This is a genomic window from Olleya sp. NP1-10 (genome assembly GCF_055804415.1).
The window spans coordinates 982,402-1,097,744 of the sequence record NZ_CM147840.1 but is presented as its reverse complement, the minus strand read 5'-3'; the positions used below and the strand labels follow the sequence as shown (position 1 = coordinate 1,097,744).

The 115,343-nt window shown below is 32.4% G+C and carries 99 protein-coding genes, 1 tRNA gene and 5 pseudogenes (2 of these 105 only partly in view); 71 read left to right on the top strand and 34 right to left on the bottom strand.

Features of this window, described 5'->3' with window-relative positions; all coding sequences use genetic code 11:
• On the bottom strand, positions 1 to 1,458 hold the 5' portion of the coding sequence (locus tag AC0L4B_RS05030) for a serine hydrolase (RefSeq protein ID WP_473438818.1). It extends 90 nt beyond the left edge of the window; 1,458 of the gene's 1,548 nt are visible here — the first part of the coding sequence; the start codon lies at positions 1,456 to 1,458; its stop codon lies beyond the left edge, outside the window.
• 96 nt (positions 1,459 to 1,554) lie between these two features.
• Here AC0L4B_RS05030 and AC0L4B_RS05025 point away from each other — a divergent pair, with 96 nt between their 5' ends.
• Both AC0L4B_RS05025 and AC0L4B_RS05020 read left to right on the top strand, forming a co-directional pair.
• Positions 1,555 to 2,328 (top strand): alpha/beta fold hydrolase, encoded by a 774-nt coding sequence (locus tag AC0L4B_RS05025; RefSeq protein WP_473438817.1) that lies wholly within the window; start codon positions 1,555 to 1,557, stop codon positions 2,326 to 2,328.
• 99 nt (positions 2,329 to 2,427) lie between these two features.
• Positions 2,428 to 2,703 carry a hypothetical protein gene (locus AC0L4B_RS05020; RefSeq protein WP_473438816.1) on the top strand — a complete coding sequence of 92 codons (276 nt, stop codon included), beginning with the start codon at positions 2,428 to 2,430 and terminating at the stop codon, positions 2,701 to 2,703.
• Here the strand turns inward: AC0L4B_RS05020 and thiL are convergent.
• Positions 2,700 to 3,749 carry a thiamine-phosphate kinase gene (gene thiL / locus AC0L4B_RS05015; RefSeq protein WP_473438815.1) on the bottom strand — a complete coding sequence of 350 codons (1,050 nt, stop codon included), beginning with the start codon at positions 3,747 to 3,749 and terminating at the stop codon, positions 2,700 to 2,702. The two genes, AC0L4B_RS05020 and thiL, sit on opposite strands and share 4 nt — an antisense overlap.
• A gap of 201 nt (positions 3,750 to 3,950) precedes the next feature.
• Here thiL and AC0L4B_RS05010 point away from each other — a divergent pair, with 201 nt between their 5' ends.
• From AC0L4B_RS05010 to AC0L4B_RS04925, 18 genes and pseudogenes are all read left to right on the top strand, one after another.
• Positions 3,951 to 5,483 carry a choice-of-anchor B family protein gene (locus AC0L4B_RS05010; protein WP_473438814.1) on the top strand — a complete coding sequence of 511 codons (1,533 nt, stop codon included), beginning with the start codon at positions 3,951 to 3,953 and terminating at the stop codon, positions 5,481 to 5,483.
• 39 nt (positions 5,484 to 5,522) lie between these two features.
• Positions 5,523 to 6,878 (top strand): hypothetical protein, encoded by a 1,356-nt coding sequence (locus AC0L4B_RS05005; RefSeq protein ID WP_473438813.1) that lies wholly within the window; start codon positions 5,523 to 5,525, stop codon positions 6,876 to 6,878.
• Positions 6,878 to 7,642 carry an MbnP family protein gene (locus AC0L4B_RS05000; protein WP_473438812.1) on the top strand — a complete coding sequence of 255 codons (765 nt, stop codon included), beginning with the start codon at positions 6,878 to 6,880 and terminating at the stop codon, positions 7,640 to 7,642. The genes AC0L4B_RS05005 and AC0L4B_RS05000 overlap by 1 nt, the downstream gene beginning before the upstream one ends.
• A 2-nt stretch (positions 7,643 to 7,644) precedes the next feature.
• Positions 7,645 to 8,718, top strand: coding sequence for a cytochrome-c peroxidase (locus tag AC0L4B_RS04995; RefSeq protein ID WP_473438811.1), 1,074 nt, complete (start codon positions 7,645 to 7,647; stop codon positions 8,716 to 8,718).
• A gap of 105 nt (positions 8,719 to 8,823) precedes the next feature.
• On the top strand, positions 8,824 to 9,153 hold the full coding sequence (locus tag AC0L4B_RS04990) for a HesB/IscA family protein (RefSeq protein WP_028290252.1): 330 nt from the start codon (positions 8,824 to 8,826) through the stop codon (positions 9,151 to 9,153).
• Between the two features lie 19 nt (positions 9,154 to 9,172).
• The gene (gene sufB / locus AC0L4B_RS04985; RefSeq protein WP_028608171.1) at positions 9,173 to 10,621 is read left to right on the top strand and encodes a Fe-S cluster assembly protein SufB; all 1,449 of its coding nucleotides are present in this window, start codon (positions 9,173 to 9,175) and stop codon (positions 10,619 to 10,621) included.
• A gap of 17 nt (positions 10,622 to 10,638) precedes the next feature.
• A complete protein-coding gene (mzmL, locus tag AC0L4B_RS04980) occupies positions 10,639 to 11,511 on the top strand; it encodes a quorum-quenching N-acyl-homoserine lactonase MzmL (RefSeq protein WP_473438810.1) in 873 nt (290 codons plus the stop codon).
• 6 nt (positions 11,512 to 11,517) lie between these two features.
• A complete protein-coding gene (locus tag AC0L4B_RS04975) occupies positions 11,518 to 11,865 on the top strand; it encodes a hypothetical protein (RefSeq protein ID WP_473438809.1) in 348 nt (115 codons plus the stop codon).
• 5 nt (positions 11,866 to 11,870) lie between these two features.
• A pseudogene (sufC, locus tag AC0L4B_RS04970) lies at positions 11,871 to 12,621 on the top strand (Fe-S cluster assembly ATPase SufC).
• A 130-nt stretch (positions 12,622 to 12,751) separates the two neighbouring features.
• Positions 12,752 to 14,065: a Fe-S cluster assembly protein SufD gene (sufD, locus tag AC0L4B_RS04965; protein ID WP_473438808.1), complete on the top strand. Its 1,314-nt coding sequence runs from the start codon at positions 12,752 to 12,754 to the stop codon at positions 14,063 to 14,065.
• 5 nt (positions 14,066 to 14,070) lie between these two features.
• Positions 14,071 to 14,391 carry a hypothetical protein gene (locus AC0L4B_RS04960; protein WP_473438807.1) on the top strand — a complete coding sequence of 107 codons (321 nt, stop codon included), beginning with the start codon at positions 14,071 to 14,073 and terminating at the stop codon, positions 14,389 to 14,391.
• 3 nt (positions 14,392 to 14,394) lie between these two features.
• A complete protein-coding gene (locus tag AC0L4B_RS04955) occupies positions 14,395 to 15,609 on the top strand; it encodes an aminotransferase class V-fold PLP-dependent enzyme (RefSeq protein ID WP_473438806.1) in 1,215 nt (404 codons plus the stop codon).
• Between the two features lie 53 nt (positions 15,610 to 15,662).
• Positions 15,663 to 16,475: an META domain-containing protein gene (locus tag AC0L4B_RS04950; protein ID WP_473438805.1), complete on the top strand. Its 813-nt coding sequence runs from the start codon at positions 15,663 to 15,665 to the stop codon at positions 16,473 to 16,475.
• An 83-nt stretch (positions 16,476 to 16,558) separates the two neighbouring features.
• The gene (locus AC0L4B_RS04945) at positions 16,559 to 16,984 is read left to right on the top strand and encodes a SufE family protein (protein ID WP_028290260.1); all 426 of its coding nucleotides are present in this window, start codon (positions 16,559 to 16,561) and stop codon (positions 16,982 to 16,984) included.
• A 37-nt stretch (positions 16,985 to 17,021) separates the two neighbouring features.
• Entirely contained in the window at positions 17,022 to 17,348 is a 327-nt protein-coding gene (locus AC0L4B_RS04940) for a DUF59 domain-containing protein (protein WP_028290261.1), read from the top strand.
• Between the two features lie 15 nt (positions 17,349 to 17,363).
• The gene (locus AC0L4B_RS04935; RefSeq protein WP_473438804.1) at positions 17,364 to 19,199 is read left to right on the top strand and encodes an ABC transporter ATP-binding protein; all 1,836 of its coding nucleotides are present in this window, start codon (positions 17,364 to 17,366) and stop codon (positions 19,197 to 19,199) included.
• A gap of 21 nt (positions 19,200 to 19,220) precedes the next feature.
• Positions 19,221 to 19,724 carry a DUF2480 family protein gene (locus tag AC0L4B_RS04930; RefSeq protein ID WP_473438803.1) on the top strand — a complete coding sequence of 168 codons (504 nt, stop codon included), beginning with the start codon at positions 19,221 to 19,223 and terminating at the stop codon, positions 19,722 to 19,724.
• A gap of 115 nt (positions 19,725 to 19,839) precedes the next feature.
• Positions 19,840 to 20,778: a DUF3078 domain-containing protein gene (locus AC0L4B_RS04925; RefSeq protein ID WP_473438802.1), complete on the top strand. Its 939-nt coding sequence runs from the start codon at positions 19,840 to 19,842 to the stop codon at positions 20,776 to 20,778.
• A gap of 215 nt (positions 20,779 to 20,993) precedes the next feature.
• Here the strand turns inward: AC0L4B_RS04925 and hflX are convergent, their stop codons facing one another.
• On the bottom strand, positions 20,994 to 22,205 hold the full coding sequence (gene hflX / locus AC0L4B_RS04920) for a GTPase HflX (RefSeq protein WP_473439397.1): 1,212 nt from the start codon (positions 22,203 to 22,205) through the stop codon (positions 20,994 to 20,996).
• Between the two features lie 91 nt (positions 22,206 to 22,296).
• Between hflX and AC0L4B_RS04915 the strand changes: the two are divergent.
• A pseudogene (locus AC0L4B_RS04915) lies at positions 22,297 to 23,267 on the top strand (endonuclease/exonuclease/phosphatase family protein).
• Between the two features lie 129 nt (positions 23,268 to 23,396).
• On the opposite strand, the gene AC0L4B_RS04910 reads toward AC0L4B_RS04915, so the two are convergent.
• Together AC0L4B_RS04910 and AC0L4B_RS04905 are read right to left on the bottom strand one after the other, a co-directional pair.
• The gene (locus tag AC0L4B_RS04910; RefSeq protein WP_473438801.1) at positions 23,397 to 25,862 is read right to left on the bottom strand and encodes a TonB-dependent receptor; all 2,466 of its coding nucleotides are present in this window, start codon (positions 25,860 to 25,862) and stop codon (positions 23,397 to 23,399) included.
• Positions 25,863 to 26,058: 196 nt separating this feature from the next.
• Complete coding sequence (locus AC0L4B_RS04905; protein ID WP_473438800.1) at positions 26,059 to 26,856, bottom strand: GLPGLI family protein; 798 nt, start codon at positions 26,854 to 26,856, stop codon at positions 26,059 to 26,061.
• Positions 26,857 to 27,162: 306 nt separating this feature from the next.
• On the opposite strand from AC0L4B_RS04905, the gene AC0L4B_RS04900 reads away from it, so the two are divergent.
• From AC0L4B_RS04900 to AC0L4B_RS04845, 12 genes are all read left to right on the top strand, one after another.
• Positions 27,163 to 27,621 carry a hypothetical protein gene (locus AC0L4B_RS04900; protein WP_473438799.1) on the top strand — a complete coding sequence of 153 codons (459 nt, stop codon included), beginning with the start codon at positions 27,163 to 27,165 and terminating at the stop codon, positions 27,619 to 27,621.
• Positions 27,622 to 28,019: 398 nt separating this feature from the next.
• Positions 28,020 to 28,370 carry a hypothetical protein gene (locus AC0L4B_RS04895; protein ID WP_473438798.1) on the top strand — a complete coding sequence of 117 codons (351 nt, stop codon included), beginning with the start codon at positions 28,020 to 28,022 and terminating at the stop codon, positions 28,368 to 28,370.
• 58 nt (positions 28,371 to 28,428) lie between these two features.
• Complete coding sequence (locus AC0L4B_RS04890) at positions 28,429 to 28,992, top strand: helix-turn-helix domain-containing protein (RefSeq protein WP_028290271.1); 564 nt, start codon at positions 28,429 to 28,431, stop codon at positions 28,990 to 28,992.
• A gap of 4 nt (positions 28,993 to 28,996) precedes the next feature.
• Entirely contained in the window at positions 28,997 to 29,443 is a 447-nt protein-coding gene (locus tag AC0L4B_RS04885; RefSeq protein WP_473438797.1) for a response regulator, read from the top strand.
• Positions 29,444 to 29,446: 3 nt separating this feature from the next.
• A complete protein-coding gene (locus AC0L4B_RS04880; protein ID WP_473438796.1) occupies positions 29,447 to 31,231 on the top strand; it encodes a sensor histidine kinase in 1,785 nt (594 codons plus the stop codon).
• 250 nt (positions 31,232 to 31,481) lie between these two features.
• Positions 31,482 to 32,060: a hypothetical protein gene (locus AC0L4B_RS04875; RefSeq protein WP_473438795.1), complete on the top strand. Its 579-nt coding sequence runs from the start codon at positions 31,482 to 31,484 to the stop codon at positions 32,058 to 32,060.
• A gap of 9 nt (positions 32,061 to 32,069) precedes the next feature.
• Positions 32,070 to 32,510, top strand: coding sequence for a hypothetical protein (locus tag AC0L4B_RS04870; RefSeq protein WP_473438794.1), 441 nt, complete (start codon positions 32,070 to 32,072; stop codon positions 32,508 to 32,510).
• 28 nt (positions 32,511 to 32,538) lie between these two features.
• Positions 32,539 to 32,691 (top strand): lmo0937 family membrane protein, encoded by a 153-nt coding sequence (locus AC0L4B_RS04865; protein ID WP_116823882.1) that lies wholly within the window; start codon positions 32,539 to 32,541, stop codon positions 32,689 to 32,691.
• Positions 32,692 to 32,744: 53 nt separating this feature from the next.
• The gene (locus AC0L4B_RS04860; RefSeq protein ID WP_473438793.1) at positions 32,745 to 33,215 is read left to right on the top strand and encodes a hypothetical protein; all 471 of its coding nucleotides are present in this window, start codon (positions 32,745 to 32,747) and stop codon (positions 33,213 to 33,215) included.
• A 31-nt stretch (positions 33,216 to 33,246) separates the two neighbouring features.
• Positions 33,247 to 33,705, top strand: a complete 459-nt coding sequence (locus AC0L4B_RS04855; RefSeq protein ID WP_473438792.1) for a ferritin-like domain-containing protein — start codon at positions 33,247 to 33,249, stop codon at positions 33,703 to 33,705.
• A 23-nt stretch (positions 33,706 to 33,728) separates the two neighbouring features.
• Positions 33,729 to 33,941 (top strand): hypothetical protein, encoded by a 213-nt coding sequence (locus AC0L4B_RS04850; RefSeq protein ID WP_473438791.1) that lies wholly within the window; start codon positions 33,729 to 33,731, stop codon positions 33,939 to 33,941.
• 12 nt (positions 33,942 to 33,953) lie between these two features.
• A complete protein-coding gene (locus AC0L4B_RS04845; RefSeq protein ID WP_162874891.1) occupies positions 33,954 to 34,094 on the top strand; it encodes a hypothetical protein in 141 nt (46 codons plus the stop codon).
• A gap of 66 nt (positions 34,095 to 34,160) precedes the next feature.
• Here the strand turns inward: AC0L4B_RS04845 and AC0L4B_RS04840 are convergent, their stop codons facing one another.
• Entirely contained in the window at positions 34,161 to 34,493 is a 333-nt protein-coding gene (locus AC0L4B_RS04840) for a single-stranded DNA-binding protein (protein ID WP_028290279.1), read from the bottom strand.
• 167 nt (positions 34,494 to 34,660) lie between these two features.
• Here AC0L4B_RS04840 and AC0L4B_RS04835 point away from each other — a divergent pair, with 167 nt between their 5' ends.
• Together AC0L4B_RS04835 and AC0L4B_RS04830 are read left to right on the top strand one after the other, a co-directional pair.
• A complete protein-coding gene (locus tag AC0L4B_RS04835; protein ID WP_473438790.1) occupies positions 34,661 to 34,801 on the top strand; it encodes a hypothetical protein in 141 nt (46 codons plus the stop codon).
• Positions 34,788 to 35,708, top strand: coding sequence for a hypothetical protein (locus AC0L4B_RS04830; RefSeq protein WP_473438789.1), 921 nt, complete (start codon positions 34,788 to 34,790; stop codon positions 35,706 to 35,708). Before AC0L4B_RS04835 ends, AC0L4B_RS04830 begins: the two co-directional genes overlap by 14 nt.
• A gap of 44 nt (positions 35,709 to 35,752) precedes the next feature.
• Here AC0L4B_RS04830 and AC0L4B_RS04825 read toward each other — a convergent pair whose 3' ends face one another.
• Positions 35,753 to 36,724: an IS110 family RNA-guided transposase gene (locus AC0L4B_RS04825; protein ID WP_473438788.1), complete on the bottom strand. Its 972-nt coding sequence runs from the start codon at positions 36,722 to 36,724 to the stop codon at positions 35,753 to 35,755.
• Between the two features lie 360 nt (positions 36,725 to 37,084).
• The gene (locus tag AC0L4B_RS04820) at positions 37,085 to 38,077 is read right to left on the bottom strand and encodes an IS110 family RNA-guided transposase (RefSeq protein WP_473437236.1); all 993 of its coding nucleotides are present in this window, start codon (positions 38,075 to 38,077) and stop codon (positions 37,085 to 37,087) included.
• Positions 38,078 to 38,209: 132 nt separating this feature from the next.
• On the opposite strand from AC0L4B_RS04820, the gene AC0L4B_RS04815 reads away from it, so the two are divergent.
• The 5 genes from AC0L4B_RS04815 to AC0L4B_RS04795 are packed head-to-tail and all read left to right on the top strand — an operon-like array spanning position 38,210 to position 41,398.
• Complete coding sequence (locus AC0L4B_RS04815) at positions 38,210 to 38,656, top strand: DUF6265 family protein (protein ID WP_473439396.1); 447 nt, start codon at positions 38,210 to 38,212, stop codon at positions 38,654 to 38,656.
• Positions 38,657 to 38,658: 2 nt separating this feature from the next.
• Positions 38,659 to 39,195 carry a GNAT family N-acetyltransferase gene (locus tag AC0L4B_RS04810; RefSeq protein WP_473438787.1) on the top strand — a complete coding sequence of 179 codons (537 nt, stop codon included), beginning with the start codon at positions 38,659 to 38,661 and terminating at the stop codon, positions 39,193 to 39,195.
• Positions 39,192 to 39,539, top strand: coding sequence for a hypothetical protein (locus AC0L4B_RS04805; RefSeq protein WP_473438786.1), 348 nt, complete (start codon positions 39,192 to 39,194; stop codon positions 39,537 to 39,539). Before AC0L4B_RS04810 ends, AC0L4B_RS04805 begins: the two co-directional genes overlap by 4 nt.
• A gap of 4 nt (positions 39,540 to 39,543) precedes the next feature.
• Positions 39,544 to 40,662, top strand: coding sequence for a DUF2891 domain-containing protein (locus AC0L4B_RS04800; RefSeq protein ID WP_473438785.1), 1,119 nt, complete (start codon positions 39,544 to 39,546; stop codon positions 40,660 to 40,662).
• Positions 40,663 to 40,717: 55 nt separating this feature from the next.
• A complete protein-coding gene (locus tag AC0L4B_RS04795; protein WP_473438784.1) occupies positions 40,718 to 41,398 on the top strand; it encodes a hypothetical protein in 681 nt (226 codons plus the stop codon).
• Between the two features lie 2 nt (positions 41,399 to 41,400).
• Here AC0L4B_RS04795 and AC0L4B_RS04790 read toward each other — a convergent pair whose 3' ends face one another.
• Positions 41,401 to 41,868 (bottom strand): CBS domain-containing protein, encoded by a 468-nt coding sequence (locus AC0L4B_RS04790; RefSeq protein ID WP_473438783.1) that lies wholly within the window; start codon positions 41,866 to 41,868, stop codon positions 41,401 to 41,403.
• A gap of 292 nt (positions 41,869 to 42,160) precedes the next feature.
• Between AC0L4B_RS04790 and AC0L4B_RS04785 the strand changes: the two genes are divergently transcribed.
• On the top strand, positions 42,161 to 42,859 hold the full coding sequence (locus tag AC0L4B_RS04785; protein WP_473438782.1) for a hypothetical protein: 699 nt from the start codon (positions 42,161 to 42,163) through the stop codon (positions 42,857 to 42,859).
• Between the two features lie 70 nt (positions 42,860 to 42,929).
• Here the strand turns inward: AC0L4B_RS04785 and AC0L4B_RS04780 are convergent, their stop codons facing one another.
• From AC0L4B_RS04780 to AC0L4B_RS04745, 8 genes are all read right to left on the bottom strand, one after another.
• Positions 42,930 to 44,879, bottom strand: a complete 1,950-nt coding sequence (locus tag AC0L4B_RS04780) for an OmpA family protein (protein WP_473438781.1) — start codon at positions 44,877 to 44,879, stop codon at positions 42,930 to 42,932.
• Between the two features lie 19 nt (positions 44,880 to 44,898).
• Positions 44,899 to 45,843 (bottom strand): PorP/SprF family type IX secretion system membrane protein, encoded by a 945-nt coding sequence (locus AC0L4B_RS04775; protein ID WP_473438780.1) that lies wholly within the window; start codon positions 45,841 to 45,843, stop codon positions 44,899 to 44,901.
• Positions 45,844 to 45,895: 52 nt separating this feature from the next.
• Entirely contained in the window at positions 45,896 to 58,435 is a 12,540-nt protein-coding gene (locus tag AC0L4B_RS04770; protein WP_473438779.1) for a T9SS type B sorting domain-containing protein, read from the bottom strand.
• Entirely contained in the window at positions 58,393 to 59,907 is a 1,515-nt protein-coding gene (locus AC0L4B_RS04765; RefSeq protein WP_473438778.1) for a VCBS domain-containing protein, read from the bottom strand. Before AC0L4B_RS04765 ends, AC0L4B_RS04770 begins: the two co-directional genes overlap by 43 nt.
• Positions 59,908 to 60,250: 343 nt before the next feature.
• On the bottom strand, positions 60,251 to 62,362 hold the full coding sequence (locus AC0L4B_RS04760; protein WP_473438777.1) for a M13 family metallopeptidase: 2,112 nt from the start codon (positions 62,360 to 62,362) through the stop codon (positions 60,251 to 60,253).
• Between the two features lie 100 nt (positions 62,363 to 62,462).
• Positions 62,463 to 65,891, bottom strand: coding sequence for a T9SS type A sorting domain-containing protein (locus AC0L4B_RS04755; RefSeq protein ID WP_473438776.1), 3,429 nt, complete (start codon positions 65,889 to 65,891; stop codon positions 62,463 to 62,465).
• 101 nt (positions 65,892 to 65,992) lie between these two features.
• Entirely contained in the window at positions 65,993 to 66,505 is a 513-nt protein-coding gene (locus AC0L4B_RS04750) for a nuclear transport factor 2 family protein (RefSeq protein ID WP_473438775.1), read from the bottom strand.
• Position 66,506: 1 nt separating this feature from the next.
• Positions 66,507 to 67,028 carry a hypothetical protein gene (locus tag AC0L4B_RS04745; RefSeq protein WP_473438774.1) on the bottom strand — a complete coding sequence of 174 codons (522 nt, stop codon included), beginning with the start codon at positions 67,026 to 67,028 and terminating at the stop codon, positions 66,507 to 66,509.
• Between the two features lie 162 nt (positions 67,029 to 67,190).
• Here AC0L4B_RS04745 and AC0L4B_RS04740 point away from each other — a divergent pair, with 162 nt between their 5' ends.
• On the top strand, positions 67,191 to 68,135 hold the full coding sequence (locus AC0L4B_RS04740; protein ID WP_473438773.1) for an NAD-dependent epimerase/dehydratase family protein: 945 nt from the start codon (positions 67,191 to 67,193) through the stop codon (positions 68,133 to 68,135).
• A gap of 129 nt (positions 68,136 to 68,264) precedes the next feature.
• On the opposite strand, the gene AC0L4B_RS04735 is transcribed toward AC0L4B_RS04740, so the two are convergent.
• Positions 68,265 to 68,338 (bottom strand) — tRNA-Asn (locus tag AC0L4B_RS04735).
• A gap of 69 nt (positions 68,339 to 68,407) precedes the next feature.
• The gene (gene rseP / locus AC0L4B_RS04730; RefSeq protein ID WP_473438772.1) at positions 68,408 to 69,748 is read right to left on the bottom strand and encodes an RIP metalloprotease RseP; all 1,341 of its coding nucleotides are present in this window, start codon (positions 69,746 to 69,748) and stop codon (positions 68,408 to 68,410) included.
• 169 nt (positions 69,749 to 69,917) lie between these two features.
• Here rseP and AC0L4B_RS04725 point away from each other — a divergent pair.
• The 3 genes and pseudogenes from AC0L4B_RS04725 to feoB all read left to right on the top strand — a co-directional run bounded on the left by AC0L4B_RS04725 (position 69,918) and on the right by feoB (position 72,992).
• Positions 69,918 to 70,591, top strand: a pseudogene (locus tag AC0L4B_RS04725) (SCO family protein).
• Positions 70,592 to 70,663: 72 nt separating this feature from the next.
• Positions 70,664 to 70,894 (top strand): FeoA family protein, encoded by a 231-nt coding sequence (locus AC0L4B_RS04720; RefSeq protein WP_028288727.1) that lies wholly within the window; start codon positions 70,664 to 70,666, stop codon positions 70,892 to 70,894.
• A pseudogene (gene feoB, locus AC0L4B_RS04715) lies at positions 70,894 to 72,992 on the top strand (ferrous iron transport protein B). Before AC0L4B_RS04720 ends, feoB begins: the two are co-directional and overlap by 1 nt.
• 156 nt (positions 72,993 to 73,148) lie before the next feature.
• On the opposite strand, the gene AC0L4B_RS04710 reads toward feoB, so the two are convergent.
• A complete protein-coding gene (locus AC0L4B_RS04710; protein WP_473438771.1) occupies positions 73,149 to 73,805 on the bottom strand; it encodes a metal-dependent transcriptional regulator in 657 nt (218 codons plus the stop codon).
• A 105-nt stretch (positions 73,806 to 73,910) separates the two neighbouring features.
• On the opposite strand from AC0L4B_RS04710, the pseudogene AC0L4B_RS04705 reads away from it, so the two are divergent.
• The 5 genes and pseudogenes from AC0L4B_RS04705 to AC0L4B_RS04685 all read left to right on the top strand — a co-directional run bounded on the left by AC0L4B_RS04705 (position 73,911) and on the right by AC0L4B_RS04685 (position 80,302).
• Positions 73,911 to 76,159, top strand: a pseudogene (locus AC0L4B_RS04705) (TonB-dependent receptor).
• Between the two features lie 41 nt (positions 76,160 to 76,200).
• A complete protein-coding gene (locus AC0L4B_RS04700; protein WP_473438770.1) occupies positions 76,201 to 77,112 on the top strand; it encodes a metal ABC transporter solute-binding protein, Zn/Mn family in 912 nt (303 codons plus the stop codon).
• Positions 77,113 to 77,284: 172 nt separating this feature from the next.
• Positions 77,285 to 78,022 (top strand): metal ABC transporter ATP-binding protein, encoded by a 738-nt coding sequence (locus AC0L4B_RS04695; protein WP_028288732.1) that lies wholly within the window; start codon positions 77,285 to 77,287, stop codon positions 78,020 to 78,022.
• Positions 78,022 to 79,149: a metal ABC transporter permease gene (locus AC0L4B_RS04690; protein ID WP_473438769.1), complete on the top strand. Its 1,128-nt coding sequence runs from the start codon at positions 78,022 to 78,024 to the stop codon at positions 79,147 to 79,149. The genes AC0L4B_RS04695 and AC0L4B_RS04690 overlap by 1 nt, the downstream gene beginning before the upstream one ends.
• Positions 79,142 to 80,302 carry a metal ABC transporter permease gene (locus AC0L4B_RS04685; protein WP_473438768.1) on the top strand — a complete coding sequence of 387 codons (1,161 nt, stop codon included), beginning with the start codon at positions 79,142 to 79,144 and terminating at the stop codon, positions 80,300 to 80,302. The genes AC0L4B_RS04690 and AC0L4B_RS04685 overlap by 8 nt, the downstream gene beginning before the upstream one ends.
• On the opposite strand, the gene AC0L4B_RS04680 is transcribed toward AC0L4B_RS04685, so the two are convergent.
• The 3 genes from AC0L4B_RS04680 to AC0L4B_RS04670 all read right to left on the bottom strand — a co-directional run bounded on the left by AC0L4B_RS04680 (position 80,299) and on the right by AC0L4B_RS04670 (position 83,721).
• Positions 80,299 to 82,329, bottom strand: a complete 2,031-nt coding sequence (locus AC0L4B_RS04680) for a hypothetical protein (protein WP_473438767.1) — start codon at positions 82,327 to 82,329, stop codon at positions 80,299 to 80,301. The genes AC0L4B_RS04685 and AC0L4B_RS04680 overlap by 4 nt on opposite strands.
• A 176-nt stretch (positions 82,330 to 82,505) precedes the next feature.
• Positions 82,506 to 82,874: an RNA polymerase sigma factor gene (locus tag AC0L4B_RS04675; protein WP_473438766.1), complete on the bottom strand. Its 369-nt coding sequence runs from the start codon at positions 82,872 to 82,874 to the stop codon at positions 82,506 to 82,508.
• A 52-nt stretch (positions 82,875 to 82,926) separates the two neighbouring features.
• Entirely contained in the window at positions 82,927 to 83,721 is a 795-nt protein-coding gene (locus tag AC0L4B_RS04670) for a TerB family tellurite resistance protein (RefSeq protein ID WP_473438765.1), read from the bottom strand.
• Between the two features lie 237 nt (positions 83,722 to 83,958).
• Here AC0L4B_RS04670 and AC0L4B_RS04665 point away from each other — a divergent pair, with 237 nt between their 5' ends.
• From AC0L4B_RS04665 to AC0L4B_RS04650, 4 genes are all read left to right on the top strand, one after another.
• A complete protein-coding gene (locus AC0L4B_RS04665) occupies positions 83,959 to 84,369 on the top strand; it encodes a BrxA/BrxB family bacilliredoxin (RefSeq protein WP_028288736.1) in 411 nt (136 codons plus the stop codon).
• Between the two features lie 101 nt (positions 84,370 to 84,470).
• On the top strand, positions 84,471 to 85,214 hold the full coding sequence (locus AC0L4B_RS04660; protein WP_473438764.1) for a lysophospholipid acyltransferase family protein: 744 nt from the start codon (positions 84,471 to 84,473) through the stop codon (positions 85,212 to 85,214).
• A 4-nt stretch (positions 85,215 to 85,218) separates the two neighbouring features.
• Positions 85,219 to 86,205 (top strand): acyl-ACP desaturase, encoded by a 987-nt coding sequence (locus tag AC0L4B_RS04655; RefSeq protein WP_473438763.1) that lies wholly within the window; start codon positions 85,219 to 85,221, stop codon positions 86,203 to 86,205.
• A 3-nt stretch (positions 86,206 to 86,208) separates the two neighbouring features.
• On the top strand, positions 86,209 to 86,865 hold the full coding sequence (locus AC0L4B_RS04650) for an HD domain-containing protein (RefSeq protein ID WP_473438762.1): 657 nt from the start codon (positions 86,209 to 86,211) through the stop codon (positions 86,863 to 86,865).
• A gap of 8 nt (positions 86,866 to 86,873) precedes the next feature.
• Here AC0L4B_RS04650 and AC0L4B_RS04645 read toward each other — a convergent pair whose 3' ends face one another.
• Both AC0L4B_RS04645 and AC0L4B_RS04640 read right to left on the bottom strand, forming a co-directional pair.
• A complete protein-coding gene (locus AC0L4B_RS04645; RefSeq protein ID WP_473438761.1) occupies positions 86,874 to 87,047 on the bottom strand; it encodes a hypothetical protein in 174 nt (57 codons plus the stop codon).
• 15 nt (positions 87,048 to 87,062) lie between these two features.
• Entirely contained in the window at positions 87,063 to 87,932 is an 870-nt protein-coding gene (locus AC0L4B_RS04640; protein WP_473438760.1) for an AraC family transcriptional regulator, read from the bottom strand.
• Positions 87,933 to 88,133: 201 nt separating this feature from the next.
• Here AC0L4B_RS04640 and AC0L4B_RS04635 point away from each other — a divergent pair, with 201 nt between their 5' ends.
• Positions 88,134 to 88,718: a hypothetical protein gene (locus AC0L4B_RS04635; protein WP_473438759.1), complete on the top strand. Its 585-nt coding sequence runs from the start codon at positions 88,134 to 88,136 to the stop codon at positions 88,716 to 88,718.
• Between the two features lie 86 nt (positions 88,719 to 88,804).
• Here AC0L4B_RS04635 and AC0L4B_RS04630 read toward each other — a convergent pair whose 3' ends face one another.
• Genes AC0L4B_RS04630 through hemH form a run of 6 tightly spaced genes read right to left on the bottom strand, consistent with a single transcriptional unit; the run spans position 88,805 to position 97,211 of the window.
• Entirely contained in the window at positions 88,805 to 89,587 is a 783-nt protein-coding gene (locus tag AC0L4B_RS04630; RefSeq protein ID WP_473438758.1) for an enoyl-CoA hydratase/isomerase family protein, read from the bottom strand.
• Between the two features lie 46 nt (positions 89,588 to 89,633).
• The gene (locus AC0L4B_RS04625) at positions 89,634 to 91,085 is read right to left on the bottom strand and encodes a sensor histidine kinase (RefSeq protein WP_473438757.1); all 1,452 of its coding nucleotides are present in this window, start codon (positions 91,083 to 91,085) and stop codon (positions 89,634 to 89,636) included.
• A 57-nt stretch (positions 91,086 to 91,142) separates the two neighbouring features.
• Positions 91,143 to 91,691 (bottom strand): CopD family protein, encoded by a 549-nt coding sequence (locus tag AC0L4B_RS04620; RefSeq protein ID WP_473438756.1) that lies wholly within the window; start codon positions 91,689 to 91,691, stop codon positions 91,143 to 91,145.
• Positions 91,691 to 94,780, bottom strand: a complete 3,090-nt coding sequence (locus AC0L4B_RS04615; protein WP_473438755.1) for a VPS10 domain-containing protein — start codon at positions 94,778 to 94,780, stop codon at positions 91,691 to 91,693. Before AC0L4B_RS04615 ends, AC0L4B_RS04620 begins: the two co-directional genes overlap by 1 nt.
• 41 nt (positions 94,781 to 94,821) lie before the next feature.
• Entirely contained in the window at positions 94,822 to 96,180 is a 1,359-nt protein-coding gene (locus AC0L4B_RS04610; protein ID WP_473438754.1) for an MATE family efflux transporter, read from the bottom strand.
• Positions 96,180 to 97,211, bottom strand: a complete 1,032-nt coding sequence (gene hemH / locus AC0L4B_RS04605; RefSeq protein ID WP_473438753.1) for a ferrochelatase — start codon at positions 97,209 to 97,211, stop codon at positions 96,180 to 96,182. The genes AC0L4B_RS04610 and hemH overlap by 1 nt, the downstream gene beginning before the upstream one ends.
• Before the next feature lie 154 nt (positions 97,212 to 97,365).
• Between hemH and AC0L4B_RS04600 the strand changes: the two genes are divergently transcribed.
• Together AC0L4B_RS04600 and AC0L4B_RS04595 are read left to right on the top strand one after the other, a co-directional pair.
• Positions 97,366 to 99,453: a TraB/GumN family protein gene (locus tag AC0L4B_RS04600; protein ID WP_473438752.1), complete on the top strand. Its 2,088-nt coding sequence runs from the start codon at positions 97,366 to 97,368 to the stop codon at positions 99,451 to 99,453.
• Positions 99,389 to 100,843 carry a hypothetical protein gene (locus AC0L4B_RS04595; protein WP_473438751.1) on the top strand — a complete coding sequence of 485 codons (1,455 nt, stop codon included), beginning with the start codon at positions 99,389 to 99,391 and terminating at the stop codon, positions 100,841 to 100,843. Before AC0L4B_RS04600 ends, AC0L4B_RS04595 begins: the two co-directional genes overlap by 65 nt.
• Before the next feature lie 34 nt (positions 100,844 to 100,877).
• Here the strand turns inward: AC0L4B_RS04595 and AC0L4B_RS04590 are convergent, their stop codons facing one another.
• Complete coding sequence (locus tag AC0L4B_RS04590; RefSeq protein WP_473438750.1) at positions 100,878 to 101,771, bottom strand: helix-turn-helix transcriptional regulator; 894 nt, start codon at positions 101,769 to 101,771, stop codon at positions 100,878 to 100,880.
• Between the two features lie 195 nt (positions 101,772 to 101,966).
• On the opposite strand from AC0L4B_RS04590, the gene hemA reads away from it, so the two are divergent.
• The 9 genes from hemA to hemB all read left to right on the top strand — a co-directional run bounded on the left by hemA (position 101,967) and on the right by hemB (position 109,906).
• Complete coding sequence (gene hemA / locus AC0L4B_RS04585) at positions 101,967 to 103,229, top strand: glutamyl-tRNA reductase (protein ID WP_473438749.1); 1,263 nt, start codon at positions 101,967 to 101,969, stop codon at positions 103,227 to 103,229.
• Positions 103,222 to 104,796, top strand: a complete 1,575-nt coding sequence (gene hemC, locus AC0L4B_RS04580) for a hydroxymethylbilane synthase (protein ID WP_473438748.1) — start codon at positions 103,222 to 103,224, stop codon at positions 104,794 to 104,796. Before hemA ends, hemC begins: the two co-directional genes overlap by 8 nt.
• Positions 104,797 to 104,883: 87 nt before the next feature.
• Positions 104,884 to 105,909 carry a uroporphyrinogen decarboxylase gene (gene hemE, locus AC0L4B_RS04575; protein ID WP_473438747.1) on the top strand — a complete coding sequence of 342 codons (1,026 nt, stop codon included), beginning with the start codon at positions 104,884 to 104,886 and terminating at the stop codon, positions 105,907 to 105,909.
• Between the two features lie 30 nt (positions 105,910 to 105,939).
• Positions 105,940 to 106,692, top strand: a complete 753-nt coding sequence (locus AC0L4B_RS04570; RefSeq protein ID WP_473438746.1) for an EI24 domain-containing protein — start codon at positions 105,940 to 105,942, stop codon at positions 106,690 to 106,692.
• A complete protein-coding gene (locus tag AC0L4B_RS04565; protein ID WP_473438745.1) occupies positions 106,692 to 107,225 on the top strand; it encodes a GNAT family N-acetyltransferase in 534 nt (177 codons plus the stop codon). The genes AC0L4B_RS04570 and AC0L4B_RS04565 overlap by 1 nt, the downstream gene beginning before the upstream one ends.
• Positions 107,226 to 107,231: 6 nt before the next feature.
• Complete coding sequence (locus AC0L4B_RS04560; RefSeq protein ID WP_473438744.1) at positions 107,232 to 107,579, top strand: 5-carboxymethyl-2-hydroxymuconate Delta-isomerase; 348 nt, start codon at positions 107,232 to 107,234, stop codon at positions 107,577 to 107,579.
• A gap of 2 nt (positions 107,580 to 107,581) precedes the next feature.
• The gene (gene hemF / locus AC0L4B_RS04555; RefSeq protein WP_473438743.1) at positions 107,582 to 108,484 is read left to right on the top strand and encodes an oxygen-dependent coproporphyrinogen oxidase; all 903 of its coding nucleotides are present in this window, start codon (positions 107,582 to 107,584) and stop codon (positions 108,482 to 108,484) included.
• A 49-nt stretch (positions 108,485 to 108,533) separates the two neighbouring features.
• A complete protein-coding gene (locus tag AC0L4B_RS04550) occupies positions 108,534 to 108,875 on the top strand; it encodes a YchJ family protein (RefSeq protein WP_473438742.1) in 342 nt (113 codons plus the stop codon).
• Between the two features lie 41 nt (positions 108,876 to 108,916).
• Positions 108,917 to 109,906 carry a porphobilinogen synthase gene (gene hemB, locus AC0L4B_RS04545; RefSeq protein ID WP_473438741.1) on the top strand — a complete coding sequence of 330 codons (990 nt, stop codon included), beginning with the start codon at positions 108,917 to 108,919 and terminating at the stop codon, positions 109,904 to 109,906.
• A gap of 40 nt (positions 109,907 to 109,946) precedes the next feature.
• Here hemB and AC0L4B_RS04540 read toward each other — a convergent pair whose 3' ends face one another.
• Together AC0L4B_RS04540 and AC0L4B_RS04535 are read right to left on the bottom strand one after the other, a co-directional pair.
• Positions 109,947 to 111,218: a hypothetical protein gene (locus AC0L4B_RS04540; RefSeq protein WP_473438740.1), complete on the bottom strand. Its 1,272-nt coding sequence runs from the start codon at positions 111,216 to 111,218 to the stop codon at positions 109,947 to 109,949.
• Between the two features lie 17 nt (positions 111,219 to 111,235).
• Entirely contained in the window at positions 111,236 to 111,658 is a 423-nt protein-coding gene (locus tag AC0L4B_RS04535; protein ID WP_473438739.1) for a hypothetical protein, read from the bottom strand.
• A gap of 107 nt (positions 111,659 to 111,765) precedes the next feature.
• On the opposite strand from AC0L4B_RS04535, the gene AC0L4B_RS04530 reads away from it, so the two are divergent.
• From AC0L4B_RS04530 to AC0L4B_RS04510, 5 genes are all read left to right on the top strand, one after another.
• Complete coding sequence (locus tag AC0L4B_RS04530) at positions 111,766 to 112,839, top strand: CNNM domain-containing protein (RefSeq protein ID WP_473438738.1); 1,074 nt, start codon at positions 111,766 to 111,768, stop codon at positions 112,837 to 112,839.
• 2 nt (positions 112,840 to 112,841) lie between these two features.
• A complete protein-coding gene (locus AC0L4B_RS04525) occupies positions 112,842 to 113,315 on the top strand; it encodes a methylated-DNA--[protein]-cysteine S-methyltransferase (protein ID WP_473438737.1) in 474 nt (157 codons plus the stop codon).
• Positions 113,315 to 113,833: a DUF4442 domain-containing protein gene (locus tag AC0L4B_RS04520; protein WP_473438736.1), complete on the top strand. Its 519-nt coding sequence runs from the start codon at positions 113,315 to 113,317 to the stop codon at positions 113,831 to 113,833. Before AC0L4B_RS04525 ends, AC0L4B_RS04520 begins: the two co-directional genes overlap by 1 nt.
• Before the next feature lie 52 nt (positions 113,834 to 113,885).
• Positions 113,886 to 115,043: a serine hydrolase domain-containing protein gene (locus AC0L4B_RS04515; protein WP_473438735.1), complete on the top strand. Its 1,158-nt coding sequence runs from the start codon at positions 113,886 to 113,888 to the stop codon at positions 115,041 to 115,043.
• Between the two features lie 73 nt (positions 115,044 to 115,116).
• Positions 115,117 to 115,343: the start of a hypothetical protein gene (locus AC0L4B_RS04510; protein WP_473438734.1), read on the top strand. The gene runs 853 nt beyond the window's last position; only the first 227 of its 1,080 coding nucleotides appear in the window; the start codon lies at positions 115,117 to 115,119; its stop codon lies off the right edge, out of view.

Below are 115,343 nucleotides of genomic sequence, written 5' to 3'. Positions count from 1 at the left end.
TCCTTTTTCATTAAAAACAAATTGCATAAAACAATCCGCATCATAACTTCTGTTATTCCATTTTACAACAAATGTGGTTGCATTATAAGGCAACAACTTCCCTTTTAATGTAGGAGATTTTTGAGACTCAATTACAAGGTCGTTTCCATTTTTTGATAAAACGACATCACCAAACCAAGCATCTTTATATGTACCTGTAATAGTAGAAAGTTTAGGTATGACATTATTGTTTTTCATTTTAGAAACTTGATTAAAAACTGCAGTTTTAATACTATCATTATATTTATACCAACCAGCATTACTCTTACCCAATTTTTCTAACCAATTACGGTTTTTGTAACCCAAATAACTATCCTTAATTGTATTAGTAATTGTTGTAAACGCTGAACCATTCATTTGATTAGTTAACACTACAATTGCCAAATCCAAATCCGGAATCATAGTAAACTGAGTCACTGTACCCAACAAACCACCTGTATGATACACTTGCTTATAACCACCTTTAACATCTGTTACAAACCATCCTAAACCATAACCTTTAAAATTAGAATTGTAACTATCGTTTTTACTAACTTTTAAAGGGGTTTGTAATTGCCAAAGCTCGTAAAATTGAGCTTCCGATAATAGACGCTCACCATTTTTAGTCACAGCATCATTCATTAAAAATTCAGCCCAAGTCAGCATATCATTGACATTACTTACAATTCCTCCTGCAGGATTAGCTGTCGGACTCCAATCATGAGGGATTTGTTTTAATTTACCATCAGCAAAAGTATGTGCTTCAATAATATTTGATTTGTCATTAACACGATTGTAGGACGCTTTACTATTTAGCATTCCGACTGGTTTCATTATTTTAGTTTCAATAAACTCTTCCCAAGACAAACCACTAACACGTTTCAAAACTTCGCCAGCGATAATAAACATATTGTTATTATAAGCAAACTGGCTTCTAAAAGAACTTTCAGCATCCAAATAACCAACATTGTTAATGACATCTTCAACCTTAAAATCTGCTTCCGGAAAAAACATTAAATCACCAGCACCAAGTCCCATTCCACTTCTATGCGTTACTAAATCCCTAACAGTAAACTGCTCTGTAACCCAAGCATCTTTTAATTTAAATTCAGGAATATGCTGCCTAACTTTATCATCCCAATTAAGTTTTCCTTGATCCACTAACATAGCTAAAGCAAAACATGTAAACCCTTTGCTATTAGAAGCCACACCAACTAAAGTATTATCATCCATAGGCTTGTTATTAGACAGTGCACGCACACCATGACCTTTGGCATACACAACTTTTCCATCTTTAATAACACCAACAGAAATACCAGGAACCTCAAAAGTTTTTAAAGTCTTTTTTATAAGTTGATCTAAATTTTGTTCTTCAATCTGAGCACTTAAAGTAAGACAACTTAGACAAGCAATAACATAAAGGATAGGTGTAAATTTCATATTTCTTTTAAAAATTAAAATGAAGGATACCAAATATAGTAAATCCATAACCAAAACCACACACTAAAATCACTACATAACCTATCTTTGTAAACTATGATTTTAAGTTATAAAGGCATATCAATTTCTTACTCAGTATATGGACAAGGTGAAACTGTGGTTTTGCTTCACGGTTTTCTAGAAAACAGTACCATGTGGACACAAACCGTTGCAACACTATCTAAAACCAATCAAGTAATTACCATAGATTTATTAGGTCATGGCTTAACAGATTGTCTAGGCTATGTTCACACAATGTCAAATTTTGCAGATACAGTAGATGCTGTTTTACTACATTTAAATATTAAAACCTCAACAATTATTGGGCATTCTCTAGGCGGATATGTTGCTTTGGCTTTCGCCGAAAAAAAGCCTGGCGCAATAAAAGGTCTGTGTTTATTAAACTCAACTCCGTTTGCAGATAGCCAAGACCGTATCAAACTAAGAAACAGAGCCATTCAAGTTGCAAAAACAAATTACCAAAACCTTGTTAGCATGTCAATCAGTAATTTATTTTACGAAAGCAACCGACAGAAATTTGAAAAAAAGATTGAAATACTTAAAAACGAAGCCTTAAAAACACCAGTTCAAGGCTATGTTGCCACACAAGAAGGCATGAAAATTAGGACGGATAAAACAACAGTTTTCTCTAAGCTAAACTGCAAAAAATTAATCATTGCAGGTACAAATGATCCTATTTTATCACCCAAAGACTTATCCAAATTAAAGAAAATGAATGATTTAGATATTGTGCTTTTAGATGGTGGTCACATGCTATATATCGAAAATAAAGATGAATTCCTACAAAAAATAGTGCATTTCATCGAATAATTAAAACTTTTAGTCGTTTATTCAAAAATAAGTTCATAGATTAGAGCATCCCTATTAGTCAGACTTTTAACCACATACAAAAACTGACCAAAACTAATTATGAATCTAGTACAAACCAAGCCAACAAAAAAAGGAAAGTTATACTGCTCTATCTTTGGACACAACTTTCTAGTAAGCAAACAAATTACGTATCACGTTAACGAGTACCAATGTAGCCATTGCAAAAAAGAAATGACCACTGATAGCAGAGGTCAATTAACAGCAATGACACCTAAATACAAAGAGATTAACTCTGTTTTAGAACGCATACATCAAAACAAATTAGTACGTTACGCCAAGCAACAGGATACAGAAGTTTTAAAAATGACGTCTTAGTCTTTGTCAAAACTATTCCAACCTTGTGCTGTAAGTTCAATTTTTTGCTCACCTCTAGTAACTAGATGTGCGCCAGAAGCTGCTTCTGTTATAAAACCAATAACAGTTAAGTTTGGATTTGCTTTAATCTTAGGGTAATCTTCTTGAGATATTGTCATCAATAACTCATAATCTTCTCCTCCACTTAAAGCAATTGTAGTACTATCCATATTAAACTCTTCAGCAGTAGAAATCACCTGAGGATCTAATGGTAGTTTGTTTTCATATAAATCACAACCTACCTTACTTGCTTTACATAAATGTAAAATCTCAGAAGACAAACCATCACTTATATCAACCATAGAAGTTGGTTTAACTTCCAACTCATGCAGTAATTTTACCACATCTTTACGTGCTTCAGGCTTTAATTGACGCTCAATAATATATGTATAAGCGTCTAAATCTGGTTGACTATTAGGATTGACTTTATAGACTTCTTTTTCACGCTCTAATACTTGTAATCCTAAATAAGCTCCTCCTAAATCACCAGAAACAACTAACAAATCGTTAGGTTTTGCTCCACTTCGATACACTTCATTATCTTTATCAACTTGACCAATTGCTGTTACAGATATAATTAAACCAGATGTTGAAGAGGTAGTATCTCCTCCTACTAAATCTACATTATACAATTCACAAGCAGTTTGTATTCCAGCATATAACTCTTCTATAGCCTCTAAAGGAAAACGGTTTGACACAGCAATAGACACTGTTATTTGTGATGCTTCAGCATTCATAGCATAAACATCAGATAGATTGACAATTACAGCTTTATAACCTAAATGCTTTAATGGCATGTAACTTAAATCAAAGTGAACACCTTCAACTAAAAAATCTGTAGTAACAACCACTCGTTTATTGTCAAATTCCAAAACAGCAGCATCATCTCCAATAGTTTTAATTGTAGACTTTTGCTTGATTTCAAAATTTTTAGACAAATGGTCTATCAAACCAAATTCTCCTAATTGACTTAAGTCTGTACGTTGTTGATTTTTATCTTCTATCATACTGCAAAAATACTAAGCTTAATTTAATAGATAAGCTAAATACATTTAAATTGTTAGTTTTTTAACCATTCTACGTTATACTTATTATAAATTAAGCATTTTAACACGTAAAAAATGTAAATTATCGTTAATTCTGCTAAATTTGTTACTAATCTTTAAGAATAATTTAACCCAAAATCGATGCTGAAAAAACTACTAATTGTGACTTCTATTTTTATAGGTCAATTAACACTAGCACAAAACCCTTGTGTTAATGGGTTTGTTACACATACACTTAACGGTATTGACACTACCTATCCTTGTGATGGTTACGATTTACTATCACGTGTTCCTATTGCAACCCTAGCAACAACTTTAGGTAATGAAGAAGGAAGCGATGTTTGGGGTTGGACAGACCCACTTAATGGTAAAGAGTACGCAATTGTTGGCACAACTAACAGTACTGCTTTTGTAGATATAAGCGACCCAATTGATCCTGTTTTTTTAGGACGAATTGAAACCTCTAATGGCAACACATCATTTTGGAGAGATGTAAAGGTATACAACAATCATGCTTTTATAGTTGCAGATGGCGTTGGGAGTCATGGAATGCAAATATTTGATTTAACCAATTTACGAACTGGACCAAATGACGATTTAACTTACACCAGTGACCCTTTAGATGGTAACGTGAGTGTTTTTTATGGAGATAACGGAATTACAATTGGTAGCTGTCATAATATAGTTATTAATGAAAATGAAGGCGTTGCCTATTTAGTAGGTTGTGGCGGAGCAGCCAGTGGTGGACCTGTTTTTGTAGACATTACAAACCCACAATCACCTACTATTTCGGGAAGCTATTCTGGCAAAGGCTACACACATGACGCACAAGTAATCACCTACAACGGAACAGACAACAATGCCTCAAGCCCAACAGTTACTGGTGTATCAAGTTACATAGGCAGACAAATATTATTAGCAAGCAATGGAGGATCAAATGACCGAGTGGTAATTTTAGACGTAACAGACAAATCAAATCCTCAATTTATATCAGAAATCACGTATCCAAATCCTGGCTATGCACATCAAGGTTGGTTTACAGATGATCATAGATATTTTATTTTTGGAGATGAAACTGATGAGCAAAATTTTGGTTTTGGAACCAGAACTTTTGTATTTGACTTATTAGATCTAGACAATCCAGTATTAGCTACAACTTACGAATCTTCATTGGCTGCAATTGACCACAATGGCTATGTAAAAGGAGATAAATTCTACTTAGCAAACTACAGAGCTGGATTACGCGTATTAGACGTTCCTACGCTTATCACTTCAAACAATTCAAATTCTGAAATTGCGTATTTTGACACCTATCCTTCCAGTAATAGCGCTAATTTTAATGGTGCATGGAGTACATATCCTTATTTTGAAAGTGGCAATATAATAATAAGTGATATTGAAGGCGGTTTGTTTATAGTTAGACCTAGCGATACACCTTTAAGCACTCCAGAGTTTTCCATAAAAAACTCTTTTTCTTTAGTACCAAACCCTGCAAATTCTAGCACTACCATAAACACCAGTAAAACACAAAAAATAAAAACTATTGAAGTTTACAGCGTGATAGGCAAAAAGGTTTATTTCAAGGACAATATTGACCAAAACAGCTTCGTTTTAAACACAGATCATTTAGCTAACGGAATATACCTTGTTAAGATAAATAGTACAACAACAAAAAAATTAGTAGTTAAAAAGTAATATTTTAAATTATGAGTTACTAAAATGTAATTGATTAAAATGAACAAATTAAAACTAACAATTACCACTGTACTATCATTAACTTTATTAAGCATATTCTCATGTCAAAACGAAACTTTGCCAACACAAAATTTGTCACCCAACAATATTTCGGCAGGTATAGTAAATAATGTAACCACTTTAGGAGGTACTAAAAATGAAAGTGGACAAAGTGTAAAAAAGACATCAGATGGAGGCTTTGTAATTTTAGGATTTACACAATCCATGGATGGAGATGTAACCACAAAAAACAACGAAAGCTATGATGTTTGGGTTTTAAAATACAATCAAGATATTCAACTGGAATGGTCTAAAACGTTTGGTGGAACTAACGACGAAAGAGGAAATGATATCATCCAAACTCAAGATGGTGGTTACGCTATTATTGGACACACTTACAGTAATGACGGAGATGTTTCCAATAACAATGGTCAAGAAGATTTTTGGGTAATAAAATTAGACAATCAAGGTCAACTACAATGGGAAAAAACATTTGGATATTCTGGTATTGATACAGGATTATCCATACTTCAAACTAATGATAGCGGTTATTTTATAACTGGTATTTTAGACGTTACAGCTTCAGGAGGAGAAGGCAACTCTAGAAACAGCCAAACACTTCATGCTGGAGGAGATTACTGGGCTTTAAAACTTAACCCTTCTGGAGAAGTACAATGGAGCAAATATTATGGTGGATTGTTTACAGATAGCGCTTTTGATGCCATTCAAACTAATGACAATAACTTCATTATAGTTGGATCATCGGACAGTGATGACACAGACATTAGTAACAATAAAGGGTCTTACGATTTTTGGATTGTAAAAATCTCCAACACAGGAACTTTATTATGGGAAAAATCATTTGGATCAACCGAAATTGATGAAGCCAGAGCTATAATAACCTCTCAGGACGGTAATTATTTTATTCTAGGTGACACTCGTGGTCAAGATACAGATGTTACCAATAACTTTGGTGCTGCAGATGTATGGATGATTAAAATTTCGCCTGCAGGCGAAATACTTTCTGAAAAATCGTATGGAGGAGAAGATTTTGATGTTGGTCGTGCAATTGCGAACACTAATGATAATGGTTTTGTAATTAGCGGAAGCTCAAGAAGCGCTTCAGGAAACCTAACATCCAACAATGGTCAAAATGATGCATGGATCTTTAAATTAGACCAAGCAGGTCAATTAATATGGCAACAAGCAATAGGTGGCTCAAATGTCGATTTTGCTTATGCAGTAACTCAACTCTCTAATGGTACAATTATAGCTGTTGGAGAATCAAGCAGCAATGATTTAGATATAAACGAAAACAAAGGATTTACAGACTTACTTTTAATAGAAATAAAATAATGAAAAAAATAACAACACTTTTAATACTAGCAATAACCTTATTTACTTGTAATGAAGACAACGACGACAATACAGAGATAACACCTAAAGTAAGCTTTGTATTTAATCATTACTGGGATGACACGACAATTAACAACTCAAACTTACAAACGGAAACAGTAACAAATGCTAATGGAGAGGTTATCAACATTGAACGTTTAAGATACTTAACCTCACACTTTGAACTAACCAATACCAACAACGAGACTTATACTTTTGAAGGTTATAAATTTACAGATTTAGAAATAGAAGACAGTTATAATTTCACACCAGAAAACAACACCATTCCTTCCGGAACTTACACCTTAAAATTTGTTTGGGGTTTTAATGAAACAGATAATATCGATGGTGCTTACCCTGACTTAAACACAGCCTCATGGAATTGGCCAGAAATGCTTGGTTCAGGCTATCACTTTTTACAATTTGATGGCCTGTATAACGTTGACACATCAACCCCTTCACCTTTTAATTTTCACAACGGAACAGCAAGAGTCAGCGAAGGTGTATTTGAGCAAAATTTTGCTGAAATAACTTTTAATACTCCAATAACAATTAACAGCGACAGTGTTATAAATGTAAATATGAATATTGCCGAGTTATTTACTAATCCAAATACTTGGGATTTAAACGTTTTAGATACTTCATTAATGCCAAATTACGACGCTCAAAAAATGATGCAACAAAATATTATGAGTGTTTTTAACTTAGGCGAAATAACTCAATAATTATGAAAAATTGGTACATCTTCATTCTTTTTATGGTTGTTATTACTGGATGCTCTTCAGAATCAACAACGCAAGAAGAAGATTACATACCAATACCTTATCAATTAGAAATACCTTCACTATTCTTAGAAAAACTAATAGACCCAAGAATCCCTATTAATAATAAACTCACTGTTGAAGGTGTAAATTTAGGTAAGCGTTTATTTTTTGACAATATTTTATCTGTAGATGACACTAAAGCATGTGCTAGTTGCCATTTACCACAAAATGCTTTTTCTGACCCAAATCAATTCAGCCAAGGCGTAACAACTACACTAGGTACCAGAAACAGCATGCCTTTATTTAATTTGGCATGGAATTTTGATGACAAATACTTTTGGGATGGACATGCCTTAGGCTTAGAAAATCAAGCATTAGAACCAGTTACTGAAACCAACGAACTTGGTAATGATAGTTGGGAACCTGTAGAAGCTAAACTTAATAGTCATGAGCAATACCCTAAGCTTTTTAAACAAGCATTTGGCACTTCTATTATTACAAAACAATTGGTTGCTAAAGCAATTGCACAATTCGAGCGTACTTTAATTTCAGGAAACTCAAAATTTGATCAATTTTCTAATGGCGAAATTTCATTAACACCTCAAGAACAAAACGGATTAAATATTTTTATGAATGAAGACAAAGGTGATTGTTTCCATTGTCATGGAAATCCAAACAATCCGTTATGGACAGACAACCAATTTCATAACAATGGTTTAGACGCAACATTTTCTGATTTAGGATTAGGTTTAATATCAGGAAACCCAAACGACAACGGAAAATTTAGATCACCTTCACTTCGTAACTTAGCTTATACTGCTCCATATATGCACGATGGTAGATTTAGTACTTTAGAAGAAGTGATTGAGCATTACAGCACTGGATTACAATACTCTGATACCATTGATCCTTTAATGAAGAAAGTAAACCAAGGTGGTGTGCAATTAACTACTGAAGACAAAGCCGATCTTAAGGCATTCTTACTTACTTTATCAGATCCTACCTTTATAAATAATCCGGACTTTATTCAACAATAAGAAAAATCAATAAAACCATATACTAATATAATGTTAGTTGATAAGGAAAAAAGCGACTGATGTTGTATCTTTGCAAGACGTTTAGATAAAATCTAATAAACAGGTATGATAAAAGTTTCTGACACAGCTAAAAAGAAAGTCATCGAGCTGATGAATGATGATGACTTCAACCCAAACACAGACTATGTTCGCGTAGGTGTTAAAAGTGGTGGTTGTTCTGGTTTGTCTTATGATTTAAAATTTGACAAAACCAAAGCAGACGACGATAAAGTGTTTGAAGACAATAACATAAAAATTATTGTAGACAAAAAGAGTTTTCTGTATCTAATTGGTACAACTCTAGAATATTCAGGAGGATTAAATGGAACAGGTTTCGTGTTTAATAACCCTAACGCTAACCGTACTTGTGGTTGCGGAGAATCTTTTTCACTATAATTAAACTTAAAGACAAAATATGTCAAAGTATACAGAGGACGACCTTAGAGAAGAATTAAAAACCAAAGAATATGAATACGGTTTTTTTACAGATATAGAATCTGAAACGTTTCCTATTGGTTTAAATGAAGATATTGTTCGTGCTATTTCTTTAAAAAAAGAAGAGCCAGAATGGATGACAGAATGGAGACTTGAAGCCTTCAAGGTTTGGAAAGCAATGGAAGAGCCAGATTGGGCTAATGTAAATTATAAAAAACCAGACTTTCAGTCTATAGCCTATTATTCTGCTCCAAAAGCAGTTGATCCTAACAAAACATTAGACGATGTAGATCCTGATTTACTAGCGATGTACAAAAAATTAGGAATCTCTGTTGATGAGCAAAAGAAAATGAATAACATAGCAATGGATATTGTTGTCGATTCAGTTTCTGTTGCAACAACCTTTAAAAAAACGCTTTCTGAAAAGGGAATCATATTTATGAGTATTTCTGAAGCGATTAAAGAACATCCAGAATTAGTCAAAAAATATATTGGTACCATTGTACCAACAACAGATAATTTTTATGCAGCTTTAAACAGTGCTGTATTTAGTGATGGATCATTCTGTTATATTCCAAAAGGCGTTAAATGTCCTATGGAATTATCTACTTATTTCAGAATTAATCAAGGTGGTACTGGACAATTTGAACGTACTTTACTTATTGCAGATGAAGGTAGCTACGTATCATACCTAGAAGGTTGTACAGCTCCAAGTCGTGACGAAAACCAATTACACGCAGCTGTTGTAGAGCTTATAGCTTTAGATGATGCTGAAATTAAATATAGTACAGTACAAAACTGGTTTCCTGGAACTGCTGAAGGTAAAGGTGGTGTTTATAACTTTGTAACTAAACGTGGTTTATGCGAGAAAAACGCTAAAATCTCTTGGACACAAGTAGAAACAGGTAGTGCAGTAACTTGGAAGTATCCAAGTTGTATCTTAAAAGGAGATAACTCTATTGGAGAATTTTATTCGATAGCAGTAACAAATAACTACCAACAAGCAGATACTGGTACAAAAATGATTCACTTAGGAAAAAACACTAAGTCTACTATCATTTCTAAAGGAATTTCTGCAGGAAAATCTCAAAACTCATATCGTGGTTTAGTACATATAGGTAGTCGGGCTACTAATGCTAGAAACTTTTCACAATGTGATAGTTTATTAATGGGTAACGAGTGTGGTGCACATACCTTCCCTTACATTGAAGCTAAAAACAAATCTGCACAAATAGAACACGAAGCAACTACAAGTAAAATTGGAGAAGACCAAATATTTTACTGTAACCAACGTGGTATTGATACAGAAAAAGCTATTGCTTTAATCGTAAACGGTTTTAGTAAAGATGTCTTAAACAAACTACCAATGGAGTTTGCGGTTGAGGCTCAAAAATTATTAGAAATATCTCTAGAAGGATCTGTAGGTTAAACAGCTTTAATTATACAATGAAAAAATTACTCATACTATTAACTTTAGCAATAACATTTACAGCTTGTAAAGACTCTAAAAAAAGTTTAGAAAGCAACAGTGAAGTTACTGTAAAACAAACTGAACCAATTCAACTATTTGTATTTGATGGAGGTACAGTACAAGTTAATGCGTTAGAGATTTTTTCGGAGGACGATTTATATAAAGGTGAAAGCAAAACCTTTGCAGACATGTTTTTTGTAATCAAACATCCAGAAGGCAACTTACTTTGGGATGCTGGATTGTCAGAAAGATATATTGGAAGAGCACCATTTACAACACCAAATGGAGCGTTTACTTTATCAAGACAAAAAGGGCTTGACGAGCAACTTAAAACCATTGGTTTAACAACTGAGGATTTTAAATACATTGCTTTATCGCACACCCATTTTGACCATTCTGGATCAGCTTCAAAATTATCTCATGCAACTTGGTTAGTACAACAACTAGAATATGATTTTGTAACTAGTGACGCACAACAAAAAGAAGCACCTGATAATTATAATGCTATTAAAGACTTAAAAAACATCAAAAAAATCAATGGAGACTTTGATGTCTTTAATGATGGAAAAGTAATTATCAAATCAACTCCAGGACACACTCCAGGACATCAATCCTTATACTTAGAATTGGAACAAGAAGGTCCAATTTTATTAACAGGAGATTTATATCATTTTGAAGAAAATAGATCAAACAAAATAGTACCAAGCTTTAACCACAGTTCTGAAAACACAAAGCAATCAATGAAAGCTTTTGAAGCTTTCGCTGAAAACAAAAAAGCAAGAGTTATTATTCAGCACTCCATTAAAGATTTTAATAGTCTAAACCACGCACCAGAACCAATCCAATAGTTAATCATGAAAAAAGCAATTATTGTAGTATTACTCATAACATTTATAAGCTGTAAAACAGACAATGGAAAACAATACATAGGTGATTTTGTTTACTATGCTGATGCAGCAGTGTTTCAATCTGGTAATGACATACATGGTGTTGTATTAAATGATCAAGCAAAACAATTAGCTAAACAAGCCGAAGCTTTTCAAAAAGAACCAACAGACATGGTTAAAATTGAAGTCTTAGGAGAGTTAATTCCTAAAGATGAAAATGAGGAAGGTTGGCCATATAAGCTAAAAATAAATAAAGTTATAAGCGTTAGCGCTTTAAAAGAAAATAAAAACGACGTTATCAAACTAGGAAAATAAATAGTATGTTAAAGATAAACAACCTACACGCAAGTGTTGAAGACAAATCGATATTAAAAGGAATAAACCTTGAAGTAAAAGCTGGAGAAGTACACGCTATAATGGGACCAAACGGTTCTGGAAAAAGTACTTTAGCTTCAGTTATTGCAGGTAAAGAAGAATATGAAGTAACCGATGGTAACATCCTTTTAGAAGGTGAAGATATTGAAGAGTTAGCTGCTGAAGAGCGTGCACATAAAGGTGTGTTTTTATCGTTTCAATATCCAGTAGAAATTCCAGGAGTTAGTGTTACTAACTTTATGAAAACTGCTATCAACGAAACCAGAAAAGCAAAAGGTCTTGAAGATATGCCTGCTAAAGAAATGCTTCAATTAATTCGTGAAAAATCAGAACTTTTAGAAATTGATCGTAAATTTTTATCTAGATCTTTAAACGAAGGATTTTCTGGAGGAGAAAAAACGTAACGAAATTTTTCAAATGGCAATGTTAGAGCCAAAATTAGCAATTCTTGATGAGACTGATTCTGGTTTAGATATTGATGCTTTACGTATTGTTGCTAATGGTGTAAACAAACTAAAAAACAAGGACAATGGTGTGATCGTTATTACGCACTACCAACGTTTATTAGACTACATCGTACCAGATTTTGTACATGTCTTATACAATGGTAAAATTGTAAAATCAGGTGGTAAAGAACTAGCGCATGAGCTAGAAGAAAAAGGTTACGACTGGATTAAAGAAGAGGTTGACGCTTAAATAGTAAACAGTTAAATTAAAACTATATGTTTTGATTTCTGAAAACTTAAATAATAAAATTAAAACAGTAATTGTTCAGGTTTAAAGTTTAAATACTTTAAACTTAAACTACAAACTGAAGACTTAAAATATGAGTTTAAAAGAAAAATTAGTATCGTCTTTTATAGCATTCGAAAATCAAAACGATATCGATAGCAAAGTACATGATATTAGAAGTGAAGCTATTAAAACTTTTGAAGCGGAAGGGTTTCCTACAAAAAAGGACGAAGCTTGGAAATACACATCACTTAATAGTGTTTTAAAACATGATTATAGCGTGTTTCCAAATCAAGATAGCGCATTAGAATACAATGAAATTAAAAAATATTTTATCGATGACATAGACACATATAAAATTGTGTTTATTGATGGTAAATATTCTTCACATTTATCAGAAACAACTCATGATGGTATTGATGTTTGCTTAATGTCTTCAGCATTAACAAAACCAAAATATCAATTAATAATTGAAAACTACTTTAATAGTGTAGCAACTAAAGACGGTATTTCATCTTTAAATACTGCTTTTGCAAAGGAAGGTGCTTATATTCATATTCCTAAAAATAAGGTTGTTGCAAAACCAATACAAATTGTACATTTTTCAACTGGTAATGAAGCTGCTTTAATGCTACAACCACGTAACTTAATTGTTGTCGATGAAAATTCACATGTACAAATCATAGAACGCCACCAAAGTTTGACAGATAATCCAGTTTTAACAAACTCGGTTACAGAAATAGTGGCAAACAAACGTGCTATTGTGGATTACTACAAAGTACAAAATGACAATAAAAATGCTTCACTTATTGACAACACTTTTGTTGAGCAGAAGCGTGAAACTCATGTTTCTGTACATACCTTTAGTTTTGGAGGAAAGTTAACACGTAACAACCTTAACTTTTATCAAAACGGAGAGTACATGGACTCAACACTAAATGGTATTACCATTATTGGAGACAAACAACATGTAGATCACAATACTTTAGTACATCATATTGAGCCAAATTGTGAAAGTCACCAAGACTACAAAGGGATTTTTAATGATAGCGCAACTGGTGTATTTAATGGAAAAGTTATCGTTAATAAAGAAGCGCAAAAGACAAATGCATTTCAGTCTAACAACAATATACTTTTAAGCGATAAAGCAACTATAAACTCTAAACCTCAACTTGAAATTTTTGCAGATGATGTAAAATGTTCTCATGGTTGTACTATTGGACAATTAGATGAAAGCGCTTTATTTTACATGAAATCTAGAGGTATTCCAGAAAAGGAAGCTAGAGGATTATTAATGTATGCTTTTAGTAACAATGTTTTAAAATCGGTTAAAATTCCAGAATTAAAACAACGTATAACAAAACTAATCGCTACTAAATTAAATGTTAACATAGGATTTGATTTATAAAATCTATGGATTTATTAAGCATCTCCACTAAAACTTACCTTAAGATAATTGGTATCTGTTTAGCTATAGCTTTACTAGCTGGCACGACATACTATTTTACTAAAGGCGGTTTTTTTGATGGTATTTTATTAACTTTTGTTGGGTTGTCATTAACCTACTTGATAATTATACTTTCTATACTTATATTTAAAACAGTTACTAACGTTATAGCCAAAGATATTATCAAAGTGACACATGTTATTATTGCTTTTTTGGTTACTGTAGCATTTGCTGCTTATACTTTTGTAACACTTTTTAATACCATTGCTTCAGAGTTTAAACTATAAATTATGATTGACATTAACAAAATACGAAAAGATTTCCCGATACTTAATAGACAAGTAAATGGCAAACCATTAGTGTATTTTGATAATGCAGCAACATCGCAAACACCTCAGCAAGTTATTGATATAATAGTAGATTATTACAGTAATTACAATGCTAACATACACAGAGGTGTACACGCATTAAGTCAAGAAGCAACAGATAAATATGAAGCTGCAAGACATACCATTCAAAAGCATTTTAATGCAAAACAGGCTTATGAAGTAATTTTTACTTCTGGGACAACACATAGTATCAATTTAGTTGCAAATGGCTTTGCTTCCATATTAAAAAAAGGAGACCAATTAATTGTGTCTGCACTAGAGCATCACAGTAACATTGTCCCTTGGCAAATGCTTTGTGAAAAAACTGGAGCAATCCTTAAAGTAATACAAATGACTCCTAAAGGAGAATTAGATATGGAGGCTTATGATGTCTTACTAAATGACAAGACTAAATTGGTCTTTGTTAATCATATCTCAAATGCATTAGGAACCATTAATCCAATAAAAGCTATCATTGATAAAGCGCACAAATTTGGTGCAGCAGTATTAATTGATGGTGCTCAAGCTAGTCCACATATCAAACCTGATGTGCAAGCATTGGATGTTGACTTTTATGTGACTTCTGCCCATAAAATCTGCGGACCAACAGGTGTTGGAATGCTTTATGGTAAAGAAGAATGGCTTAATAAAATGCAACCGTATCAAGGTGGTGGAGAAATGATTGATCAAGTCACTTTTGAAAAAACAACTTACGCTGGATTACCACATAAATTTGAAGCAGGTACACCTAATATTTGTGGTGGAATTGCTTTTGGAGCAGCTCTAGATTACATGAATGCTATAGGTTTTGATAACATTTCAGAATATGAACATGAATTGCTAGACTACGGAACCAAACAATTACAAGATATTGAAGGTCTAAAAATTTATGGTACATCTACAAACAAAACCTCAGTAATCTCTTTTAATTTAGAAGGTATTCATCCTTATGATGTAGGAACATTGTTGGACAAAATGGGTATTGCAGTGCGTACAGGACACCATTGTGCGCAACCAATTATGGATTACTTTAAAATACCAGGAACTGTAAGAGCTTCGTTTGCATTTTATAATACCAAAGAAGAAATTGATGCATTAGTACAAGGTGTCAAAAAAGCAAAAATGATGTTATCGTAATAACTTTGGCTTCTTTTTGTAATATTATTGTCAAATACCAAAATATTACTTCTATGAAAACAATTACGATTATACTTTTTTCATTAATTTTAAACAGTTGTGGTACCGCAAAAGACGCAACAACTAGTTTAAATACAGATATGAAATCTCAAGCGTTAAACGGAAATTTTATTGTGTCGACTTTAGACAGTCAAAACAAAACAGATAAAAACTTAAGCCTAAATTTTGATGCAGAAGCAAATCGCGTTTCAGGATTTTCAGGATGCAATCAATTTTCTGGTAATTATACAATAGCAAAAAATAATAGCATATCCTTTGGTCCATTAGTTTCAACAAAAAAGTTTTGCAAAGATAATGCTACAGAAGCCACCTTTCTTCAAAACTTACAAAACACAACACATTACACTTTAGAGGACAATAAGGTTACACTTCTTCAAAATGATAAAGAACTGATAACTGCTAAAACAGATACAGACAAAACATCTCAAAAACAAGAGAGCAATTTAACTATTAGATACTCATCATCTTCAAGAGGGAGTTATACTTTAATTGAGGTAAATAAAGAGACCGTAAAATCACAGTTTAACAGAGCTGAGAAAGAAAACGTACAATCATGTAGTAAAGATGATTGGAATGCTTTAAAAACGCTATCAGAAAGTATCGACCCAAAATCTATTACTAATTTAGAAGCTCCTAGTAAAGCACATCAATATGATGGAGCAGCAGCAGCTAATGTAACCATAACAGTTGACGGACAAGAATACATGACACCAACTTTTGATGCTGGAAATCCACCAAAGGAAATAGCAGAACTTGTTACTAAACTAAATAACATAGCTAAACAAAACACAAAAACTAAAGATTAGTAACACTATAAATATCTTTAGTAATTCTTTAGTAATAAATCAATCCATATTGATTAATTTTGTAATCGAAAACATATTGAAAAATGCAGACTATTAAAGAAATACAAGACGAGATAATTGACGAATTTTCAATGTTTGAAGATTGGGAAGAACGTTACCAATACATGATTGATTTAGGTAAATCATTACCATTAATCGCTCCAGAATATAAAACAGAATCTAACATTATTAAAGGTTGCCAAAGTAAAGTTTGGGTGCATGCAGAGTTAGATAACGATAAAATAGCTTTTACTGCAGACAGTGATGCTATTATAACCAAAGGTATAATTGCAATTTTAGTTAGAGCATTTTCTAACCAACATCCAAAAGATATCCTAGACGCTAATACCGATTTTATAGATCAGATTGGCTTAAAAGAACATTTATCACCAACTAGAGCAAACGGTCTAGTAAGCATGATAAAGCAAATAAAAATGTATGCCATAGCATACCAAACACAAATTCAATAAGTTTTCGCTTTCGCGGAAATTAAAAGCACACAGTAACATGAGTGAAACAACAATAGACACAGCAGAGTTAGGTGAAAAAATAGTAAAAGTTTTAAAAACTATTTTTGATCCAGAAATACCAGTAGATATATACGAATTAGGATTAATTTATGATGTTTTTGTAAACGAAGACTATGATGTAAAAATCTTAATGACCTTAACCACACCAAACTGTCCAGTTGCCGAAACATTACCTTTAGAGGTAGAAGAAAAGGTAAAATCTTTAAACGAAGTTAAAGATGCAGAAGTGGAAATTACTTTTGATCCACCATGGACACAAGAATTAATGAGCGAAGAAGCGAAATTAGAACTTGGAATGCTTTAAAATCTAAGATTATAAATGGCTAGACGTACTCCAAAATCGTTAAAAGATGGTAACAAGACTAGCTTAAAAAAATCTTTTAGCGCATTAATATTTATACCACGATTTTTTAAAGAAATCTGGAACACTAACAAAACCTTATTTTTAAGCTCAGCGTTTTGTAGATTAATTGGTGCCATTTTACCTGTCATAATTTTATGGATAGGTAAAATTATTATTGATCAAATTATATTACAAACACAATCAGAAAGTACAGACTTAACCCAATTATGGACGTATGTTGCTATAGAGTTTGGTTTAATTGTATTATCTGACTTAGTCAGTCGTGCCATACAATTAACCGATAGTTTATTAGGTGATGCCTACTCTATTGATACCTCTGTAAGAATTATAAAAAAAACCAATCAAATAGATATTAGTCTATTAGAAGATTCTGAGTTTTATGATAAATTAGAACGTGCCAGAACTCAAACTACAAGTCGTGTAGGTTTAATGTCCAATGCACTTGGTGAAGTGCAAAGTTTAATCTCTATTGCAACCCTTGTAGCTGGTTTAGTATATTTTGAACCTTACCTAATCATACTTTTAGTATTAAGTATCATTCCTTCATTTATAAACGAGATTTGGTTTAGTCAACAACAATACTCTTTAGCTAGGGGTTGGACTGCAGAACGTAGAGAATTGGATTACTTACGCTACATTGGTGCAAATGACAAAACTGCTAAAGAAATTAAACTATTTGGTTTGACGGATTTTGTGGTTAATCGTTTTAAAAATTTGTCGCAAGAATATTACGACCTAAACAAAAAACTAGCCATAAAGCGTTCTACTTTAGGTTTTGTATTTAATGTTTTAGGGACACTAAGCTATTATGGTGCCTATGTATTTATTATATATCGTGTTATTTCTGGAGTAATTACTTTAGGAGAATTAACGTTTTTATCTGGTGCTTTTAATAGACTAACCCGAAACCTACAAGATTTCTTTTCTAAATTTACACGTATATCAGAAAGTGCATTATACCTAAAAGACTATTTTGATTTTATAGACATATCTATTGCACCAAAGCATAAAGAAGAAATGCCTTTACCAAAAAAGATAACAGAAGGTTTTGAATTTAAAAACGTAATATTTTCTTATCCTGAATCTGATAATAAGATACTAAAAGGAATTAGTTTTAAAATAAAGGCAGGAGAAAAACTAGCGTTTGTTGGTCAAAATGGAGCTGGAAAAACAACATTAACAAAATTATTATTACGTTTTTACGAGCCTACTTCGGGTGAAATATTATTAGACGGAATAAATATTAACAGATTTAATAAAGCTGAATACCAAACATTTTTTGGTGTGATCTTTCAAGATTTTTTTAAATACGAATTTACCGTAAGAGAAAATATTGCTATTGGTGACATTGATCAAATAGATAATCAAGATAAAATTGAAAATGCTGCCGAATTAAGTTTAGCAAATCAAGTGGTGTCAGAACTTAAAAAAGGATACGACCAACAATTAGGTAAGCGCTTTGCAAAAGGACAAGAATTATCTGGTGGACAGTGGCAAAAAGTAGCATTAGCAAGAGCCTATATGAAAGATGCTAAGGTTATGATATTAGATGAACCAACATCTGCATTAGATGCTAAAGCAGAAAGTGATGTCTTTGATAGATTTATAGGACTAACACAAGATAAGACTAGCATTATTATTTCGCATAGATTTAGTACTGTAAGACAAGCAGACAAGATTTTAGTACTAGACGAAGGTCGCGTGCTAGAAATGGGTACACACGACCAATTAATGGCTAACCAGTCATTATATGCTGACTTATTTAGACTACAAGCAGAAGGATACCAATAAAAATTACTTATTTATTAAATTATGGCTGAAGAGATTATAAATCGTGTAGCAAATAGTAAACTAATAACTATAGATCTTGAGGATTTTTATCCAAAAGGTGCACGTGTACAATTTGATATTAAAGACTGGTTATTTCATGAATTAGTTTTAAAGGAAAAAGATTTTAGAGAATATGTAAAAAATCATGACTGGAGTCAATACCAAAACCAGTACGTTGCTATACATTGTAGTGTAGATGCTATTATACCTGATTGGGCTTTTATGTTATTGACCGTAAATTTAGAACCTTTTGTCGAAAAGTGCCATATTGGCTCGCTTGTGGATTTAGAGACCTCAATTTACCAAGATATAATAGGTAAAATAGATGGTACAATATATAAAGACAAACCTGTTATTATAAAAGGGTGTAGTAATAAGCCAGTGCCCATAAACGCTTATGTTATGATAACAAACAAACTAAAACCATATGCTAAAAACATCATGTATGGAGAAGCTTGTTCTTTTGTACCTATATTTAAGAAATAAACTTTAAAAAAAGACACAAAACACTAAAAATCAAACAATTAACTTGTATTGAAATTTGTGATAAATAAGAACTAAACCTTATATTTGCAACCGTTTTATTAAAGACTTATATTTTATGAAAAAAGTATTATTTATTGGAGCATTATTTTTAGGAATGGTTTCCTTAAACGCTCAAACTAAAGAAGAATTACAATCTCAAAAAGCAGAAAAACAAGCAGCAGCTGATGCTTTACAAGGTGAAGCAAATGCTTTACAAGCTCAAATAGATGCACTTCCAGGATGGAGAAAAGGTGCTTTTGGTACTATTGGTGGAAGCATTTCTGAATTTAGCAACTGGTACTCTCAATCTGCAGTAGACAATTCTTCTGGTACTATCGGATTTACTGTTAATGGTTTTGCTAATTTAATTGAGGAAGACTTTTTCTGGAGAAACAGCTTAAACGTAAACTTAGGTTGGGTAAAATTAGATGATAAAAATGATCCTACAGATAGTGAGGATTTTGAAGCAACTACAGATGTATTTAACATCTCTTCTTTATACGGAAGAAATATTGCTAAAAATTTAGCAGTATCTGGATTAGCTGAATACAGAACTACAATTTTAGATAACTTTAATGATCCAGGATATTTAGATGTTGGTGTTGGTTTAACATGGACACCTATTGAAAACTTAATTGTTGTTGCACATCCTTTAAACTACAACTTTGTATTTGCTAAAAACGATGCGGTTTTCCAATCGTCTTTGGGTGCTAAAATTGTTGCAGATTATACTAGACAAATTGGTGCAATTAGCTTTAAGTCTAACTTCTCTACTTTCCAATCTTATGAAGATGGAGATTTATCTAACTTTACTTGGATTAACAGTTTTGGTTACAACTTATGGAAAATGATTGGTGTTGGTTTTGACTTTGGTTTAAGAAGCAACAAACAAGAAGCACTTAATTATGCATTAGGTCAGTACGATGCTACTTCTACTACTGCAGAACCTACTTTTGATAACGTAGATAACAAATTACAATCTTACTGGTTATTAGGTTTAAATTATAAATTCTAATTAATAGTACTAGATTATTTTACACAAAAAAAGCACCTTAAAAAAGGTGCTTTTTTTATGCGTTAAGGATGGAAGTGGCATCCTTTTTTGTCTTTTATTTAAAAATCTTTATTTGATATTTGTACTAGACTTACTCTATAAAATTAGTGTTTAGATTGTAATACAAAAAAGATATAACGGACAGCCTGACCCTTTAGGGTAACGCCCAAATTATATTATTCTTCTTCACCTAAATTATCATAATCGTAATCTGGATATAGAAAATGATTGTAAGGAAAACGCGTCACGTGTATGTCTCTTACCTCATCATAGACACGTTTTTTAAACTCTTCTAAATTACGTTTGTTTAATGCTGATATAAATAAAGCATTGTCTTTACCTACACGACTCATCCATGTTTTTTTCCATTCTGCTAGGCTATAGTGTTCTTCAGAACGTTCTGCTATTAGGTCTGTGTCATCAAACGGTTTGGCTTTATAGGCATCTATTTTATTAAATACCATTATTATAGGTTTATCTGCACTATTTATTTCGCCTAAAACCTTGTTAACAGACTCTATATGATCTTCAAAATTTGGGTGAGAAATATCTACAACATGTAATAATAGGTCTGCTTCCCTAACCTCGTCCAATGTACTTTTAAAACTGTCTACCAATTGTGTAGGAAGTTTACGTATAAACCCAACGGTATCTGTTAATAAAAACGGTAGATTTTGGATGACTACTTTTCTAACGGTAGTGTCAAGGGTAGCGAACAATTTATTTTCGGCAAATACTTCTGACTTACTTACGGTATTCATTAACGTAGATTTACCTACGTTAGTATATCCTACTAAAGCAACACGAACCATTTGTCCACGATTACCACGTTGCACAGACATTTGTTTGTCTATAGTTTTGATTTTGGCTTTTAATAACGAAATCCTATCGCGTACAATACGTCTATCTGTTTCTATTTCGGTTTCTCCAGGTCCACGCATACCAATACCTCCTTTTTGACGCTCAAGGTGTGTCCACATACCTCTAAGTCTTGGTAAAAGGTATTCACATTGCGCTAACTCGACTTGTGTTCTTGCATAACTGGTTTGTGCACGTTGTGCAAAAATGTCTAGAATTAGATTAGTACGATCTAATACTTTTACATTTAATATTTTACTTATGTTACGCTCTTGAGATGAAGATAACTCGTCGTCAAAAATAGCTGTACCAATGTGGTTATCTTCAATGTATTGTCGTACTTGCTCCATTTTACCTGTCCCAATATAAGTTTTGGGATTAGGCATTTCCATTTTTTGTGTAAAACGTTTTTTAACTTCTCCACCTGCTGTGAAAGTTAAAAACTCAAGCTCGTCAAGATACTCTTTTGACTGCTCTTCGTTTTGCTCTTTTGTGACTACACCAATTAAAACTGCTTTTTCAAGCTCGATATCTTTTTTTCTAACATATAATTAATTATACTACAAAGTTACATAATTGTATCCATAATAAAATTGCTATTTTTAACCTTCAAAAAAATTGATGGTCTTGAATTTTAACTTCTTAAAACCTAAAACTAATAAGCAAACGGTAGCTTTTTATAATATTGAAAACTTATTTGATATTTATAAAGACAACCTAACGCGTGATAGAGATTTTAATCCTACCTCCGAAAAACGTTGGACCATTAAAAGGTACAACAATAAATTACGAAAAATTGGTTATGCCATCTCTAATATTGGAAGAAAAGAAACCAATAGTCATCCTGCAATTATTGGTTTGGCAGAAGTAGAAAACGAAGCTGTAATACAAGATCTAATTAAATCTAAACATTTAAAAGAATACCCTTACCAATTTGTACACTACAATAGTAAAGACGAACGTGGTATTGATGTTGCTTTTATTTATGATAGTAAAAAGTTTACTGTTACTAGCTCTGATGTGTTTACTTATAATTTTACCAATGACGATGGATCTCCTGATTATACAAGGGATATTTTATTGGTTAGCGGAATGTTTTTAGGCGAAACTGTACATTTTCTAGTTAACCATTGGCCATCTAGAAGAACTGGTAATAATGAAACTGAACACAAACGATTAATTGCATCCAAACATTTACAGTCCATAATCGCAACTTTAAAAGACAATTTACCTGACACCAGAATAATTGTCATGGGAGATTTTAATGACGATCCTGCTAGTAAAAGCATTCAACAATTAGTAGACAATCAAGGGTTATATAATCCAATGGAAACATTATTATCCATAGATCGTGGAACAACTAGTCATAAATTTGAATGGAATTTATTTGACCAAATATTAATTACTCCTAATTTTTTAAAAGTAGAAGCAAGACGTTTAGATACGTAAAAGCTGATATTTATGATCCTGATTTTTTAAAACAATCTGATGGCAAATATAAAGGCACACCTTATAGGACTTACGTTGGCAAACGCTACAAAGGTGGTTATAGCGATCATTTTCCTGTGTATTTAATTTTAAAGAAAAAGTAAATTATATAACAGTTATAAATTTTACAACATCTTTTTGTTTGTGAAAAATGCCCAGACAGCTTCTTTAGTTTGGACAACACAAATATTACAGACTAACTATAAACAAGCACTTTACTAGAATTATAGTATTTAAAAGGTATAGCTATAAGCTAAAAAAGTATATGAGGGAAGCAAATTTGTTCTTTGAATATTAGTACCAAAATCAGACACTTGGACTTGTTCAAAATTAACCTCATTGAGTATATTATTTGATACTAATTCAAAACTATATTTTTTACCTTTTGGAGTATATTTAAAAGAAAAATCTATAAAATTATAAAGCTTATTATTATTTGACAAAGAGGGTAAAAAAACATCTGATGTTAATTTTAAAAAAACCGTTTCTGTTGGCTTAAATAATGTGCTAAACGAGTTACGAAGGGATCTATTAACAAATAAACTTCCGTCACTAGATGCTGTATCTGAATATTGAAAGTTAAAATTATTTCTGAAATTTATAGCTTTTAAAAATGCTGTTCTGAAATTTATCCCAAAACGAGCAATCTTACTTTCATTATTTCTTAATAAAGAATTGTTTACTATATTCTTATAATTTAAAATAGAAACATTACTATCAAACTCTACAAAAGTATCCGCAAATGGCACAAATAAAGTACCATTAATACTTCCGCTTAGATCATCTTGACTTTCTGGTAAAAAAACATAATTGATACGTGTTGTATTTTGGTCTATAAAAGAGTTAACAAAAAAACTATTTTTACTCTTGTTATAATTAAGAGCGACATTTAAGGACGTTTCCGATTGTAAATTGTAAAAATAATATAGTAAACCTACACTTAATGTTTCTTGTACATCTAGTTTTGGCGTATTAGCCAGTAAGGTTCTGTTATTAATTAAAATATTGTTTGAAAAAAGATAATTTTCGATTTTATTATCTGTCTCGTAAGACACAGAGCTCTGTAAAAAACTTATCCTATTAATTTTATATCTTAGTTTTAATGAGTTTTTAAGGACTAAATTAGTTTTATTCTGATTGTTTGAAGGATCTATAGTTTCTATTTCATTTTGTAGAATACCTAAAGAATATTCTGGAATGACTCTAAATTTTTTAAAATTAAAATTATAATAGCCTCCTTGTTCAATTTTCTTTTTAGAATAATTGAGATCATTTTGACTTAAATTATTAGTATCACCTTGTTCAACATCTAACAATTTTGATGTTAGATTGTGTCCTATGCTTTTAGCTTTAACAAAAACGGAGTAATTACTCCCATTTTTTGAACTACCTAAAAAAGATACTTTTCCTCCTAAACGATTTTTATCAAGTCCTACATTTTGCAAATTAAAATCACCTTCAGATAAAAAAGAAGGAGTGACTTCATACATTTGATCTATTTTATTTCTGGAATGGTATAATGAGACTTGAATTGCTTTGTTACCAGACAGACGCTTTGTATAATTTAATTCATTAAGTATAAAAAAATCATCTGAGTTTAAGATGGTTTCATAAGAATTATTATTATTTGATTGTATAGCTGAAGTACTTGTAATATCTTCTTGGCGAGCTCTAAAATCATAGGTTAATAATGAGGTATTGGAGGTTTTATATTTTAATTCTAGATCACCTCTATACTGCCTTGGCTGATTAGAATAAGAGAGATCATCTACAGTGGTAAAGACCTCATTCTCAAAATTATATTTGTTTTCTATAAATTGATCGTTTTTTAAATGGTCTTTTAAATAAAATAGATTTGTTTTTAAATCTATCTTTTTATTTATTTTAAAAATAGCATTATAGTTACCAAATAACTGGTTATTAATATTTACTCGATTATCACTTAAAAAATTAGAAAATTGGGTGGTAGGTATTATTTTTTCCGCAAAGTAATCTGCTTCTTTCAATTGTTCTGTGTTTTTTTTAGAACTAAAATGATCAAAAGGAGAATTATTAGTTCCTAGATTATTAGACCCTATGGTTGCAAAAGATTTATACCCTTTAGTAACACCTAACAAGGTAGCACTTGTAAAATGAGCTAAATCTAAATCTTCAAAAACACCTAATCCTGTATCGATATTTCCAGAAAAGTCAAATCTTCCTTTTTTTAACTCTAGATTAATCGCAACTTTCTCTCCATCTTCAATACCTTTGAGTAGGGCATTTTCAGAATAATTTTCGATAGCTTGTACTTGAGCTATTACTCCAGCGTTTATATTTTTAGACCCTATCACATAATTGTGCCCAAATAGGTCATCACCTCCTAATAAAAGAGCCTCTATGGCTTTACCTTTAAACTTAATTGCTCCAGAATCTTCATTTATCGTGATTCCTGGTAATTTCTTTAATATGTCCTGAACCTTCACCTCATCTCCTGACAGATAAGAATTTAGATTATAAGTAACAGTGTCCTTTTTAATGACTACAGCTTTTCTTGGAGCTGTAATAACCACCTCTTCTAAACTTTCTTGAAAATCTTCTAATTTAAAATTTACAGTATAACTTTTAGTCTTTTCTGGATTACTAATTGTTCTCTGTTGTTTTTTATAGCCATAAGCATCTACTTCTATTATAATCTTATCAAGATAATCTTTATTCAAACTAATTTCATACAAGCCATCAGAAGGTAATGTATATTCAGAGATATTTAAAGAATCTTTCTTTATAAGAATATTTGCAACATTTATAGGTGTATTATTCTTATCTGTGATAGTACCCTTTAAAGTCTGACTGCTTAAAGCTGAAACTTTAATAAGAAAAAAACAATTAAGAGTATCTTCTTATTTTTTGATGCCATTAAAAAGATAACTTACCTATCCCTAGATCTTCGATTCTATCTGTAATTTCAATAGAACCAGTTCCTCCATCTTGCGATTTAGACTTAATTTTTTTTAACTGCTTAATCATCCATTTCTTAAAATCACTTTTATAAGTATCCCAACTGATAAGTTTTTCATTATTATAAACATTTGATATGTCACTATTATCAGAGCTATTTTTAGCAATCTCAATAGGTTCTATATTATAATATCCATCTATACTGTTTACTGCAAGTATTATTCCTGGTAATCCGTCAAATTTCCAAGGTCCACCTCGTAGTGATAATTCTGGAGCAAAATATGCTTCATACTCCCTACCTCTAAAGGTTCCTGTTGCCTTAATGCACTCATACTCTAAAAATTTCTTTTTTGAGTCAGAATGTATGGTCCAATCTATAAGGTTAATATTCTCTTTTATAATTACTTTTTTTGTTCCTATTAACTCATTATAAATAAGGGTATTCTCTTTATAATCTTTGTAGAATAAATCTTGAATTAAATATGCTGTGTAATTGTCTGCTATGTTAACCTCTTTAAATTCACCTATTTGGTCTGTATTTATAATGAATGATTGATCTTGATATGGCTTTAAATCGTCATTATTACTATAGTAAGCAGATTTAGTTCCGTTAATATATAAGTTATATTCTGATGAGAGAGCAAGAATCTCATCACTTGCATTTGTTGTTACATTATAAGTAATTGATACATTTTGAGCATAGAGATTACTCATCATAAAAAATAAAGTGACAAATAAAATTTTTAAATATTTCATATTAGAGTTAAATTATATCGTAAAGTTACATAATTGTAACTGTAATAAAATTTATGGCATTAAGATTTCAACTTTATAAAATCAACTAGACACACTTAAAATTTTAATGATCCTGCTAGTAAAAGCATTCAACAATTAGTAGACAATCAAGGGTTATATAATCCAATGGAAACATTATTATCCATAGATCGTGGAACAACTAGTCATAATTTTAAAGAAAAAGTAAATTATATAACAGTTACCTAAAATCGTGTAAAATTCTAGGCATGCTATTTGCATAACTTTGGTTTTTATAAAACTAATGTTATGAATGACTTGATTAAATATGAAGTAGGGAGTACTGCAATCCAAAATTTATTTATGGTTAGTAATGATATTGAATTAGCGTTTCAGTATTTAAAATCACAAACTGAAGATGAAAACGTAAAAACTTGGATTGACGATAAACTAAATTACACTACAGCATTTAGAATCAAATCATTAAATATTTTAAAAACTCTTAACATTAAACCAAAACAACCTAAAAACTGGGTTATTAAACTTAAATTATTATGGTTTGGATTAAAACGTCAGTTTTATAAAAAACAGGATCAAATGATTTTAAAAGAGTGCATGACACTTAACAACTATTTTTTAAACGAAGTTAATAAAGAAATTAAATCAGGTATCTTATCTAAACCGTCTTACCAATTATTAAATACACTTAAAGATAGTTTATTACAGACTAAGCAAGCCTTTTACTTCTCACAATTAAAGATAAGCTAAGTCTAAGGTTTTTTGCTTGACCAAAATAGCAGCACTTGTGTAACCTCCTTCTGTGTCATCTACAAAATGGATAAGGAACAATGGTATAGAACAATCATTACATCCAAAAAAACGAGGTCATCTATTTTATATTTTTTATAAAATCTAAATCGTTTTCATGTTAACAAGGAGTAAACAAGACAATATCTAGATCTCAGAGTTAATAGTTTATAACATTTTTAAATTGTAAAGAAATAAAATAATGTAACATCACTCTAAAATTATGTAACATGACACACAAGCTGCTACATTAATTTTGTAACATACTATTTAACAATACAAACACATCTTGAAAGCTATGACTTTGGTTGGTTATTAATTTAGTTATTAAAGATGTGTTTATATTTAAAACCAATATTATGAAACCTAATAAACTATTACTTCTAATTACTTTAATTTGTGTGACGCCTTTAATAATAATGTCTACAAATAATGATGTACAAATTGTAAGTAAACTAAAACCTATTAGCGACAATAGTATTAGTAGTCAAAATACTGCTTACAATAACAGTACAGATTTAAAAATTGGTGATAGCTACTTTGATATTAAAGTCAAAGTGCCACATTTTAAAATAAATAACAAAACCAAAAATGTAAGTATAAATAGCCCTTCAAACATTTATATTTTGGACCAAATAGCACACAAAGATTTAACAAAATACACAATTGCTAATACAGTAAAAATTATTGATATTATTACTAAAAAGTAATCTTAATTAATTAGTTAATACTTAAGTATTATCTTTATTTTGCAACTAAAGATTAATTATGACATTATTTTTTAAATTTGATTTTAATGCCATTTGCCAAACCGTTTTAGAACAAGTACTTAATAACAATAATATTAAGTACAAAAATGTAGGTTTTGGAGAAATTGAAGTACTAGAAAAAATCACTCCTGAAAAACAACAAGATTTACAAAATGAATTAGATACATTTAACATTGAAATTGTTGAAAATCAAAAAAGCATTTTAGTTCAAAAAATTAAAGACACTATTACAGATATGGTTTTTAATGAAGATACAGTTGTAAACGTAAAAAGCTCTGTATATCTATCTGAAGCTTTAGGACACAGTTATGGCTATTTATCTAATTTATTTTCTGAAGTCACTTATACTTCCATAGAAAATTTTATCATTATTCAAAAAATAGAATACGCCAAACAACTAGTTATCAAACAAGATTTAAGTTTAACCGAAATAGCTTTTAAACTTAACTACTCTAGCGTAGCACACCTTAGCACACAGTTTAAAAACACAACAGGTATAACACCAACAGCTTTCCAACGTATTATTGCAAAACGAAGAGATTTAAACCAACAAAATAATTAATAGTATGCAAGAAGACTATATTAATATAATATTAGCAGATGATGACGAGGACGACAGAATGTTTTTTACTGATGCTTTTGAGGATTTAAAAATGACTACAAAAGTACAAACCTTTAACGATGGTGTGTACTTAATGGATTACCTTAACAGCTCTGAAGCAACGCTACCTAATGTGTTATTTTTAGATTTAAACATGCCAAGAAAATCTGGTTTAGAGTGTTTACAAGAAATCAAGCAAGATTCTAAATTTAAAGACATTGCAATTGCAATATACTCTACCTCTGCCTCAGAAGAAGACATAGAAAACACTTTTGTACAAGGCGCTAATATTTACATAAAAAAACCAAGTAGCTTTAAAAAATTAAAAAAAGTGTTATCCGAAGTCGTCACTATCAATTGGCAATATCACACCAATAACATGAATAAAGATAATTTTTTGCTACGTCTTTAGACTATGATAAAAACACTATCAAATAATATCTCTTTTTTAAGAGCTATGTTGTACATAAGCGCACTAGTAATATTAGTTGTAGGTGCGTTAACTTACAGAAGTGTTACTGAGGTTACAAAATCATCAGAGATGATTACCCACACTTATAAAGTTAATGTAGAGCTGGAACAGATTTTATCGTATCTAAAAGATGCCGAAACCGGACAACGTGGCTATATTATAACTAACGACTCTGTATTTTTAGAGCCATACCTTTCTGCAAGAAACCGCATTAATAATAGTTTTGCCGAACTTAAAGTCCTAACAAAAAATACACCTCAATTAAAATCTAAATTAATTGATGTCAATACATTAATTAATAAACGACTTATAGCTTTTAAAACATCCTACAGATCTTTACCAAAAAATGACATTGAAGACCCTAATTTTATATCTAATTTCAGGAATGGTAAAACTTTAATGGATAGCATTAGAGATCAAATTAAAGGTGTTATAAAATTACAAAACAACTTACTTAATAAACGCAGTGATGAGTACAGAAGCGACCTTATGGCAACACCATTACTTTTGTTTTCATTATTACTTTGTTCGTTAATATTAATGTATTTAGCTTATAATAGCATTTACAAAAACATTAAACGTCTTAAAATTACTAACGAAGAATTAGAAATTTTTAAAGAATCGACTAATCAGTCAGAAATAGTAAGTAAACATGGTAGTTGGACTTGGGACCAAAATAATGACGTGTTTACATTTTCTGACAACCTATATAGACTACTAGGCGAACAACCACAATCTTTTAAGCCTACCATCCAAAATTTTATGCAATACGTACATCCAGAAGATGTAGAACAGTTAAGTGAACAGGTAGAAGACATGAAAAAAAATGTCGAACTTCCTTACATATACTATCGTGTAGTGCATAAAAACGGAAACATTAAACACCTCAAAGCTTACGGTAAATCTATAATAAATGAAGAAGAAGAAACCGTTTTACTTGGTACAACAGCAGATATTACAGACGAAATTATAAGTTTTAGAGCACTAGAAGAACGTAACCTTGAGTTAGAACGCAACAATCAAGAATTATCATCCTTTAATTACGTTGCCAGTCATGATTTACAAGAACCATTAAGAAAAATTCAAACTTTTTTATCTAGACTTGAAGATGAAGAAGCTGAAAAATTATCAGAACGTGGGACAAGATACATAGATCGCATACAAAACGCAGCCACTAGAATGCGATTATTAATAGATGATTTACTTCAGTTTTCTAGGTCTAACAAAGCAGACAAAGTATTTGAAGAGTCTAATATAAACTTACTGCTTGAAGCAGCAAAACAAGATTTGGCTGAAGTCATTTCAGCCGAAGATGCTGTAATAATTTCGGACGCATTTCCCTCCATGACAGTAATACCGTTTCAAATACAGCAACTATTTGTTAACTTACTTGGTAATGCAATAAAATACAAATCAGAAAACAGACCTCCTGTAATTAATATTAAACATCAAGTAATAGAAGCAGATAACGATCCTCAAATTACAAAACCAACCAAACCTTTTTATCATAAAATAACTTTTACAGATAATGGGATTGGATTTGATAACGAGTACGCAGATCAAATATTTGTTTTATTTAGCAGGTTACATAACAAAGACGAGTATTCAGGAACAGGTATCGGATTATCTATATGTAAAAAAATAATAGAAAATCATAAAGGACATATAATTGCTAAGGGTAAACCTGGTATAGGTGCAACCTTTATAATTTACTTACCAATAGATTAAATTAAAACATAAATACATTTCTAAAACCTTACTATCGTAAGGTTTTTTTATACAAATTACTTTCTTCAAGTAGAAATCATATAACCAAACAAAAAAATGATGTAACGCAAAACCTTCCGTTATGTTGCAACTTTGTATTGTATTTAAATAGGAACTTAAACAGGTATGAAAATTCTATAAACAATACAAAAAATGATGTAACACAAAACTTTAGTAACGTTTGCATCTTTGTAACATCAAATTATTTACAATGAAATATTTAAAAACTAGAAGATTTACAATTCTAATCTTGTTAGTAATCGCAACAATAAGTTTAAGTTTTAATTCTTGTGACGAATTAATTAAAAATAAGGATAAAGAAAAGCAAGAACAAGAACAAAAAAATAAATCTATAACAAATAACAAAAACGAAGCTAAGCTTCTACTAATGTTGTCTAAAGATAATCATGATGTTATCAAACTTAGTAAAACTTTACAACAAATAATCACAAAAGACAGCATTGCAGACTTAGTCAAAACCATTGAAAAGACTCACATTAACATTGCAAAAGAATTTAGCGAAGTTGCAAGTGACAAACTAATTTCAATACCAAATTACACTGAGGTTACAGTACAACAAACCATTGATCAAGATAATTTGAATTACAAAATACAAACATTAAAAAAGCTTAGAGCTAAAATTGATAATCAATTGTATTTGCTAGAAAAACTTTCAAAAACAACAAATAGCAAAGACTTTCAAAACATTTTATCAGAAACAGACTCTAAAATTAACAAAAGCTTAAATAAAGCTGATAACATATTAAACAACTTAAATACTAACAGTTAAAAAAATATTATGAAAACTATATTCACATTACTATTCGCAACAACTATAACATTATCAAACGCAGCTGAACTTGACATCATAGACAGTCAACTTTTTGACAGCAACCCAACAGAGGTTATTAACAACAAAGTGAAACAACAAGTTTATCAATGGACAGTAAAGACAACTTCAGGAGTATTTACTGGAACAGCAGATAATTTATCTGAAGCTAATCAACAAATAGCAATGGTAACTAAATCGTCTCAAATCATTGAAAAAAAGATTTCAAACATCAACTTAAGTAACGCAAAAGGAAGAGAGCGTATTTATACTTGGGGAGTTGTTACAGATCGTGGTTACGCTACAGGAGTATCAAAAACATTAAACCAAGCAAAAGAAATGGTAAAACTTATGGGTAATCTTGAAGTACCAAAATCAAAGATTATCGAATCATTTAAAACAACCAAATAATTATTAACCAATAAAAAAACAAAACACCATGAGAGGACTACTTTATATTATAGCAGTAATACTTGTAATAGGTTGGGCATTAGGATTTTTTGTCTACAGTGCAAGTGGATTAATACACATATTACTAGTCATTGCAGTAATTGCAATACTATTAAGATTAATAGGAGGAAAAGGCGTCTAATTATTTAGACTGATAACATCAACAAAAACAAAATAAACAAACTAAAACCCAACATGAAAAGATTAATATTATCAATTGTAGCTATTACAATTACAGCATTTAGCGTAAATGCACAAGACATTTCAAAAAATGCACTAGGATTAAGATTAGGAGATAACGATGGACTTGGAGCCGAAATATCTTACCAAAGACATCTTAACGATAACAATAGACTAGAGTTTGATCTAGGCTGGAGAGACTCAAATGATTTTGACGTAGTTAAAATCGTAGGGCTTTACCAATGGGTCATGCCAATTGACAATAATTTTAACTGGTACGTTGGTGCTGGAGCAGGATTTGGATCTTATGATGCCAACGAAGTAGACGGAACATTTGCTTTAGTTGCAGGTGACATAGGTATCGAATATGTTTTTGATATCCCTTTACAACTGTCTCTAGATTTTAGACCAGAAATTGGATTTGACGACGATTACAGTGACGATGTTGATTTTGACATTGCATTAGGTATACGTTACAGATTCTAAAAAACAATTACAAACCAATAAAAAACACACTATGAAAACGACACAATCAAACCAAGACTTAGTAAGCTCATTACAAGATTTACTACAAAAAAACTACGATGCAGAAGCTGGTTATAAACAAGTAATGACCAAAACTAATAACGAACCTTTAAAAAACTGGTTACAGCAAAAAGCATTACAACGTAATACTTTTGCTACCGAATTAGATTTTCAAATCAGAAAACATAACGCAGAGCCTAAAGCGTCTGGAACTATCAAAGCAGACTTACACAGAGGTTGGATAAACATTAAATCTACACTATCTGCAGATACAGACGAAGCTTTAATGGAAGAATGTATTAGAGGTGAAAAAGCTAGTATTAAGGAATATGAAGACCAATTAGAAAATTTTAATGCTGACACAGAAATTCAAACTATCGTACAATCGCAATTAACTACTGTAAAATCTGCATTAAACACTGTTAAAAGATTGGAAGACATTATAGGCTAATCTAAAACTTAATAAAAATTACTATGAAAAAGATAATATTTACAGTTTTAGCCTTAACCGTTTTAACCACAACTTTTATTGCTTGTAGAGAAGATAATAACAAAGAAGAAGTTATACAAGACATGAAAGATGATGGTGCAAAAATGCAAGTTAAAGACGATAAAGTAAAGTTGGAAACCGAAACTAAAAAAGTTAAGATTACCGACGACGAAATTAAAATTAAAGACAAATCTTAAAACCAAAAAACCATGAGAAAAATAGCATATACAGGTATTATTATGTTCTGTTTAGCAATTACATTAACAGGATGTAGAGAAGAAACCACAGGAGAAAAAGTAGAAGACGCTGTAGAGAGCGCTGCAGATGATGTTGAAGATGCGGTTGATTAATTACATTTTTTACACAAAAAAGGCTCGCAATTATTTGCGAGCCTTTTTATTTTTATAAAGTACCGTCTACTTTCCAAGCATTAACAACTCATTGCAAACCACTTCGGTTGTATAACGCTTCATACCATCTTTATCTTCCCATGTTCTAGTAGTAAGCTTTCCTTCTACAGCAATTTCCTTTCCTTTTAAAACATACTTTTCTACAATATCAGCAGTTTTTCCCCAAGCAACAACTTGATGCCATTGTGTATCTGTAATTTTTTCGCCTTTTGAGTTTTTATAACTTTCGTTTGTAGCCAATGTAAATCGTGCTAATTTTTTACCAGATTCAAGATTAATAATTTCAGGATCTTGTCCAAGATTTCCAATTAATTGTACTTTGTTTCTTAACGTATTCATAAGATAAGTTTTTTATAATATTGAATGTCATTTGTTCTATTCAACACTGCAAAGATGATTTATTAACCAACTTTTAGTCGGTTGTTACGCATTTAATGTCGATTGTAAACGTTTGTTGTCGTTTGTAAACGGAAATAACGTATCTTTAAAACTTAAACCAACGCATTATGAAACAATCACTTACACTATTAGCATTAGTTTATTATTTAACAAGCATTGCACAGAGTAATACTATAAAATTTGATAAGACAATGGCTTCACCTAAAGCTAATTTATCTCAAGTTGTGCTTAATTATGACAGAACCTAAGAAAAAGACAATAAATGATAATATGCGAAGAACTTGTTTCTTTTGTTCTGAAATTATTGAGGACAAAAAAACTCAGGAACATATAATTCCTGATAGCCTATTAGGAAAATTAGGCATTAAAGAGGAGACAGTTACTGGTAAAGGAGTGTTTCAATATAGTCGTGTAAAGGTTCCTGCACATAAGGATTGTAACAGTAATTTTGGGAGTGAATATGAAAATGAAATTCTCAAATTACTTGATGAACCAGAGAAACTATTTGAGGAAATCAAAAAGGAAGAATCTGGAATATCAATAATTTATAGCCCAAACAATTCTTCAACATCTTTAATTTCCACTTGGCTTTCCAAGATTTATTACGGACTATTTTATAATGATTATTTAAAAATAGACGATTTAGAACACAAAGAAACTGCTGAAAAGATAATTAACACCGACAATTTTAGAATGATACAAAACGCATATAAAGGTGGTGTCGGATTTTGCCTTCCATCAAGTTTATACGTGTTCGAATCTGATAAAGATTTTTTTGATTTAAGGACTTTTGTGTATCCCAAAATGATAATGATTAAAATCAAAAAAATGGTTTTCATTTTGGCAATAGAAGATGGTTTTTTGACAAAGAACTATCTAACTAAAGAATTATTATCGGATTTTAGAAAAAGTCTATTATTGGAGGAACAAAGAAATGATAAATTTCCACTTCATCTTTATGCACTTGCGGAGATAATGGTTTTGAGGATGTGTATTCCTAAGTCACCTTCGTTTGTTTACTCTAAAAAAGAAATAATGAATATGAGTTTATCAACTGGAGTGAAAAACCCTGAAGAATATTATAAAGTTGACGAAGAACTAATTGCAGAAACTCGAAATGAAATACTTGAGAGTTTTAATGTGAAAATAAAATAACTAAGCACAACAAAGTACTGTGGTAAAAAACAAGTAAAAACTCATTAATTTTTTAATAAAGTACTTCTGTAATTATTATCAAATATCAGCCCTGATTTAGCGATTGCAAAAGCCTGTTTTAATAGCTTATTACAAACGGCTATTAAAGCTAATTTTTTACTCTTCCCTTTGGCTACTAATCGATCGTATATTGCTTTGCAAGCATGGTTATATTTACAGGCATTAAAACTGCACATAAATAATAAATTTCGGAGCTTTTGATTTCCTATTTTACTAATTCGCGGACGTCCTTTTACACTACTTCCACTTTGACGGATCACTGGTGTTAAACCTGCGTAACTACACAATTCACTTCCGCTTGTAAAACGATCAAATCCATCGGTTAAAACCACTAACATTAATGATGTTTTGGGACCAATTCCTGGAATACTTTTTAAGCGTGTTAAAACATCTTGATGCACTTCTTTTACTAAAACTAACAATTTATCTTCTATCATTTTTAGCTCTTTCTGAACTTGTTTTAAACTGCGTTTTAAAGAGCTAACTACTACTTTACTTGGATTGCCTAAAACAGCTTCGCCATGTAGTTTATTTTTTAACATTGTGCTTTGTTTTGTATACAAACCAAGGAGTCTGGTCATTTGAAGACATTCTAATTGATGTTTTGAATTGCCTTTCCAAAGCTTTAATTCTACATGTTTGGCATATTCACAAATCAACTTAGAGTCACTTTTGTCTGTCTTTATTTTAGACAATTTCATTTGTATAAATCGTTTTACGGCTAAGGGATTTTCTACCGAAACTTTAACCCCTTCTTCTTGTAAATAATAAGCTAATTGGTAATGATAATAACCCGTAGCTTCCATAACACAATGACTATTAAAATCTAACAGTTTTGCAAACTTTTTAAACCCAGAAATACTGTTTTTAAATTGGTAATAATTACCATCAGAATCTGTTACATCAAAAACTAAATGACTGATGTCAAGTCCAAAATATTTTATATCTTTATTCATAAGAAAATGTTTTTTGAAAGGACAAGCTACGCGAGTTTCAACGACTTAAAATCGAGGTCTAAAAGCCTCATAGAACTGTACGAAATCTGGGTAGTAAAAGAGAGGGGATTTTCAATGTTGACGAGATCATAGTCTCTGCGTGTATATTAACCTTATTCCTCTCTTTTGTGCTTTCTGTTTATGTTTCTAATTTAATGAATTACAAACTTAAGACGTGTATAATTCATTGCTAGTACTCGCCTACTTACGAAAATCCTCGCGGATTTTCTATTCGGTTTGTATTTGCTAATTTAGTTGCTGAAACACGCAACGAAATCATACACGTATTCCAAGATCAAATCCTAATAAAAAAACATTTTTTTAAGCTGCATATTGATCAAGAACCACATAAGGTGTTCCTCTCTTTACCACAGCAAAAGCTCTTGCTATTAATTTATTTCGAACATTGTTGACTGCAATCATAGTTTTTTTACCCTCACCTAATTTTCGTTTGTAATATAAACGCAACTCACTATCGTGTTGTATAGCTGATACTGCTGCCATACTCAATAGACTTTTCATTTTTCTATCTCCTAAATAATGACATTGTTTTCGTCTATGGATACTTGTTCCTGAGCGATGTTCATAGGGTGCGGTACCGCAATAACTTGAAAATGCTCGCCAATTATCAAAACGGGTAAAATTACCGGTGTGATATATTAATTGACATGCCACTACCAAACCTATTCCTTTTAAACTACTTAATAATTTATAGTTTGTATTCATCGATTCATTCGCTGATATAATTTCTTTTATTCGTGCTTCAACACTGGTTACTTGCTTGGTTAAATAGTCTATACTGCGTTTTAAACTAATACAACCTAAATCTGTTGTTGGGCTAGATAAAAGCATTTTCATTTCTTTTAAAGTCCCCTTAAGTCCTGCATTGTTTCTAACTATTTGGTCGCGCAAGGCTAACAATCTACCTAATTCTAATTGTGAATTACTCTTGACACTGCTTGGCGCTAACTCTTCTCTATATAGCCATGCGTATCGTGCGATTAGCTGAGCATCTAATTTATCCGTCTTTTCTTTAACTATTCCTGAAGAGCGCTTGATTTTTAAAGGGCTCTCTTCTACATAAACAATTGATTGATTACTTAAATAAAGGGCCAGTTTTAATGAGTAATAACCTGTATTCTCAAAACAATAAAATAAAGACCTTCCTTTTGCTTGCTTTAAAACCCATTTTATAAGACTTTTATAGCCTGTTAAATCATTTACAAACACTTTGTGTACTTCACTTTGATAACAATAAACATCTAATGTTTTCTTTGAAACATCGATTCCTACAACTTCTTCATAATTTTTCATATTTTTACAATTACAGTTAATAATTATGTTGCTTTAACTACTTCCTTTATCGGGAGATAATACTTCTAGTATTCCAAATGGTTCTTTGCAACTTTATAGAAAGAGAGGACTGGTACGTGTCATGGACCTAATATTCTAAAACACGTTGTAGTTCTCCTCTTTTTCTATCTAAATATAATTTATTACAAACTAAAGAAATACGTTGACTGGATCCAAGGTCACTGGAAAGGTGAAGCTTTTGGTGGAATTACAGAAGAAATCTGGAATCCACCACTTGGTGACTCTATGATGTTTAGTTTTAAATTAGTAAGTCATGGAAAAGTTGTTTTTTATGAACTTGGTGGAATAAGAGAAGTAGATGATACATTAATTTTTCAGTTGAAACATTTTGGTAATGATTTTAAGGGTTGGGAAGAAAAGGACGAAACAGTTGATGCTAAGTTGGTTAAAATTGAAGATAACAGAGTGTATTTTGATCAATTTACTTTTGAAAAAATAAGTGATTCTGAAATTAATATTTATGTAGTTTTAGAGGATAATGGTAAAACTGAAGAGGTTAAATTTAACTATAAAAAGTAAACATGAATATTAATATTGAAACTGAAAGATTACTACTTCGCGAACTTAGAAGTAGTGATTTAGAGGGTATGTTTGAGTTAGATTCTAACCCAAATGTCCACAAATATTTAGGTAATAAACCTATTAAAACAAAAGCGGAAGCTAAAATAATTTTAGATAGTGTTTTTAAACAATATCAAGAGCGTGGCATTGGCAGATTTGCTATTATAGAAAAAGCCTCTGGAGAATTTGTAGGTTGGTCTGGTTTACGATTAAATACAGAATACAACATGAATGGTTTTACCAAATATTATGACATTGGTTATAGATTAATTGAGCGATTTTGGGGTAAAGGTTATGCTACCGAGTCTGGAAAAGCCAGCCTAGATCATGCTTTTAACACCATGAAATTATCTGAAATTTATGCTACTACTGAGGTTAATAATCAAGCATCACATAACGCACTTTTAAAAATAGGCTTAAATTACATTGAAGACTTTTATTTTGAACAAGAACAATTAAATTTACGTTGGTACGCCTTAAAAAACCCTAATTTATGAATAAAACTTGTCCTGAATGTGGAGACAAAATAGTTGGTCGAATAGATAAAAAATTTTGTAGCGATGGTTGTCGCAACAGCTTTAACAATAAAGTCAATAAAGACGGAAAAAACTTAATTAGAAATATTAATAACCGGTTGCGTAAAAATTGGCGAATTTTAGAAAATCTAAATCCTGAACAAAAAACCAAAACAACCAAGACTAAATTAGAGTCCAAAGGTTTTGATTTTAATTATTTTACAAGCATTTACACTACAAAAGCTGGTACAATATATTACTTTGTTTATGACCAAGGATATTTACCTTTGGACAACGATTTTTATGCACTTGTAAAACGACAATAATATTATGAAATACTTTTATTTACTACTAATAGGCTTAAGTTTCGGTTGTACAAAAAACACAAAATCTAGTGGCAAAGCTTCGGTAAAAAAAGATACTATTGCAACTCAAGTGGCTCCTATTCCGCTTGACGGAAAAAAAGCAAATTATTTGTACACTTTTGCTTATAATTGTGTGGATCAAGAGTATCCTAACAAACTTAATCAGGTACTTGGTGATGGTAGTTATTTAAAAACACCTCAAGAGTTACATCCTGCTTTTTACGGCTGTTTTGATTGGCACAGCTCTGTACATGGGCATTGGACTTTGGTAAATATTTTAAAATCGTTTCCAGAGTTTAAGCATCGTGATGACGTTTTAAAAAAACTTAAAACAAGTATTACTGAGACTAATATTTTAAAAGAAATTGAATATTTTGATGATCAGTACAACAAAACTTTTGAACGCACTTACGGTTGGGCTTGGTTACTTAAATTATCCGAAAGTCTTAAAGATTGGAATACTACCGAAGGTACTACTCTAGCCAAAAACCTTGAACCTTTGACACAACTTATTGAAGAAAAATGCATTGATTTTTTCAATAAATTAAATTATCCTATCCGAGTTGGTGAACATCCAAATACTGCTTTTGGAATGAGTTTTGCACTGGATTACGCTAAAAAATACAGTCCAGAATTAGAGCAAGTTATAATTAAACAGGCTAAATTATTTTATTTAAAAGATAAGGGTTGTCCTATTACTTGGGAACCTGGTGGTTTTGACTTTTTATCACCTTGTTTACAAGAAGCTTCTTTAATGGCTAAGGTGTTACCAAAAACAGACTATATTGCATGGTTAGACCAATTTTTACCTAATTTTAGAGATCAACCATCAAATTATATTAGCACTGTTGAAGTTGTTGATAAAACAGATGGAAAAATGGCACATTTGGATGGTCTAAATTTTAGTCGTGCTTGGTGTTTGTATCAAATTGGACAAACTTTAAACAATAATAAAATGTTGCTTTTAGCCAATACTCATTTTGATGCTAGTTATTCTAAAATGGATTCTGGCGAGTATGCTGGAGCGCATTGGCTAGCCTCTTTTGCATTATATGCTTTACAAACTGGACAACAAAACATGTAACGTATCTTAAAGTTGTTAGACTTATATTATACCAACCTTAAACTAGTTTAGTTTTATGAAACCACCTATGATTATAATTGTAATACTTTGTCTGGTCATAACTATTGGCGTTTTAATATACTTTTTTAATCCTAAAGCTATTATTTTAAGACGATTAAAAACATTACCTTTTAGTAAAATAGGAAGTCTACAAAACAACAAATTTGCTAAAATTGAAGGTACAGCTTTAAATATTGATGCACCTTTAATTGCGCCATTAAGCAAACGTGAATGTGTGTTTTATAAAATTACTATTCAGAAAAAAGTAAGCAATGGAAAGAGCTCGCATTGGAAAACGGTTGTTAATGAAGTTAAAATTCAAGATTTTTTTATCGAGCAATCAGGCGAACGTCTAATTGTTTTTCCTACTAGTTATAAAGATTACTTAGTAATAGACAGTAAAGCAAATAGTGGTACTTTTAATGATCCTTCACCTAAATTTAAATCCCTTTTAGAATCTTACAACATTGAAACAGAAGGCATCTTTGGCATGAATAAATCATTGCGTTATACAGAAGCTATTGTAGAAGTTGGTGAACGCATAACGGTTGCTGGACTAGTTAAGTGGAGTAAACTTGAAAATCCTGTTACTGGTTACAACTATAGTCGTATTGCGTCGTTGACATCTAAAGACAAAAACAAAATTATAATTACAGATAGTCCAGATGCTTTAAGAGCTAAACATGGACGTGTTTAATGTTATTTCCAGTTATGACCTTTTAATTGCATGGCTGCTTTAAGGATATCTTTTTGACTGATTTGACCGACTAATTTTCCGTCTTTAACTATTGGAAATCGTCTACGTTTAGAGTCTAAAAACTTTTTGGCTGCATCAAATACATCAAGATTACCATCAATAGTTTCAACATTTTTAACCATGTGTTTTTCTACACTGTTATTGTCTGATGGCATATTATAATATCGGCTTTCGCTAATTTGTTTAATGCAATCACCTTCGGATATAATACCTATTAACTCGTTATTATCATTAACAACAGGTCCTCCTGATATTTTATTCTTAATTAAAGTATCAATAACCTCTTCTACACTTTGTGTCATTTTAAAAGTGATTAAATCTTTAGTCATATAATCACTGACTTTTAAAGATTGATTATTTACCACTTGTTGTTGTCCTTTTCTTGATCCTTCAAAACTTTTAATTCCCATAGTTGTTTGTTTTATCCATTTTAAAGTTACTGATTTTTAATTAGTTATCCTAAAAAAACTAATAACATCAGTATTAACACGATACTTATTCTTAATTAAAATTAGTATGATTTAATAAATAATAACTCACTTTTAACCTCAAATAAATGTGTCAATATTATTTCAAAATCGTGATTTTAAAAACGTATTTGAAACTAGAAAAACTACTGTTTCAGTAAATAATTAATTATTAATGTTTTAAGATTTTACACCAAAATATTTTTATAATTTTGATCCAATTAAAATCATAAAAATGAAAAACATATTTTACATACTTGTTTTAAGTATTAGCTTTAGTGCAGTTGCACAGGATAACGACGCTTTATCTTCTCACTACGAAGCCTATTACAAACAAATGAAAGCACAAGGTGATGTTCAAGGGATTATTAATGCATTAACACATTTAAATGTTTTAAAACCATCTGAAGCAAGAAAAGACACCTTAGCTTATATTTATCTTAACGATAGAAAGTTTACTCAAGCGCTTAATACTATTGGTGTCGAACAAAAGACTAACGACTCTGATATTGCCTTAGAGGTTAAAGCTGTTGCATTAAAAACTATTGGTAACATAAAAGCTGCGCTTCCATTTTATGTTGCACTTCATGATAAGTACCAAAATGCTCAAGTGGCTTATGAAATAGCTGAAATAAACTTAAATTTAACAAATCTTGCAGAAGCAAAAAAATATGTTGATTTAGGATTAAAAACAGTTAAAGATAATCAAGGAAAAACTTTTTACGAAACACAACAACCTTACAAAGTGCCTTTAAAAGCAGCTTTTTATTATGTGGACGCTTTAATTAAGTTTAATGAAAATAAAGAAACCAATAAAGCTGCTGCAGTTTTAATTTTAGATAAAGCATTAGCTATAGAGCCTCAATTTAACATGGCTTTAATTGCTAAAAACGCATTGTCACAACCTGTAGAATCTAGCGAAACTAAAAATTAAACATTAGCTTGAAGTATAAAAAAAGCCTTCCAAATTGGAAGGCTTTTTTTAAGGTCAGTAAAACTTATAATTATTTGACTATTATAAATTCACTACGTCTGTTTAATTGGTGTTCTGACTCGCTACACTTTACACCATCACTACATCTGTTTCGTAACTGAGTTTCTCCATATCCTTCACCTGTTAATCTTGATCTGCTAATACCTCCTACATTTACTAAATAGTCTATTGTTGCTTTTGCACGTCTGTTTGATAAATCTATATTATAAGCACTAGTATTACGACTATCTGTGTGTGAACGTACATCTATGTTAACTTTTGAATACACATTCATAAAATCTATAACTTTTCGTAACTCAACCTCTGCATCTTTTCGGATAAACGATTTATCTAAATCAAAGTAAATAATATTTATTCCTAATAAAGGAGCAATATCTGTTCCTAATGGAGCTGGTATATCCTCTGATGGACGCATTAGTAATGTTCGCTCTACAGCACCTGTTCTACTTGGAGTATTAAATACCTTCTCTGCTGGTGAATAACTCGTTTTTGTCGATCTTATAGAATAGATTTTACTACAATCTAAATCAAACTCAAAACGACCATCTGCTCCCGATAACTTCTCTGCTATAACTTTGTTGTCTTCATCTAATAAATACACGGTAGCTTCTGCAATTGGTGCATCGCTATTTTTTTCTAACACAATACCTGTTATAGCCTGTTGACATCGACTTATTAATGGCTTATACATCTTAAAACTATAGATGTCATCATCTCCTACTCCACCTTCTCTATTTGAAGCAAAATAACCTAATCCTGTTTTACTATCCATTATAAAAGTAAAATCATCTTCAGTTCCATTTATTGGGCGTCCTAAATTAAATACGTCTCCTAATGTTTCGTCTTCATTAAATTCTGACACAAATACATCTAATCCTCCTAAACCTACATGTCCATCTGAAGAAAAGTATAACTTATTATCCTCACTTACAAACGGAAAAGTTTCTCTTCCTTCTGTATTTATAATATCACCTAAGCTTTCTATTGGTCCAAATACACTATCTTTTATGGTTACTTTGTACAAATCTGACAACCCTTTTGTTCCTGGCATATCACTTGCAAAATACAAGGTTTTCTCATCAGGACTAAGTGCTGGATGTGCTACTGAGTATTGATCACTATTAAAAGGTAATTCCTCTACATCCCAATTTGTACTACCTCTATCTATTCTTGTTGCTCTGTATAACTTTAATCGGTTTGTACCTTGATCATCTTGCTTATAATCTTCATTTGTATAATTGTTTCGGGTAAAATACATCGTTAATGCATCTTTTGTGAAGATAGCGGTAGACTCGTGATAAATTGAATTAATTTTACTACTAAACTTTGAGCTACTTGGCTTTAAAACCTCTATACTGTTTAGTTTATAAAGTTCTAAAAATGGTTGGTCATTCCAATCGTGAACACGCTTAGTTGCTCCGCGTTCTTCTCTGTTTGATGAGTAAATTAAACTTCCTTGGTAATATGAAGGTGCAAAATCTGACAATACAGAGTTAAATGGCACATTAACTATCTCAAATCTTCCGGATTGCATCTCTATTTCCTCTAAGTAATTTCTTTCGTTGATAAACAAATTAGCTCTATAATCAGCGCCTTTACTTTTATAAAACTGCTCCATTATTTCATCAGATGCTAAATAACGTTTATCACTCTTTAAAGATAATGCATAGCGATACATATATTCCGGCTGAATGCTATCTGCTGAGTAAAATAACTGACCATACCACTTTGAAGCATTTTTATAGTCGGCATTAAAATAATAAGAATCTCCTAATTTTTTTAATAACTCATCCGATTTATAGCCATTATTAGCTGCTTTTAAATAAGAGTCTCTAGCTTCTATAAATGCAAGATTCTCGAACTTTTTATTTCCTTCTTTTTCTGCCTTTTTCTCTTGGGCTTTTAAAACATTTATTGAAAGAAAAAATAAGCTAAGACTTATTGTAATTATTTTTTTCATGTTAATTAGTTTTTTTGAATTAGAAGAATCTTGGAGAGATCATACGGTTATTTCTTTTAAATAATTCGAATCTCAAAAACACCTCATAAGAACCATCATTATATTGTTTTAATTCTGTTGTCTCACGGTCATAAGCAACTCCTAACATTATCTGATCAGAAACCTGAAATCCTGCCATAGCACTTAATGCTGCACTCCAACGGTAGGCAGCTCCTAATGTTAACTTCTCTTTTATTAAAAAATTAGCAGATAAATCTACTTGTAGTGGTGCTCCGTCTACAAACTTAACTAGTGTTGAAGGTTTAAACTTTAAGTCTGGATTTAAATCGTAAGTACGTCCTGCCATAATGTAAAAATTAACACGCTCTGTAGCTGTTGCAAAAGAATTGTTATTTGCTGCATTCTCATCAAAATGTTCTGTCTCTAATATATTTGGTGCACTCAAGCCTAAATAAAACTTGTCTGTATAATAGTAAACGCCTAAACCAAATTGTGGTGAAAACTTATTATCTATATTAATCTCTGACTCTGAATCACCAGGATTAAAGGCTCCTGTGTTTAATTTATTTGTATCTATATTTAAAAAGTGACCTCCACCTTTTATTCCTAGAGCTAATTTAGAATCATCTCCTAAATTTAAGGTATAACTAAATGATAAATCTATATATGTCTCGCTGGTTATAAATATCTCGTCTTGTGTAATATTAAGTCCAAGACCTACTTTTTCTCCTACAGGTGAATGTAATGAAGCAGTAAACGTATCAGGTGCACCGTCTAATCCTACCCATTGCGTTCTATACAAACCAATAAAACTTAATACATCTCTTGATCCTGCATACGCTGGATTTACACTTAAAGTGTTATACATGTATTGAGTATATTGGGCATCTTGTTGACCATAACTTCGATTAGAATAAAATCCTAAACCTAGTAAGGTTAAAATAATTATGAAATAGTTTTTCATTTGTGTATGAATTTTAATCAGTAACTCTTTCGAGTTACTGATATTAGATAATTTATTTTCTATTAATGTATAATGGTCCTGCTTTTTCTATTGACTCTCCTAAATTATTTACATAAATCAATACGTAATAATATGTTCCTACTGGAAGTTTTTCATCTTTCTTAATCGTTACTCTTCCTTCTGAAGTTCCTCTAAAGAATCTTCCTTCAGATCCATATCCATCTACATCGTAAACTTTAACTCCCCAACGGTTATAAATTTTTAATGTATTAGTTGGGTATTGTTCTATACCACTAATTACGAACACATCGTTAAGTCCATCTCCATTTGGCGTCATAATATCAAAAACGTTAATACCATTTGGATTTGAAGGTTCACCATTATTACACTCCGTATAATCTGGTATTCCATTATCATTACTATCTTCTAATTCATCTCCGTTTACAAAACCGTCACCTTCTCCATCACAATCACAATCTGCATTTAACCAATTATCTGTGACAATAGAAATATCTTGACTATTATAATCATAATCACATGCATTTGCTGGATCTGTACCATCTTCAATTTCTTGACCATTATTTACTCCATCTCCATCACAATCAGTATTTTCCCATTCTTCTGTATAATCTGAAGTTTGACTGCTAACATTAAAATCGCAGATATCAAACGGATTAGTACCGTCTAAAATCTCATCTCCATTTGTAACACCATCTCCATCACAATCAGAATCATTAAATATTGAACTTGTTGTCACTACTTGACTGGATACAATTAAACTACATGGATCTAATGGGTTTGTTCCATCTATAACTTCATCTATATTAACCACTCCGTCTCCATCACAGTCTAAGTTATCCCATTCGGTTGATGGTGTTTCTGTTTGATTTTCTAATACAAAATCACAAGCATCATTAGGATTAGTTCCATTATCTATTTCATCTCCATTTATAACCCCATCTCCATCACAATCTAAATCATCAAAATTCATTGTAATTATGGCAATATTTTGACTATCTGGATCAAAATCACATGGATCCAATGGATCTGTTCCATCTAATATTTCTTGATTGTTTATAACTCCATCACCATCACAATCAAGCATATTCCAAGTTGTAGATGTCATAACTGTTTGGTTATCTAAAATAAAATCACATGGGTCGTTTATATCTGTACCATCTAATAATTCATCCTCATTAGTTACACCATCACCATCACAATCAGCTACTAACCAATCTCCTGAAGTTGATACTGTTTGACTAGTTACTACAAAATCACATGGATCATTTGGATTAGTACCATCTATTATTTCGGTACCATTTATAACACCATCACCATCACAGTCGGAATTATTCCATAAAGATGTAACTATACTTAAATCTTGACTAGTAACTATATAATCACAAGAATCTTGTGGATTTGTACCGTCTAGGATCTCATCACCATTTGTGACACCATCACCATCACAATCTATTAGCAACCATATAGTACTTACATTATCAATATCTTGTAATGAAGTTACATAATCACAAGAATCATTTGGATCTGTACCACTTATAATCTCATCACCATTTGTGACACCGTCACCATCACAATCTGCATCTAACCAATCTCCATCTTGACTCTCTGTTATATCTCCTATGTTAAAATCACATGGATCGTTTGGATCTGTGCCGTTTGCAATTTCATCTGCATCTGTAACTCCGTCGCCATCACAATCTACTGTACTAGTGACCGCTACTGTAATGTCTGCTACATTATAATCACATGGATCGTTTGGATCTGTGCCGTCTGCTGTTGTTGGGTCTCCATCTGGTCCGTTTATCTCATCTGTATCTGTAACGCCATCGCCATCACAATCTACTGTACTGCTAACTGGTACTGTAATGTCGCCTACATTATAATCACAGGAATCCGTTGGATTTGTTCCACTTGAAATTTCATCTGCATCCGTAACGCCATCGCCATCACAATCTACTGTGCTGGTAACTGCTACTGTGATGTCTGCTACGTTGTAATCACATGGATCGTTTGGATCTGTGCCGTTTGCAATCTCGTCTGCGTCTGTAACGCCGTCGCCATCACAATCTACTGTGCTAGTAACTGCTACTGTGATGTCTGCCTCGTTATAATCACATGGATCGGTTGGATCTGTGCCGTTTGCGATTTCATCTGCGTCTGTAACTCCATCGCCATCACAATCTACTGTACTAGTGACTGCTACTGTGATGTCTGATACATTATAATCACATGGATCGGTTGGATCCGTTCCGTCTGCTGTTGTTGGGTCTCCATCTGGTCCGTTTATCTCATCTGCGTCTGTAACGCCATCGCCATCACAATCTACTGTACTAGTGACTGGTACTGTAATGTCGCCTACATTATAATCACAGGCGTCCGTTGGATCTGTTCCACTTGAGATTTCATCTGCATCTGTAACGCCATCACCATCACAATCTACTGTGCTGGTAACTGCTACTGTGATGTCTGCTACGTTGTAATCACATGAATCAGTTGGATCTGTGCCGTTTGCAATCTCGTCTGCGTCTGTAACGCCGTCGCCATCACAATCAACTGTACTAGTAACTGCTACTGTGATGTCTGCCTCGTTATAATCACATGGATCGTTTGGATCTGTGCCGTTTGCAATTTCATCTGCGTCTGTAACGCCATCGCCATCACAATCTACTGTACTAGTGACTGCTACTGTGATGTCTGCTACATTATAATCACATGGATCGTTTGGATCCGTTCCGTCTGCTGTTGTTGGGTCTCCATCTGGTCCGTTTATCTCATCTGCGTCTGTAACGCCATCGCCATCACAATCTACTGTACTAGTGACTGGTACTGTAATGTCGCCTACATTATAATCACAGGCGTCCGTTGGATCTGTTCCACTTGAGATTTCATCTGCATCCGTAACACCATCGCCATCACAATCGACTGTGCTGGTGACTGCTACTGTGATGTCTGCTACGTTGTAATCACATGGATCGGTTGGATCTGTGCCGTTTGCAATCTCGTCTGCGTCTGTAACGCCGTCGCCATCACAATCTACTATGCTAGTAACTGCTACTGTGATGTCTGATACATTATAATCACATGGATCGTTTGGATCTGTGCCGTTTGCAATTTCATCTGCATCTATAACTCCGTCGCCATCACAATCTGCTCCGCTGGTTATTGCTACAGTTACACTTGAAACATCATAATCACATGGATCGGTTGGATCCGTTCCGTCTGATGTTGTTGGGTCTCCATCTGGTCCGTTTATCTCATCTGCGTCTGTAACGCCATCGCCATCACAATCTACTGTACTAGTGACTGGTACTGTAATGTCGCCTACATTATAATCACAGGCATCCGTTGGATCTGTTCCACTTGAGATTTCATCTGCATCTGTAACGCCATCACCATCACAATCTACTGTGCTGGTAACTGCTACTGTGATATCTGCTACGTTGTAATCACATGGATCGTTTGGATCTGTGCCGTTTGCAATCTCGTCTGCGTCTGTAACGCCGTCCCCATCACAATCTACTGTACTAGTAACTGCTACTGTGATGTCTGCCTCGTTATAATCACATGGATCGTTTGGATCTGTGCCGTTTGCGATTTCATCTGCGTCTGTAACGCCATCGCCATCACAATCTACTGTACTAGTGACTGCTACTGTGATGTCTGATACATTATAATCACATGGATCGTTTGGATCCGTTCCGTCTGATGTTGTTGGGTCTCCATCTGGTCCGTTTATCTCATCTGCGTCTGTAACGCCATCGCCATCACAATCTACTGTACTAGTGACTGGTACTGTAATGTCGCCTACATTATAATCACAGGCATCCGTTGGATCTGTTCCACTTGAGATTTCATCTGCATCTGTAACGCCATCACCATCACAATCTACTGTGCTGGTAACTGCTACTGTGATGTCTGCTACGTTGTAATCACATGGATCGTTTGGATCTGTGCCGTTTGCAATCTCGTCTGCGTCTGTAACGCCGTCGCCATCACAATCTACTGTGCTAGTAACTGCTACTGTGATGTCTGCCTCGTTATAATCACATGGATCGGTTGGATCTGTGCCGTTTGCGATTTCATCTGCGTCTGTAACTCCATCGCCATCACAATCTACTGTACTAGTGACTGCTACTGTGATGTCTGATACATTATAATCACATGGATCGGTTGGATCCGTTCCGTCTGCTGTTGTTGGGTCTCCATCTGGTCCGTTTATCTCATCTGCGTCTGTAACGCCATCGCCATCACAATCTACTGTACTAGTGACTGGTACTGTAATGTCGCCTACATTATAATCACAGGCGTCCGTTGGATCTGTTCCACTTGAGATTTCATCTGCATCCGTAACACCATCGCCATCACAATCGACTGTGCTGGTGACTGCTACTGTGATGTCTGCTACGTTGTAATCACATGGATCGGTTGGATCTGTGCCGTTTGCAATCTCGTCTGCGTCTGTAACGCCGTCGCCATCACAATCTACTATGCTAGTAACTGCTACTGTGATGTCTGATACATTATAATCACATGGATCGTTTGGATCTGTGCCGTTTGCAATTTCATCTGCGTCTGTAACGCCATCGCCATCACAATCTGCTCCGCTGGTTATTGCTACAGTTACACTTGAAACATCATAATCACATGGATCGGTTGGATCCGTTCCGTCTGATGTTGTTGGGTCTCCATCTGGTCCGTTTATCTCATCTGCGTCTGTAACGCCATCGCCATCACAATCTACTGTACTAGTGACTGGTACTGTAATGTCGCCTACATTATAATCACAGGCATTCGTTGGATCTGTTCCACTTGAGATTTCATCTGCATCTGTAACGCCATCACCATCACAATCGACTGTGCTGGTAACTGCTACTGTGATGTCTGCTACGTTGTAATCACATGGATCGTTTGGATCTGTGCCGTTTGCAATCTCGTCTGCGTCTGTAACGCCGTCCCCATCACAATCAACTGTACTAGTAACTGCTACTGTGATGTCTGCCTCGTTATAATCACATGGATCGTTTGGATCTGTGCCGTTTGCGATTTCATCTGCGTCTGTAACTCCATCGCCATCACAATCTGCTCCGCTGGTTATTGCTACAGTTACACTTGAAACATCATAATCACATGGATCGGTTGGATCCGTTCCGTCTGCTGTTGTTGGGTCTCCATCTGGTCCGTTTATCTCATCTGCGTCTGTAACGCCATCGCCATCACAATCTACTGTACTAGTGACTGGTACTGTAATGTCGCCTACATTATAATCACAGGCGTCCGTTGGATCTGTTCCACTTGAGATTTCATCTGCATCCGTAACACCATCGCCATCACAATCGACTGTGCTGGTAACTGCTACTGTGATGTCTGCTACGTTGTAATCACATGGATCGTTTGGATCTGTGCCGTTTGCAATCTCGTCTGCGTCTGTAACGCCGTCGCCATCACAATCTACTGTGCTAGTAACTGCTACTGTGATGTCTGCCTCGTTATAATCACATGGATCGGTTGGATCTGTGCCGTTTGCGATTTCATCTGCGTCTGTAACTCCATCGCCATCACAATCTACTGTACTAGTGACTGCTACTGTGATGTCTGATACATTATAATCACATGGATCGGTTGGATCCGTTCCGTCTGCTGTTGTTGGGTCTCCATCTGGTCCGTTTATCTCATCTGCGTCTGTAACGCCATCGCCATCACAATCTACTGTACTAGTGACTGGTACTGTAATGTCGCCTACATTATAATCACAGGCGTCCGTTGGATCTGTTCCACTTGAGATTTCATCTGCATCCGTAACACCATCGCCATCACAATCGACTGTGCTGGTGACTGCTACTGTGATGTCTGCTACGTTGTAATCACATGGATCAGTTGGATCTGTGCCGTTTGCAATCTCGTCTGCGTCTGTAACGCCGTCCCCATCACAATCAACTGTACTAGTAACTGCTACTGTGATGTCTGATACATTATAATCACATGGATCGTTTGGATCTGTGCCGTTTGCAATTTCATCTGCATCTATAACTCCGTCGTCATCACAATCTGCTCCGCTGGTTATTGCTACAGTTACACTTGAAACATCATAATCACATGGATCGTTTGGATCCGTTCCGTCTGCTGTTGTTGGGTCTCCATCTGGTCCGTTTATCTCATCTGCGTCTGTAACGCCATCGCCATCACAATCTACTGTACTAGTGACTGGTACTGTAATGTCGCCTACATTATAATCACAGGCATCCGTTGGATCTGTTCCACTTGAGATTTCATCTGCATCTGTAACGCCATCACCATCACAATCTACTGTGCTGGTAACTGCTACTGTAATGTCTGCTACGTTGTAATCACATGGATCGTTTGGATCTGTGCCGTTTGCAATCTCGTCTGCGTCTGTAACGCCATCCCCATCACAATCTACTGTACTGGTTACTGTTACTGTGATGTCTGCCTCGTTATAATCACATGGATCGTTTGGATCTGTGCCGTTTGCGATTTCATCTGCATTTGTTACACCATCGCCATCACAATCGGCCGCTAGATAATCTCCACTTGGAGCTACACTAACATCTGAAGCATTAAAATCACATGGGTCTGTTGGATCGGTGTTATCAGGTCCTGCTGTACCATCCATATCCGGATCTACTTCTGTACCATTGATCACACCATCACCATCACAATCTGCTAAATACCAATCGCTACTCGTAGCTGTTAAATCTACATTTGGTAAATCTCCTCCTTCACATGGATCTGTTGGATCTGTTCCGTTTGAAATTTCATCGCCATTACTTTCTCCGTCTCCATCACAATCTGCAGCTAAATAATCTCCACTTGGTGTTAAACTCACATTAAACGCATCAAAATCACATGGATCTGTTGGGTCTGTGCCGTTTGCGATTTCATCTGCATTTGTTACACCATCGCCATCACAATCGGCCGCTAGATAATCTCCACTTGGAGCTACGCTAACATCTGAAGCATTAAAATCACATGGGTCTGTTGGATCTGTATTACCAGGTCCTGCTGTACCATCCATATCCGGATCTACTTCTGTACCATTGATCACACCATCACCATCACAATCTGCTAAATACCAATCGCTACTCGTAGCTGTTAAATCTACATTTGGTAAATCTCCTCCTCCACATGGATCTGTTGGATCTGTTCCGTTTGAAATTTCATCGCCATTACTTTCTCCGTCTCCATCACAATCTGCAGCTAAATAATCTCCACTTGGTGTTAAACTCACATTAAACGCATCAAAATCACATGGATCTGTTGGGTCTGTGCCATCTGCAATTTCATCTCCATTTGTTACACCATCGCCATCACAATCGGCCGCTAGATAATCTCCACTTGGAGCTACACTAACATCTGAAGCATTAAAATCACATGGGTCTGTTGGATCGGTGTTATCAGGTCCTGCTGTACCATCCATATCCGGATCTACTTCTGTACCATTGATCACACCATCACCATCACAATCTGCTAAATACCAATCGCTACTCGTAGCTGTTAAATCTACATTTGGTAAATCTCCTCCTTCACATGGATCTGTTGGATCTGTTCCGTTTGAAATTTCATCACCATTACTCTCTCCATCTCCATCACAATCTGAGGAAGCCCAAACAGCATATGCATCTTGCTCTTCTTTTGTTCCGCCAGAACCAGGGTCTACTTGCGCAGTTGGATTAGTCACACTACATGGATCTGTTGGATCTGTATTATTATTACATTCGGTTAAATTATTTTCTCCATCTCCATCACAATCTAGTAATCCAACTGGATTAGTAGGATCTGATGCTAAAATTGCACAAACATCTTGAGTTCCATTCAAAATATCCGCACAATTAAGATTAATAACTGTAAGCACTGCACATTCTGTTGTAGTGTAACAATTATTATCTGGATGTGTAATTACTAAACAATATTGATTACCATCAAGTGAATTATCTGCTATTATCGATAAAGTTTCTGTATCAGTTCCTGAATACGTTATATCATCAGTTAAAATTGAACCACCAGTTGCTGGGTCATTTAAATACCATTGATATGTTGTAGCACCAGAGACATCCATCATACTTGTACCTGAATAATCTGGAGTTGTACTTGGTGCAAAACCGGTATAATCTGTTGTACTAGTTGCTGAAACAGTTGCTGAGAATGAAACTGTAGCACCACTATTAGCCGTTTGGTTGGATGGAGAATCATCTACAACTACTTGCGTTGCAATTATCTCTTGACCCGTAATACCATTATATCCTCCAGTTATATCTCCACTTCCTGGGGTTATTACTTGACCGTTACTGTCTATTACTGTTGCTGTGTCTCCTAGAACTCCATCATTATCATTATCAGTTCCACCTGATTCTAAAACATCACTACATCCATCATTATCACTATCTAAATCTAATGCATCAATAATACCATCATTATCAGTATCAGGGCAGTTTACTATTCTAGCACGTAAAACACCATTTCTACTATTAACAGCTCCTATTGAACCAAATACACCGTGTCTCAAAATAGTACTTGTAAAAACAGGATACTCAATTGCTATAGAATAATCTACATTTGATCCTCCGTTATTTCCGCCATTAGCTAAATCTGCCATACCATAAACAATGGAACCATCTGAAAGTGAATATGTAGTTAACTCATCACCAACACTTACAAGTATACCTCCACCAGATCTAAATCCTCCAATATCTGTGAAATTTGGAACACTAGTTCCTCCATCTAAATCAAAAATCTGTAGACGAACATTTTCAATTGTTTCAACAATTCCTTGAGGAGTTAATGCATCTACACTACCTTGTTGAACAAAGGACAGCTCTATCTCAAAATTTTCTCGATCATTTGGAACCCCATTTACAATACCGTAAGAATTAGAATTAAAAGCAACCGTACCTGCCATAACACCTGATGCAGCATCAGTATTTTTAGAAATAATCTCTGCTCTAAGATCAAAAACAGAAGTAACAGATTCTACATAAAAATCTGGTTTAATCAACACATCTCCTACATTTAAATCACTTATCACACCTGTAATAGCAACCCAATCACTTCCTGCATCTGTATCTAAATCGATTACAATACATTCATTCTCATCTAAAATCCCATCATTATCATTGTCTAAATCACAAATATCACTTATACCGTCACCATCTGTATCAGGATTACCTGAAGCAATTGAGTCACATGGATCAATTGGAACTAACACTGTTAAGGTTGCACATTGTACCTCTTCAAAACACACATAATCTGAATGTGTAATCATTACACAATATTGCTTACCATTATCTGCTAAAGTTGGACTAAAAGTTAAAGTTGAATTTGTTTCACCAGTAAGAATAGTTCCTCCTGATAAAGGATCGCCTTCATACCATTGGTAATTAGCAACTGCTCCTACTGAACCGGAATCATAATCAGGCTGTGTGCTAGGTGCAAATCCTGTATATACTGTTGTGTTTGTTGTTGTAACTATTGCTTCAAAAGTTACAGAATTACCTTCGGTAACAGTTTGATCTGACGGTGGTGAATCCACAACTACCTGTGTGGCTTCATACTCTGAACCATTTGCTCCATCGTATCCACCGGTTACGTCTCCACTTCCTGGCGTTATAACCTGACCATTACTGTCGACTACTGTTGCTGTATCTCCTAAAACGCCATCATTATCATTATCAGTTCCTCCTGATTCTAACACATCATTACACCCGTCATTATCACTATCTAAGTCTAAATGGTCAGGTGTTCCATCGTTATCTGAATCATTTTCTATACAATAAGAAAATTCATAAAATTGCATGGTAACATTTCCCGCATTACTATCTTCTTTACCTGCGACAATAGTTAATTTATCAACAGGACCATTAATATTTACCAAAACTGAATTATTAGGGGCATTAGCCCCAGCTTCACTACTTGTAACACTTTGTCCTTGAATTACTATTCCAGTATCAATAGCATTTATTACAGTGAGACTAATTGGTACTTCTACACCATTATACTCTGCTATAAAGTCAACACGATCACTATTATCCAAACCACCCCATTTGAATTCTACGTTATACATAGGACTTAAAACAGACTCTAAAGTATACAATGCAACATCTATTGAGCCTGCATCTTCTGGATAACTAGTCGTTTCAGGAAAACTAGTCCCACTTGGTTGAAAATTAATATATGTTCCTGAAACACCTCCATTATTTGCTGTTCCTACTCCCGAACTCCAATTTGCATTATTTAATAATTCATAAGTTAAATTAACACTTACTCCATCAAACATATACAAACCTGATTCACTTCCCGGATTACTAACATTATCATTTGGGAATGTTACACCTATATCAATAAACCCTGAAGCTGTAGCAGGACAGTTTAATTCGACTTCATCCAGAACACCATCATTATCATCATCTAAGTCACAAGTATCACTTATACCATCACCATCTGTATCAAGATTACCTGAAGCAATTGGATCACATGGATCAATTGGTGCTACCACTGTTAAAATTGCACATTGCATCTCTTCAAAACACACATTGTCTGAATGAGTAATCATTACACAATATTGCTTACCATTATCAGTCAATGTTGGACTAAAAGTTAAAGTTGAATTTGTTTCACCTGTAAGAATAGTTCCTCCCGATAAAGGATCGCCTTCATACCACTGATAATTTGCTGCTGCTCCTGCTGAACCAGAAGCATAATCAGGTTGTGTACTTGGTGCAAATCCTGAATATACTGTTGTGTTTGTTGTTGTAACTAATGCTTCAAAAGTTACAAAATCACCCTCAGTAACAGTTTGATCTGATGGAGGTGAATCTACAATTATCTGTGTTGCTTCATACTCTGAACCATTTGCCCCATCATATCCACCGGTTACATCTCCACTTCCTGGTGTTATAACCTGACCATTACTGTCAACTACTGTTGTTGTGTCTCCTAAAATACCATCATTATCATTATCGGTTCCTCCTGATTCTAACACATCATTACAACCATCATTATCACTATCTAAGTCCTGATAATCTGGAACTTCATCTAAATCTGTATCTTTAAAACAAGAACCAATTCTAAAATTTGTATTTGCACTTCCCGTTGATGGAGAAATTGCACCATAAGAAGTTATAGATACCTCCACTTTTATTCTATCAATTTCAATTGGCAAACTTAAAACAAGTATGTTATCATCAGGATTAATGTTTCCTGTCGAAGAAGAAGTTGAATTATTTCCATTTTGAAACGCCGAAAATGTGTTTTCTGATTGATTAATATTTACCCCTATTTGACTTACATGATAAGCTACTTCATTTGCACCATTATAAAAATTAACAGTTACAGTCTCTCCTATGTTTGCAGCGTTATTTTGATCAAAATCTGTAAAAATAAGATACAAATCTCTACTATTAGGAGAAATCGATATATCCCAAGTCACAAATTCATTAAAATCATTATAAGTATTAGAAACTTCGAACGCATCTGAATCTGAAACAGCATGTGAATTATTGATAGCAAATAAATCTGTGAAGGTTGGAGTTACAGAAATCCCTCTACTTGAATCTGTAAATGTCGTACCTGATGGAAAATTATTATCGCCTGATAAACCAAATCTTAATCGATCACAATCTTCTTCTTCACTATCCAGAACACCATCATTATCATCATCTAAATCACAGATATCACTTACTCCATCACCATCAGAATCTGTATTACCAGAAGCGATTGGGTCACATGGATCTGCGATAGATGTATCTAAAGTTACAGACTGTGTGTCTGTTGCAGGATTTCCTCCAAAATCTGTTACGTCAGCTGTAACAGTAATAGGTCCATCTGTTAGACTTGATATATCAGCATCAGTAGCAGTCCACATTCCTCCAGTAACAGTTGCTGTTGTTACAATAGTGTTAGAACCATCTGAAAGAGAAACTGTAACTACTTGTCCGTCTTCAACATCTGTAGTCGTTCCTGAAATTGTTACATCATCAGCTTCACCAGAATCAACAATATTATCACTTTCAATTGGTGTTGAAATAGTAATTGTAGGTGCTGTTTTATCACCATTGATATCAATTATTAAATCTGCAGCACTTGAATTACTTCCATCTGTTAATAAATAATTGAATGTTTCGGTTAAAGAATCACCTGTTAATAAACCTGCTACCGCAGGATTACTTGTATCAGGTGTATAAACATATGAACCATCCGGATTAACCACAATTGTACCATACATACCAACAAAACTTGACCCAACAGACACAGGATTTCCGTCAATTTCTAAAACTATAATATTATTAGCTACACCTTGCCAGTAAATATCTGATACACCTGCAATTTGACCTCCTTGATCAGGGTTAGTAGCATTTGGCCCATAATTATAACTTAACCTTAACTGATTTATTGGCTCTTCAAAAAGCACATTTACATTACCAGTTGCATCGCTTTCTATAGCGCTACCTGTACCGTAAAATGTATTGCTTCCAGCATCTACAACTCCACCTGTAGTAACATACGTAAAATTTGAATCTACACCATCAAGCGATCCATTATTGTAATCTGATCTTGCCAAACAGGTGCTTGAGAAAAGTCTATATCAACAACTAAAAAACCTAAATTAAAAACAGGCTCATCAAAATCTATGATTAATTCTGTATCACTTGATGGATTAGTTGATGCATCTATAGAGTATAATAAATAACCTAAATGACCTCCATTAGTACCCGTTTGAAACACTGTTTGGTTTTGATTAGCCACCCCTATATTGGATGGATCGGTTGAAGTAAAGTCAAGAGTAACACCATCTACAATTTTTGTTTCACCATCAACCGGACCTGATAGACCTCCACCAGTATTAAATTCCGTTTCCCAAACAAGAGTAGATAAGCCTCTATCAATAAAATCTGCACCACTAGGTCCTATATCTGTTATTACGTTACCTGAAACATCAGTTTCTGTAACTGCAGTTATAGAAGTATTATTATCTAATGCCACCGGAGCCTCATCTACACCATTAATAGTAATGGTTAGAATACCATAATCTATAATATCTGCGTTATCTTTTACAGTATATGAAACAATATCATTTAAAGATTCGCCATTTTTTAAACCAATTACAGACGAGCTAGTCTCATCTACATCATAAGAATAGGAACCATTTGATTGCATCGTGATAGCACCATATAATGTTGGGTATGAAACACCTACTTGACCTGGATACACATCTACCTCTGAGACAGTAATAGTATTTCCAGAATCATTTGTTAACACATTACCCGTTATGGTTCCAGCGTTATTTGCTGAAACACTGTTGGTTTCATCAACCACATTTGGTCCGTTTGCATATACCCTAATAATATTTTGGGCGCTTGCAGATGCTAAGTTAGGATCTGTTACTTCTATATTTACAATTCTAATACCAGGAGATGGTGTATTGGTTGCATTTCTGTAGTATAACGTATTTAAAAAGTCTAAAAAGTCACTATTTGAAATTGGATTACCTGATAACTCAGTAATTGTGAATGTGGTAAAGTTTTGAACTACTCTAATGGTTATAGAATTAACAGAAAAATCGTTTGTAGATGATGCTGTATCAAAATTAAATTGAAAGGGACCATTCGTTGAATATAAAAATTCTGTCGGATCAATTTCACCCGAAAAACTAATAACAGCTGACAAAACACTACTTGTATCTGATGACAATGTAGGCACAACTGCTAATGGAGATACGTTTCCTGTCGTAGGAGCAAATTGAACCACATTATCTACACCTGCATCTATAGAATCTAAATCCAATACAGGATTAGCAAAATATTTAGTAATGGAATTATTTTCGCTATTTGAATTAGCAATGTATGGCATAATAAATATTGCAATAGCAAAAATTTTAAAAGACCATTTTTTATTTATTAAAACAGAGTAAATGAATTGTTGAAATACATTACTAACCGCTTTTAAAAATTTACTAGAATTAATTTTATTGACTTTATCATAATTTAAAAATGAAGATTTTTTTAAAATCGAAAAAAATGTAATTACATCCATATAAATAGTTGTTTTTATTTCACCTAAATTTTTAATTCAAAAAGCATAATTACAAAACATGTTTTTAATTAGCTGAAATTTAAACAACTAAACAAAAACACATACTCTTAAAATATACTTAACAAATTGTTGAAAAAAGTTAAGAAACAAAATTTAGCTTTATGAGATCTGAATATTAATTTTGACGAAATACATATTTAATCGGTCAAAATACACTTGCAGAATGATTTTAAACAGCTATTTAAAACTTTATAGACTTAATGAATATAGTTTGATGATACTAAACAAAAAAAAGAGCAACTAAATAGTTGCTCTTTTTATATGTATAAAATCGAACGATTTTCTACCAGATTCTTACACGATTTTCTGGTGCGATGTACATTTTATCACCTTCTTTAATATCAAAGGCTTTATAAAAAGCATCAATATTTAATAACGGTTGAACTGCTCTTGTCATTCCTGGAGAATGTGGATCAGTTTTAATTCTAGTTTTTAATGCATCGTCTCTCATTTTTGTTCTCCATACGGTTGCCCAACTCATGAAAAAACGTTGTTCTGCAGTAAATCCATCTATTGGTTCTGGTTTACCTCCTTCTTGTTCAAAACTCATTTGTAAAGCATCATAAGCTGCTAACACACCTCCTAGATCACCAATGTTTTCTCCTAAGGTAAATTTACCATTAATGTTAGTTTCTGGTAAAACCTCTATTGCACTATATTGATTGGCTAAAGCTTCACCTAAACCTTCAAACTGTTTTAAATCTTCATCTGTCCACCAGTTATTTAAATTTCCGTCTTTATCATAACGAGAACCAGAATCATCAAAACTATGAGAAATCTCATGACCAATTACAGCTCCGATTCCTCCATAATTTACAGCATCATCTGCATTAAAATTATAAAATGGTGGCTGTAAGATTGCTGCAGGAAATACAATCTCATTATAAGCTGGATTAAAGTATGCATTTACAACTTGTGGAGCCATATACCATTCTGACTTATCTACAGGCTTACCTAACTTTGCAATATCTTCTTTGAAGTTCCATGCACGAGCATTTAAAGAGTTTTGTAAATAAGACCCTCCGTTTTCTACACTACTAATTTGTAAATCAGAATAGTCTTTCCATTTATCTGGATATGCTATTTTAACTTTAGTAGCTCTTAATTTTTCAATTGCTTTTTCTTTAGTTTCTGGACTCATCCAGTCTAATTTATTGATACGATTTTCAAAAGCTAAAATGACATTTTTAATCATTTTTTCTGCTTTAATTTTTGCTTCAGGTGGAAACTTTTTGTCTACATATAATTTACCTAAAGCTTCACCAACAGTTCCGTTTAACGAACCTAATGCACGCTCGTCTCTAGCACGTTGTGCTTTTGCTCCGTTTAATTCTTTTCCGTAAAACTCCCAGTTAGCAGTTTCGATATCTGTACTTAAGAAGCCAGCTGAATTATTAAAGGTTAACCATTTTAAATAAGCTTTCCAATCGCTAACATTATTATCTGCTAATACTACTTGTAATCTATTAAAATATCCTAAATCACCTACAATAACAGTGTCTAACTCTTTAACTCCAATACCTGACAAAAAGTTTTTCCAGTTAACTGCAGGAACCATTTTTTGAACGTCTTCAATAGATCTTGGGTTATAACGCTTACGTGCATCACGACGATCTACTTTATCCATTTTAGCTTCCTCTAATCTCGTTTCAAACGCTAAAATTTGCTCAGCTTGTTGTTTTGCATCAGCTTCTGTGTCACCTAAAAATTGTAACATTCTAGTAATGTGAGCTACATATTTTTCTCTTTTTTCTTTTGAATCTGCATCATCTTTGATGTAGTAATCTCTGTCAGGTAAACCTGTTCTTCCTCCACCAAGATAAGCTACATTACGGTTACTGTCTTTTGGGTCAGATCCAACTCCAAAACCATATAAACCACCACCTCCTTGAGGCTCCATTTCAATCATATAAGCTTGAAGATCTTCAATATTATTGATGGCTTCAATTTTTGCTAAATACGGTTTAACAGGATCTATCCCTAAATTATTACGTCCTACAGTATCCATTATTGTTTGATAATAATGAACTGCTTTTTCTTGATCAGAACCTGGTAATACTTTTATGTTTTCTAAATCCTTATTATCAGACATTGCTGCTTTTAAAATGCCTAAAGCATCTGCATCTGTTTTTTTACGTAATTCTTGAAAACTTCCCCAAGTAGATTGGTCATCCGGAATTTCGTTATTTTCTAACCATTTTCCGTTTACATATTTAAAGAAATCTTCTTTTGGTTGTGTTGACTTGTCCATGTAATCAAGATTGATACCTGGAACTACTTCTAACTGAGCTGTAGGCTTTGTTTCTTCTTGCTGCTTCTGCTCTTCTTTACATCCCATGATGGCCAAACAGCTAACAACACCTATTACAGTTGTTTTTTTTAGGTTGATTTTCATATTACTTATATTTAAAAAGGCTTTTTAATAAGGGTTCAAGATATAAAAAAAGCACCTTCAAGTAATTATGAAGGTGCTTTTTTTATGTTTAAATTAACAATTAGTTAACAATTAATTTTTTAGTTAAAACTGCCTGATCTGTAACGATATTAACCAAGTATACTCCTGTTGAATAATCACTTAAATCTAAAATAAAATTAGCATTTTGTGGTTTTGCTTTTACGATACTTACAATCTTTTTTCCTGTAATATCATAAACATCAATATCAAAATCTTGATTTGTTTGAGTCTTAATATTAAAAATACCTTTTGATGGATTTGGATGAATTAAAAAAGATGCTGTTTGAAACTGATCAACATTTAACACATTACCTGTTATAACAAAATTATCTACTATAGTTCCTTCTTCAACCACTGATTGGTCTGAGTGAAACACAAACCTAAACATTATATTAGTTTCTGCACTAAACGCTGATAAATCGTAACTATATTCATTAAAGCTAGCATATTGAGGGTCAGTTCCTGTCCATTGTCCTCCTGGACAATTAAAACAGGTATTATTTTGTCCGCTAGTAGTTGCGCTTGTGTACCAATTTAAGTCAGATGCAGATCCTAATAAATTCCAAGTTACTCCTTGGTCTGAAGAATACTCCATATAAACAATATCCCAATCATCTTCTAATTGAAATGCCATATCAAATTTTAATTCTGGATTAGCAAGATTTGACAAATCGTAACATTGAGAGACTAAATAACTTTTTGTAAGATTATCGTAATCTCCATTAAGGTTAGTACCATATACTTGATTTTGAGCATCAACACCTGTATTGTTTAAAGCTAAACCATTTGGAACACCACGTTGCCAATATTGTGTATCACTACCATCATCTAAAACCAAAAGTTCCTCTTGTTGTGTTTCAAATGTATTTACAACATCAACAACACCACTATCATTTACATAAAATATTTTTTCTTCGGAATTATTATTAACTTCATATTCATCATTAGCAACCGTTGAGCTAACTTTAAAAGTATAATCGCCTTTTGGTAAATTTAATTGTGGTAGATCTACAATTACCGAAGTATCTGAAACTAAATTACCTGTCCAGTTAAAATTATTAGATACTCCGTTTATATAGTAAGTAAAGTCCACTGAAGTGATAGTATTAATACCATTATTTTTAATTTCAACTTGAGGTGAAACATTATCACTACAATCTATAGTATCACTAATACCTGATAAGCCAACTAATTTTACGTCTGTTGGAGCTAATTGGGTTGGTATTTCAGATTGCCAAATACCACGACCGTATGTTGCAGCAGTAATTTTATTATCAAAAGTATTGATTTCTATATCTGTGACTGCTACATTAGGTAATCCAATATTAAATAACTCCCATAATAAAGTATCATCATCATAACGATACACACCTAAACTTGTCCCTAAATACAATGGATTTTTAGAATGTAAACCCTGATGTTTGATACTGTTTTTAGTTACGTTGGGTAAACCATTTGAAACATCTGTAAAACTAAGACCTCCATCTACAGACTTTAAAACTTGCCCATTAGATCCAGAAGTTGTCACGTAAACGATATTATTATCTGTGTTGTTTACCTCTATTGATGTGACATTTGAGAAAAACGTTTGAACAGAAGTAAAAGTCACACCTGAATCAGTACTTTTTCTTAATATTCCATTAGTTGCAACATAAATATTATTAACATCGATAGGATCTATTTCTAACACATCTATATTGGTGCCAAATGAAGGCGAAACTGCAACCCAATTATTATTTTCAAGTCTATATAAAGCATTAAAACCAGAGTATAATTGACTATCGCTGCTCATTGCTAAAGGTGTAATCCAGTTACCGTTTTCTCCAATAGGAGCACTAATTTCGGCAGATAAACTAGATCCTGAAGCTGTTGAAACATATAGACCACTTCCGTTTTGTATAAAACCATAGTAATTAGAAGAGTTTGCAGGATCAATAGCTGTATCCATACCGTCAGCTCCATAATAGTTTTGCCATTGTCCATTATTAAATGCATGACCACCATTATCTTGTAAACCACCAACCATTTTATTTGAAGTTTGTTTAGATACAGACACCCTATAAAATTGACTAATTTGCATACCTGCAGTTAAATCTGTAAAACTAACACCTTTATTAGATGACTTGTAGAATCCACCATCTGTACCTGCATACAACTCATCATCAAAAAATCTTAAATAATGAATATCTGCATGAGAATATGATGATGAAAATGGAGAATTCCAGTTGTTTAATTTGGTAAATGAGGTTTGCGTACCATTGACTTCACCTTTCCAAATATTTAAAACACCTGTATAAAATTCGTTTTCGTTTGTATCTGAAACAGCAAAAGCCATATCAAACCAAGACTGAGCAGACTCAAAAACATCGGTTGTGTTTGCAGCTACCTGTAAAAAACTTAAACCAGAATCTGAAGACTTATAAACTCCTTTAAAACCATAAGCATTGGTAGACCCTAACACATACACAACATTTGGGTTAGCTGGTGTTACATCTATTACATATCTTGAAGTATTATTAGAAGTTAAACCAGAAGTCACAATAGAAAAAGAATCTCCAGCATTAACTGATCTGTAAAAACTATTTGATGTTACAATATAAATAACATTAGGATCTTGAGGTTTAATTTTAATATCCTTGACATTAAAACCTTGTGTACCATTAACATTGGTCCATGTCACACCAGCATCAACAGTTTTAAATACTCCGTTGTTAGTAGCAACCCATAACATATTTGAATTGTTAGGATTGATGTAAATATCGTTCATTGAACTTGGAGAATTATTAGGGTTTAATCCTGTTGTATTCCAAGTTAATCCACCATCCATAGATTTCATGACACCAACACTATATGAGTCTCCTGCATCATCATCTCCTGTTGCTATATAAATTATATCCGAATTATTACTATCTATTGCAATACCTGAGACACCAATTTGTGGTAAATTATCTGTAGTTGTAATCCAAGATAATCCAGCATCTGTAGATTTCCAAAGTCCACCTGCTGGTGCTCCAGCATAAATTACATTATCATTATTTGGGTCTTTAACAACAACATTAATACGTCCTTGACCAGGAGACCATGATCCTGTATTAGTATGAGAAAATGGACCAACTGGCAACCAATTACTCTCGTCAACCATTATGCTATTACTTCTGTTAGTAGCATTAGTTTTTGTAACCTCTAAGTAGGTGTTCCACAACTCTAAAGAGGTTGGCAATGTACCATCTTCTTTTACGTAATTAGCCCAAAAGGTTTCCCAACGTTTAAAAGGTTTGTATCCACTACCTTTAACATTTGGATTTTTATTTTCCCAATACGCATTAAACGCGTTAACAACCTCATCAAATTTTAAAGACTTCTGTTTTGATTGTGTATTAAATCCAGACATCCAAGGGGCGTCTTGATTAAACTGAGCGAAGGATAATGTGAAGGTTAAAAGAAAAGAAAGAGATAATAAGTACTTCATGATGATGATATTTATTATCAAAAATAATTGTTTTATTACAATAAAACACGATGTTTTGATAAAAAACACCGATAAAACACACGAAATAAGTAAATTACACTTTATTTATTAAGAATTTGCTTAGTAATACTATCGGTTTGTTTTTTCAAGTTTACAATGGTTTTGACGTTACTATTAGGAATTGTAATAGACAAAACATAATGCTGTATCTTCCATTGATTGTCTTTAAAAACCATAACTCCAGATCCACGACAAATCTCCATTTGTGTATCCAGCAACTCATCAAACCAAGCTAAAGTATTATCTTCATTTAAAAACACATTACGCTGAATAGCTTTAAAACTCCAAGCTTTACCTTTATCAAAATAAGGTTTAGAATAGTCCTTAAACTGGTTTAAAGTCCAATTTTCTGTTGCATCAGTACCAATAAAAATAGCATCTGAAGTCATACCTCCAAAATAAGCATCAAAATCAGCTTTAGCTGCTGCATCGTGCCAAGCATCTAGACTTTTATTTATAGCTTGTTTAGTAAGAGTGTTATTAGTCTTATTTTGCTTTGTGTTGCATGACAAAAATGAAAAAACTACAATGATACTAACAGCTATATATTTCATATTAATAAGGCTTTACAATTACTTGGCTATCTTTTTCTACTTTCTTATTGATCTGTAAATTAAGATTAGATTTTGCTAAAAACACTTGCTTAATCGCTAATAACAGTTCGGTTTTTGTGCTAGTATCAAGACTTTCAATTTCTTGAAATTTTAACATCATAGTTTCTAAAACTAAAACTCTAGCTTTGATAGCTTGTGTATTAATGGTTTCTGGAATAGTTTCTTCTAAATCTGTTAAGGTAGAATTAAACAAATCTACATCTGCATTAAAAAAAGTAAAATCAGGTAACGTTAAAGCTTGTATACCATTAGAAACATCTAAATAAGCTTGCCAATTAGATACAATAGGATTGGATTTTACATCTAAAGCAATATCTTGATAATTAATTTTTGAGATATCTTCTTTAGTTATTTTTAAGCTATCAACAGCAGTTAAACCTTCTTCAGATACAATGACAGTGGTTTCTTTTTTACAAGCAGTAAATAACACTAATACAACTAATGAAAGCTTAAAAAATCTCATAATTAAATTGATACGTTTGATAAACAAATATATTAGTTTAATGAGTTAAATTTTATTAAATGGTAAAATTGTTTTTTTGTAATCACTTTTATATTTTTTTTATTAGAAAATCTTTAAATAGTTATTACTTTTGAGCGCATATTTTATAAATAATCCAAAAAAATGAGCGAAAAAATATTAATTATAGGTGCTGCAGGTCAAATTGGATCTGAGTTGACATACAAGTTAAGATCCATTTACGGTAAGGATAATGTTATTGCAAGCGATTTAAACTACAATAATATTGAATTAGTAAATTCTGGTACGTTTGAGATCATTGATGCTATGGATTATGCGTCAATTAAAATATGTTGTGAAAAACACAATATAGACACCATTTACTTAATGGCTGCCATGTTAAGTGCTACAGGAGAAAAATATCCTATGAAAGCTTGGGATCTAAACATGCAATCTTTATTTCATGTTTTAAATCTTGCTAAAGCTAAAGCTATTAAAAAAGTATTTTGGCCTTCAAGTATTGCTGTTTTTGGTCCAACCACACCTACAACGGATACACCACAACACACCATAATGGAACCAACAACAGTATATGGAATCACGAAACAAGTTGGTGAGCGTTGGTGCGAATATTATAATGAAAAGTATGGTGTTGACGTAAGAAGTATACGTTATCCTGGAATTATAAGTTGGAAAACATTACCAGGAGGAGGAACTACAGATTATGCTGTAGAAATCTATCACGAAGCTTTAAAAAATAAAAACTACGAATGTTTTTTAAGTGAAGACACAGCTTTACCAATGATGTACATGGATGATGCAATTGATGCTACTGTTGCATTAATGACAGCTAATGCTGAAAAAGTTAAAATAAGATCTTCCTATAACTTATCTAGTATTAGTTTTACTCCAAAAGAAATAGCAAACGCTATTAAAAAAGAAATTCCGGATTTTGAAATTACATATAAGCCTGATTTTAGACAACAAATAGCCGATTCTTGGCCAAGTAGTATAGATGACACCTCTGCAAGAGAAGACTGGAACTGGAAACATCAGTTTGACTTAGATGGCATCACTAAAGACATGCTAAAAAACCTAAGTAGCAAATAATATAATCCTACAATATAAAAAAGCCTCTAGATAACTTCTAGAGGCTTTTTTATGCGTTTTGACTAACAAAATAAGCTAGACTTTAATCCATAAAAAAAGCCACTATTTCTAGTGGCTTGTTTAAACTTGCTCCTCCTCTTAGGCTCGAACTAAGGACCCTCTGATTAACAGTCAGATGCTCTAACCAACTGAGCTAAGGAGGAGTGTTTTTCGCTATTGCGAGTGCAAATATAAAAGCTTTTTTAAGTTCTGCAAAATAATTTTTAATTTTTTTAATTAAATATTGCTTTAAATATGTCATTACCGTTTGCAAACAGCACTAACCCTATCAAAATGAAGAATCCAACTAGCTGAGCTTTTTCTAAAAATTTCTCACTTGGCTTACGTCCAGAGATAATTTCGTACAATAAAAACATGACATGTCCTCCATCTAAAGCAGGAATTGGTAATAAATTAAGCACACCTAACATAATAGATAAAAATGCTGTTAGACTCCAAAACGCTGGCCAACTCCAAGTACTAGGAAAAACATCGTAAATAGCTTTAAAACCACCTACACCTTTGTATGCTCCTGTACTAGGATTAAAGATTGCTTTTAATTGTCCAAAGTAAGATGTAATTTGACCAGTAAACTTATTAAACCCTACACCAAAACTTTCAGCAAAACCATATTCTTTTCTAACAACTTTTAAATAACCTAGTTTTTCTAAATCTGAAGCTTTAGTTTGCGTTAAAATATCTAGCTTTCCTTTATCATCTACTTTCAAAGTTCTTTCAATGTTAGTATTACCTCTTTTAAATACAGTTGCTATAGTTTGTCCTTTAGACTGCTCTAAAACTGGTAGGACTTGATCATAAAATTCGGCTGCCTTTCCGTTTATAGACATAAAAACATCACCTTCTTTTAAATCTACACCTTGATTAAGAGACGTATCTAAAACTTTACTAACAACAAAAGGTTGTCTTAAATCAAACAAACTTCTATCTTTACTAGAAGACAATTGTCCTAAAAAATCAACTGGTAACTGTATTGTTTTTTCGGTTCCATTTCTTTTAATAGTAACACTGTTGGCTCCTATAATATTTTTTCTGATATCAGACTCATTAACAATTTTAGTATCATCAATTTTAACAACATGATCGCCTGTTTGAAAACCTATATCTGTTAGCAAAGGGTTTTCTATTAACATACCACCTTTTATACTTGCAGCATCAATATCTGTATCTCCATACGCAAAAGACATAACCACATAAATAACGTATGCCAACACAAAATTAACAAATACACCACCTAACATAATAATTAAACGCTGCCAAGCTGGCTTGGATCTAAACTCCCATGGTTGTGGTGGTAAAGCCATTTGCTCTTTATCCATACTTTCATCAATCATACCAGAAATTTTCACATAACCACCTAAAGGCAACCAACCAATTCCGTATACTGTTTCGCCAATTTTCTTTTTAAATAACGAGTATTTTACATCAAAAAATAAGTAGAATTTTTCAACTCTAGTTTTAAATGCTTTTGCAGGAATAAAGTGCCCCAATTCGTGCAAAACAATTAATAATGACAGACTTAACAAAAACTGTCCGATTTTTATAATAAACTCCATGTAGTGTTTCTATTCTTTTATATTAGTCGCCAAAAGTAACTATTTAGACTTAGTATTAAAAGTAATCGCTTTATTGCTTTTTAAGAATTAACAAATTTTATGAGTAATATCATAAGACAGGCTTGTGTTTTCATTGTATTTTTGCATTATAAAATTAAAAACACTTAAAATGCTTTCTTTTTTTAAAGATTACAAATGGTTTGCTGTTGTTTTTAGCATCATTTCGATAATAATAATTTCAATATTTTATAATATTTTAAAGGTTGAAAAACCTTTACCTGTCTATCAACCTGCTATGGTTAATAGGGAATTAGTTGATAGTACTATACAACACAAAATCAACTATCATAAAATTGCCGATTTTAGTTTAACCAATCAAAACGGAAAAACCATAACTCAAGCGGATTATAAGAATAAAATATATGTAGCTGATTTCTTTTTACCACCTGTCAAACCATTTGCCCAATAATGACTGGCAATATGGAAAAAATACAACAAGAAATTATTAACGATGATGAAGTTATGCTACTTTCTCACTCTGTCACTCCTGATATTGATACAGTTGCACAACTAAAACGTTACGCTATAAAAAAAGGCGTAAATGACAAAAAATGGAACCTAGTTACAGGTGATAAAGGTGAAATTTACAGATTGGCTAGAAAAAGTTACTTAGCAGTTAAAGACGACGGAATGCCTGATGATTACGGAATGGTACATACTGAAAACTTTATGCTAATTGACAAAAAAAGTCAAATTAGAGGCTATTATGATGGCACAAAAACAGAAGATATCACCAAACTTTTAAATGATATAAAAAAGTTAAAAAAGGAGTACAAAGACTAGTTTTTGGCTCTCAATTTTTTTAACGACAAATTTTGCCATATTTTTGTTTCTTTAAAATCAATCTAAATAAGCTTGGATAATACACTAGACACATTAAAAAGAGGAGAACGCGCTGTAATTATAGACGTATCTTCACATTTAATTCCATTAAAACTATTAGAAATGGGATGTTTACCTGGTAATAGTGTCGAGCTAGTTCAAGTTGCACCTTTTGCTGACCCTTTATATCTAAATATAAACGGAAGTCACTTGGCAATAAGAAAAGAAACCGCTATTCATATTATCATCGAAAAAGAAGTTTAATGAGTAAGCAAATTAATATTGCCTTAATTGGTAACCCTAATACAGGAAAAACCTCTGTTTTTAATGCCTTAACTGGCTTAAACCAAAAAGTTGGGAATTATCCAGGTATTACAGTCGAAAAAAAGAAGGTATTTGCAAATTACCAAGAGGTGTTAAAGCACATATTATTGACCTTCCTGGTACTTACAGCCTTAATGCTTCGTCTTTAGACGAAAATGTAGTTATAGAATTATTACTTAACAAAAACGATAAAGATTTTCCTGATGTTGCAGTAGTTGTTAGTGATGTTGAAAATTTAAAACGAAACCTACTACTATTTACTCAAATTAAAGATTTAGAAATTCCTACAATTTTAGTCATTAACATGGCTGACAGAATGAAATCTAAAGGAATATCTCTAGATATTGAACATTTAGAACAAGAACTAAAAACCAAAATAGCGGTTATTAGTACTAGAAAAAATGAAGGTATTGATAGATTAAAGCTACTAATTAGTAACTTTAAAGATCTTCCAACAACACCTTGTCTTAACGCTTCAGAAATTGACAAAAATTACTTTGACAAATTAAGACATGCCTTTCCAAACCAATTAACTTACAAATTGTGGTTAGTAATAACACAAGATGTCAATTTTGGAAAAATGGATCGTAATGAAGTTGAAGCTATTGCTAGTTTTAAAACCAAATCTAAAAACGATTTAAAACGTTTACAGCAAAAAGAAACTATAAAACGTTATCAATTTATAAATAACACACTTAAAAAAGGTCAAACTATTGACGCTAGTCAGGCTACAGATTTAAGATCTAGGCTAGACCGCATATTGACACACAAAGTTTGGGGTTACCTTATATTCTTTTTAATATTATTAGTCATATTTCAAGCTATTTATGATTGGTCAACAGTACCAATGGATTTAATTGACGGACTATTTGCAAACCTTAGTGATTGGGTTAAAAATACGTTACCTGAAGGCGCATTTACTAATCTTTTAGCGGAAGGAATTATATCTGGATTGGGAGGAATAGTAATATTTATACCTCAAATTGCCTTCTTATTCTTGTTTATTTCCATTTTAGAAGAAAGCGGTTACATGAGTCGTGTCGTGTTTTTAATGGATAGAATCATGAGACGTTTTGGTCTAAGCGGTAAAAGTATAGTGCCTTTAATTTCTGGAACTGCTTGCGCAATTCCTGCAATAATGGCAACTAGAAATATTGAAAGCTGGAAAGAACGATTAATAACTATACTTGTTACTCCTTTTACAACGTGTTCAGCTAGATTACCTGTTTACTTAATTATTATTGCATTAGTAATACCTGAGGGACGTTTTCTAGGTTTAAGTTACCAAGCTTTAACCTTAATGTTGTTGTATTTATTAGGTTTTGGAGCTGCAGTACTTTCGGCATACATCTTAAACAAAGTTTTAAAAATTAAAAGCAAAACTTTTTTTGTAGTTGAAATGCCAAACTATAAACTACCAATGTTTAAAAACGTTGCGATTACCGTTTTAGAAAAAACAAAATCGTTTGTTTTTGGAGCAGGAAAAATAATATTAGCAATTTCAATCATCCTTTGGTTCTTGGCATCTTATGGTCCTGGAGAACAATTTAATAATGCTGAAACTATTATTAAAACAGAATACGCATCTCAAAATTTAAATGAAGAAGAAATAAGCCAAAAAATAGCGTCACATAAACTAGAACATTCGTTTATAGGTATTGCAGGACATGCTATCGAGCCTGTAATTAGACCATTAGGTTACGACTGGAAAATAGGAATAGCAATAGTAAGTAGTTTTGCTGCTAGAGAGGTTTTTGTAGGTACATTAGCAACCATTTACAGCGTTGGAAATGATGATGAAGACACCATTAAAAATAGAATGGCTGGAGAAGTCAATCCAATTTTGGGTGGTCCATTATTTAATTTTGCATCAGGTATTTCTCTATTACTTTTTTATGCTTTTGCAATGCAATGCATGAGTACTTTGGCTATTGTTAAAAAGGAAACTAATACCTGGAAATGGCCAACCTTACAATTAGTTATCATGACAGCTATAGCATACATATCTGCATTAATAGCTTATCAATTTTTAAAATAAAATTATGAACAGCATTATTCAAAACATATTAGTTTTTATAACATTGGGGTTCGCTTTATTTTTTCTATTTAAAAAATATTTCTTAAAGGCTAAATCCAAAAAAGCTTGTGGTACTGACGACTGTGGCTGCCACTAATCTGTTATTTTTCTATTTAACTAAACTTCTTTTAAAAACAAGTTTTTAGCCACGTTTTGAGACACCATTAATTCATTATCTTCAAACTTAATCTTAACAGAATTATCATAAGGCTCTTTTTGAACAACAACAATCTTGGTTCCTAGGGCTATTTTATTACTATCCAAGTATCTCAAAAAAGCGGAAGAGGTATCGTCTACCCCTACACATTTATAAGTTTTACCTATAATAGCTTGTGATAACATGATTTTTTCGATGTGTTTAAAGTTTCCATGTTTATCCGGAATTGGATCTCCATGTGGATCATGATTAGGAAATTCCAAAAAAGCATCTAATTCATCAATCAATTTTTCTGATCTGATATGCTCTAAATGCTCAGCAACTTCATGAACTTCATCCCAAGTAAAATTTAATTTTTCTACCAAAAACACTTCCCAAAGCCTATGCTTTCTAATAATGTTGATTGCTACAGACTGACCTTTTTCGGTTAAATTAACACCTTGATACTTTACATAATTAGCATAACCTTTTTCAGACAGCTTTTTAAGCATATCAGAAACCGAAGATGCTTTTGTGTGTATGGATTCTGATATCGCATTGGTGCTAACAACCTCTGTACCTTGCTTACCTAAATGATAAATTGCTTTAATATAATTTTCTTCTGTCAGTGTAATCATAAACCTAAAATAGCTAGATAGCAAATATAAGAATTAAATAAAACAAACATTAAATTTAGATTAGTCTAAATTTGTATTTATATTTGTAAAAAAATATTTTAAGACATGAAGTATATTATTGCCCTTTTATTTTGTTTTTCAGCTTATAGTCAAGCACAGAATAATTATGAAATATCAGGAGTAGTTACCTCAGACGGACTACCACTACCCTTTGCAAACGTTTATCTTGAAGGCACAAAAAAAGGAACTACAACCACAGATAATGGTTACTTTAATATCCAAAACATAAAAGAAGGACAATACACACTTATAGCTTCATTTACTGGTTTTAATACTATTAGAAAAAGAATTGACGTAAAAAATAATTTGAAAATAAATTTTGATTTAATACAAAATCAATCGTTGGATGAAGTCGTTATTACAGGAACCTTAAAAGCAGTTAACAGATTAGAAAGCCCTGTTCCTGTTGAAGTATATACTAGCGCTTTTTTAAAAAAGAATCCTACTCCAAATATTTTTGAAGCGCTTCAAAATGTAAACGGAGTAAGACCTCAACTTAATTGTAATGTGTGTAATACTGGAGACATCCACATTAATGGTTTAGAAGGGCCTTATACCTTAGTATTAATAGACGGAATGCCAATTGTTAGTGGTTTATCTACGGTTTACGGATTGTCAGGAATACCAAATTCATTAATAGATCAAATCGAAATCGTTAAAGGTCCAGCGTCATCCTTATATGGTAGCGAAGCTGTTGGTGGTTTAATAAATGTCATTACTAAACATCCTGACAATGCTCCTATATTTTTTGCAGACAGCAATATTAGTGGTTGGGGAGAAGTAAATACAGATATTGGTTTTAAAACTAATATTGGCGAAAACGCAAGTGTTTTGGTAGGCGCAAATTATTATAATTATAGTAATCCAATAGATAATAACAACGATTATTTTACCGATGTCACCCTTCAAGATAGAGTTTCGGTTTTTCAAAAATGGAATTTTAAACGTAAAAACAATAAAAAATTATCTGTTGCTGGTCGCTTTTTTTATGAAGATCGTTGGGGAGGAGAACTACAATGGAATAAAAGTTATAGAGGAGGAAATGAAGTCTATGGTGAAAGCATTTACACCACTAGATATGAGCTACTTGGTGAATACCAACTTCCTGTAAAAGAAAATATGAATTTTCAATTTTCATATTCAGACCATGATCAAAATTCAGTGTATGGTGACACAGCATATTTAGCGCAACAACGTATTGCTTTTGGACAATTAACTTGGGATAAACCAACAAAAAATAATGATTTATTATTTGGTATAACAGGACGCTACAATTACTATAACGACAACACAACAGCAACTATTGAAGCTGATAAGATATTCATTCCTTCAATATTTGTTCAAGATGAAATAACATTAACAAAAAAACAAAAACTTTTATTAGGACTTAGGTATGACTATGACAAAAGACATGGTTCCATAGTAACTCCAAGGTTAGCTTACAGATATAAACCAACAGACAATGATATATTTAGGATTAATGCAGGAACAGGATTTAGGGTTGTTAATTTATTTACAGAAGAACATGCAGCACTTACAGGATCAAGAGAAGTTGTTATTGAAGAAACTTTAAATCCGGAACAATCTTACAATATCAACCTTAACTATCTAAAAAAATATATACCACAAAAGGCATGATTTTTACTGTAGATGCATCCTTGTGGTACACGCATTTTACAAATGCCATTATACCAGATTACGATACTAATCCTAATCAAATAATTTATGATAATTTAGATGGTTATTCTACTTCAAAAGGAGCCAGTTTAAATGTTGATGCTATTTTTGGTAGTGGCTTAAAAGGAAGCATAGGGGTAACATTTCAGGACGTAAACCAAACTGAAAATGACATAACAACCAGACAAATTTTAACCGAAAAATTTACAGCTACCTGGTCTTTTTCATATAAAAAATACCCAACTAATTTAACCTTTGACTATACAGGAAACATTTATGGACCAATGCGATTACCGTTATTAAGCGATCTAGATCCTAGACAAGAATACTCGCCCACCTGGAGCATCCAAAACATTCAAGCCACTTACGGTGGACTTGAAAATTTTGAAGTTTATGGAGGTGTTAAAAACCTACTAAATTGGACACCAAATAACGGTAATCCTTTTATTATAGCAAGAGCAGATGATCCTTTTGATAATAATGTACAATTTGATGCCCAAGGTAACGCACAAGCAACACCAGACAACCCTTATGGGTTAACATTTGACCCTTCATATGTATATGGACCAAACCAAGGTAGACGAGTTTTCTTAGGTATTAGGTACACTTTAAACTAATTGTTTGTACTTTAGTACTTTCGTAATAAATATTTAGACCAATGAAAAAATTAACACTCCTTTCCTTAATAACCTTAGTTTTTTTAAGCTGTAATAATAATGCAAAAGATAACGGAAAGTTAAATATCGTGACTACAACGACAATGATCACCGATTTAGTCAAAAATATTGGTAAAGACAGTGTAAATGTTAATGGCTTAATGGGAAGTGGTGTGGATCCACATTTATACAAAGCAAGCGAAGGTGATGTATCCAAACTTGTAAATGCAGATATCATTTTTTACAATGGCTTACACCTAGAAGGAAAGCTTGTAGAAGTTTTTGAAAAAATGGGAAACACAACCAAAACACCTATTGCTTTAGGAGAAGAGATTGACAAAAAAACATTGATAGGTTCAGATTATTTTGCTTCTAATTACGATCCACACGTTTGGTTTAATATTGAATACTTTAAGCAATTTGCTCAAAAAGTTACTGCTGTTTTAATCGAAAAAGATTCTAAAAACTCGAAATACTATAAAGCAAATGAAGTTGAATACATAGCTAAGCTAAACTCATTGCAAAATACAATTACATCTAAAATTGAAACGCTTCCAAAAGACAAACGCATATTAGTGACAGCACATGACGCTTTTAATTATTTCGGAAAAAACTACGGATTTGAAGTCGTAGGTCTACAAGGTATATCTACAGCAACTGAAGCTGGAGTAAAAGATGTTCAAAATTTAGCTAACTTTATAATAGAAAATAAAGTCAACGCTATTTTTATTGAAAGCTCTGTACCAAAACGTACTATTGAAGCTTTACAAGAAGCAGTTAACTCGAAAGGACATGATGTAAAAATTGGAGGCACATTATATTCTGATGCATTAGGAAGCGCAGGCACTGTTGAAGGCACCTATATTGGCATGTTTGAATACAATGTCAACACTATAGTAAATGCCTTAAAGTAAATTAGTATAAACAATAGTTATTTCAAATAATGAGATCCTGAAACAAGTTCAGAATGACGCGACACTAACTAAAAACAGGTTTGCTATAACTATGTTTTTTTGATTCGTTTTTTTAAATAAAAATGAATATATTTTTAATTTAGTAAAACTCCCAATGACTTAGGAAATAGTTATGAAACAAAAAATAGCAGTAAAAGTAGATGACCTAACAGTAGCATACAACTACAAACCTGTACTTTGGGATATTGATTTAGAAATTCCAGAAGGTGTTCTTATGGCTATTGTTGGACCAAACGGAGCAGGTAAATCAACACTAATAAAATCTATTTTAGGCATATTAAAACCAATAGCAGGAAGCGTCACTATTTATGACAAACCTTACAATAAACAACGCAAACTAGTAGCCTATGTACCACAAAAAGGGAGTGTCGATTGGGACTTTCCAACCACAGCTTTAGATGTTGTCACAATGGGTACTTATGGAAGTTTAGGTTGGATAAAACGTCCAGGACAAAAGCAAAAAAAGGCAGCATTAGAAGCTTTAGAAAAAGTGGGCATGTTACCCTTTAAAGGCAGACAAATTAGTCAATTATCGGGTGGACAACAACAACGTATATTTTTAGCTAGAGCATTAGTACAAAATGCTTCAATCTATTTTATGGACGAGCCTTTTCAAGGTGTAGATGCAACAACAGAAATTGCTATTATTAATATTTTAAAAGAATTACGTAAAGCAGGAAAAACAGTAATCGTAGTACATCACGACCTACAAACTGTTCCAGAATATTTTGATTGGGTAACATTTTTAAATGTGAAGAAAATAGCAACAGGTCCAGTAAAAGACATTTTTAATGATGATAATCTAACCAAGACTTATGGTATTAATTATAAAGTAAGTATTCAGGAATAATGGATTTACAAGAATATTTTTCTTTAGTTTTTAGCGATTACACACTACGAACTATTACACTTGGAACTGCAATTTTAGGAGCAGTCACTGGTATGTTAGGTAGTTTTGCTGTGCTTAGAAAACAAAGCTTACTTGGAGATGCTATATCACATGCTGCTCTACCAGGAATTGCAATTGCATTTTTAATTACAGGAGCAAAAGACAGTAATACGTTACTTTTAGGAGCCTTAATAAGCGGATTAATTGGAACCTTTTGGATTAGAGGTATTGTAAAAAAAACACATCTAAAAAGTGATACCGCTTTAGGATTAATATTATCTCTGTTTTTCGGGTTTGGTATGTTATTACTGACTTTTATTCAAAAACAACCCAATGCTAATCAAGCAGGTTTAGATAAATATTTATTTGGTCAAGCTGCAACTTTAGTTGAAAGCGACGTTTGGTTAATGGCCATAGTTACAGGATTATGCCTATTTGTATTGCTATTATTTTGGAAAGAATTTAAAATTTTACTCTTTGATGCTGATTACACTAAAACCTTAGGTTTTAATACTAAAGTCATCGATATTTTAATTACCAGCTTTATAGTCTTGGCTATAGTTTTAGGACTACAAACGGTTGGTGTTGTTTTAATGAGCGCTATGTTATTAGCTCCAGCAGCAGCAGCAAGACAATGGACTAATAGTTTGTCAAAAATGGTGCTTTTAGCAGCTATATTCGGAGCGTTTTCCGGTGTCTTTGGAACAGCCATAAGCGCTAGTCAAACCAATCTATCTACAGGACCTGTCATTGTATTAGTAGCAGCTGTATTTGTAGTAATCTCGTTTGTCTTTTCCCCAAGTCGAGGTTTATTATTTAAACAAATTAGATTTATAAAAAACAGACGCGATTTAGAGCTTCATAAAACCTTAGCATTTATGTATCATATTGCTGAAACACATGAAAATATTTCGCATCCACATACCATAAAGCTTCTTAATAACTTTCAAGGATTTACACGTAAGACACTGCAAAAATTAGTAGAAAAAAATTATGTTACTTTGAATGGAAACATGTGGAGTTTGACAAAAACAGGGTTTGAAACTGCTTCCAACCTTTACACAAAACAATCAACAGAAGATGAATAGCGCTCAAATAGAAATACAATTAATTGCCAGTTTAGTCGCAATTGCATGTGCTATTCCTGGAACCTTTTTAGTGCTACGTAAAATGGCAATGATAAGCGATGCAATAAGCCATTCCATATTACCAGGAATTGTAGTTGGTTTTTTTATTACGCAAGATTTAAATTCACCATTATTAATTGTATTGGCTGCATTAACAGGAGTAATAACCGTGGTATTAGTAGAATATATCCAAAAAACAGGTTTAGTAAAAGAAGATACAGCAATAGGCTTAGTATTTCCTGCATTATTTAGTATTGGTGTTATATTAATCGCTAAAAACGCTAATGATGTACACTTAGATGTTGATGCTGTATTAGTAGGAGAATTGGCTTTGGCTCCATTTGATAGACTAATAGTTTCTGGTGTGGATATTGGACCAAAATCACTATGGATAATTGGCACAATACTATTAATAACTATCCTTTTACTATTTGCCTTTTTTAAAGAATTAAAAGTAAGCACCTTTGATAAAGGTTTAGCAGCTTCATTAGGTTTTTCTCCTGCAATTATACATTATGGATTAATGACAGTGTCTTCCGTGACAACGGTTGGTGCATTTGATGCTGTTGGTGCTATTTTAGTTGTAGCATTAATGATTGCTCCTGCAGCAACAGCATATTTACTAACTACCAACTTAAAAAAAATGCTAGTTTTAGCAGTCTTTTTTGGAGTATTTAGTGCTATTTCTGGTTATTGGTTGGCACATTTATTAGATGCTTCCATTGCAGGATCCATTACCACAATGTTAGGTTTAATATTTTTAGCTGTGTACTTATTTGCTCCTAGCAAAGGCGTAATAGCTGTTATGTATCGCGAAAAACAACAACGTACAGAAGTTAGCTTACTAACTTTTTTACTGCATTTAAAAAACCATAATGAAGTTGAAGAACGCCACGTAAACCATTTAAGAGAACACATAAATTGGCAAAAAGTAAGAGCCAAAACTGTATTAGAATTGGCTCTTAAAAACAATATGATTCTTGTGGACAATAACGTTGTATCTTTAACACAAAAAGGTGATACATTTACCTCAAAAGCTATTGATTACATTATCACTAATGAAGATGCTCAAATTGAGGATATGAAAGATGATTTCTTTTTGTTTAGAGGTTAGTTAAAATCACTATTCAATTGTTGCAATTCGGATTTTAATTGGTCTAAATTCACTTCTTTAAAGTCAAAATTAAGTTCTGATATTTCTTTAGTTGTAGTGTTTGTAATCCCTAAAAACAAATTATCTTCAATCATCTTTATCGCAACTAAAACAACCTCTTCATTTAAAGCTACAGTACCAAAATCGTAAACATCCTTAACCCTTTTACTTGGTAAAATAGAATTATAAGATTTAAACACCATTTTGACATCTGCGCCATTTGCATCCTTTATTTTTAGTTTAAATTTTATAGCATTTGTATTACTTCTTATAAAACGATCACAATTAATCCAACCTAATTTTGAACCATAAAAAGCATATCTAGACACATCGTTAGCTGTTACAGTACCAACTAATCCTGTAGTCGTGGAATCTTTGTTTTGTAATCGCTCTTCAATTTTTTTCTCAAAAGACGTTTTATCCTTTATAGTAATAACACTTGGATTATTTTTTGTGCTACCATCAACATTAAAATTAATTGGCAAGCTATAAGGCACAATTACAGTATAATCACGTTGCTTCCCTGGTTTTAGTTTTGGTATCAATTTTAAAACTCTAATAGCCTCTTTAGCCAATAAAGTATGCGCTGCAGAAGCCTGAATATCAACAACATCTCCTTCTTTATCAATTTTAAACGATGTTAAAATTTTATGTTTTCCCGTTAGCTTTAAATCTTCAGCTATACTAGCATTAAAGTTTTTGGATATTAGTTTTGAAAGCGCTTGATCAAAACATTGTTTTTTCGCTGTGCTTGTACCATTTTCACATCCAGGAAACACAGGAACTTCTTCTACATACTGAATCGGCACTTCCACGTCTTCTTCATCAATTAAAACCATTTCAGTAGAAGTTGAAACAGCATTACTTTTGTGTGTGATATTATCTAAAGTCCAATTAATGCTATTTTTAATTTCTTCACCTAAAAAAAGCTGCATATCTTTTTTCTTACTTGCGTTTGAAGAGAATATATATTCAATATTGCTTCCAGGTTTTAACTGTAATTGTTTATTATCTTTTAATGCTTTTATAAACAGCATTCCTCCTGTTTCCAATTGTTTGCCATCAGATTTAGTAGTTAGATTGGCTAGCAACATATCTGATAACTTATAAAACTCTTTAACTTCTATACTAACCTTTCCTCTAGCTAATTTCCCGTTTGCATCAATAAAACATTTTGCTGGAATGATTAATACAGTACCCTCCTTAAACGTTATTGTAGTTTCTTTTTCGTTATTAATCGTTTTAATTTCTGGTTGCTTTTTTACTGAATTGTAGAATGATGATAACTCGTCGTTAATAGTTTCTGTTTCAGTAATTTCTTCAAGTTTTTTAGTACTTGTATTTGTATTTACAATGGTTTCAGTAGATCCAAATTTTCTTTCAACTTTTTGAATATTTATAATAATTGAATCGTTTTTTGGAATTATATGCTTATAAGTTGGAAAGTTTTTTTCAAATTCTTGTTTAGTATAAGATCCAAGATTTTGTTTTATAATAGTGTCTTTATAAGTATATATTCCTCCATATCTTTTTGTGAACTCTTCATCTAAAATTGATGTTAAAATCTGTTTAACAACTACAAATTTCTTTTTTGAACTATCAATTTGTTTTAAGGTTTCTACTTTATCAAAAATAGGAATTGAATCAATATTAGTTTCAATTAAATTTTGATTTTTATGGTCAAAACCTTGAGTTGTTTCTGTTTTTAAAAGCAAGTTATAAGCTAAGATTGAAACTAAAGTAACAACACTTAATAAGCCAATGATTTTAATCCATTTTAGTTGAATATAACAGGTTTTTGCAGACGCAATTTCAGCTTTAAGTTGTGTGCGTTTTATACCTTCTAAGACTATTAATTGCTCTTGGTAAATTGCATTAAATTCCGCATTAATTTTAAGTTTGTTTTCAAAAGCTAAAACCTCTGTATTTGATAATTCTTTATTTAAATATTGATTGATTAAGTCTATATGTTGTGTGTGATTGTCCATGTTTGAGCCGAATTAAGATTGATAATTTTGATGAAAGATGTCTTTTGCTTTTTTTAAGCATTTATACTTCTGGTTTTTAGCAATTTTTTCTGATTTAAATTGCATTGTAACTGCTATCTCTTTAAAAGGAATTCTTTTTAAATAAAATAGCTGAAGTAATTGTTGGCATCGTTCTCCTAACTCGAGAAAAGCGTTTTCGGCAAACCGATATTTTTTTCTTCTAAAACATGATGAAAATTTGAGACTTCATCATCTTTTAAATCATGAAGCTCTTGGGTAGAAAATTTGTTTTGCATATCCTTCCAAACAAATCTTGAAACGGAATACAAATAGGTATAAAATGAAGCGGTTAACTTAAAGTCTGATTTTTCTAAATTTCGATTTAGAATAATTAATGCTTCCTGAAATACATCTTGTGCATCAGATGATTTCCCTCCTTTGGATAGGACTAATTTTTCTATTCTTGGATATAAACTATAAAGCGCTTTAAAGGCTTTTTGGCGTTGTCCTGTTTTAAAGAATTCTAATATTTTTTTGTCGTTCATAAAATATCTTTATTCTTTAATGGTCAAAACTTAAAAAGGTCTCCTTAATTTTTTAAAACCCTCTTTCCTTTTGTATAAACTCATAAGCTTTTTGTACTTGCTTAAACTTATCCTCTGCTCCTTTTCTATGCTCTTCACCAAGATGTTCCACACGATCTGGATGGTATTTTTTGGCCATATTTCGGTATGCTTTTTTTATCTGGTCTACAGAAGCTGATTTATCAATCTCTAAAATAGTGTAAGCATTATCAACACTATTGTAAAACATGGCTTTAATACTAGAATAGTCACGATTACTAATACCTAAATAATTAGAAATACTATGGATTTGATCCTCTTCATCATCAGTAACCATTCCATCAGCTTTTGCAATCCCAAACAGAAAATGTAATAATTGTAAACGTGAAGAATGATCCATCATTTGCTGAATTTGCATGGATACATCTCTTGTAGATATACTCTGGTTACTTACTTTTTTAAATAATTTAAAAGCTTTATTGGCTCTATCTTTTCCGTATAATTCAACAAATTTATTTCTAACAAAATCTAATTCACGTTGGTCTTGTTTACCATCTGCTTTAATAACTACAGATGCTAATATTAATAAACTAACCTCAAAATCTCCAGATGTTGTTTGCGCTCGTCTTTGTTGTTGAGTTCTGTAATTAGGACGCGTTCTATATTTTGGTTCTTGTCTTTGTTGCGTATTTTGATTACCCGAACCTAACAAATTCCCTTTATCAGACATAGCGTCTCCTAGACTACCAATTGCTAAACCTATAATTGCTCCTATTGGACCTCCTAAAGACCAACCTAAGGTTGCTCCTATCCATTTTAATCCTGCCATATTTTAATTATTATTTAAAAAGTAAAGATACTACTTTGTTAGTACACATAAAATGGCTTTTGTTACTACTGTTTACTAATAAGTAAGTATAAAAATTTTATTTTTTATTAATTTGAAAAAAGACATAACCTGACCTTATGGCACCATAAACTTTATCAAGTAATACCATAACAACATTTGCATGGTTTTTGATTATCTTTGCTTGAGATAGATTTACAAATAAAAAAACACAAAAATATGTATCCAGCAGAATTAGTAAAACCAATGCGTGAGGATTTAACCAAAGTTGGTTTTGAGGAATTACACACAGCTGATGCTGTAAATGAAGCACTTGCAAAAGAAGGCACAACTTTAGTGGTTGTAAATTCGGTTTGTGGTTGTGCAGCTGCTAATGCAAGACCAGGAGCTACAATGAGTTTAGCTAATGCAAAAAAACCTAGTAACATTGTTACAGTATTTGCAGGTGTTGATAAAGAAGCTGTTGATCAAGCAAGAGCACACATGGTACCTTTTCCTCCAAGCTCACCAAGCATGGCTTTATTTAAAAACGGAGAATTAGTACATATGTTAGAGCGTCATCATATTGAAGGTAGACCAGCAGAGTTAATTGCTGAGAACCTTATGGATGCTTACAATGAGCATTGCTAAACCATTTTTAAAACATAAATTTAGTATTACAAAAGCTAAGTATTAGTAAAAAACCACGTTTAATAAACGTGGTTTTTTTATTTTTGATAGACAGAATTTTTATGACGTATGAGAAAAATTATAGCTTATCCTTTATCAATTATTTATTTCCTTTTTTCGGATTATCATTGGTTATTTTTCACCCAATACAATGGTTCTGTTTTAACGTTTTTGGTTATCAGGCTCATAAAAAAAGCGTAGATTACTTACAGTTTTTCTTGATGCGTTGTGTAAACCTATTAGGTACAAGCCAGAAACTTATAAATCCATACCAATTAGATACGACTCAACCCGTTTTGATTGTATCTAATCATCAAAGTATGGCAGATATACCACCACTAATGTGGTATTTTAGAAAACACCATGTCAAATTTGTTAGCAAAAAAGAACTGGGTAAAGGCTTGCCTAGTGTATCGTATAACTTACGCCATGGTGGATCAGTATTAATTGACCGTAAAAACCCAAGACAATCCATAGTTGCTATCAGAAAATTTGCAGATTATATTGAAACTACAAATCGTGCTGCTGTTATTTTTCCTGAAGGTACAAGAAGTCGCGATGGACACCCTAAACCCTTTCACACCAAAGGACTAGAAACTTTGATAAAATACATACCAAGTGCAGTAATTGTACCAGTTACAATTAATAACTCTTGGAAAAATTTACGCTACGGAAAATTTCCGATGGGAATATTTAACAACATTACATTTACAGCTCACAAACCTGTAAAATTAAATGATTTTAATACAACCCAAGAGCTATTAAATCATATAGAAACTACTATTAAAAATAGTATTAAAATATAACATTATGTCATTAAAAAACGTAAGATTAGAAGTGATGTCTTTTTTAGAAAAAGACGTTGAATCATTGATAAAAAAATATTTAATTCCTGTTGAAACCATTTGGCAACCAACAGATTTTTTACCAAACTCTGAAAGTGACACTTTTTTAGAGGATGTTAAAGAAATAAGAGAATTGTCAAAAGAATTACCTTACGATTTTTGGGTTGTTTTAGTTGGTGATATGATTACTGAAGAAGCATTACCAACTTACGAATCTTGGTTAATGGATGTGGAAGGTATTAACCAACAAGAACGCAATGGTTGGTCAAAATGGATTAGACACTGGACTGCTGAAGAAAACAGACATGGTGATGTATTAAATAAATACCTATACCTTTCTGGTCGTGTGAATATGAAAGAGATTGAGCAAACCACACAACACCTTATAGCTGATGGTTTTGATATTGGTACTGCACAAGACCCTTACAAAAACTTTGTTTACACTAGTTTTCAAGAGCTAGCTACTTACGTGTCACATAATCGTGTTGCTAAACTTGCAAAAGCAAAAGGCAACAAACAACTATCAAGAATGTGTAAAATTATAGCTGGAGATGAGATGAGACACCATCATGCTTACAGCGAGTTTGTAGAACGAATTTTTAAAGTAGATCCTAGCCAAATGATGTTAGCGTTTCAACACATGATGAAACAAAAAATTACAATGCCTGCCCATTTTTTAAGAGAATCTGGTGGTAAAATAGGTACTATTTTTGAAGAATTTTCAAACACTGCACAACGTATTGGTGTATATACCTCAACAGATTATGTAGATATTTTACAGAAATTAATTAACCGTTGGGAAATTGATAAAGTCACCAATCTTTCAGACGAAGCCGAAAAAGCAAGAGATTATTTAATGAAGCTACCTAGTAGAATGATGCGATTAGCAGACCGCATTAAAATACCAGAAAACTCATACCAATTTAAGTGGGTCGAACCAGCAAAGCTTTAATATATGTTAAATCATGATTTAATCGAAGCTACAAAAACTTTTGTAAAAGAAACTTTAAAAGATGCCGAAGGTGGTCATGATTGGTTTCACATACAACGAGTTTACAATAACAGCTTACTAATTGCTAAAAGCGAAACTGTAGATCATTTGGTAGTGGCTCTAGGTGCACTACTACATGATATTGCAGATAGCAAGTTTCATAATGGAGATAGTACTATTGGTCCTAAAATAGCAGGTGCTTTTTTAGTAAAAAATAATGTAGACTCTGTTACTATCAATCACGTTATTAAAATTATTGAAAACATTTCTTACAGCTCAAACATTGGCAAAACTGACGTATTTAAGTCAAACGAGTTAGATGTTGTACAAGATGCTGACCGTTTAGATGCCTTGGGTGCAATTGGTATAGCAAGGACATTTAATTATGGTGGTTTTAAAAACAGAACCCTTTATGACCCTGATATTAAACCCAATTTAAACTTATCAAAAGCAGAATATAAAGCCTCTAAAGCTCCTACAATTAATCATTTTTACGAAAAACTATTATTATTAAAAGATACAATGAATACTAAAACTGGTCAACGCATTGCTAAAAAACGTCATGAGTACATGGTTGAGTTTTTAGATCAGTTTTATAATGAATGGAATGGAGAGAAATAAACTTGAGGCTAGTTTTCTTTAGCTACTTCTAGTGCTGTAATTTTATACTCTAGAATAGACATTTCTTCTCCAAAATGAATGATTTGATCTGCTGTCAAACTAGTATGACTATTTACAGTATTTAAAATACTTTGACGCTGTTGGTTATAGTATTTTAAAGCGATTTCAATTTTATCATTCATAATTACTAAATTTTATTATTGGATCATTGCTTTAATTTCATTTCTATACTTTGAAGCAGGTTTACCAACCACATCATTAAACACTTTATTAAAATGAGAAAAGTTATTAAAACCACATTCAAAACAAATATCTGTAATACTACTTTGACTCTCTGTTAATAATTTGGTTGCATAAAACACACGATACTCGTTTACAAATTGCGTAAAGGTCTTGTTGGTTATCTTTTTAAAGTATCTACAAAAGGCTGGAACTGTCATATTTACATGATCTGATATTTGATCCAATGTAATATGCTCTTGAAAATTTTTATTAACGTATTTATAAACTTTATCTATTTTATCTGTATCCTGTGGTTGGGTTTCTAGAACATAACCATTTTCATTAAGTAAAGTATAGTCATTAGTCAAGGCTAAAAGTTCTAAAATTTCAAGTAATTTAGTAATACGCTTTATACCTTCATATTTTGGTAATTTTTCTATTTTAGGACCTACTATACGCTTTATTTCAGGTTTAAACAAAACGCCATGCTTTGCACGTTCTAGTAACTGCAAAATGTTTTTTAATTCAGGTAAGTTATTAATTGATTGTCCTAAAAAATCTGGATGAAACTGTATTAAGGTTTCTTTACCTTTAGAAGTTAATCGATCTGTAAATCCATTATGTGGTAAATTAGAGCCTATTAATATTAGCTGACTATTATTAAAGTAAGATAAATGGTTACCAATATGTCGTCTTCCTTTTCCCTTATTAACATAAACCATCTCTACTTCTGGATGAAAGTGCCAGAAAGCCTCACTACGCTTACGTTTTTTAGTTTTATGCACAGCAATTACCGAACTTCCAAAAGTTGGCGTGATTTTTTTAAATGTAGGTTTTGTATTCAATTTTAAAACTTTAAATAAATATAAGAATTATTAGTTTACAAATATATACAAAGTTAACACCAAAATATACTAAATTAACCTATAACGTTTTCGCTTGTAATAATCTTGTTAATATAGCATACATACTTGATAATTCTAATGTTATTTAAACTGCTTTTGCATTCTAACTTTGCCAACATAATCAGTAAACATATTGAGATTATGAAAAACTTTACAAAACACCTATTAGTATTAGCAATCGTATTTGCTACACTAAGCAGCACAGCAACAGAGATGGAAACTTTATTTAACAAAGAGGATGGTAAGACACTCTTGATGTTTGATAATGTAAATGAAGGAGACCAATTACTTGTAAAAGATGCTTTTGGATTAATTCTTTATAAAGAAGCTATTAAAACAAGTGGAGAATATAACAAGTCTTTTGACTTAACAACTTTACCAAACGGAAACTACATTTTTGAATTAGATAAAAATTACCAAATTAGAATTTACCCATTTACAGTAGAGTCTAATGAAGTCACTTTTAACAAAAAGCAATTGTCAGTGATTAACAAACCAAAGGTTAGTAGTGATAACCATACCATTTACATTACTGCTTTTAATGCAGAAAAGTCAGACTATTCTATTGAGATTTTATACAAAGATTCTGAAACTATTTATAGTGAAACTATAAAAAACACCACATCTTTAGGAAAAAGATTCAAACTTTTAGAAGACAAAGATGATGACTACAAAGTAGTAATTACAGCTAATGACAGGACATTTACTTACCAAGTAAACTTATAATAACTACACTACATTTTTTTATCCTTATAAAAAAAGACACCTATAATAGGTGTCTTTTTTGTTTAATATATTTAAGCAAATACTATTTATTTACCAGGAAAATCAGCTTTACGCTTTTCTAAGAAAGCTGTCGTACCCTCTTTAAAATCTTGGGTACCAAAACAAGCTCCAAATTGCTCTATTTCGGTTTCAAAACCATTTACACCATCTGTATAATTAGCATTAACTGCTTGGATGGCTTTACTTATAGCTACAGATGAGTTTCTCATAATTTTACCTGCTATTTTTTGAGCAAGAGGTAATAACTCTTCTTGAGAGACAACATGGTTAACTAAACCATAACTTAATGCTGTTGTTGCATCAATCATACCTGCTGTCATAATCATTTCCATAGCACGTCCTTTACCAACTAATTGTGGTAAACGTTGTGTACCACCATAACCAGGAATCACACCTAAACTAACTTCTGGTAATCCCATTTTTGCATTATCACTGGCTATTCTAAAATGTGCTGCCATAGCCAACTCCAATCCTCCTCCTAAAGCAAAACCATTTACAGCTGCAATTACTGGTGTATTAAGATGTTGAACAAAATCGAATAAAATCTCTTGACCTTTGGCTGCCAATTTCCCTCCATTTTCAACGCTAAAATTAGCAAATTCGCTAATATCGGCTCCTGCAACAAAAGCTTTTTCTCCACTTCCTGTTACAATAATAACTTTAGTATCTGCTGCCTTATTGGCTGTATCAAATGCTTGGTGCAACTCTTCAATAGTTGCTTTATTTAGTGCATTTAATTTAGAAGGTCTGTTAATCGTAATGGTTGTTATTCCGTTTTCTGAACTGCTTAAGATGTTTTCAAAATTCATTGTAAGTATGTTTAGTTATTTCCGCGAAAGCGAAAATGATTTATTATTATCCTTTAGGAAATCTAACCGTAAAGGTTGTCCCAATATTTTTTTCTGATACAAAGGTAATTGTTCCTTTATAAGTTTCGACAATATTTTTAACCATTGCTAGACCAAGACCCATTCCGCTAGATTTAGTTGTAAATTTAGGTTCAAAAACTTTAATCTTATTTTCTTCTGAAATACCTATTCCGTTGTCCGAAATTGCTAAAATAACATGTTCCTCTTTTTCTGAAACACTAACTATTATTTTAGGTGTTTTCTCGTCTGGTATTGCCTGAATCCCGTTTTTCACTAGATTAGTCAATACCCTTATTAACTGGGTACGATCAAACTTGGCAATAATTTCTTCCTTTTCTGCTTCAAAATGAATATAATCTTCATTAAAAATATCTAATGCTAAATCTACAATTTTGACAACATTTAGCATTTCGTTTTGTTGTGCTGGCATTTTAGCAAAGTTAGAAAACGCTCCTGCAATAGAGCTCATGGTATCTATTTGCTGTATTAACGTTTTACTATACTCGTCTAACTTAGAGATTATTTCTGGATCTTCAGGGTTAAACTTACGTTGAAAACTCTGCACAGTCAATCGCATTGGTGTTAATGGGTTTTTTATCTCATGAGCAACTTGCTTTGCCATTTCTCGCCAAGCTTGCTCACGCTCGCTTTTAGCAAGTTTTACAGCACTTTCCTCTATTTGATCAATCATACTATTATATGATTTTACAAGTGTTGAAATTTCTTGAGTTGTACTTTTTATTTCAATTTTTTCGTTACGTTTTTCTAAACGTGTTTGATTCATTTTATCACTAATTGTCTTCAGTGTTTTTGTAATGTATTTAGATAAAAAGTAGGCTAATGCAATTGCGGTAATTAACATTAAAAGGTAGGTGTAACCTAGACGTTCAAAAAACTCGTTTAGCTCTCTAGAAAGAAAATCGTCGTTTTCTAAATACGGAAGATTTAAAATGGCTAATGGTTTATATTTTTGGTCTGTAATATAAGTGTAGGATGATCTAAAATTTTCGCCTTTTTCCTCTCTAATATCAACATATTTATGACCTGAAGTATTAGATAAATTATTAAGTATTTCTGCTTGTATACAAGATTCAACAGTATCAACAGGTAAACTGGCTTTAGATGAAATTAGTAATGAACCTTCTAAATCATACAGGTTAACCTTAAGTCCATGGATGTCTGCAATTTTATAAATTTCGTCTTTAAAAATTAAAGGTAATTTTTCTGGAATGACCTCAAAAGTCGTTTCTCTTATTACAAAATCTAAGTGACGTTTAATATTTTTTTCTTTACGCTCTAATCGTTGCTCATGGTAATCTTGAGTCTCTTCAGAATACTGGTATGCTGCTACTAATGCAATTAAAATAGATGCTAATAGCACCAAAAAAATCATAGCAAAAAATATACGAAGTCGTAATGAGAGTTTAGTTATTTTCATTGTTTAAATATAGCAATAATCAAACCAAAAAATAGACTGGATAACCTGATGGTTGAATTAGGCATCCGGATTTTTATCTCTAATACGTTTATACACCTTAAAACCTAGCATTAACAACACTCCTAAAACAAAAATACCTATAACCCCAAACACCCAATTTATAGCACTTTTAAGTATTACTAGAAAGACAACTGCAAACAGTATAAATGTAGCACCTTCATTATACATACGCATAAAGTTAGATGTTTTTTTAACGACATCGTTTTGCAATTGCTTAAAGTAAATATGGGTTTGGATTTGGTATAAAAACAATAAACCTACAAAGGTTAATTTAACATGCATCCAAGGTTGTTGCAACCAAAAGGGCTGAAGTATTAACAACCAAACAGCAAAAAGGGTCGCTAATATTGCACTTGGCCAAGTGATGATAAACCACAAACGTTTAGTCATTAATTTTAATTGTTTACCAAGAATTTCTTTATCAGGTGATGGTTTGTGAAACGCCTCAATTTGATACACAAATAATCTAGGTATATAAAATAAGCCTGCAAACCAGGTGACCACAAAAATTAAGTGTAATGCTTTTATATAATTGTAATATTCCATTAGTCTTGAACAAATAAATAGTTAAGTTGTTTAGCGTTAAAGGCTGTATTAAAAGCTGTAACCTCATCAGTTATAAGCCTATTAAAGGATTCTAATTGCTTATTAATTTTTGTGGTTAATTCATCTTTTACAGCAATATCTTGTTCCGTTGGTGCAAAATCTCCCATTCTAACTAAAGCATTTAAATGCCCTAATTTGTTTGTTAATCGAATAGGAAAATTTAAAGGATCTTGACCACTTTTATTTTTAGTTTGGTATAACGCTTCCTCAATTGTAGTAAATTTTTCCTTTAATGCTTTAGCCTTATCTAATAAGGCTTTTAAATTTTTATCATCTTTATATTGCTTTTCAAAAGCTGATAATTGCTGACTTACTTTTCGCATGCTTTTAATCGCTTGATGTGCGTTATCAATAGTTTTATTTACATCTTTAATAAACAAAAATTGCTGATCCATGTCACTTTGTGTGCTTTCGGCATTTGGATTAGCTACAATAGTAAAAGGTTGCGATGTACTGACACCATTTACATTTAAAGTCACTTTATAAGTGCCTGGAGTTGCTTTAGGACCTTCTAAACTTGCCCACCACAAAATCATTCCATCTAATTTTTCGGCACCTTTATAAGTCATATCCCAAACAAAATGGTTTAAACCTTTTTTAACTTCTAACTTATCTTCTTTTTTATTTTTAGTGGAAACCGTCTTAATGGTATCGCCTTGTTTATCAAAATAAGTCAAACTTACCTCATCATTATCTTTATAGTTTTTTAAATTGAAATAAGTTATCACTCCATTAGGATGATTAGTTCCGTTAATTTTACTGTTTTTAGCAAAACCGCCTCGCATTCTGTAAGTGGGTTTAGGCTGAAACAATTGCGCATCATTCAAATTAGATAAAGACATTTGATGAATTACTGATAAATCGTCTAAAATCCACAAACTACGTCCTTGGGTTGCAACTATTAAATTATTGTTTTTTATAGTTAAATCCGTTATTGGAACAATTGGCAAATTAAGCTGAAACGATTGCCAGTTTTTACCGTCATTAAATGATACATACAGTCCAGTTTCTGTTCCTGCATAAAGCAATCCTTTTTGTTTTGGGTCTTCACGAAGCACTCTTGTAAAATGTTCGTTTGCAATACCGTTTGTTATTTTTTTCCAAGTCTTACCATAGTCAGTAGTTTTATATAAATAAGGTGTAAAATCACCTGTTTTATATTTTGTTCCTGCTACATAACAGGTTCCTGCATCAAAATTACTTGGCTCGATACTGTTTATCATCATCCAATCAGGCATTCCTTTAGGTGTCACATTTGCCCAATTTTTGCCACCATCTTTAGTAACATGTATTAATCCGTCATCACTACCAACCCATAATAGGCCTTCTGTTATTGGCGATTCTTGTGCTGCAAAAATGGTGCAATAATACTCTACAGATGTATTGTCCTGTGTAATTGGTCCTCCTGAAGATTTTAATTTATCAGGATCATTTCTAGTTAAATCAGGACTAACTATTTGCCACGATTGCCCTTCGTTTTCAGTTACGTGTACATGTTGTGAAAATGTATATAATCTATTTGGATTATGCTCAGAAAATATAATAGGAAAATTCCATTGAAAACGGTATTTCATACCTTCTGCTCCATGACCCATTGGATTATCAGGCCAAACATTAATTGCTCTAACAGTTCCGGTTCTGTGGTTTTTTCTGGTTAAAAACCCATCGTAACTTCCTCCATAAACAATGTCATTATCTTCAGGGTCTACAACTATATGTGCAGACTCTCCTCCAGCAGTGCTTTCCCAATCGTCTTCTGTAATTGAATATCCTTCTGTACGATGCGGAATTCGGACTGTTGAATTATCTTGCTGTGCAGCATAAATACGATATGGAAAGTGATTATCTGTTGTTACTCTATAAAACTGTGATGTTGGTTGGTTGTGATAGGTGCTCCAAGTTTCTCCACCATCATAAGTGACTTGTGCTCCACCATCGTCACCAATTATCATTCTATTTGGATCTTCTGGAGCTATCCATAAATCATGATGATCTCCATGTGGTGCATTATAAGTACCAAAGGTTTTTCCTCCATCTGTACTTTTATGATATCTAACATTTAAAACATAAACCGCATCAACATCTTTAGTATCTGCATAAACACGTGTGTAATACCAGGCACGTTGACGTAATTTGCGTTGGCTATTAACTTGTTTCCATGTAGTTCCACCATCATCACTTCTATACAAACCACCTTTGTCTTTATTTTCAATTATTGCCCAAACACGTTGGTTATTTAATGGAGAGACTGTAACTCCAATAATACCCAAAGTCCCTTCAGGAAATCCATTATTTTTAGAAATTTCAGTCCAAGTTTCGCCATTATCAGTACTTTTCCATAAAGCACTTCCTGCTCCTCCAGAACTTAAGCTATAAGGTGTGCGTTGTACACGCCAAGTTGAAGCATATAATATTCTAGAATTTGTTGGATCTATTAAAAGATCTACAACTCCTGCTTGATCATTAACAAATAGGGTTTTTCTCCATGTTTTTCCGCCATCCGTACTTTTATAAACACCACGATCTTGAGTTGGTTTATAAATATTACCTAATACTCCAGCATAAACAATATTATGATCTGTAGGATCTATGGCAAGTCTAGGAATATGTCTAGAGTTTTTTAATCCTGAAGCAGTCCATGTTTTTCCTGCATCAACACTTTTAAAAACACCATAACCCGAAGACACGTTACCACGAACGGTTTTTTCTCCTCCTCCAACATAAATAACATTAGGGTCACTTTTTGAAACCGAAATTGAACCTATACTTCCTCCAAAAAAACCATCAGAAATGTTATCCCAATGACGTCCACCATCTAAAGTTTTCCATACTCCTCCTCCTGTAGATCCAAAATAATATAAATTAGGTTTATTAGCGACTCCTGTTACAGCTGCGCTTCTTCCGCCACGAAAAGGACCTAATAATCTATATTCTAGACCAGAATAATCAGAAGGAGCAACAGATTGTGCGTTTGATGTAGTAGAAATTCCTATTAAAAAAAGAAATAATAATGATTTTAAAGTATTCATTTTAAAACTAGATTGATTGCGAATAGTAAAAATAAGGATTATTACGCGTCTTCTAATCTCTTATTTAAATTTAACTTTAGTTCACGTCTTAAAAAGTAGGCTGTAATAATTGTCGATAAAACATCCGAAATTGGAAATGACATCCAAACTCCAAACTCGCCATAATAGATTGGTAAAATAAAAAGTAATGGTATAAAGAAAATAGCTTGTCTAGTTAACGTTAATAATAACGCTGGCAAAGCCTTACCTACTGCTTGAAAATAAGCTGCTCCAATTAACTGTACTGCGAGTATTGGAATTGCAGCAAAAGCCCAACGCATGTTATTTGGCGTAACATTTATGACTTCTATATTTTTAGTAAATAATCGGGTTATTACTTCTGGAAAAATCATCAAACTTACAAAAACTAAAATGGCTAATACTGTAGCATATTTTATAGCTGTGTAAATAACCTCTTTTACACGATTATACTGCTTTGACCCATAATTATAACCAGCAATTGGTATAAATCCTTGGGTAATACCAAAAACAGGAAATAGAGCAAACATACTCATGCGTCCTACAATAGCGTATGCGGTTACTGAGGTTTCACCTCCAAAATCAAACAACACATTATTAACCAGTAAAAAGGTTACACTAACTACTGCTTGCCTTGCTAGGGTTACAAAACCAAGTGATCCTATCTCTGCAACTATATTTTTTTGAAGCTTAAAATGAGATAAATTAATTTTTAATTCGGAATGTTTAGACAGAAAATACCATAAAATAAATAAGAAAGCTGCAATATAAGATCCAGTTGTAGCCCAAGCTGCTCCTGCCATTCCTAAGTCCATAACACCAATAAAAATGTAGTCTAAAAGCAAATTACCAATAGACGGAATTAACATAGCATACATGGCAAATTTTGGTTTTCCTTCTGCCCTAATCACATTATTACCCATCATGACAAAACCTAAAATAGGCACACCATAAAGTATGATTTCATAGTAGATTTTTGCAGGATCAAAAATGACTCCTTTACCACCAAAAGCTGGAATTAATTGATTTACAAAAAACAATCCAAATGCAGCAAAAGTAACAGTAAAGATTAACGTTAAGGCTACTTGATTACCAAATGTTTTTAATGCTTTAGGCTTATTATTTGCACCTAAAGCACGAGAAATAATGGAAGATCCTCCAACTCCAATACTCATACCTAAAGCAGCAATAAAAAACGATACAGGTAGTACAACATTTATAGCTGCAATTGCGGTTGAACCAATCCATTGACCAACAAAAATAGTATCCACCAATATGTTTAGTGACATCACTAAAATACCAATAGATGCAGGAACTGCTTGTTTAATCAAGAGTTTACTTATGGGTTGACTACCTAGATCAGAAGATGCACTTTTTTGCATTAAGCTTCTACTGGAGTTACTGACCAATCATTAATCCAATCTGCTAATAAATTTACCCAATTTTTATCTGTATTAAGGCAAGGCACTGTTGTAAAATCCTTACCACCAACTTCATGAAAAATTTCTTCTCCTTCCATTGCTATTTCCTCTAAAGTCTCTAAACAATCACTAACAAAAGCAGGTGTTACGATTGCCATATTTTTGATTCCTTTTTTACCCAATCTTTCAATAGTACGATCTGTATAAGGCTGTAACCATGGGTCAAACCCTAATCTTGACTGAAATGAAGTTGAAAAACTATTTTCTTCTAATCCTAAATACTCTCCTACTAATCTAGTCACCTCTTTACATTGGTGTCTATAGCAAAATTCATGAGCTTTACTTGCGGTTGCACAACAGCTACCATCTATTTTACAGTGACCATTTGTTATATCACTTTTTCTAATATGTCGCTCTGGCACACCATGATAAGAAAACAATAAATGCTCATAGTTTTTACCTTCTAAATGCCCTTTAATAGATTCAGCCAAAACCTTGATATATTCTGGTTTATTATAAAATGCTGGTAAACTGTCAATTTTTAAATCAGGAAAATTAGCTTGTCTAACTTCTTCTGCTAAAACTAGAATTGTTTCGGTAGTAGCCATAGCAAATTGAGGGTATAAAGGAATTAAAAAAACCTCTTCCACACCTTTATCTACCAATTCTTGTAATCCTTTTTTAATAGTCATACTACCATAACGCATAGCCAATGCAACAGGTAAATCTGTCTGTTGCTGGACTTGGTCTTGTAATTGTTCTGACAAAACAATTAATGGTGACCCATTGTCCCACCATATTTTTTTATAAGCTTTAGCGCTCTGTTTTGGTCTTGTGTTTAGAATAATACCTTTCACTAATAAGGTTCTAGCCCAAAGCGGAACGTCAATAACGCGTTCGTCCATTAAAAACTCACCTAAATATTTCTTAACATCTTTTGGTTCTGGACTCTCTGGAGAACCTAAATTAACTAGCAATACACCTTTTTTCATATTTATTCTTTTTCAAAAACAAAAATACAATTCTAATTTTTATTATGACCAAAAATTGATAATCTGGTTATACTAATCCTCTATTATTATATAGCCAAACTCTTTTATATAAAGTTAAGTTTAATATATTTACAAGAAGATACACTTACAATATATGAAAAAACTCATTTTAGCACTTTGCTGTGTGCTGTCTTTTAATTCGTTTTCGCAACATCAAAAACCAGAACAAAGTTTACTTTGGGAAATATCTGGAAACAACCTAGAAAAATCATCTTACATATATGGGACAATGCATGTAAGTGCTAAAGTTGCTTTTAGGTTAGATGATGTGTTTTTTGATGCTTTAGATAAAAGTGAAAGTATTGCTTTAGAGTCTGACCCATCTACATGGTTAGCTTTTAACTACAAAACGACTTCTTTAACACCACAAAACTACTCGCAGTCTTATGACAAAAATTTTTACTCCACACTATTTGGATTAGAACACCCAGAAGAAGTAGCAATTAGAGGAAGTATACGATCTGACAACCGAATGATAAATGGGTATTTATACAGAAAAGATGGTTATGCAGATAATTTTGAAGAAGAAACTTACTTAGATATGTTTATTTACCAAGCTGGTAAAAAAGAAAAAAACATTTACAGTTTAGAGGACATTGAAGAGTCTAGGTTTTTAGTCGCTAAAGCACAACGTAATGCACGAAAAAACAAAATAGATCCTTGGCTAACCAAATTATACGAAAAAGAAAATCCATATTTAGTTCAAGAAAACACGTATAGAGACCGCAATTTAACACTACTAGATTCTATAGGAGCTGCATCTAACACTGAGTTTTTTAGAGAAAACATGTTATACATACGTAACGAAAACATGGTACATGTATTAGATAGCTTAATGCAATCACAGTCTGTATTTGCTGGTGTAGGCGCAGCACATTTACCTGGCAAAAAAGGAATGCTTAAAATGCTTGAAAACAAAGGTTATACCGTTAAACCTTTAACCTCTAAACAAACAAGGGTTGCACAAGCTAAAAAAGAAACCATTGAAGATTACATTGCTAGCCCCACTTTAAAAACCGCAAGTACACCTGACGGTTTTATTAGCTTAAAAGCATTTACCAACTTATACGAATTTTATTATAGTGGTCAAAAATACTACATCTCTCCAGATATGACCAATGGTGCTTATTTAACTATTAGCAGATTTAACACCTACCAACATTTACCTAATGAAAAGGAAACTACTTTAGACCGTTTAGATAACTTTTTGTTTGAAGACATACCTGGAGATATTATAAAAAAAGATGTTATTTACAGTCCTTATCCAGGAATTAGCATTCTAAACAAAACTAAAAAAGGAGATTATCAAAAATACCATATTTACGAAACTCCATTAGAACTTATTGTTATAAAATTTGCCGGACAAAAGGATTATGTTTTACAAAACGAAGCGCCTATTTTCAACTCAATTTTATTTAAAAAACCAAGCACTGATTATAAAAAATTCACTTCTGCCTACAATAAATATGAAGTTAATTTTCCTGAATACCTTACCACTGATAACATAAAAAATATTGGTCAAAAGCTAATTCAAGGACAAGTTGGTAACGATTATTATTTCTTAAAAGAAGTCGCTTTTAATGATGTATTTTATATTGAAGAAGATAAGTTTGAAGCTAAATTTATAGTCACTAACTTTTTTAAAGATTTTGACTTAGAAACCTCTGAAGGCAAATACAATAACGACAAGTATTATAGTTATGAAGGAATTGCAAAAAAAGACTCGACATCAAACACAAACATTCATTTAAAAAGTATTGTTAAAGACGGAAGCTACTTTTTATTAGGCTATGTTGGCCAAGACCAAACTAAAGCCAAAGAATACTTTAATAGTTTTAAATTTAAAGAAGTTATACATGAGGGGTTTGAAAAAATTGTAGATACATCCCTACATTTTTCGGTATTAACCAATACCAAACCATCACCTAGAAACGATTATTATAGCTATCGCAAACCTAAAGATTACGAAGAAAAAACAAAACGCACCACATACTACTCTAAAGCCAACGAACAAATTTTTGTTACACGTCTTAAATTTCATGATTTACAGATGTACAGAAATGAAGATAGTTTATGGAACGAAATTGATGACCAAGTCAAAACCATGAAACATATTGATGGGTTTAAAAGCTACATCATTTCTAACAAAAAAATACAAAAAAGACGATCAGTATATTTATGAGTTTCACCTAAAAGATTCTTTAAGCGCTAAAGCAATTATCACAAAAAACATCTTAAAAAAAGGAACCCTGTTTACTATTAAAAGCCTAACAGATACTATTTCTAAACCTTCAAGTTTTATTACTAATTTTTATGATAGTTTTCAGCCATTAGATACACTATTGGGTGAGTCCGTTTTTAGTGATAAAACCAATCGGTTTTTTACTGCTTTACGTAATAACGACAGCATAGTATTTAGGGCTAAAAATAAAATTAAGTTTAAAAAATCTAACGCAAGTAAGATGATAGACTTAATTCAAAATTTTGAATTCCCTGAAAACAAAGAAGACTTTAAAACCTTTTTAATTTCAGAATTAACAGAATTGGAGGACCCTAGAACAGATGCTTTTTTAAATACATTATATGAAGAGTCTTATTCAAAACCAGATATCCAAAATACTGTTTTAAGATCTTTATTGGACACAAAAACTAAAAAATCTTATGACACCTTCTTAAAGTTAATGGACAAGGATTTACCTTTAAGTGGGTCTATAAGCTCAATGTTTTACAATTACAAAGACTCTTTACAACTTAAAAAAACTTTATTCCCAGATTTAATGGAATATACCACCATTGAAGAATATAAAGAGCCTATTTACGAACTATTGTCAAGGTTAAAAGACAGTAGCCTTATCAGAACCAAAGATTATAAAAAGTTTAAAAAGCAGATTATAAAGGATGGTAAAATCGAAGTAAAACGTAGCTTAGGGTCTAAAGCTAGCTACAGATACAGATCATACAGTAGTTCTCTTTACGCCTATGTCAAATTAATATTTCCGTTTAGAAATGAAGCTGACGCGAAAAACTTTTTTAACAAATTACTAGACAGTGATAATGTAACAGCATTAAGCACTTACTACATTTTACTTGAAGAAGCTGGAGAGCCTATACCTGATAAATTAAAAGACAAAACATTAAATGACTTTAAAAACCAAGCCATTTTAGTCGATAGGATGTATCGCAAAAAACTTTACAAACCCTACATTACAAAAGCAATAACCCAAGAGATGTATGCTAAATCATCATTATTTAGCAATACAACCATCGAGAAAGAACGAGATTCCATTCACTTTTTAGGCAAAAAGGAATTTAAAACAGACGATGACAAAACTGGAGACATGTATTTCTACATGTTAATACAAAAAGAAGGTAAAGACGAAACTAAACGATTTTATTTTGCTGGTTTTTTAACACCAGAACATAAAGACAGACTACAAACAGAAGTGTACTATGACTCTGGTTATAATGGCGAGTACATAGACGAAAACAAAGAAGAAGAGCAACTTATAGAAGATGTTTTAGAACTAGTCATACATAAAAACCGAATGCGACTAAATGAAAACAGTTACTAAATAAAAAATGCGCTTAATTTTTAAGCGCATTTTTTTATATTGATTGGACATATTTCTTAGGTGTAATACCATATTTTTTCTTAAAAGCAGCAATAAAGTGGCTAGACGTACTGTAACCAACTTTTAAACCGACTTCATTAACATTGTTATTACCAGTTTCTAAAAGTTTTCTAGCAACTTCCATTTTGTAATCTAACAAAAAACTAAAAACCGAGTCTCCATAAATCTGCTTAAAACCTTCTTTTAGTTTTTTAAGTGGTAAATTAATTTCTTCTGACAACTCCTGTAATGTTGGTGGTTCAGACATTCTAGCTATAATAATATCTTTTGCTTTTTTAATTTTAGCAACGTTAGTTTCATCAACTAAAAAAGGACATTGATCAATATCAGCATCTTCACCTCTATTAAAATATAAGCTCAATAATTCATAAGCTTTACCTTTAAAATACAGTGTTTTTATAGACGAGTTTAAATTGTAATTCACAATCTGGTTTAATGCTATTGCCATAGATGGCGAAATTTTTCCGTCTTTGTAATATTTTTTATCCTTGTTATCACTACTTAAAAAGGTTATATAATCTGCTTCTTGACTAAATAAACCATGAAATTTTTTAATCGAAATCAACACAGATACCAACCAACAATCTGGTTTCACTTTTAAATGTATTGGTAAATCTCTCTGAGGATTATATAACAGTAAAGATGTTTCTTCTGCGATATTTAAAACATAGCTTCCGTTATTAAAAATAAAGTCACTATCCCCTTTTAAACAAAAATGAAACTGAATAAAGCTACTATCGATAAAGCGTTCAACAACCTGATTTTTAGCAGTTTCATTTTGATAAGTTAAGACGTAAACATCTTGATCAACCTGTGTTTCGTTAAAGGAACTTTTAACGACATTTTTTTCGTTAGAAATTTCAGCCATAATAATTTCTTATTTAGATTGGTTCTAAACAATAAAGCTTCAAACCGTTGTATTCACTACAAAAATATGACAAATATCATAGTTTGTGGTTTTTTACCAATAAAAAACCACAAACGTTATTAAAAGTTCTTTTAGCGTTACTTTTTAAAAAAGATACATCATAAATTTGCTCACAATAAAGTCCCAGTCAGGTAAATGGAGCACTATCACATGTCAACAGGCACATATTTTTACGCCTTAGGTTTAAGTTACAAAAAAGCAGATGCAGAAATAAGAGGTCATTTTAGTTTAGATGAAACCTCTAAACTTGCGCTTTTATCTCAAGCACAATCCAGCGGAATCCAGAGTCTTATCGTTACATCTACATGTAATCGTACAGAAATTTATGGTTTTGCAGAACATCCTTATCAATTAATCCAGTTATTGTGTGACAACACAAAAGGAACGGTTGACGAGTTTCAAAAATATGCTTACATCTACAAAGGTAACGAGGCAATTTCTCATTTATTTAGAGTTGGTTCTGGTTTAGACAGTCAGATATTAGGTGATTTTGAAATTATTGGTCAACTTAAAAAAAGCACATCAATCTCTAAAGAGCATGGATTACTTAATCCTTTTATAGAGCGTTTAGTAAACTCGGTTATACAAGCTAGTAAACGTATTAAGACTGAAACTGAAATCTCATCAGGTGCAACTAGTGTTTCATTTGCATCAGTTCAATACATTTTAAATACAATAGAAAACGTAACGGATAAAAACATTTTATTATTCGGAACTGGTAAAATAGGTAGAAATACTTGTGAAAACCTAGTAAAACATACTAAAAACGAACAAATAACACTAATTAACAGAACCAAAGGTAAAGCTGAAGCTGTTGCTGGAAAGTTTAATTTAGTCGTTAAAGATTACGCTAATCTGCAAGAAGAAATTAATGAAGCAGATATATTAATTGTTGCCACAGGAGCACAAAACCCAACAGTTGACAAGCAATTAATTCAATCTAAAAAAGACCTATTAATTTTAGATTTATCAATACCTAAAAACGTAGACGAAAACGTAACAGACCTACCTAACGTCAAGCGTATACATTTAGACGATTTATCGCAAATTACAGACGAAACTTTAGAGCGCAGAAAACAACATATTCCGTTAGCAGAAAGCATTATTGAAGATATTAAAGCCGAATTTATTGGATGGTTAGAAACCAGAAAATTTGCTCCAACAATTAAAGCTTTAAAACACAAACTTCAAAGTTTTAAAAATGCCGAATTAGATACGCAACGTAAAAAAATGGCTAACTTTAATGAAGAGCAAGCCGAACTTATAAGTAATAAAATTATTCAAAAAATAACCAATCATTTCGCACATCATTTAAAAGATGATGCTTTCTCAACTGACGAAAGTTTGGAATTAATTAAAAAAGTGTTTCAATTAGAAAACACCTCAAAGCATGTCTAAAATAATTAGAATAGGAACTCGTGATAGCGAGTTAGCACTATACCAAGCAAAAGCAGTACAAAGTCAACTAGAACATTTAGGTCACCAAACACAATTAGTTCCAGTAAAATCTACAGGAGATTTAGTTTTAGACAAACCGTTGTACGAACTAGGGATCACAGGAATTTTCACTCGTACTTTAGATATTGCCATGTTAAATGGAGATATTGATATTGCAGTACATAGTCTAAAAGATGTACCTACATTATTACCAAAAGGAATCGTTCAAGCTGCTGTTTTAAAACGTGGTAACGTTAGAGACACCTTGTTATTTAAACATAACGAAGAGTTTTTAGGTGCTAGAGAAGCAACAATAGCAACCGGAAGTTTACGTCGTCGTGCACAATGGTTAAACCGTTATCCAACACATACTGTTGTAGATATTAGAGGTAATGTAAACACAAGGTTACAAAAACTAGAAGATAGTGACTGGAATGGAGCCATATTTGCTGCTGCTGGTATTGGTCGTCTTGACCTTAGACCAGAAGATGCAGTAAATTTAGAATGGATGATTCCTGCTCCTGCTCAAGGAGCAATTATGATTGCTGCTCTTGAAGAAGATGAGGAAACACTTGCTGTTTTAAGAGAAATAAACCACGAAGAAACAGAAATTTGCACGACCATTGAACGTGAATTTTTAAATAAACTTGAAGGTGGCTGTACAGCTCCAATTGGAGGACTTGCATTTATTAAAGATGAAGAAGTCACTTTTGAAGGCATCCTTTTAAGTAAAGACGGAACCAAAAAAATACATGTTAAACGTGTCAAAGCTTTAGGAGAACACCATGATATTGCACAATGGTGTGCAGACTACATTTTAGAACGTGGTGGAAACCGCTTAATGGACGAGTTAAAAGAGTCTCATATTCCAACAAACATATACTCAACTAAATCATTAACAGATGATCAACGTTTTTTACTAAACGATAAGGTAAAGGTCGAGAGTTCTGACTTTGTAAAAATCAGCTTAAACCGTATACATCCAAGGTTTCTTAAAAATGAAATCCAGAATGTTGTCATCACAAGTCAAAATGCTGTAGAAGCTTTATTGACTAACTATTCAGCAGTAGAGCTTCAATTTAAAAACATTTACTGCGTTGGAAGACGTACTAAAAAAATGATTGAAAACCGAATAGGCAAGGTCGCTCACACAGCTAAAAACGCTAAAAAACTAGCTGAGTATCTAGTAGATCATATTGAAGGTACTGAGGTAACCTACTTCTGTAGTGATTTAAGATTAGATGATTTACCAACGATACTAACAGACAACAATATCGTGGTTAATGAAGTTGAAGCCTATCAAACAAAATTAGATAGCGTTAAATTACCAGAATCTATTGAAGGCGTTATGTTTTACAGTCCATCAACTGTACAAAGCTATAAAAAAGAAAACGAGACAAAAGGTATCGCATTTTGTATTGGCGAAACTACTGCAAAAGAGGCTAAAAAGCACTTTAAGGATGTACGCGTAGCTAAAGTTCCAACAGTAGAAAGTGTTATAGAATTAGTTAACCAACATTATGTGTAAACATCATATTAACTAATTTAGTTAAGCAGTACGACCAATATAAATTTAAGTTGAATTAAAAAACATTCCGTTTTCACGGAAACAAAGATGATAAAAAACGATTTATTTTTAAGAGCATTAAAAGGAGAAACCGTAGAACGTCCACCAGTTTGGATGATGCGTCAAGCAGGACGTTACCTTCCAGAATTCATGGAAATAAAAGCTAAATACGACTTTTTTACACGTTGCCAAACTCCTGAATTAGCTAGTGAGATTACTGTACAACCAATACGTCGTTATGGTATGGATGCTGCAATATTATTTAGTGACATCTTAGTTATACCTCAAGCCATGAATATTGAGGTACAAATGAAGCCTAATTTTGGACCATATTTACCAAATCCAATACGTACACAAAAAGATGTAGATAATGTTATCGTACCTGATGTAAAAGAAGCATTAGACTATGTTTACCAAGCTATAAAAGCAACCAAAGAAAAACTAAACAACGAGATTCCGTTAATAGGTTTTGCAGGTTCACCTTGGACCATTTTATGTTATTGTGTACAAGGTCAAGGGTCTAAAAACTTTGACAAAGCAAAAGAATTTTGTTTTACAAATCCTGTAGCTGCACATCAATTATTACAAAAAATTACAGATACAACTATTGCATATTTAAAAGAAAAAGTGAAAGCAGGTTGTAATGCTGTTCAAGTATTTGATTCTTGGGGAGGCATGTTATCTCCTGTAGATTATCAAGAATTTTCATGGCAATATATTCAACAAATCATTGATGCATTAAAAGACGATGCTCCTGTTATTGCTTTCGGGAAAGGATGTTGGTTTGCTTTAGACCAAATGGCTAAATCTGGTGCAGCAGCATTGGGTGTAGACTGGACGTGTTCAGCTAGAAACGCACGTTATTTAACAGGAGGAAACATCACACTTCAAGGTAATTTTGATCCAACAAGATTATTTTCTCCACCAGCAGAAATTAAAAAAATGGTAACTCAAATGATTAACGATTTTGGTAAAGACAAATACATCGTTAATTTAGGTCATGGTATATTACCAAACATACCTTTAGATAACGCAAAAGCATTTATTGATGCTGTAAAAGAATATAAAGCGTAACAAAACGTAACACATGACGTCTTATTAGTTATGATACAAAACATAATAAAAGGAATAAATGGATACTCAGGTGCACTTGCACTAATTTCAAGACTTAAACTTTGGAAGTATTTTTTTATTCCTATTATTATTAGCATTATAACTGCTGCTATTATTGGTGTTACAGCTTACGGACTATCTGATAATATTGGACAATTTATTGCAAAAATCTGGTTTTGGGACTGGGGAAAACAAACCTTTACAACCATATCTACAATTATTGGAGGCATCATTATAGTTGCAATTGGCTTAATATTATACAAGCACATAATAATGGCTTTATCAGCTCCATTTATGAGTCCCGTTTCAGAAAAAATAGAAACTCATATAACAGGAATTGTTAAACATAATCACCGAAAAACTTCTTTTCAAGAACAACTTTGGCGAGGCATAAGAATAAATATTAGAAATCTTGGACGTGAGCTTTTAATAACCATCCCTATTTTATTACTTAAATTTATACCTGTAGTTAACCTATTTTCTACAGCTTTATTAATTATGGTACAATCCTATTATGCTGGTTTTGGTAATATGGATTATACATTAGAGCGCCATTTTAATTACAAAGACAGCGTTAAATTTATCAGACAAAATCGCGGATTAGCAATAGGTAACGGACTTGTTTTTATTCTATGCCTATTCATACCATTTATAGGTGTAATACTTGTTTTGCCACTTAGTGTAACTGCTGGCACATTAACAACCGTCAAAAAACTAAAAACAAGTAATCAAACTTTATTATAATGATTGCACAATTTGACACATTTGAAATCAATCCAATCCACAGTGGAGACGCTTGGAAACTATGTGATTTTATAATTGCCAATCAGGACAGATTACAACGTTATTTCCCTAAAACTATAGCGCAAAACCTAACGCCAACGTTATCAGAAATATTCGTTAATAAAAAAACTAAACAATTTAAAAATAAAGAGGAATTTTTATTCACTTTAAAACATATTCAAACCAGAGAATTTATAGGCATAATCTATATTAAAGACTTAGATTGGTCTACAAACCAAGGTGAGTTTGCTTATTGTATAGACTACACTTTTAAAGGTAAAGGCATAACCTCTAAAGCTATTAAAATTCTAGCAGAATATGCTTTTAGAGAATTACATTTAGACACACTTAAAATTATAGTTCACAACACTAATAAAAGCAGTATAAAAGTTGCTGAAACGAATGGTTTTAAAAGGATTAAAACTTTAGAAAACGAATTTACTCCTATTGGTGAAAACCCATTAAATATGGAATTATATAAATTATTTAAATAGCAACTAATGCCACACTTTGTAATTGACTGTTCCAAAAACATACTAGATTTAAACAGTCCGGAAGACACTCTTTTAACTGTACATAATGCTGCTGTAAAGACAAAATTATTTGACGAAGCAGATATTAAAGTCCGTCTAAATCCATTTGAGGACAATTACATAGTTGGCGGAACAAAAACAGATTTCATTCATGTTTTTGCTAATATCATGGAAGGCAGAACGACTGAGCAAAAAGCTGAATTATCAAAAAACATAGTCACAGAATTAAAAAAATTGTTTCCTAACATTCCTTTTATAGCAATTAATATAAGAGATTTTGAAAAAGCAACATATTGTAACAAATCAATGGTATAACAATGAAAGATAAATTTTTCGAATACATACATCAATTACAAGACAGCATAACTGCTGGATTAGAAAAAATAGATGGTAAAGCAACCTTTCAAGAAGACATTTGGAAACGACCTGAAGGTGGTGGTGGACGCACAAGAGTTATAGAAAACGGTAATGTTTTTGAAAAAGGTGGTGTTAATATTTCTGGTGTACACGGTAAGTTACCAGACAGTATGCAAAAATATTTTGGTGTTGAAGATGCCGATTTTTTTGCTTGTGGTTTAAGCTTAGTATTACATCCAAAAAATCCAATGGTACCAACTGTACATGCCAATTGGCGTTATTTTGAGATGTACGATAAAGACGGAAATATTGTAGACCAATGGTTTGGAGGAGGACAAGATCTTACACCTTACTATTTGTTTGATGAGGATGCAAAACACTTCCATCAAACTTGCAAAACCGCTTGCGATAAACACAATCCTGAATTTTACACAAAATACAAAGCACGTTGTGACGAGTACTTTTATAATACACATCGTAATGAAGGACGTGGTTTAGGAGGATTATTTTTTGATTACTGTAAAGCAACAGAAGATATGAGTATGCAAAACTGGTATGATTTTGTAACTGAAGTTGGTGATAGTTTTCTTGAGGCCTATCTTCCTATAGTTGAAAAAAGAAAAGATTTAGATTACACCAAAGCGCAACGCGATTGGCAAGAAATACGTCGTGGACGTTATGTTGAGTTCAACTTAGTCCATGATAAAGGAACCCTTTTCGGTTTAAAAACCAATGGTAGAATAGAGAGTATTTTAATGAGCTTACCACCTCATGTACAATGGATTTATGACCATCATCCAGAACCAGGAAGTGAAGAAGAACGTTTAATAAACGTTTTAAAAAACCCAATAGATTGGGTATAATATGAATTGTTACTGCGGAAATAACAAAACTTATAAACAATGCTGCGAAGTGTTTCATTTAAATAATGGAAAAACCGAAACTGCAGAACAGTTAATGCGCTCAAGATATAGTGCTTTTGTTTTGGCAAAAGGGGATTATTTAATGCAAACACATCATGCCACAACTAGACCAATTTCAGAAAAAAAAGCGATTGTAAAATGGGCAAAATCTGTAGAGTGGATAAAACTAGAGGTATTGGAAACTACCAAAGGTTTAAGTAAAAATGAAGAAGGCACAGTAACATTTAATGCTTATTTTTATGACAAAGGTAACATGGATGTCATTCATGAAAAATCTGCATTTATAAAAGAAAACAATAAATGGTATTACCTAGGTTATGCCAATAATTAAATAAAAACTGCAGTATAAATCTGCAACTGAAGACTTATAACATGTATCCAATTAGAAGAAATAGAAGATTAAGAACAAACGAAGCTATTAGAAGCTTAGTAAGAGAAACTATAATATCTCCAAACGATTTTTTAGTACCACTTTTTATTGTGGAAGGACATGGGATTAAAGAAGAAATTGCTTCAATGCCTAATTATTATCGTTATAGCTTGGATTTATTACAAGCCGAAGTTAAAGAGCTTTGGAAACTTGGACTAAAATCGGTATTACTATTTGTAAAAGTTCCTGATAATTTAAAAGATAACAAAGGTACAGAAGCTTCTAATCCTGATGGCTTGATGCAGCGTGCCATAAAAACAGTTAAAAACGCATGTCCAGATATGTTAGTAATGACAGATGTTGCTTTAGATCCATATTCTATTTACGGTCACGATGGAATTATTGAAAACGGAAAAGTAATAAACGATGATACTGTAGATGTATTAACTGATATGAGTTTGTCACATGCCGAAGCTGGAGCAGATATTGTAGCCCCAAGTGATATGATGGATGGTCGTATTTTGGCAATTCGTGAAGCTTTAGAGGATAATGATTTTACAGACACTGGTATTATGAGCTATTCTGCTAAATACGCCTCTGCTTTTTATGGACCGTTTAGAGATGCGTTGGACTCTGCTCCTGTGGATGCTCAAGAAATTCCAAAAGACAAAAAAACATACCAAATGGATTACGCTAATCGTTTTGAAGCCATACGTGAAACAGAAATGGACATAGACGAAGGAGCAGATATTGTTATGGTAAAACCTGGCTTATGTTATTTGGATATTGTTAGAGAAATTAAAAATGAAGTTGATGTACCTGTAGCTGTGTATCAAGTTTCAGGTGAATATGCAATGCTTAAGGCTGCTGCCGAAAAAGGTTGGCTAGACCATGATGCTGTTATGATGGAACAAATTACTGCTATAAAACGTGCTGGTGCAGATATTATAGCTAGTTACTTTGCAAAAGATGTTGTAAAATTATTATCATAGCTTTAAAAAGGTTTAACAACCATGTGTTGTTAAACCTTTTTTAATTAAATATAGAATCTATTCCTCCATCTAAACTCCAACTTATACCAAAAATCGTTACTAAATTATCTGTAACAGGAAAATCTTTACCAAAACCTCCAATTAAGTTTAAACTAGGGTTTAATTGGTAGCTAATATTACCTACGGATCTATACAAATCATTATTTAAAGAGCGTTTTAGATACTCGTAAGAAAATTTAAACTTTTTCAGTTCTAACTCTAATTTTCCACCATAGTCCCAAAAATGCTCTTTAGTATAAAGACCTGATTCATTAATATTAAATTCGTCATCAACATATTTACCAATACCATAAAAATGCAAGTAGGTTTCAGTGTTAAACTGCACAGCAAAATCTGCTGTTAACCAAGCACCAAACCTGTTAGCTGTAGCTGTACTAATTTCGTTTTCTTTAAATAACAAACTATAAGCAACTGCTCCATCTAATCTAAAAATAGGTTTTATGGTTTTAGGGTTATTTACAAAGCTTTTTATATTACTACAACGGTCTTTAAAATAATTAGCAACTAATACTTCTTTTGTAATAGTTAACTTGTCTAAAGCTGATAAAACTGCATGTGCACGAGTTGCCAAAGGGTCTGGATCGTCAGGATCTTGCTGATCTAAAACTCTAAACAAAAAATCGTCTGCTAAAGTTTCGTATTTAGACTTTAATTCTAAATCAGTAGCTAATGCAATACAACTACCACTACCAGGAAAATTAACACCTTCACCAGATAAAAATTCTTCAAACAACTTATGTATTGGATCTGTAACACCATTATCTATTTGTTGTATTACAGATTTAATATTCTCAATTCGATTAGCGTTATAAAACTGTAGGATAGTCGTTCTGTAACCAATAGCAATGGTTTTTTTATCAGTTTCAAAACCTTCAAATTGCTTTTCTAAATACCCAATTGACAAAGATGAGTTAGTTTTTAAGCCAATAAAAGGGTCTATATAGCTCTTATTATTTTGGTTAATTTTTAATCCTCTGTAATCCTGATATGTTCGTTCAATTTCAAAATCTATAAACCAATATGGATTGACCTCCAATGCAATATTAGTATTAGAAAAACCACTAGACAGGTATAAACCTAGTGCTTTTATATTATCAGGTGTATTGATTTGTGTTGGTGTTTCGTCTAATAAAGTAAAGGCAGGATTAGTTGTACTTTCAAAATTAAAATCGTTGATAGAAGTAGTTTCTTGAGCCAATCCAAAGACACAGAATAACAAAGAAATGAATTGTAAAAATTTAATAATTTTCATAGCGATTAATTTAAACATTAAGTCAATTCAATATGTGTTTTTTTAGAAATACTAAAGGTCTCATCGTCTGATTTACCTAGATCAAACTCGTTTTCATTATCTTGATAGTTTGAAGTAAAACCAACTTCATTTAATTCATCTTTTAGCAAGTAACTACAAATAGACGTTTTTACAATAGCCTCTTTTAAGTCAATAGTATCCACAATAAAATTAGTTCTTATTTTTAAAATTGGACGCTTACTAAATCTAGATTTTTTAATACTAGCAGAAAACACATTGGCTTCATCTTGAAAGGCATCAATTTTTCGCCAACGTCGTGGATGGTCTTCATGGTAAATGGTTATAAATATTTTACTAGAACCATCCATAAGCGCATCACTGGACACAATCACGCTAATGTCTAGGGTTTGATTATCTAATTTGGTTTTAAATTCATCCATAATTAATTATTTTTTAAATCAAACTTTATATTAGACTAATTAGGTTACGTTTATACTTACCAAGTTAAAAAAATATGGTTATTTTTACAAAAACTTATACTTAATTAATGGCTTTACTAATATTTTACGGAGTAATATCGATCTTTTTTTCATTTTTATGTTCAATACTTGAAGCAGTGCTTTTAAGTGTAACACCAACTTTTATTAATGTTAAAAAACAAGAAGGCAAAGCGTTTGCAACTAATTTAGAAGAGTTAAAAAAAGATGTAGACAGACCATTAATTGCTATTTTAACTCTTAACACCATTGCACATACAGTTGGTGCTATTTTAGTTGGTAAAGAAGCCGAAGGGCTTTACGGAAGCGAAGGCGGTTACGGAGTGTTTATTGTGTCTGCAGTAATGACTATTTTAATATTAGTAGCTTCAGAAATTATACCTAAAACCATTGGTGCAACCTATTGGAAAGGCTTAGCTGGTTTTACAACAACTGCTTTAAATATTTTAATTTTCCCTTTAAAATGGACTGGTTTATTATGGCTAATGCAACTAACTACAAAGCTAATTGGTGGTAAAGGTCACGGAAGTGTTTTAAGTCGTGAAGGCTTTTTGGTTATGGCAGACATGGCACACGAAGAAGGTGTTTTTGAAGGTAACGAAAGTAAGATTATTAAAAACCTTTTAACTTTTAAAGAAGTTTTTGCAAAAAACGTAATGACACCTCGTACTGTCATGAAATCTGAAAACGAAACGACTACTGTTGAAGACTTTTTTAACAGAAATATGAACCTAAGATTTTCTAGAATACCTGTATATTCTGAAACTGAAGACAACATTAAAGGCTTAGTTTTAAAAGACGAAATTTTTAAAGAAATGGCTTTAGGTAATGGTAGTAAACAATTATCAGAGCTAAAAAGAGATATTATTATTGTTAATCGTGATTTAGCAATACCTACTTTATTTGAACAATTGGTAGAAACCAGAAACCACATGGCTTTAGTGGTTGATGAGTATGGAAGTGTTAGTGGTATTGTTACCATGGAAGACGTGATTGAAACACTTTTAGGAATGGAAATCATGGATGAAAGCGATAATGTTAGCGACTTACAAAGTCTGGCTAGAAAAAGTTGGGAAGCTAGAGCAAAAAAACTTGGTATTATAGAAGAAAAAAATCCAGAATAACAATGGAAGAATGCATTATCAATTCGCCTTTAGGTTATACTAAAATAACAGGTGATTTAAATGGTATTGCATCAGTAGTTGTATTAAATACAGAAGAAAAAACAACCACGATTATACCAGAAGTTTTAGAAGATTGTGTGCTTCAATTAAACCAATATTTTGAAGGTTTACGTCAACAATTCAGCGTAAAGCTAAACCCAAAAGGCACAGATTTTCAAAATAAAGTTTGGAACGCTTTGCAAACTATACCTCATGGTAAAACAACGTCCTATCTTCAACTTTCAAAACAATTAGGAGATCCAAAAGCTATCAGAGCAGTTGCTAATGCCAATGGTAAAAATCCGTTATGGATTATCATACCTTGTCACAGAGTTATAGGTAGTGATGGTAGTTTAACAGGTTACGCTGGAGGATTACATCGTAAACAATGGCTACTTAATCACGAAAGTCCAAACAAACAACAATCCTTATTTTAATGTACAAAATTGTAACCGAATTTTTAACACGATTTGTAAAACCATCAACCATCTACAAATATGGTTTTAATTGGTCACCAATGTACAAACGTACTACTGCAAAATTAACAGAAGTTAGCGACGATTTACATTACGTAAAAATCCGATTAAAACTAAATTGGAAAAACCGAAATTATGCTGGATCAATTTTTGGTGGCAGTATGTTATCTGCAACAGATCCAATTTACATGATACAGTTAATACAAATACTAGGTAAAAACTATGTGGTTTGGGACAAAGCAGTAACTGCAAAATATAAACGTCCAGGAAAAAGTACTATTTATGGTGAGTTTATTTTTACAGAAGAAGAAATTGAAGCCTTAAAAACTAAGCTAAAAACAGAACAGCAAGTTGATATAATTAAAACAATGAATTTGGTTAATGACAAAAAGGAAGTAATAGCCGAATTTACGAAGACTTTATACATAGCAAAAAAAGACTACTACAAACAAAAACTAGCTGCAAGAAAAGCAAAATAACTAGCATTAATTTATTATTTCATTATATTTAAGTTCTAAACTAATTAAATCAATGAAATTTTTAAAAAAGCTATTAAAGGTACTTGTTGTACTTTTTGCATTATTAATTGCAACACTTTACATAACAGACACAGACTATTTAATAAAAGCAGTACGCACAATATACATGCGAGGTCACACGACTGCTTTTTTAGATGATTACCAAAAGTTTGACAATCAAGTTATAGAAAATGGCACACCTCAACCTTGGCCAAATCACAAGAATTATAATTCGGTTAAAGAAACCTCAACACTAGACAAAGCAAACAAAGATTGGGGAACTATAGCTTATGTTATAATTAAAAACGATAGTATTTGGTTTGAAAACTACTATGATGGTTACAATAAAGACTCAAAAACCAACTCGTTTTCTATGGCTAAAAGTTATGTTTCTGGATTAATGGGTAAAGCATTAATGGAAGGTCACATTAAAAGTTTAGACCAACCCGTTTGTGACTTTTTACCTGCCTTTTGTGATGGTGATGCAGCAAAAATGACTGTTGGTGATTTAAGTAGTATGGCCTCAGGTACTAATTGGGACGAAGCTTACTACTCACCTTTATCTATTACCACACGTGCCTATTTTGATGACGATTTACAAAAGGTAATGAATGGCTTAAAAGTCGTAGACCAACCTGGTCAAGCTTTTAAATACTCTAGTGGAGACACACAAATGTTAGCTATGGTTATTGAAAAAGCTACGGGTAAAAAAATGTATAACTATTTAGAAGAAAGCTTTTGGAAGCCTTTAGGAAGCGAAAACTCAACCTTATGGCAATTAGATAGTGAAGAAGATGATCTAGTAAAAGCGTACTGCTGTATCGCTAGTAACGCTAAAGATTTTGCGCGTTTGGGTAAATTATATAAAGATCATGGAAAATGGAATGGAAAACAAATACTTGATTCTGCATTTGTTGCAAAATCACTAAAACCACGTTTTGCTGCTAGTCCAGAATATGGTTATGGTTGGTGGAGAAAAAACCAAAACGGAAAAGACTTTGTCATGATGCGTGGACACCTTGGACAATACGTAATTGTACAGCCAGAAGACAATGTGATTATTGTACGTTTAGGGCATCAAAAATCTCCTGATGCAGGTGTTGGAATTTTTACAAATGATATTTCATTATATATTGATGAAGCTTATAAAATGCTAAACATGAAACCCTAATGTTTTGTTATTTAACATAGTGTTAGTTAATACGCTTTTAATTTATTCATTTTTTTGAATAAAGTAATCAACCATGAAAAAACTAATTTTTACATTTTATGTTCTGCTATTGTCTAACAGTATTTATGCACAAGACTCACTAAATTTTGACTTTGAAATCCTGAAAGAGAAAGAAGCTGTTGGATGGTCTTCCCTTGGAAACAAAGAATATAATATTGTTTACGATACAACAATTTCTCAAAACGGAACAACATCTGCGTCAATAGAGGGTAATGGTAATACTGATGAGTTTCGAGCTTT

Coding starts and splice junctions, on each gene's coding strand:
- AC0L4B_RS04820 (WP_473437236.1), bottom strand. CDS start 38,077: ATGAAAAATTATGAAGAAGTTGTAGGAATCGATGTTTCAAAGAAAACA.
- AC0L4B_RS04780 (WP_473438781.1), bottom strand. CDS start 44,879: ATGAAAAAAATAATTACAATAAGTCTTAGCTTATTTTTTCTTTCAATA.
- AC0L4B_RS05000 (WP_473438812.1), top strand. CDS start 6,878: ATGAAAAAAATAACAACACTTTTAATACTAGCAATAACCTTATTTACT.
- mzmL (WP_473438810.1), top strand. CDS start 10,639: ATGAAAAAATTACTCATACTATTAACTTTAGCAATAACATTTACAGCT.
- AC0L4B_RS04790 (WP_473438783.1), bottom strand. CDS start 41,868: ATGGGAATTAAAAGTTTTGAAGGATCAAGAAAAGGACAACAACAAGTG.
- AC0L4B_RS04520 (WP_473438736.1), top strand. CDS start 113,315: ATGTACAAAATTGTAACCGAATTTTTAACACGATTTGTAAAACCATCA.
- AC0L4B_RS05005 (WP_473438813.1), top strand. CDS start 5,523: ATGAACAAATTAAAACTAACAATTACCACTGTACTATCATTAACTTTA.
- AC0L4B_RS04845 (WP_162874891.1), top strand. CDS start 33,954: ATGAGAAAAATAGCATATACAGGTATTATTATGTTCTGTTTAGCAATT.
- AC0L4B_RS04590 (WP_473438750.1), bottom strand. CDS start 101,771: ATGGCTGAAATTTCTAACGAAAAAAATGTCGTTAAAAGTTCCTTTAAC.
- AC0L4B_RS04805 (WP_473438786.1), top strand. CDS start 39,192: ATGAATAAAACTTGTCCTGAATGTGGAGACAAAATAGTTGGTCGAATA.
- AC0L4B_RS04885 (WP_473438797.1), top strand. CDS start 28,997: ATGCAAGAAGACTATATTAATATAATATTAGCAGATGATGACGAGGAC.
- AC0L4B_RS04800 (WP_473438785.1), top strand. CDS start 39,544: ATGAAATACTTTTATTTACTACTAATAGGCTTAAGTTTCGGTTGTACA.
- AC0L4B_RS04740 (WP_473438773.1), top strand. CDS start 67,191: ATGAGCGAAAAAATATTAATTATAGGTGCTGCAGGTCAAATTGGATCT.
- hemE (WP_473438747.1), top strand. CDS start 104,884: ATGATAAAAAACGATTTATTTTTAAGAGCATTAAAAGGAGAAACCGTA.
- AC0L4B_RS04940 (WP_028290261.1), top strand. CDS start 17,022: ATGAGTGAAACAACAATAGACACAGCAGAGTTAGGTGAAAAAATAGTA.
- AC0L4B_RS04530 (WP_473438738.1), top strand. CDS start 111,766: ATGGCTTTACTAATATTTTACGGAGTAATATCGATCTTTTTTTCATTT.
- AC0L4B_RS04600 (WP_473438752.1), top strand. CDS start 97,366: ATGAAAAAACTCATTTTAGCACTTTGCTGTGTGCTGTCTTTTAATTCG.
- AC0L4B_RS04765 (WP_473438778.1), bottom strand. CDS start 59,907: ATGGATGTAATTACATTTTTTTCGATTTTAAAAAAATCTTCATTTTTA.
- AC0L4B_RS04620 (WP_473438756.1), bottom strand. CDS start 91,691: ATGGAATATTACAATTATATAAAAGCATTACACTTAATTTTTGTGGTC.
- AC0L4B_RS04955 (WP_473438806.1), top strand. CDS start 14,395: ATGATTGACATTAACAAAATACGAAAAGATTTCCCGATACTTAATAGA.
- AC0L4B_RS04930 (WP_473438803.1), top strand. CDS start 19,221: ATGGCTGAAGAGATTATAAATCGTGTAGCAAATAGTAAACTAATAACT.
- AC0L4B_RS04665 (WP_028288736.1), top strand. CDS start 83,959: ATGTATCCAGCAGAATTAGTAAAACCAATGCGTGAGGATTTAACCAAA.
- AC0L4B_RS04875 (WP_473438795.1), top strand. CDS start 31,482: ATGAAATATTTAAAAACTAGAAGATTTACAATTCTAATCTTGTTAGTA.
- AC0L4B_RS04830 (WP_473438789.1), top strand. CDS start 34,788: ATGACAGAACCTAAGAAAAAGACAATAAATGATAATATGCGAAGAACT.
- AC0L4B_RS04635 (WP_473438759.1), top strand. CDS start 88,134: ATGAAAAACTTTACAAAACACCTATTAGTATTAGCAATCGTATTTGCT.
- AC0L4B_RS04695 (WP_028288732.1), top strand. CDS start 77,285: ATGAAACAAAAAATAGCAGTAAAAGTAGATGACCTAACAGTAGCATAC.
- AC0L4B_RS04515 (WP_473438735.1), top strand. CDS start 113,886: ATGAAATTTTTAAAAAAGCTATTAAAGGTACTTGTTGTACTTTTTGCA.
- AC0L4B_RS04655 (WP_473438763.1), top strand. CDS start 85,219: ATGTCATTAAAAAACGTAAGATTAGAAGTGATGTCTTTTTTAGAAAAA.
- AC0L4B_RS04840 (WP_028290279.1), bottom strand. CDS start 34,493: ATGAATACGTTAAGAAACAAAGTACAATTAATTGGAAATCTTGGACAA.
- AC0L4B_RS04905 (WP_473438800.1), bottom strand. CDS start 26,856: ATGAAATATTTAAAAATTTTATTTGTCACTTTATTTTTTATGATGAGT.
- AC0L4B_RS04865 (WP_116823882.1), top strand. CDS start 32,539: ATGAGAGGACTACTTTATATTATAGCAGTAATACTTGTAATAGGTTGG.
- AC0L4B_RS05020 (WP_473438816.1), top strand. CDS start 2,428: ATGAATCTAGTACAAACCAAGCCAACAAAAAAAGGAAAGTTATACTGC.
- AC0L4B_RS04675 (WP_473438766.1), bottom strand. CDS start 82,874: ATGAACGACAAAAAAATATTAGAATTCTTTAAAACAGGACAACGCCAA.
- hemA (WP_473438749.1), top strand. CDS start 101,967: ATGGAGCACTATCACATGTCAACAGGCACATATTTTTACGCCTTAGGT.
- AC0L4B_RS04535 (WP_473438739.1), bottom strand. CDS start 111,658: ATGGATGAATTTAAAACCAAATTAGATAATCAAACCCTAGACATTAGC.
- AC0L4B_RS04570 (WP_473438746.1), top strand. CDS start 105,940: ATGATACAAAACATAATAAAAGGAATAAATGGATACTCAGGTGCACTT.
- AC0L4B_RS04935 (WP_473438804.1), top strand. CDS start 17,364: ATGGCTAGACGTACTCCAAAATCGTTAAAAGATGGTAACAAGACTAGC.
- AC0L4B_RS04660 (WP_473438764.1), top strand. CDS start 84,471: ATGACGTATGAGAAAAATTATAGCTTATCCTTTATCAATTATTTATTT.
- AC0L4B_RS04960 (WP_473438807.1), top strand. CDS start 14,071: ATGGATTTATTAAGCATCTCCACTAAAACTTACCTTAAGATAATTGGT.
- AC0L4B_RS04760 (WP_473438777.1), bottom strand. CDS start 62,362: ATGAAAATCAACCTAAAAAAAACAACTGTAATAGGTGTTGTTAGCTGT.
- hemB (WP_473438741.1), top strand. CDS start 108,917: ATGTATCCAATTAGAAGAAATAGAAGATTAAGAACAAACGAAGCTATT.
- AC0L4B_RS04880 (WP_473438796.1), top strand. CDS start 29,447: ATGATAAAAACACTATCAAATAATATCTCTTTTTTAAGAGCTATGTTG.
- AC0L4B_RS04895 (WP_473438798.1), top strand. CDS start 28,020: ATGAAACCTAATAAACTATTACTTCTAATTACTTTAATTTGTGTGACG.
- AC0L4B_RS04670 (WP_473438765.1), bottom strand. CDS start 83,721: ATGGCAGGATTAAAATGGATAGGAGCAACCTTAGGTTGGTCTTTAGGA.
- hemF (WP_473438743.1), top strand. CDS start 107,582: ATGAAAGATAAATTTTTCGAATACATACATCAATTACAAGACAGCATA.
- AC0L4B_RS04945 (WP_028290260.1), top strand. CDS start 16,559: ATGCAGACTATTAAAGAAATACAAGACGAGATAATTGACGAATTTTCA.
- AC0L4B_RS04810 (WP_473438787.1), top strand. CDS start 38,659: ATGAATATTAATATTGAAACTGAAAGATTACTACTTCGCGAACTTAGA.
- AC0L4B_RS04855 (WP_473438792.1), top strand. CDS start 33,247: ATGAAAACGACACAATCAAACCAAGACTTAGTAAGCTCATTACAAGAT.
- AC0L4B_RS04645 (WP_473438761.1), bottom strand. CDS start 87,047: ATGAATGATAAAATTGAAATCGCTTTAAAATACTATAACCAACAGCGT.
- hemC (WP_473438748.1), top strand. CDS start 103,222: ATGTCTAAAATAATTAGAATAGGAACTCGTGATAGCGAGTTAGCACTA.
- AC0L4B_RS04825 (WP_473438788.1), bottom strand. CDS start 36,724: ATGAATAAAGATATAAAATATTTTGGACTTGACATCAGTCATTTAGTT.
- AC0L4B_RS04890 (WP_028290271.1), top strand. CDS start 28,429: ATGACATTATTTTTTAAATTTGATTTTAATGCCATTTGCCAAACCGTT.
- hemH (WP_473438753.1), bottom strand. CDS start 97,211: ATGAAAAAAGGTGTATTGCTAGTTAATTTAGGTTCTCCAGAGAGTCCA.
- AC0L4B_RS04755 (WP_473438776.1), bottom strand. CDS start 65,891: ATGAAGTACTTATTATCTCTTTCTTTTCTTTTAACCTTCACATTATCC.
- AC0L4B_RS04565 (WP_473438745.1), top strand. CDS start 106,692: ATGATTGCACAATTTGACACATTTGAAATCAATCCAATCCACAGTGGA.
- AC0L4B_RS04610 (WP_473438754.1), bottom strand. CDS start 96,180: ATGCAAAAAAGTGCATCTTCTGATCTAGGTAGTCAACCCATAAGTAAA.
- AC0L4B_RS04710 (WP_473438771.1), bottom strand. CDS start 73,805: ATGATTACACTGACAGAAGAAAATTATATTAAAGCAATTTATCATTTA.
- AC0L4B_RS04990 (WP_028290252.1), top strand. CDS start 8,824: ATGATAAAAGTTTCTGACACAGCTAAAAAGAAAGTCATCGAGCTGATG.
- AC0L4B_RS04860 (WP_473438793.1), top strand. CDS start 32,745: ATGAAAAGATTAATATTATCAATTGTAGCTATTACAATTACAGCATTT.
- AC0L4B_RS04685 (WP_473438768.1), top strand. CDS start 79,142: ATGAATAGCGCTCAAATAGAAATACAATTAATTGCCAGTTTAGTCGCA.
- sufD (WP_473438808.1), top strand. CDS start 12,752: ATGAGTTTAAAAGAAAAATTAGTATCGTCTTTTATAGCATTCGAAAAT.
- AC0L4B_RS04540 (WP_473438740.1), bottom strand. CDS start 111,218: ATGAAAATTATTAAATTTTTACAATTCATTTCTTTGTTATTCTGTGTC.
- AC0L4B_RS04560 (WP_473438744.1), top strand. CDS start 107,232: ATGCCACACTTTGTAATTGACTGTTCCAAAAACATACTAGATTTAAAC.
- AC0L4B_RS04595 (WP_473438751.1), top strand. CDS start 99,389: ATGGGTTTAAAAGCTACATCATTTCTAACAAAAAAATACAAAAAAGAC.
- AC0L4B_RS04650 (WP_473438762.1), top strand. CDS start 86,209: ATGTTAAATCATGATTTAATCGAAGCTACAAAAACTTTTGTAAAAGAA.
- AC0L4B_RS04525 (WP_473438737.1), top strand. CDS start 112,842: ATGGAAGAATGCATTATCAATTCGCCTTTAGGTTATACTAAAATAACA.
- AC0L4B_RS04680 (WP_473438767.1), bottom strand. CDS start 82,329: ATGGACAATCACACACAACATATAGACTTAATCAATCAATATTTAAAT.
- AC0L4B_RS04850 (WP_473438791.1), top strand. CDS start 33,729: ATGAAAAAGATAATATTTACAGTTTTAGCCTTAACCGTTTTAACCACA.
- AC0L4B_RS04950 (WP_473438805.1), top strand. CDS start 15,663: ATGAAAACAATTACGATTATACTTTTTTCATTAATTTTAAACAGTTGT.
- AC0L4B_RS04835 (WP_473438790.1), top strand. CDS start 34,661: ATGAAACAATCACTTACACTATTAGCATTAGTTTATTATTTAACAAGC.
- AC0L4B_RS04745 (WP_473438774.1), bottom strand. CDS start 67,028: ATGAGATTTTTTAAGCTTTCATTAGTTGTATTAGTGTTATTTACTGCT.
- AC0L4B_RS04630 (WP_473438758.1), bottom strand. CDS start 89,587: ATGAATTTTGAAAACATCTTAAGCAGTTCAGAAAACGGAATAACAACC.
- AC0L4B_RS04750 (WP_473438775.1), bottom strand. CDS start 66,505: ATGAAATATATAGCTGTTAGTATCATTGTAGTTTTTTCATTTTTGTCA.
- AC0L4B_RS04700 (WP_473438770.1), top strand. CDS start 76,201: ATGAAAAAATTAACACTCCTTTCCTTAATAACCTTAGTTTTTTTAAGC.
- thiL (WP_473438815.1), bottom strand. CDS start 3,749: ATGATAGAAGATAAAAATCAACAACGTACAGACTTAAGTCAATTAGGA.
- AC0L4B_RS04625 (WP_473438757.1), bottom strand. CDS start 91,085: ATGAAAATAACTAAACTCTCATTACGACTTCGTATATTTTTTGCTATG.
- rseP (WP_473438772.1), bottom strand. CDS start 69,748: ATGGAGTTTATTATAAAAATCGGACAGTTTTTGTTAAGTCTGTCATTA.
- AC0L4B_RS04775 (WP_473438780.1), bottom strand. CDS start 45,843: ATGAAAAACTATTTCATAATTATTTTAACCTTACTAGGTTTAGGATTT.
- AC0L4B_RS04785 (WP_473438782.1), top strand. CDS start 42,161: ATGAAAAACATATTTTACATACTTGTTTTAAGTATTAGCTTTAGTGCA.
- AC0L4B_RS04900 (WP_473438799.1), top strand. CDS start 27,163: ATGAATGACTTGATTAAATATGAAGTAGGGAGTACTGCAATCCAAAAT.
- AC0L4B_RS04870 (WP_473438794.1), top strand. CDS start 32,070: ATGAAAACTATATTCACATTACTATTCGCAACAACTATAACATTATCA.
- AC0L4B_RS04925 (WP_473438802.1), top strand. CDS start 19,840: ATGAAAAAAGTATTATTTATTGGAGCATTATTTTTAGGAATGGTTTCC.
- AC0L4B_RS05025 (WP_473438817.1), top strand. CDS start 1,555: ATGATTTTAAGTTATAAAGGCATATCAATTTCTTACTCAGTATATGGA.
- sufB (WP_028608171.1), top strand. CDS start 9,173: ATGTCAAAGTATACAGAGGACGACCTTAGAGAAGAATTAAAAACCAAA.
- AC0L4B_RS04995 (WP_473438811.1), top strand. CDS start 7,645: ATGAAAAATTGGTACATCTTCATTCTTTTTATGGTTGTTATTACTGGA.
- AC0L4B_RS04615 (WP_473438755.1), bottom strand. CDS start 94,780: ATGAATACTTTAAAATCATTATTATTTCTTTTTTTAATAGGAATTTCT.
- AC0L4B_RS04975 (WP_473438809.1), top strand. CDS start 11,518: ATGAAAAAAGCAATTATTGTAGTATTACTCATAACATTTATAAGCTGT.
- AC0L4B_RS04795 (WP_473438784.1), top strand. CDS start 40,718: ATGAAACCACCTATGATTATAATTGTAATACTTTGTCTGGTCATAACT.
- AC0L4B_RS04690 (WP_473438769.1), top strand. CDS start 78,022: ATGGATTTACAAGAATATTTTTCTTTAGTTTTTAGCGATTACACACTA.